Annotated in this window: 113 protein-coding genes, 1 tRNA gene and 1 pseudogene (1 of these 115 cut by a window edge); 58 read left to right on the top strand and 57 right to left on the bottom strand. The window is 63.7% G+C overall.

Annotation, left to right across the window (positions count from 1 at the left end; translation table 11 throughout):
* The 5 genes from NKI10_RS23530 to ureC all read right to left on the bottom strand — a co-directional run.
* On the bottom strand, positions 1-538 hold the 5' portion of the coding sequence (locus NKI10_RS23530) for an urease accessory protein UreF (protein WP_023683598.1). The gene continues 134 nt to the left of window position 1, outside the view; the window shows 538 of its 672 coding nt (coding positions 1-538); its start codon is at positions 536-538; the stop codon falls past the left edge of the window.
* Positions 531-1,133 (bottom strand): urease accessory protein UreE, encoded by a 603-nt coding sequence (ureE, locus tag NKI10_RS23525; RefSeq protein WP_023683599.1) that lies wholly within the window; start codon positions 1,131-1,133, stop codon positions 531-533. The genes NKI10_RS23530 and ureE overlap by 8 nt, the downstream gene beginning before the upstream one ends.
* On the bottom strand, positions 1,130-1,735 hold the full coding sequence (locus tag NKI10_RS23520) for a glutathione S-transferase family protein (protein WP_023683600.1): 606 nt from the start codon (positions 1,733-1,735) through the stop codon (positions 1,130-1,132). The genes ureE and NKI10_RS23520 overlap by 4 nt, the downstream gene beginning before the upstream one ends.
* Before the next feature lie 42 nt (positions 1,736-1,777).
* Positions 1,778-2,371, bottom strand: a complete 594-nt coding sequence (locus NKI10_RS23515) for a hypothetical protein (protein WP_023683601.1) — start codon at positions 2,369-2,371, stop codon at positions 1,778-1,780.
* 91 nt (positions 2,372-2,462) lie between these two features.
* Positions 2,463-4,175 (bottom strand): urease subunit alpha, encoded by a 1,713-nt coding sequence (gene ureC / locus NKI10_RS23510; RefSeq protein ID WP_502897570.1) that lies wholly within the window; start codon positions 4,173-4,175, stop codon positions 2,463-2,465.
* A 180-nt stretch (positions 4,176-4,355) separates the two neighbouring features.
* On the opposite strand from ureC, the gene NKI10_RS23505 reads away from it, so the two are divergent.
* Entirely contained in the window at positions 4,356-4,718 is a 363-nt protein-coding gene (locus NKI10_RS23505) for a hypothetical protein (RefSeq protein ID WP_023671233.1), read from the top strand.
* A gap of 123 nt (positions 4,719-4,841) precedes the next feature.
* Positions 4,842-5,339: a hypothetical protein gene (locus tag NKI10_RS23500; RefSeq protein ID WP_352838961.1), complete on the top strand. Its 498-nt coding sequence runs from the start codon at positions 4,842-4,844 to the stop codon at positions 5,337-5,339.
* Positions 5,340-5,365: 26 nt separating this feature from the next.
* Here the strand turns inward: NKI10_RS23500 and NKI10_RS23495 are convergent, their stop codons facing one another.
* The 5 genes from NKI10_RS23495 to NKI10_RS23475 are packed head-to-tail and all read right to left on the bottom strand — an operon-like array spanning position 5,366 to position 7,722.
* On the bottom strand, positions 5,366-5,671 hold the full coding sequence (locus NKI10_RS23495) for an urease subunit beta (RefSeq protein WP_023671231.1): 306 nt from the start codon (positions 5,669-5,671) through the stop codon (positions 5,366-5,368).
* An 8-nt stretch (positions 5,672-5,679) separates the two neighbouring features.
* On the bottom strand, positions 5,680-6,273 hold the full coding sequence (locus NKI10_RS23490; RefSeq protein WP_352510626.1) for a HupE/UreJ family protein: 594 nt from the start codon (positions 6,271-6,273) through the stop codon (positions 5,680-5,682).
* 29 nt (positions 6,274-6,302) lie between these two features.
* Positions 6,303-6,557 carry a DUF1272 domain-containing protein gene (locus tag NKI10_RS23485; protein ID WP_023671229.1) on the bottom strand — a complete coding sequence of 85 codons (255 nt, stop codon included), beginning with the start codon at positions 6,555-6,557 and terminating at the stop codon, positions 6,303-6,305.
* 10 nt (positions 6,558-6,567) lie between these two features.
* Positions 6,568-6,870: an urease subunit gamma gene (locus NKI10_RS23480; protein WP_023671228.1), complete on the bottom strand. Its 303-nt coding sequence runs from the start codon at positions 6,868-6,870 to the stop codon at positions 6,568-6,570.
* Between the two features lie 30 nt (positions 6,871-6,900).
* On the bottom strand, positions 6,901-7,722 hold the full coding sequence (locus tag NKI10_RS23475) for an urease accessory protein UreD (RefSeq protein ID WP_084014374.1): 822 nt from the start codon (positions 7,720-7,722) through the stop codon (positions 6,901-6,903).
* A gap of 235 nt (positions 7,723-7,957) precedes the next feature.
* On the opposite strand from NKI10_RS23475, the gene NKI10_RS23470 reads away from it, so the two are divergent.
* The 3 genes from NKI10_RS23470 to NKI10_RS23460 all read left to right on the top strand — a co-directional run bounded on the left by NKI10_RS23470 (position 7,958) and on the right by NKI10_RS23460 (position 10,283).
* Positions 7,958-8,212, top strand: coding sequence for an acyl carrier protein (locus NKI10_RS23470; protein WP_023671226.1), 255 nt, complete (start codon positions 7,958-7,960; stop codon positions 8,210-8,212).
* A 5-nt stretch (positions 8,213-8,217) separates the two neighbouring features.
* Positions 8,218-9,426, top strand: coding sequence for a beta-ketoacyl-[acyl-carrier-protein] synthase family protein (locus NKI10_RS23465; RefSeq protein WP_023671225.1), 1,209 nt, complete (start codon positions 8,218-8,220; stop codon positions 9,424-9,426).
* 152 nt (positions 9,427-9,578) lie between these two features.
* Positions 9,579-10,283, top strand: a complete 705-nt coding sequence (locus NKI10_RS23460; RefSeq protein ID WP_023671224.1) for a glutathione S-transferase family protein — start codon at positions 9,579-9,581, stop codon at positions 10,281-10,283.
* A 25-nt stretch (positions 10,284-10,308) separates the two neighbouring features.
* Here the strand turns inward: NKI10_RS23460 and NKI10_RS23455 are convergent, their stop codons facing one another.
* From NKI10_RS23455 to NKI10_RS23440, 4 genes are all read right to left on the bottom strand, one after another.
* Positions 10,309-10,680 (bottom strand): hypothetical protein, encoded by a 372-nt coding sequence (locus NKI10_RS23455; RefSeq protein WP_023683605.1) that lies wholly within the window; start codon positions 10,678-10,680, stop codon positions 10,309-10,311.
* 85 nt (positions 10,681-10,765) lie between these two features.
* On the bottom strand, positions 10,766-11,386 hold the full coding sequence (locus NKI10_RS23450; protein ID WP_023671222.1) for a nucleoside triphosphate hydrolase: 621 nt from the start codon (positions 11,384-11,386) through the stop codon (positions 10,766-10,768).
* 269 nt (positions 11,387-11,655) lie between these two features.
* Positions 11,656-12,747 carry a hypothetical protein gene (locus tag NKI10_RS23445; protein WP_023755467.1) on the bottom strand — a complete coding sequence of 364 codons (1,092 nt, stop codon included), beginning with the start codon at positions 12,745-12,747 and terminating at the stop codon, positions 11,656-11,658.
* A gap of 236 nt (positions 12,748-12,983) precedes the next feature.
* Positions 12,984-14,795 (bottom strand): methyl-accepting chemotaxis protein, encoded by a 1,812-nt coding sequence (locus tag NKI10_RS23440; RefSeq protein WP_023714517.1) that lies wholly within the window; start codon positions 14,793-14,795, stop codon positions 12,984-12,986.
* A 249-nt stretch (positions 14,796-15,044) separates the two neighbouring features.
* Between NKI10_RS23440 and NKI10_RS23435 the strand changes: the two genes are divergently transcribed.
* The 13 genes from NKI10_RS23435 to NKI10_RS23375 all read left to right on the top strand — a co-directional run bounded on the left by NKI10_RS23435 (position 15,045) and on the right by NKI10_RS23375 (position 27,607).
* Positions 15,045-16,013: a D-alanyl-D-alanine carboxypeptidase family protein gene (locus NKI10_RS23435; protein WP_023689149.1), complete on the top strand. Its 969-nt coding sequence runs from the start codon at positions 15,045-15,047 to the stop codon at positions 16,011-16,013.
* A 429-nt stretch (positions 16,014-16,442) separates the two neighbouring features.
* Positions 16,443-17,345 (top strand): DUF1003 domain-containing protein, encoded by a 903-nt coding sequence (locus tag NKI10_RS23430; RefSeq protein WP_023703727.1) that lies wholly within the window; start codon positions 16,443-16,445, stop codon positions 17,343-17,345.
* A gap of 162 nt (positions 17,346-17,507) precedes the next feature.
* A tRNA-Arg gene (locus tag NKI10_RS23425) sits at positions 17,508-17,584 on the top strand.
* Between the two features lie 135 nt (positions 17,585-17,719).
* The gene (locus NKI10_RS23420; protein WP_502897569.1) at positions 17,720-18,115 is read left to right on the top strand and encodes an acylphosphatase; all 396 of its coding nucleotides are present in this window, start codon (positions 17,720-17,722) and stop codon (positions 18,113-18,115) included.
* A 157-nt stretch (positions 18,116-18,272) separates the two neighbouring features.
* Complete coding sequence (locus tag NKI10_RS23415; protein WP_352862117.1) at positions 18,273-18,926, top strand: Rieske 2Fe-2S domain-containing protein; 654 nt, start codon at positions 18,273-18,275, stop codon at positions 18,924-18,926.
* Positions 18,923-19,768 (top strand): aromatic ring-hydroxylating dioxygenase subunit alpha, encoded by an 846-nt coding sequence (locus NKI10_RS23410; RefSeq protein WP_352862116.1) that lies wholly within the window; start codon positions 18,923-18,925, stop codon positions 19,766-19,768. Before NKI10_RS23415 ends, NKI10_RS23410 begins: the two co-directional genes overlap by 4 nt.
* Positions 19,765-20,424, top strand: coding sequence for a glutathione S-transferase family protein (locus NKI10_RS23405; RefSeq protein WP_352862115.1), 660 nt, complete (start codon positions 19,765-19,767; stop codon positions 20,422-20,424). Before NKI10_RS23410 ends, NKI10_RS23405 begins: the two co-directional genes overlap by 4 nt.
* Position 20,425: 1 nt before the next feature.
* Entirely contained in the window at positions 20,426-21,805 is a 1,380-nt protein-coding gene (locus NKI10_RS23400) for an amidohydrolase (RefSeq protein WP_352862114.1), read from the top strand.
* A gap of 26 nt (positions 21,806-21,831) precedes the next feature.
* On the top strand, positions 21,832-22,929 hold the full coding sequence (locus NKI10_RS23395; protein ID WP_196814159.1) for a BMP family ABC transporter substrate-binding protein: 1,098 nt from the start codon (positions 21,832-21,834) through the stop codon (positions 22,927-22,929).
* Positions 22,930-22,932: 3 nt separating this feature from the next.
* Complete coding sequence (locus NKI10_RS23390) at positions 22,933-24,456, top strand: ABC transporter ATP-binding protein (RefSeq protein ID WP_352862113.1); 1,524 nt, start codon at positions 22,933-22,935, stop codon at positions 24,454-24,456.
* Positions 24,453-25,553, top strand: a complete 1,101-nt coding sequence (locus NKI10_RS23385) for an ABC transporter permease (RefSeq protein ID WP_023734808.1) — start codon at positions 24,453-24,455, stop codon at positions 25,551-25,553. The genes NKI10_RS23390 and NKI10_RS23385 overlap by 4 nt, the downstream gene beginning before the upstream one ends.
* Complete coding sequence (locus NKI10_RS23380) at positions 25,550-26,461, top strand: ABC transporter permease (RefSeq protein ID WP_352862112.1); 912 nt, start codon at positions 25,550-25,552, stop codon at positions 26,459-26,461. Before NKI10_RS23385 ends, NKI10_RS23380 begins: the two co-directional genes overlap by 4 nt.
* Positions 26,462-27,064: 603 nt before the next feature.
* Complete coding sequence (locus NKI10_RS23375) at positions 27,065-27,607, top strand: hypothetical protein (protein ID WP_352862111.1); 543 nt, start codon at positions 27,065-27,067, stop codon at positions 27,605-27,607.
* A gap of 359 nt (positions 27,608-27,966) precedes the next feature.
* On the opposite strand, the gene NKI10_RS23370 is transcribed toward NKI10_RS23375, so the two are convergent.
* Together NKI10_RS23370 and NKI10_RS23365 are read right to left on the bottom strand one after the other, a co-directional pair.
* Entirely contained in the window at positions 27,967-28,149 is a 183-nt protein-coding gene (locus tag NKI10_RS23370) for a hypothetical protein (RefSeq protein ID WP_196815106.1), read from the bottom strand.
* Positions 28,150-28,366: 217 nt separating this feature from the next.
* Positions 28,367-29,470 (bottom strand): LacI family DNA-binding transcriptional regulator, encoded by a 1,104-nt coding sequence (locus tag NKI10_RS23365; protein WP_352862110.1) that lies wholly within the window; start codon positions 29,468-29,470, stop codon positions 28,367-28,369.
* Between the two features lie 582 nt (positions 29,471-30,052).
* On the opposite strand from NKI10_RS23365, the gene NKI10_RS23360 reads away from it, so the two are divergent.
* From NKI10_RS23360 to NKI10_RS23350, 3 genes are all read left to right on the top strand, one after another.
* Positions 30,053-31,015 (top strand): sugar-binding protein, encoded by a 963-nt coding sequence (locus NKI10_RS23360; RefSeq protein ID WP_023684049.1) that lies wholly within the window; start codon positions 30,053-30,055, stop codon positions 31,013-31,015.
* Positions 31,016-31,137: 122 nt separating this feature from the next.
* Positions 31,138-32,676, top strand: coding sequence for a sugar ABC transporter ATP-binding protein (locus NKI10_RS23355; RefSeq protein ID WP_352862109.1), 1,539 nt, complete (start codon positions 31,138-31,140; stop codon positions 32,674-32,676).
* Between the two features lie 26 nt (positions 32,677-32,702).
* The gene (locus NKI10_RS23350; protein ID WP_352862108.1) at positions 32,703-33,689 is read left to right on the top strand and encodes an ABC transporter permease; all 987 of its coding nucleotides are present in this window, start codon (positions 32,703-32,705) and stop codon (positions 33,687-33,689) included.
* A gap of 2 nt (positions 33,690-33,691) precedes the next feature.
* On the opposite strand, the gene phnN is transcribed toward NKI10_RS23350, so the two are convergent.
* The 9 genes from phnN to NKI10_RS23305 form a co-directional block, all read right to left on the bottom strand.
* The gene (gene phnN / locus NKI10_RS23345) at positions 33,692-34,321 is read right to left on the bottom strand and encodes a phosphonate metabolism protein/1,5-bisphosphokinase (PRPP-forming) PhnN (protein ID WP_023744939.1); all 630 of its coding nucleotides are present in this window, start codon (positions 34,319-34,321) and stop codon (positions 33,692-33,694) included.
* Entirely contained in the window at positions 34,318-35,472 is a 1,155-nt protein-coding gene (locus NKI10_RS23340) for an alpha-D-ribose 1-methylphosphonate 5-triphosphate diphosphatase (RefSeq protein WP_352510634.1), read from the bottom strand. The genes phnN and NKI10_RS23340 overlap by 4 nt, the downstream gene beginning before the upstream one ends.
* A gap of 34 nt (positions 35,473-35,506) precedes the next feature.
* A complete protein-coding gene (locus tag NKI10_RS23335; RefSeq protein ID WP_023741265.1) occupies positions 35,507-36,214 on the bottom strand; it encodes a DUF1045 domain-containing protein in 708 nt (235 codons plus the stop codon).
* Between the two features lie 254 nt (positions 36,215-36,468).
* On the bottom strand, positions 36,469-37,281 hold the full coding sequence (gene iolB, locus NKI10_RS23330) for a 5-deoxy-glucuronate isomerase (protein WP_352862107.1): 813 nt from the start codon (positions 37,279-37,281) through the stop codon (positions 36,469-36,471).
* Positions 37,282-37,473: 192 nt separating this feature from the next.
* On the bottom strand, positions 37,474-37,722 hold the full coding sequence (locus NKI10_RS23325) for a hypothetical protein (protein ID WP_023672345.1): 249 nt from the start codon (positions 37,720-37,722) through the stop codon (positions 37,474-37,476).
* Positions 37,723-37,731: 9 nt separating this feature from the next.
* Entirely contained in the window at positions 37,732-38,649 is a 918-nt protein-coding gene (iolE, locus tag NKI10_RS23320) for a myo-inosose-2 dehydratase (protein WP_352862106.1), read from the bottom strand.
* A gap of 146 nt (positions 38,650-38,795) precedes the next feature.
* A complete protein-coding gene (gene iolD / locus NKI10_RS23315; RefSeq protein WP_352862105.1) occupies positions 38,796-40,646 on the bottom strand; it encodes a 3D-(3,5/4)-trihydroxycyclohexane-1,2-dione acylhydrolase (decyclizing) in 1,851 nt (616 codons plus the stop codon).
* A gap of 33 nt (positions 40,647-40,679) precedes the next feature.
* Positions 40,680-42,614, bottom strand: coding sequence for a bifunctional 5-dehydro-2-deoxygluconokinase/5-dehydro-2-deoxyphosphogluconate aldolase (locus NKI10_RS23310; RefSeq protein WP_023703745.1), 1,935 nt, complete (start codon positions 42,612-42,614; stop codon positions 40,680-40,682).
* Positions 42,615-42,766: 152 nt separating this feature from the next.
* On the bottom strand, positions 42,767-43,612 hold the full coding sequence (locus NKI10_RS23305) for a MurR/RpiR family transcriptional regulator (protein ID WP_023703746.1): 846 nt from the start codon (positions 43,610-43,612) through the stop codon (positions 42,767-42,769).
* A gap of 213 nt (positions 43,613-43,825) precedes the next feature.
* Here NKI10_RS23305 and NKI10_RS23300 point away from each other — a divergent pair, with 213 nt between their 5' ends.
* Positions 43,826-44,935 (top strand): Gfo/Idh/MocA family protein, encoded by a 1,110-nt coding sequence (locus tag NKI10_RS23300; protein WP_352653231.1) that lies wholly within the window; start codon positions 43,826-43,828, stop codon positions 44,933-44,935.
* 11 nt (positions 44,936-44,946) lie between these two features.
* Here NKI10_RS23300 and NKI10_RS23295 read toward each other — a convergent pair whose 3' ends face one another.
* Positions 44,947-45,645 (bottom strand): helix-turn-helix transcriptional regulator, encoded by a 699-nt coding sequence (locus NKI10_RS23295; protein WP_023687404.1) that lies wholly within the window; start codon positions 45,643-45,645, stop codon positions 44,947-44,949.
* A gap of 126 nt (positions 45,646-45,771) precedes the next feature.
* Between NKI10_RS23295 and NKI10_RS23290 the strand changes: the two genes are divergently transcribed.
* Positions 45,772-46,407, top strand: a complete 636-nt coding sequence (locus NKI10_RS23290) for a LysE family translocator (protein WP_023672340.1) — start codon at positions 45,772-45,774, stop codon at positions 46,405-46,407.
* A gap of 115 nt (positions 46,408-46,522) precedes the next feature.
* Here the strand turns inward: NKI10_RS23290 and NKI10_RS23285 are convergent, their stop codons facing one another.
* The 11 genes and pseudogenes from NKI10_RS23285 to NKI10_RS23235 all read right to left on the bottom strand — a co-directional run bounded on the left by NKI10_RS23285 (position 46,523) and on the right by NKI10_RS23235 (position 56,234).
* Positions 46,523-47,038, bottom strand: a complete 516-nt coding sequence (locus tag NKI10_RS23285) for an SRPBCC domain-containing protein (protein WP_352862104.1) — start codon at positions 47,036-47,038, stop codon at positions 46,523-46,525.
* On the bottom strand, positions 47,016-47,375 hold the full coding sequence (locus NKI10_RS23280; protein WP_352862103.1) for an ArsR/SmtB family transcription factor: 360 nt from the start codon (positions 47,373-47,375) through the stop codon (positions 47,016-47,018). Before NKI10_RS23280 ends, NKI10_RS23285 begins: the two co-directional genes overlap by 23 nt.
* Positions 47,376-47,621: 246 nt before the next feature.
* Positions 47,622-48,713, bottom strand: coding sequence for a 3-deoxy-7-phosphoheptulonate synthase (locus tag NKI10_RS23275; RefSeq protein ID WP_352862102.1), 1,092 nt, complete (start codon positions 48,711-48,713; stop codon positions 47,622-47,624).
* Between the two features lie 467 nt (positions 48,714-49,180).
* Positions 49,181-49,602 (bottom strand): annotated as a pseudogene (locus tag NKI10_RS23270) (type II toxin-antitoxin system VapC family toxin).
* Positions 49,599-49,862: a type II toxin-antitoxin system Phd/YefM family antitoxin gene (locus tag NKI10_RS23265; RefSeq protein WP_023687410.1), complete on the bottom strand. Its 264-nt coding sequence runs from the start codon at positions 49,860-49,862 to the stop codon at positions 49,599-49,601. Before NKI10_RS23265 ends, NKI10_RS23270 begins: the two are co-directional and overlap by 4 nt.
* Positions 49,863-49,934: 72 nt before the next feature.
* Positions 49,935-50,729, bottom strand: coding sequence for an SDR family oxidoreductase (locus NKI10_RS23260; RefSeq protein WP_023744930.1), 795 nt, complete (start codon positions 50,727-50,729; stop codon positions 49,935-49,937).
* A gap of 30 nt (positions 50,730-50,759) precedes the next feature.
* Positions 50,760-51,755, bottom strand: a complete 996-nt coding sequence (iolG, locus tag NKI10_RS23255; RefSeq protein WP_352862101.1) for an inositol 2-dehydrogenase — start codon at positions 51,753-51,755, stop codon at positions 50,760-50,762.
* Positions 51,756-51,868: 113 nt separating this feature from the next.
* Positions 51,869-52,651, bottom strand: a complete 783-nt coding sequence (locus NKI10_RS23250; RefSeq protein WP_027049093.1) for an ATP-binding cassette domain-containing protein — start codon at positions 52,649-52,651, stop codon at positions 51,869-51,871.
* Positions 52,652-52,653: 2 nt separating this feature from the next.
* A complete protein-coding gene (locus tag NKI10_RS23245) occupies positions 52,654-53,730 on the bottom strand; it encodes an ABC transporter permease (protein ID WP_023687413.1) in 1,077 nt (358 codons plus the stop codon).
* A gap of 161 nt (positions 53,731-53,891) precedes the next feature.
* Positions 53,892-54,833 carry a sugar ABC transporter substrate-binding protein gene (locus NKI10_RS23240; protein WP_023684065.1) on the bottom strand — a complete coding sequence of 314 codons (942 nt, stop codon included), beginning with the start codon at positions 54,831-54,833 and terminating at the stop codon, positions 53,892-53,894.
* A gap of 369 nt (positions 54,834-55,202) precedes the next feature.
* Complete coding sequence (locus NKI10_RS23235) at positions 55,203-56,234, bottom strand: LacI family DNA-binding transcriptional regulator (protein WP_352862100.1); 1,032 nt, start codon at positions 56,232-56,234, stop codon at positions 55,203-55,205.
* 174 nt (positions 56,235-56,408) lie between these two features.
* Between NKI10_RS23235 and NKI10_RS23230 the strand changes: the two genes are divergently transcribed.
* The 3 genes from NKI10_RS23230 to NKI10_RS23220 all read left to right on the top strand — a co-directional run bounded on the left by NKI10_RS23230 (position 56,409) and on the right by NKI10_RS23220 (position 59,146).
* Positions 56,409-57,512 (top strand): fatty acid desaturase family protein, encoded by a 1,104-nt coding sequence (locus tag NKI10_RS23230; RefSeq protein WP_352862099.1) that lies wholly within the window; start codon positions 56,409-56,411, stop codon positions 57,510-57,512.
* Between the two features lie 85 nt (positions 57,513-57,597).
* Positions 57,598-57,912 (top strand): MocE family 2Fe-2S type ferredoxin, encoded by a 315-nt coding sequence (locus tag NKI10_RS23225; protein ID WP_023672328.1) that lies wholly within the window; start codon positions 57,598-57,600, stop codon positions 57,910-57,912.
* A gap of 16 nt (positions 57,913-57,928) precedes the next feature.
* The gene (locus tag NKI10_RS23220; protein ID WP_352862098.1) at positions 57,929-59,146 is read left to right on the top strand and encodes an NAD(P)/FAD-dependent oxidoreductase; all 1,218 of its coding nucleotides are present in this window, start codon (positions 57,929-57,931) and stop codon (positions 59,144-59,146) included.
* Positions 59,147-59,308: 162 nt separating this feature from the next.
* Here the strand turns inward: NKI10_RS23220 and NKI10_RS23215 are convergent, their stop codons facing one another.
* The 5 genes from NKI10_RS23215 to hslV all read right to left on the bottom strand — a co-directional run bounded on the left by NKI10_RS23215 (position 59,309) and on the right by hslV (position 63,532).
* On the bottom strand, positions 59,309-60,265 hold the full coding sequence (locus NKI10_RS23215; protein ID WP_352862097.1) for a DUF1402 family protein: 957 nt from the start codon (positions 60,263-60,265) through the stop codon (positions 59,309-59,311).
* Between the two features lie 276 nt (positions 60,266-60,541).
* The gene (hslU, locus tag NKI10_RS23210; protein ID WP_352862096.1) at positions 60,542-61,855 is read right to left on the bottom strand and encodes an ATP-dependent protease ATPase subunit HslU; all 1,314 of its coding nucleotides are present in this window, start codon (positions 61,853-61,855) and stop codon (positions 60,542-60,544) included.
* 4 nt (positions 61,856-61,859) lie between these two features.
* Positions 61,860-62,459: a DUF2585 domain-containing protein gene (locus NKI10_RS23205; protein ID WP_023695986.1), complete on the bottom strand. Its 600-nt coding sequence runs from the start codon at positions 62,457-62,459 to the stop codon at positions 61,860-61,862.
* Positions 62,460-62,463: 4 nt separating this feature from the next.
* Entirely contained in the window at positions 62,464-62,991 is a 528-nt protein-coding gene (locus NKI10_RS23200) for a GNAT family N-acetyltransferase (protein ID WP_352862095.1), read from the bottom strand.
* Positions 62,981-63,532, bottom strand: coding sequence for an ATP-dependent protease subunit HslV (gene hslV, locus NKI10_RS23195; protein WP_023672322.1), 552 nt, complete (start codon positions 63,530-63,532; stop codon positions 62,981-62,983). The genes NKI10_RS23200 and hslV overlap by 11 nt, the downstream gene beginning before the upstream one ends.
* 257 nt (positions 63,533-63,789) lie before the next feature.
* Here hslV and hisB point away from each other — a divergent pair, with 257 nt between their 5' ends.
* From hisB to coaA, 9 genes are all read left to right on the top strand, one after another.
* Complete coding sequence (hisB, locus tag NKI10_RS23190) at positions 63,790-64,389, top strand: imidazoleglycerol-phosphate dehydratase HisB (RefSeq protein ID WP_023741281.1); 600 nt, start codon at positions 63,790-63,792, stop codon at positions 64,387-64,389.
* Between the two features lie 4 nt (positions 64,390-64,393).
* Positions 64,394-64,870 carry a DUF2628 domain-containing protein gene (locus NKI10_RS23185; protein WP_352500115.1) on the top strand — a complete coding sequence of 159 codons (477 nt, stop codon included), beginning with the start codon at positions 64,394-64,396 and terminating at the stop codon, positions 64,868-64,870.
* A 1-nt stretch (position 64,871) separates the two neighbouring features.
* Positions 64,872-65,522 carry an imidazole glycerol phosphate synthase subunit HisH gene (hisH, locus tag NKI10_RS23180; RefSeq protein WP_023672319.1) on the top strand — a complete coding sequence of 217 codons (651 nt, stop codon included), beginning with the start codon at positions 64,872-64,874 and terminating at the stop codon, positions 65,520-65,522.
* Between the two features lies 1 nt (position 65,523).
* Positions 65,524-65,814 (top strand): DUF1330 domain-containing protein, encoded by a 291-nt coding sequence (locus NKI10_RS23175; RefSeq protein ID WP_023672318.1) that lies wholly within the window; start codon positions 65,524-65,526, stop codon positions 65,812-65,814.
* Between the two features lie 3 nt (positions 65,815-65,817).
* The gene (hisA, locus tag NKI10_RS23170) at positions 65,818-66,564 is read left to right on the top strand and encodes a 1-(5-phosphoribosyl)-5-[(5-phosphoribosylamino)methylideneamino]imidazole-4-carboxamide isomerase (RefSeq protein ID WP_023694622.1); all 747 of its coding nucleotides are present in this window, start codon (positions 65,818-65,820) and stop codon (positions 66,562-66,564) included.
* Positions 66,561-67,397, top strand: a complete 837-nt coding sequence (locus tag NKI10_RS23165; RefSeq protein WP_352862094.1) for an arginase family protein — start codon at positions 66,561-66,563, stop codon at positions 67,395-67,397. Before hisA ends, NKI10_RS23165 begins: the two co-directional genes overlap by 4 nt.
* Entirely contained in the window at positions 67,394-68,200 is an 807-nt protein-coding gene (gene hisF / locus NKI10_RS23160) for an imidazole glycerol phosphate synthase subunit HisF (RefSeq protein ID WP_023687423.1), read from the top strand. Before NKI10_RS23165 ends, hisF begins: the two co-directional genes overlap by 4 nt.
* An 8-nt stretch (positions 68,201-68,208) precedes the next feature.
* A complete protein-coding gene (locus NKI10_RS23155; RefSeq protein ID WP_023681408.1) occupies positions 68,209-68,532 on the top strand; it encodes a phosphoribosyl-ATP diphosphatase in 324 nt (107 codons plus the stop codon).
* Positions 68,533-68,664: 132 nt separating this feature from the next.
* Entirely contained in the window at positions 68,665-69,624 is a 960-nt protein-coding gene (gene coaA, locus NKI10_RS23150) for a type I pantothenate kinase (protein WP_023672313.1), read from the top strand.
* On the opposite strand, the gene NKI10_RS23145 is transcribed toward coaA, so the two are convergent.
* From NKI10_RS23145 to NKI10_RS23130, 4 genes are all read right to left on the bottom strand, one after another.
* Complete coding sequence (locus NKI10_RS23145; RefSeq protein WP_023681407.1) at positions 69,611-70,747, bottom strand: phosphatase PAP2 family protein; 1,137 nt, start codon at positions 70,745-70,747, stop codon at positions 69,611-69,613. The genes coaA and NKI10_RS23145 overlap by 14 nt on opposite strands.
* Before the next feature lie 124 nt (positions 70,748-70,871).
* Complete coding sequence (locus tag NKI10_RS23140; protein ID WP_352862093.1) at positions 70,872-71,501, bottom strand: alpha-ketoglutarate-dependent dioxygenase AlkB family protein; 630 nt, start codon at positions 71,499-71,501, stop codon at positions 70,872-70,874.
* Between the two features lie 151 nt (positions 71,502-71,652).
* Positions 71,653-72,087: an alternative ribosome rescue aminoacyl-tRNA hydrolase ArfB gene (gene arfB, locus NKI10_RS23135; protein ID WP_352758525.1), complete on the bottom strand. Its 435-nt coding sequence runs from the start codon at positions 72,085-72,087 to the stop codon at positions 71,653-71,655.
* 86 nt (positions 72,088-72,173) lie between these two features.
* Positions 72,174-73,784 (bottom strand): phosphoenolpyruvate carboxykinase, encoded by a 1,611-nt coding sequence (locus NKI10_RS23130; protein WP_023752326.1) that lies wholly within the window; start codon positions 73,782-73,784, stop codon positions 72,174-72,176.
* Positions 73,785-74,130: 346 nt separating this feature from the next.
* Between NKI10_RS23130 and NKI10_RS23125 the strand changes: the two genes are divergently transcribed.
* From NKI10_RS23125 to NKI10_RS23065, 13 genes are all read left to right on the top strand, one after another.
* Complete coding sequence (locus tag NKI10_RS23125) at positions 74,131-74,832, top strand: response regulator transcription factor (RefSeq protein ID WP_010912942.1); 702 nt, start codon at positions 74,131-74,133, stop codon at positions 74,830-74,832.
* 85 nt (positions 74,833-74,917) lie between these two features.
* The gene (locus tag NKI10_RS23120) at positions 74,918-76,699 is read left to right on the top strand and encodes a sensor histidine kinase (protein ID WP_023672307.1); all 1,782 of its coding nucleotides are present in this window, start codon (positions 74,918-74,920) and stop codon (positions 76,697-76,699) included.
* A 12-nt stretch (positions 76,700-76,711) separates the two neighbouring features.
* Positions 76,712-77,173 (top strand): HPr kinase/phosphorylase, encoded by a 462-nt coding sequence (locus NKI10_RS23115; RefSeq protein WP_352862092.1) that lies wholly within the window; start codon positions 76,712-76,714, stop codon positions 77,171-77,173.
* A gap of 164 nt (positions 77,174-77,337) precedes the next feature.
* Positions 77,338-77,739 (top strand): PTS sugar transporter subunit IIA, encoded by a 402-nt coding sequence (locus tag NKI10_RS23110; RefSeq protein ID WP_023672304.1) that lies wholly within the window; start codon positions 77,338-77,340, stop codon positions 77,737-77,739.
* Positions 77,736-78,026: an HPr family phosphocarrier protein gene (locus NKI10_RS23105; RefSeq protein WP_023672303.1), complete on the top strand. Its 291-nt coding sequence runs from the start codon at positions 77,736-77,738 to the stop codon at positions 78,024-78,026. The genes NKI10_RS23110 and NKI10_RS23105 overlap by 4 nt, the downstream gene beginning before the upstream one ends.
* A gap of 207 nt (positions 78,027-78,233) precedes the next feature.
* Positions 78,234-79,634 carry an adenosylhomocysteinase gene (gene ahcY, locus NKI10_RS23100; RefSeq protein WP_023681401.1) on the top strand — a complete coding sequence of 467 codons (1,401 nt, stop codon included), beginning with the start codon at positions 78,234-78,236 and terminating at the stop codon, positions 79,632-79,634.
* Positions 79,635-79,942: 308 nt separating this feature from the next.
* Positions 79,943-82,507: a sensor histidine kinase gene (locus NKI10_RS23095; RefSeq protein ID WP_352862091.1), complete on the top strand. Its 2,565-nt coding sequence runs from the start codon at positions 79,943-79,945 to the stop codon at positions 82,505-82,507.
* An 8-nt stretch (positions 82,508-82,515) separates the two neighbouring features.
* Positions 82,516-84,027, top strand: coding sequence for a tRNA (adenosine(37)-N6)-threonylcarbamoyltransferase complex ATPase subunit type 1 TsaE (tsaE, locus tag NKI10_RS23090; protein WP_352862090.1), 1,512 nt, complete (start codon positions 82,516-82,518; stop codon positions 84,025-84,027).
* Between the two features lie 14 nt (positions 84,028-84,041).
* Complete coding sequence (locus tag NKI10_RS23085; RefSeq protein ID WP_352656515.1) at positions 84,042-84,746, top strand: nucleotidyltransferase family protein; 705 nt, start codon at positions 84,042-84,044, stop codon at positions 84,744-84,746.
* Positions 84,743-87,880: a double-strand break repair protein AddB gene (gene addB, locus NKI10_RS23080; RefSeq protein ID WP_352862089.1), complete on the top strand. Its 3,138-nt coding sequence runs from the start codon at positions 84,743-84,745 to the stop codon at positions 87,878-87,880. Before NKI10_RS23085 ends, addB begins: the two co-directional genes overlap by 4 nt.
* Complete coding sequence (gene addA, locus NKI10_RS23075; protein WP_352862088.1) at positions 87,877-91,395, top strand: double-strand break repair helicase AddA; 3,519 nt, start codon at positions 87,877-87,879, stop codon at positions 91,393-91,395. Before addB ends, addA begins: the two co-directional genes overlap by 4 nt.
* Before the next feature lie 72 nt (positions 91,396-91,467).
* Complete coding sequence (gene trxA / locus NKI10_RS23070) at positions 91,468-91,791, top strand: thioredoxin (protein ID WP_023672297.1); 324 nt, start codon at positions 91,468-91,470, stop codon at positions 91,789-91,791.
* A 190-nt stretch (positions 91,792-91,981) separates the two neighbouring features.
* Positions 91,982-92,263, top strand: a complete 282-nt coding sequence (locus tag NKI10_RS23065) for a cupin domain-containing protein (protein WP_023681396.1) — start codon at positions 91,982-91,984, stop codon at positions 92,261-92,263.
* Positions 92,264-92,701: 438 nt separating this feature from the next.
* Here NKI10_RS23065 and NKI10_RS23060 read toward each other — a convergent pair whose 3' ends face one another.
* The 6 genes from NKI10_RS23060 to NKI10_RS23035 all read right to left on the bottom strand — a co-directional run bounded on the left by NKI10_RS23060 (position 92,702) and on the right by NKI10_RS23035 (position 98,598).
* Entirely contained in the window at positions 92,702-93,121 is a 420-nt protein-coding gene (locus NKI10_RS23060; protein ID WP_023681395.1) for a VOC family protein, read from the bottom strand.
* A gap of 26 nt (positions 93,122-93,147) precedes the next feature.
* A complete protein-coding gene (locus NKI10_RS23055) occupies positions 93,148-94,473 on the bottom strand; it encodes a bifunctional folylpolyglutamate synthase/dihydrofolate synthase (protein WP_352862087.1) in 1,326 nt (441 codons plus the stop codon).
* A 369-nt stretch (positions 94,474-94,842) separates the two neighbouring features.
* Positions 94,843-95,769 carry an acetyl-CoA carboxylase, carboxyltransferase subunit beta gene (gene accD, locus NKI10_RS23050; RefSeq protein ID WP_023748272.1) on the bottom strand — a complete coding sequence of 309 codons (927 nt, stop codon included), beginning with the start codon at positions 95,767-95,769 and terminating at the stop codon, positions 94,843-94,845.
* Positions 95,770-95,817: 48 nt separating this feature from the next.
* Entirely contained in the window at positions 95,818-96,657 is an 840-nt protein-coding gene (gene trpA, locus NKI10_RS23045; RefSeq protein WP_352862086.1) for a tryptophan synthase subunit alpha, read from the bottom strand.
* Between the two features lie 2 nt (positions 96,658-96,659).
* Positions 96,660-97,910, bottom strand: coding sequence for a tryptophan synthase subunit beta (trpB, locus tag NKI10_RS23040; protein WP_352862085.1), 1,251 nt, complete (start codon positions 97,908-97,910; stop codon positions 96,660-96,662).
* Between the two features lie 28 nt (positions 97,911-97,938).
* Positions 97,939-98,598 (bottom strand): phosphoribosylanthranilate isomerase, encoded by a 660-nt coding sequence (locus tag NKI10_RS23035; protein WP_352862084.1) that lies wholly within the window; start codon positions 98,596-98,598, stop codon positions 97,939-97,941.
* Positions 98,599-98,707: 109 nt separating this feature from the next.
* On the opposite strand from NKI10_RS23035, the gene NKI10_RS23030 reads away from it, so the two are divergent.
* Positions 98,708-98,926, top strand: a complete 219-nt coding sequence (locus NKI10_RS23030) for a hypothetical protein (protein ID WP_023672288.1) — start codon at positions 98,708-98,710, stop codon at positions 98,924-98,926.
* A gap of 18 nt (positions 98,927-98,944) precedes the next feature.
* Here NKI10_RS23030 and NKI10_RS23025 read toward each other — a convergent pair whose 3' ends face one another.
* From NKI10_RS23025 to NKI10_RS23010, 4 genes are all read right to left on the bottom strand, one after another.
* Complete coding sequence (locus NKI10_RS23025) at positions 98,945-99,703, bottom strand: M48 family metallopeptidase (protein WP_023702070.1); 759 nt, start codon at positions 99,701-99,703, stop codon at positions 98,945-98,947.
* Positions 99,704-99,901: 198 nt separating this feature from the next.
* On the bottom strand, positions 99,902-100,387 hold the full coding sequence (locus NKI10_RS23020) for a DUF2852 domain-containing protein (RefSeq protein ID WP_023672286.1): 486 nt from the start codon (positions 100,385-100,387) through the stop codon (positions 99,902-99,904).
* Between the two features lie 117 nt (positions 100,388-100,504).
* Entirely contained in the window at positions 100,505-101,647 is a 1,143-nt protein-coding gene (locus NKI10_RS23015; RefSeq protein WP_352862083.1) for a benzoate/H(+) symporter BenE family transporter, read from the bottom strand.
* Positions 101,648-101,653: 6 nt separating this feature from the next.
* Positions 101,654-102,424 (bottom strand): alpha/beta hydrolase, encoded by a 771-nt coding sequence (locus tag NKI10_RS23010; protein WP_352862082.1) that lies wholly within the window; start codon positions 102,422-102,424, stop codon positions 101,654-101,656.
* Positions 102,425-102,671: 247 nt separating this feature from the next.
* On the opposite strand from NKI10_RS23010, the gene infC reads away from it, so the two are divergent.
* The 8 genes from infC (at position 102,672) to NKI10_RS22970 (ending at position 109,774) form a co-directional block, all read left to right on the top strand.
* Positions 102,672-103,208: a translation initiation factor IF-3 gene (infC, locus tag NKI10_RS23005; protein WP_023744911.1), complete on the top strand. Its 537-nt coding sequence runs from the start codon at positions 102,672-102,674 to the stop codon at positions 103,206-103,208.
* A gap of 132 nt (positions 103,209-103,340) precedes the next feature.
* Entirely contained in the window at positions 103,341-103,979 is a 639-nt protein-coding gene (locus NKI10_RS23000; protein WP_023681388.1) for a methyltransferase family protein, read from the top strand.
* Positions 103,980-104,163: 184 nt separating this feature from the next.
* Positions 104,164-104,367 carry a 50S ribosomal protein L35 gene (gene rpmI, locus NKI10_RS22995; protein ID WP_006201248.1) on the top strand — a complete coding sequence of 68 codons (204 nt, stop codon included), beginning with the start codon at positions 104,164-104,166 and terminating at the stop codon, positions 104,365-104,367.
* A gap of 39 nt (positions 104,368-104,406) precedes the next feature.
* Positions 104,407-104,808, top strand: a complete 402-nt coding sequence (rplT, locus tag NKI10_RS22990) for a 50S ribosomal protein L20 (protein ID WP_023672281.1) — start codon at positions 104,407-104,409, stop codon at positions 104,806-104,808.
* A 296-nt stretch (positions 104,809-105,104) separates the two neighbouring features.
* Entirely contained in the window at positions 105,105-106,157 is a 1,053-nt protein-coding gene (gene pheS, locus NKI10_RS22985) for a phenylalanine--tRNA ligase subunit alpha (protein ID WP_032891898.1), read from the top strand.
* Positions 106,154-106,600 (top strand): GFA family protein, encoded by a 447-nt coding sequence (locus NKI10_RS22980; RefSeq protein WP_023681387.1) that lies wholly within the window; start codon positions 106,154-106,156, stop codon positions 106,598-106,600. Before pheS ends, NKI10_RS22980 begins: the two co-directional genes overlap by 4 nt.
* A 2-nt stretch (positions 106,601-106,602) precedes the next feature.
* Positions 106,603-109,011, top strand: coding sequence for a phenylalanine--tRNA ligase subunit beta (gene pheT / locus NKI10_RS22975; protein WP_352862081.1), 2,409 nt, complete (start codon positions 106,603-106,605; stop codon positions 109,009-109,011).
* Between the two features lie 160 nt (positions 109,012-109,171).
* Positions 109,172-109,774 carry a nucleotidyltransferase family protein gene (locus NKI10_RS22970; protein ID WP_023725578.1) on the top strand — a complete coding sequence of 201 codons (603 nt, stop codon included), beginning with the start codon at positions 109,172-109,174 and terminating at the stop codon, positions 109,772-109,774.
* Positions 109,775-109,993: 219 nt separating this feature from the next.
* Here NKI10_RS22970 and NKI10_RS22965 read toward each other — a convergent pair whose 3' ends face one another.
* Entirely contained in the window at positions 109,994-110,989 is a 996-nt protein-coding gene (locus NKI10_RS22965) for an aldo/keto reductase (protein WP_352862080.1), read from the bottom strand.
* Between the two features lie 96 nt (positions 110,990-111,085).
* Here NKI10_RS22965 and NKI10_RS22960 point away from each other — a divergent pair, with 96 nt between their 5' ends.
* Positions 111,086-111,997: a LysR family transcriptional regulator gene (locus NKI10_RS22960; RefSeq protein ID WP_352862079.1), complete on the top strand. Its 912-nt coding sequence runs from the start codon at positions 111,086-111,088 to the stop codon at positions 111,995-111,997.
* Positions 111,998-112,060: the final 63 nt, after the last annotated feature.

Raw genomic sequence — 112,060 nt, 5'->3', positions numbered from 1 at the left:
AGCCGGCGAGCAAGGCCATAGCGTCCGTCTGGCCGACGATTCCGAGTCGGATCGCCGCCTGGACGAGGTTGGAGAAGAAGGCCTGCAGGAAGGCCGACATCGCGTCCTGAAGCGCGATGCCGTTGCCGCCGGCAACGGCGCCGACGGCGACACAGTAGGCGCATTCGGCCGGCAGGCGGCCCAACACCGGATTCGCCCAAGCCGCTGCCGCTTTCAGGAAGGCGGCGCCTTGCAGCATGGTTTCGGTGTGACGCTCACGCGAGCCGGCCAGCGCTTCGGCGAGATCGGCAATTTCATGGAGATCGCCGCCGTCGCGGGCGCGGCGCCAGGCTTCCGTGAAGAGCACGGCGTCGTTCCAGCCCGAGCCCATCTCGACCAGCGTCTCCAGCCAGAAGGCGAGGCTGGCGGTATCGGCAACCAGCCCGTCTTGCCCGGCGCGTTCGAGGCCATGGCTGTAGGCAAAGCCGCCGACCGGAAAGGCCGGCGACAGCCACGCCATGAGCCGCAGCAAAGCGATGCCGGATGGCTGGTCAGTCATGATCGTGATGGTGCCCGTCATGGGAATGGCTGTGCGAATGCGACTCGCTGTGTGCGTGGGAACGTCCATCATGGGAATGCGCTTCGGCGTGCGCATGCGCATGGCCATGATCGTGACCATGCGCACCTTGGGCGGAATAGGCGCCGCGCACCGGCTTGAACGGTTCGGAGACTTCGCGGACCGTGGCGCCCAGCCCTTCCAGCATAGCCTTGATGACATGGTCGCGCAGGATCAGGATGCGGCCGGGCTCGATCGCTGCCGCCAGATGGCGGTTGCCGATATGCCAGGCAAGCTCCGTCAGATGCACCGCATCGCGGGCGCGGATATCATAGACCTCTTCGGGTGCCGCGGTGATCTCGACCTGGCCGCCATCCTCCAGCACCAGCCGGTCGCCATCGTTCAAGGTCACGGGCTCGGGCAGATCGACCAGCACCTTGCTGCCGTCGGCAAGCTCAATGGCGCGGCGGCGCAAATGACGCTCGTCATGGGGCAGGACGGCACGGCCGGATGGCGGCGTAGTTCCGGCAGTGCCGGCAGGCACCACCGAGACGGCCCGGGGGAACTTGGTGAAGTCGGTGTTCAGGTTGAGTTTCATCGCATGGCTCCACCGTTAGCCTGGGCTCTCGCACGGGCAGGCCGCGCCAGGACGCGGTCGAAATACGCGTTGACGCGCTCGGATTCGATCGGAAATTTTCCGGCGCGGGCCCAGCCGCCCATGTCGCCCAACAGCACGTCGACGGCGGAAAACCGGTCGCCCAGCGCAAACTCCCGATCCCCCAGCCGGCCGTCGAGCGCCTTGGCCTCCGAGGCGAAATCGTAGGCGGCGGCGGGGCCGACATCGACCCGCACGTCCTTCGGCAACAGGAAGCGGTGGCGCAGCTTGTTCCACAGCGGCGCTTCGAACTCGGACTGGGCAAAATGCATCCAGGAATCCATTTCGGCGCGTCCGGCCACACCTGGATTGGCGCCCATGCCTTTGTCGGCGTGCTTGTCGGCGAGATAGACGCAGATTGCCGCCGAATCAGTCACCGTCAGTTCGCCATCGATCAGGATCGGCACCTTGCCCGACGGGTTGAGCGCATAGGCTTCGGGCGAACGCAATTTGACCTCGACGAATTCATAGGGCTGCCCGAGTTCCTCGAGCATCCACAGAACGCGGCTGACGCGGGATCCACGCGATCCGATGGCCTTGTACATGGTTGAACCCTCTTTCCTGCGACCCTAAACCATAGCCACTGTTCAGACGATGGTGTCGAAGAGCCGCAGGATGAACGATATCTGATAGATCAGCGTGCCGGCGACGAATGCGATGTGGAAGCGGCGGTCACGCACCAGTATGGCGGCGATGCACAACACCACGAAAACCGGCGTTCGGAACAGATATTCATTGCCGTAGCGGGCGAAATGCTCGGGACCCTTCAGCAGCGTGTCGACGACGTCGAGCAGATAGGTCGTCGCCAGCAGGCCGAAGAACCAGCCACGGCGTGAATAGAAGAAATCCTCGTAGCTGGTGTAGTCGAGCATCGAATCCGGAAACAGCAGCGCGCACAGCAGGAACAGCGTGATGGCGTAGAAGATCAGGAACAGGTACTTGCCGAAAGTCCAGACCTCTATGGTGTAGAGGCCGAACTCCCACCACCAGAAATGCACCAGCAGCAACAGCATGGAGGCGACCCAGCCGAGGTGCACGGGATAGAGCCTGTACTGGCCGGGATGCTGGACGATTCGCGCCACCCCCGACAGCAGGCGAGCGACGCCAAGTCCGATCACCATGCCCATGACGATGCGGATATGCGGGAAGATGTCGTGGGCGGAGGCTATTTCGGTGACCATGACCTGCTACGCGGTTCTTTGAGCCGCATATTGCGGTGGGACCGACCGGGTCGCAACGGAATTTGCCGGGTCGATCAAATCGCCCCTCGCCTCAAAACAGGAAATACCGCTGCGCCATCGGTAGCACGCTTGCCGGCTCGCAGGTCAGTAGCTCGCCATCGGCGCGCACCTCGTAAGTCTCCGGGTCGACTTCGACATGCGGCGTAGCGTCGTTGAGCACCATCGAATGCTTGCCGATGCCGCCACGGGTGTTTTCCACGGCCACGAACTGCTTGTCGACGCCGAGCCGGCCATGCAGGCCTGAGTCCAGAGCCGCCTTGGAAACGAACGTCACCGACGAGTTGGTCCTGGCCTTGCCATAGGCGCCGAACATCGGGCGGTAGTGCATCGGCTGCGGTGTCGGGATAGAGGCGTTTGGGTCGCCCATCGGGGCTGCGGCTATCATGCCGCCGATCAGCACCATGTCCGGTTTGACGCCGAAGAAGGCTGGGTTCCACAGCACCAGATCGGCGCGCTTGCCGACCGCGATCGAACCGATGTCCCTGGACAGGCCATGCGCGATGGCCGGGTTGATGGTGTATTTGGCGATGTAGCGGCGGACGCGGAAATTGTCGTTGTTGCCGGTCTCCTGCGGCAATGACCCGCGCTGGCGCTTCATCTTGTCGGCGGTCTGCCAGGTGCGGATCGCCACCTCGCCGACACGGCCCATGGCCTGCGAGTCCGACGAGATGATCGAGAAGGCGCCGATATCGTGCAGAATGTCTTCCGCCGCGATGGTCTCCTTGCGGATGCGGCTTTCGGCAAAGGCGATGTCTTCAGGGATCGACGGCGACAGATGGTGGCAGACCATCAGCATGTCGAGATGCTCGGCCAGCGTGTTGACGGTGTAGGGCCGGGTCGGGTTGGTCGAAGACGGAATGACGTTGGGCAAGCCGCAGACCTTGATGATATCGGGCGCATGGCCGCCGCCGGCACCCTCGGTGTGGAAGGCGTGGATGGTGCGGCCCTTGATGGCGGCGACGGTGTTCTCGACAAAGCCGGATTCGTTCAGCGTATCGGTGTGGATCATCACCTGCACGTCGTAATCGTCGGCAACCGACAGGCAGCAGTCGATGGCCGCCGGCGTCGTGCCCCAGTCCTCGTGCAGCTTCAGCGAGCAGGCGCCGCCCAGCACCATTTCCTCCAGCGCTGCCGGCAGCGAGGCGTTGCCCTTGCCGGACAGGCCGATGTTCATCGGGAAAGCGTCGAAGGACTGGATCATGCGCGCCATGTGCCAGGGTCCAGGCGTGCAGGTGGTGGCCAGCGTGCCATGCGCCGGGCCGGTGCCGCCGCCGAGCATGGTGGTGATGCCCGACATCAGCGCTTCGTCGATCTGCTGCGGGCAGATGAAGTGGATGTGCGCGTCGAAGCCGCCGGCGGTCAGGATCTTGCCCTCGCCCGCGATGATCTCTGTACCGGGGCCGATGACGATGGTGACGCCGTCCTGCGTGTCGGGATTGCCGGCCTTGCCGATGGCCGCGATGCGGCCGTCCCTGAGACCTATATCGGCCTTGAAGATGCCGGCCGTGGCATCGACCACCAGCGCGTTGGTGATGACCGTGTCGACCGCGCCGCCGGCGCGCGACACCTGGCTCTGGCCCATGCCGTCGCGGATGACCTTGCCGCCGCCGAATTTCACCTCCTCGCCATGGACGGTGAGGTCCTTTTCGACCTCGATAAACAGTTCGGTGTCGGCCAGGCGCACTCTGTCGCCGACCGTCGGGCCATACATCTGCGCGTAGGCGGCGCGGGTAATTCTAGCCATCAGTCAATGCTCCCCAAACGAGAGTCCGGCCGCAGCCGAACTCCACATCGTCGCCATCCAATGGTCATGCAATGACCCGCTTGGCGACACCTTCTGATCCCATTTGGCCGTTGAGGTGGACGTGCCACCCCAAACCGCCCGTTTGCCAAACCCTTGGCCAAATCGATGAAAGGAAAATACATGCGCAAAATCATCGTTCTTGCAGCCGCCGCCACGCTGGCCTCCGCAACCGTAGCCGGCGCCCAGCAACAGCCCACGCCGCAACCGAAGCCGGCGGCGCCCAGCGCTCAGCCGGCGGCGCCGGCGATCCAGAAGGTCAACATCGTCGATATCAGCGAATTGCCCAAGGCCACCCAGACGCAGGTCAATCAGGTGATCGCCCAGCGTGGCGATGCCGGGCTGCAGAAACTGCGCTCTTCGATCGACGCGACGCCGCAGATCAAGTCGGCGCTCGAAGCCAAGGGGCTCACCTCGGCACAGGTGGTCGCCGCCAGCATGACCACCGATGGCGCGCTGACCCTTGTCACCAAGAAGGCAAGCTGAAAGAAGCGCTTGGCGGGCCGGCACCCGGCCCGCCAGCCCACAGGGAACCTTCGCCCGACAGGAGGCGTTTCGTTCCTTTGGCGCCGAACGGCGTTGCACAGAAAAGTCCACCAGGAGTGAGCAATGCCTGTCTTTGCCGACACCAGATGGCTCCAGAGCCTTGCTGCCTGCACATTTCTCGCAGCTTTCGGCCCGCAAGCCGCGCAAGGTCTTGAAAGCGCTGACGCCGTCAACCGGGCCGACACCGTCGACAGGATCGTCGGCTCCGATGTCCGGCAGGAGGAGGCGCGGACGGAACCACAGACCAACAAGATCATCACCGCGATCGAGCGGACGCGTGAGAACATCGGCGCCGTGCGCAAGACGTCCAAGCTCGATACTGTGGATATCGTCTTCCTCACCGACGCGGCGCGCAGCGAAGGCGGCCCGCCGCCGGCCGTCGAGAGCAAGGTCGAACAGCATCAGGACGACATTGCGGAACTGCGCAAGGAGATCGACGCCAACGCCTTGCTGTTCAACGCCATCGATTCGCGGCGCGTGCTTACGGAAGACGTCCTTGCGGTGGAATTCGACGGCTCGGCAAGAATCGTCATCTACGCGGCGGCCAGGCCGTCGAACTGACCTCAGGGCGCTCGACCCCGTCGATCTCACAGCCTGCCCATGATCTTCTGCTGAAAACCGTAGACCTCGCGTTTTCCTCCGAACGGCACCAGCGTGACGTCCCGCTCTTGTCCCGGTTCGAAGCGCATCGCGGTGCCGGCGGCAATGTCCAGACGCATGCCGCGCGCTTTGTCGCGGTCGAATTTCAACCCCTCATTGGTCTCGAAGAAATGGTAGTGGCTGCCGACCTGGATCGGCCGGTCGCCGCTGTTGGCGACCTTCAGCGTCACCGTCGGCAGCCCCTTGTTGAGCTCGATGTCGCCGCTTGCGGTGATGATTTCGCCGGGAATCATCGTTAGCCTCACAAAACGCCGAAGACCAGGCCGCCGCCGACTGCAGCACAAGCGGCGCCAGCGGCGCGGGCAAGCCCGAGAAAGCGCATGCCGAGGCCAAGGCCGGCAGCGATGCCCATGGCATGGAGAAGTGCGGTGGCAACGGCAAAGCCGGCCATATAGTCAAGCCCACCTGCATTTTCCGGCACTTCGGTGCCGTGGGCATGGCCATGGAACAGCGCGAACAGGCCGATGATGGCGACTCCGGCCGAGACCGGCAGATCGACCGCCAACGCCACCAGCAAGCCAAGCGCGACGACGGAGGCAAGGATGCCCGGTTCGACGAAAGGCACCGGCACGTGGAGCATGCCGAGCGCGCCGCCGACCAGCATGACGCCGACAAAGGCCAGCGGCCAGGCCCAGATTGCCTTGCCGCCCTTGAGCGCCGCCCACAGGCCGACGGCTACCATGACGGTCATATGGTCGAGGCCGGACAGCGGATGCGCGAAGCCCGCCGCGAAGGACGAGGTCGTGCCGATGCCGACATGGGCATAGGCGGGCATCGCCGCCGCCAGCAGCAGGATCGCTGCAAGCGTGGTGCGTTTGGTTGAAGCAGAGATCATCGGTCTTCCCTTCGAAGTCACGAAAACAATCACGCAGCCTTGCGCGGGCCGCAGCCCTCGGCCTTGAGCACGCGTTGGGTCGAGGCCGGATATTTCACCAGTTTCTCCACTGGGCGGATCGGGCGTGCGGAAAAATTGCCGCCGCAGTTCGGGCAGACGCCGCCCAGCACATGTTCAGCGCAGTCAGCGCAGAAGGTGCATTCAAAGGTGCAGATCAGCGCGTCCGCCGCTTCCGGCGGCAGGTCCTTGTCGCAGCATTCGCAATTCGGTCGCAGCTCCAGCATCGTTTTCTCCTCACCTGATCGGTTCGTGAACGGTCACCAGCTTGGTGCCGTCGGGAAAGGTCGCCTCGACCTGCACGTCGTGGATCATCTCGGCGATGCCTTCCATCACCTGCGCGCGGGTGATGACATGGGCGCCGGCCTCCATCAGTTCGGCGACCGGGCGGCCGTCGCGGGCGCCCTCGACGACGAAATCGGTGATCAGCGCGATCGCTTCGGGGTGATTGAGCTTGACGCCGCGTTCCAGCCGCTTGCGCGCCACGATCGCCGCCATGGCGATGAGCAGCTTGTCCTTTTCACGCGGCGTCAGGTTCATGCGCTTTCCTGGATTTGGCCTGTATTTGGCTCAGAGTGACCATAATTTGGGCAGACCCGCCCGCCCGTTGAGCAGTTCGACCAGCGGAACCAGCCGCTTGCGCAGCTGATAGCCGTCCTCGGCAAACAGCCTCGCAAGAAGCTTGCCAGATTTTTTGACGCTCCAGGCGCTGGCATCGCCGTCGGCGCCGACGATGTCGCGGGCCGGATCGAGCAAGCCTTCGGCCTGCGGCGAGACCATCAGCAGCGTCGCAGCGGCAATGGCGCCGCCGGCGACCGCCGGGCGGCCAAGTGCCGCCGCGATAGCCGGCCCGATGCGGAAATCCTCGGCATGAACGAGCGCACCATCCTGGCGGACACGCCAACGGTCGTGGAAATGGCCGTGCGCGGCCTCTTCGCCCATGGCGAGGCGGCCGAATATGGTGGCTTCAAGCAGCAATGCCTCGGCGCCTGCGGCAAGCTCGACCTCGAGCGTGCGGGCAAAGGCCGAGCGGTCGAAGACGATGGTTTCCTGGGGCAGCCAGGCGATACGCCCGCCCGCGCCGACGCTGAGCTTCACCCGAACTTCGGCGCGGTCGCTAGCGGCACGATAGATCTTTTCGCAGGCCTGGGTGGTTATCGAGGCGGAGGCACCTGGCCCGACATCGATTTCCCAGCCGAGCCGATCGCCGCCGGTCAGACCGCCGGCGGTGTTGATGAGCACGGCTTCGAGCGGATCGGCCGCAACGGCCGGCATGCGGATTTTGGCCGAGCCGTCCTGATAGAGGCGCAAAAGCCGGGTGCGTCCATCCCTGACGCCGCACGCAAGCCGGGCCGCCCCGGCCGCGCGCTGGGCCGGAAGAGCTGGGATCAAGACATGCTGCAACGTATCCACGGCGCTAACGTTAAGCACTCCCGGCGCTTTGTCGATATGGTGCTTGTTGATATAGCTTGTTGCTTGACAGCGTTTCCGTTTCTATAGAGGGAGCCTCTTTGGAACGGTCATGCTGCGCCTGGCGGGTTTTTGAAGGCGACGGCGATTTCAGTCCGGGCAACAGGGGCGCCAACCAATCGGCACCGCGACGTTATAAAATTGGGGAAGGAATCGAATGGCTGACGAGCTGGCAACGGAAATCATCGCCAAGATCAGGGCACATGCGGAGCCCGGTGGCGAAGAGATCACCACCAATACGGAATTGACCGCGCTTGGCATCCATTCCCTGGAACTGACCGAGATCATCTTCGATCTCGAGGAGCAGTACGGCATCGAGATCGAGATGAACACGGTCGATGCCTGGAGCAATCTCAAGAATGTCGGCGATATGGTTGAGGCTGTTCGCGCGCTGATTGCGAAAAAAGCCTGAGCTGAATGCAAAAGCGCGTCGTCATTACCGGCATCGGCGGCATATGCGGGCTCGGCGCCAATGCGCCTGCAATCTGGAACGAAATGCGGGCCGGCCGATCGGCCATCGGTCAAATCAGCAATCCCGGTTTGCATGATTTGAAGGTCAAGGTCGGCTGCGAAATCAAGACGCTGCCCGACCATGGCATCAGCCACAAGCAGACCGTGTCGATGGACCGCTTCAGCCTTTTGGCGACGATTGCCGCGCGCGAAGCCATGCAGCATGCCGGCCTGACATCGACTGAAGCAACCACCTACCGGATGGGCGCGGTTGTCGGCGTCGGCGTCTGCGGCTGGGAGGCGATCGAGGAGAACTATCGCGCCATCCTGGTCGACGGCAAGAACCGGGCCGGCATCTTCACCGTGCCGAAAGTGATGCCGAGTGCGGCATCCGGCCATGTCAGCATGAATCTCGGCCTGCGCGGGCCGGTGTTCGGCGTCACTTCGGCCTGCTCCTCGTCCAATCACGCCTTTGCCTCGGCGGTCGACCAGATCCGGCTCGGCCGCGCCGATGTCATGGTCGCCGGCGGCACCGACGCGCCGCTGCTTTGGGGCATCCTGAAGGGCTGGGAGGCCCTGCGGGTGCTGGCGCCCGATACCTGCCGGCCGTTCTCGGCCGATCGCCAAGGCCTGTCGCTCGGCGAAGGTGCTGGAATGGCGGTGCTGGAAACGTATGAACACGCCATGGCGCGCGGCGCGACCATTCTGGCCGAATTTGCCGGAGCCGGCCTTTCCGCCGACGCTTCCGATATCGTCGCGCCGACTGTCGAGGGACCGACGGCGGCGATGCGCGCCTGCCTGGCGGACGCCGGGCTCAATCCCGAGGACGTCGACTATCTCAACGCCCACGGCACCGGCACCAAGGCCAACGACCAGATCGAGACGGCGGCAATCAAGCGCGTCTTCGGCGACCATGCCTATAAGCTGTCGGTGTCGTCGACCAAGTCGATGCATGCCCATTGCCTCGGCGCCTCGGGCGGCCTGGAAATGATCGCCTGCGTGATGGCGATCCGCGAAGGCATCGTGCCGCCGACGGCCAATTTCCGGCAGGCCGACCCCGACTGCGATCTCGACATCACGCCGAATGTGGCGCGCGAGCGCAAGGTGCGCGCGGCGATCAGCAACGGTTTTGCCTTCGGCGGCACCAATGCCGTGGTGGCGTTCAAGGCGGTCTGACGGCAAGCGACTGGCCTGAGCGACTGGCCCTGAATGACTGCGAAGACGGTGTGTGCACCTTCGACCGGTTGATCGGCAAAGAAGCCGAGGATAATCCTTCGCAACTCGCCAGACGGCGCGATACCGCGCCAAATTCCCGACCGGAGCTTTCGATGACCGACCTGTCCGCCTTTCCGATCACCAAGCGCTGGCCGGCCAGCCACCCCGACCGCCTGCAGCTCTATTCCGCGACGACGCCGAATGGGGTGAAAGTCTCGATCGCGCTGGAAGAACTCGGCCTCCCCTACGAGGCGCATCTGGTGGATATCGGCAAGGACCAGAGCTGGACGCCGGAATTCCTGTCGCTGAACCCGAACGGCAAGATACCTGCGATCATCGACCCCGACGGGCCGGGCGGCAGGCCATTCGGCCTGTTCGAATCCGGCGCCATCCTGCTCTACCTCACCGACAAGACCGGCAAGCTGATCCCTGCCGATCCGGCGCGGCGCTACGAGACCATCCAATGGGTGTTCTTCCAGATGGCGGCGATCGGGCCGATTTTCGGACAGGTCGGGTTTTTCAACAAATTCGCCGGACGCGAGATCGCCGACAAGCGGCCGCTGGATCGCTACCGCAATGAATCGCGGCGGCTGATCGGGGTGCTGGAGACGCGGCTGAAGGGTCGAACCTGGATCATGGACGACGACTATACCATCGCCGACATTTCGATGCTGGGCTGGGTGCGCAATCTGATCGGCTTCTACGAGGCGCGCGAACTCGTCGGCTTCGACGACTTCCCCACCGTCGCGGCATGGCTGGAGCGCGGGCTGGCGCGGCCCGCGGTGCAGCGCGGCCTGACCATTCCCGCCAGGAATTGACCTCGGCCGGCCGAAGCAGCCGGGTCTATTTCGCCTTGGCCTTGCTTTTCGAGCCGCCCTTGCCGATGACGGACGCAGCGAGCGACGCAGCGCCCCTGGCTGTCGCCGCCACCGCACCAGCGGCGACATTGGCGGTGGCCTTGACGGTGCGCATCGCGCCGCCGGCCACCGAGCCGCTGCTTGCCGGCTTCTTGGGTTTGGCGGTTTTCGCCGTCACCTTTGCCGTCGCCACCGGTTCTACCTTCTTTGGCGCCGCTTTGCCGAAAGCCGGCTTTGCGTCCTTGGACCGCTCGGCGATCGCCGGGCCGGCGCCTGCCTTCGCCTGCGTGGCCTTTGCCTGCCTGGCTTTGGGTTGAGCGGTCTTGCTCTTGGCGGGTGTTTTTGCCTTGGTTGCCATCTGACGGTTCCCTCACGGCGGCACGATTGCCGATGAGAGATAACGACCTGAAAGTCTTAAGGTTCCCGTTCCGAAGTCCAGCGAACTATGCGGGATCGCCAACAACCAGGTCGGCGGACCTGCGACGGCCGAGCACGCGATCGATGTTGGGCATGTCGTTGGAAGCGATCCAAGCGCGGGCGTCTTCGTCGGAGCGGCCATGCTCGTGCCAGCGCACCAGAAGGCGGCGCTCGAGTTCGGCACGCGGCACATCGACAAAGATGGTGAAGTCGAACAGCGGCGCCAGCCGCGACCACGGCTCCTCGTCCAGCAGGAGGTAATTGCCTTCGACCAGGATGAACTTGGTCTCGGCGGCAACGATGGAGGCGGCGGCGCGCGACAATTCCATGCTGCGGTCGAACACCGGAATGGCGATGTCTGGCTCGCCCGAACGGATGCGCTTCAACAGCGTCTCGAAGCCGGCGAAGTCGAAAGTCTCCGGCGCGCCCTTTCTTGACCGCAGGCCGCGCTGGTCGAGCACGATGTCGTCATAGTGGAAGCCGTCCATCGGCACGACTTCAGCCGCGCCCTCCGGCAACAGATCATGCAGGCCGGCCGAGAGCGTCGACTTGCCGGCGCCGGGCGGGCCGGCAATGGCGACGATGAAGCGTTTCGCCTTGCCGGCGCGCTTGAAGATGGTGGCGGCGAGATGGGCGATTTCGGACATTGGGCGCTTCCAGTTATGCTTTGCATCTTGTCGGCAGTTTGAGGAAATTTCAAACCGCGATTTGGGCAATCTCACGACATCCGCCACGTCAGCGCTGCCCCTCGTCGCCCTGCCGGTGTGCAGCCGATAGATGGGTAACACTTCTCCCCCTATGCGTCCGCCGCAGCGCCAAGCAGATTGGTTGGCGCGGCGGTGCGGCGGACAAGCTCCATGTGCCGTGTGTCGAGGATGCCGGCAGGCAGGTGAGGGGCAGGGCCAGCGTTCGAAAATCAGCCGGGCTGGCCGATCCGCAGGAAATCGCTGTCGAATGCGACATCGCGGGTCGAACCATCGGCTCCGGTGAGATGCATGTGACCTGAGGCTGTCCCGATAGCGCGCGGCGGCTCGCCGCTCGCCAGCGGCAGCGTGCCGATGACATGGCGGAAGGAGACTTCGCCGCCGAGGGTAAAAGCGGTCGCGACCCCTTCGCGCTTCAGCCAATTGTCGTCGATCGATGCGGCATGGCCGATGGCGGCGCGGCCGTCCTCGATGCCGAGCACGCCGCGATGGCGGCTGCTCCACGGCGCGTAGTCGCGGCCGCCATTGCTGAACCACAGCATGGTGACCGGAAGCTCCGCCGGGTTCTTCAGCACCAGCACCAGATCCTGTTCGGCCCGGCGCGCCAGCGCCGTCCAGCCCGGACCGTCATGATCGGCTTCGACCAGGGTGATGAAATCCTCGCGCTCATCCTCCATGCGGTAGTCGGTGAGATCGAGCGTGCCGCCGCCGGTGGCTGGAAAGCGCGTCAGATCGGTCGAGCGGGCGGGATAGGAAAGCTTGAAGCGGCCGCGGGCCGGATCGGGCTCCAGCGGTGCGTCCAGTGTCCCGGCAAAGCGCTTCGGCGAAAAGGCCAGCCGGCCGCCATCGCGCATCGCCGCCATCGGATGGTGGGCGGCGGAGACCGCTCCGGAACCGCCGGAAAAGACATGCTCCTGATAGAGAAAGGGATGACTGTTGCGGAGCGTGAAGATCTTGTCGACCGTCGCGCCCATCACCGTGCGGCGCAACCGGAAGACGGCCCGCCAGCCGTCGGATGTCGCTTCGCTGACGGTGACATCCCAGGGGCTGTTGGCCGGCCAGCCATGCAGCGGTGCGGCCTCGATGTCGCTGGCCGAAAACGGTGCGCATAGGAAATCGCCCGACAGCCGCACCGTGCCTTCAGGCAGGTCCGGCGGCAGCGTCTCGCCGGCATCGATCCAGGGCGCGCGGTGCAGCGGCTTCAGCTGGCGGCCATCGCTGTCGACCGTTATGTCGGCGATATGGCCGACAGTGAGATCGAGCGTGACCGAAATGCCCTTTGCCTTGATCGTGACCGTATCCATCCGCGCACCTGCTGATTCTGATGGCAGCGAACAAACCCGCTCCGCGAGGGATGCGCAAGCACAGCGACCGGCATTTTGCATCAGGGCGATTTTTACCCTCCCCCTTGTGGGGAGGGTCGGCGAGCGATCGGAGCGAAGCGGAGATCGATCGACGGGGTGGGGGTAGCGCCCTACGAGGACCCCCACCCCGATCCGCTACGCGGATCGACCCTCCCCACATGGGGGAGGGTGGGCGCCTACTGCCGCTTATACTCGCGCACCGGCGACTTGGTGCCGTCGGTGTAGGTGACCTGCACCGCCATCGACGTCACGTTGTCGGCGACCTTGAAGTAAGGCTGGTAGTCATAAGGAATGGCGTACGGGTCCTTCTTGTCGCAAGGCGGCAGCTTGATCTCCCTGTCGAGCGCCGTGCCGTTCAGGCTGTAGCGCACCTCCTTGATGCCGCAGCGGAACGACAGCATCTGGGAGAAATAGACCAGGCCGTGATTGCCGCTGGCGTCGAAGGCGATCCACGACGTCCAGAACTGGTCGAGGATCTGTTTGTTGCCCTGTTGCAGCGCTGCGTCCGGATCGAAACTTATGTTGAACGGCCCGGTCTCGCGGCCCCTGAGATCGAGATACTTGACCCCGATGGTGGTGGCCGTGGTGCTGTCGGGCAATTCGAAGCTCGGATTGGGCATCGGCTTGCCGGTGCGCTGGTCGTTCATCGCCATCAGCCCGGTGTCGGTGAACGGACCTGACACACCCATGCGCCAGGAAATGCCGGTCGCGGCCTCGGGCAGCGAGATGGAGATCGTCCAGCCGGCATTGGAGCGCATCGGCGTCAGCGTCGGGGCAAAGCGTGCTGGGTCGAGCACGTCGCCAAGCGCCGTCAGGCGGGTACGGCTGCGGTCGAGCCAGTCGGCGAGCTGCGTCTGGTCGACGAAATATTTGAGCAGCCCGCCTTCCTTTTCATAGGAGACGAACCTGGTCAGCGCCTCGGCCTCGCTGCGCTTGTCGGACAGCGACTGGACGCCGAGGCGATCCTCGGAAAACTCCTGCGCGAGCAGGTAATAGGCCGGTGCGAAATCCGGATTGGCGGCGATGAAGGCGTTGAGCTTGTCGAGACGCTGGGCATCGTCGAACTGCAGGATATGGACCAGCTTGATCGACAGCGCCTTGGCCTTGTCGGCCAGGGCGCCGAACACTTCGCGGGCGCCGGCCTTGCCGTCCTGCACGCGCAGCAGGGTGGCGAAGCGTGTGTAGGGATCGACGGCGTCGACGTCGAAACCGGCGAAAGCGAGATAGGAGCGCCGCGCATTCAGCATGTCGCCGGAAAGCTCGTAGACGCGGGCATTGTGATAGAATTCGTCCGGCCGCTTCGGCTCGGCGATCGTCCCGCCCTGCGCGGCCAATGCGGCAAAGCCCTTGGCGATGGTGTCGATCGAGGCGGCGATCTGCTCGGTGGTCGCCTGAAGCTTATCCGCCTGCTCGGCCTGTTTCTGCTGGCCGGCAGCGAGCGTTTCGGTCGTCTGCTTGACCGCCTCTACCGACTTTTGCGTCTGCGCGCCCTGCTCAGCCTGCTGCTGCTGGGTCGACGCAATTTCCTCGGTCTTCTTCGCCACCGCGTCGGTCGATTGCTTGACCTGGTCGACCGCCAGCTTCGTCTCGGTTACCGTTTGCTCGATCCTGGCCACCCTGGCCGAGACGATGCCCATCTGCTGCTGCAACTGGGCGATGGCCGGCACCAGGCCGGCGATCACACCGTTCTGCGAATTGGACTGCTGCTGCAGGCCATAGACGCCGCCGGCGACGGCGGCAGCGCTGGTGGCAAAGATCAGCGCCGGCAGCGCCTTGGCGGCCAGCACCAGCCGCAGAACGATGGCAATGGCGATGACGGCGGCGGCAACCGAAGCGACCAGCGCGATATAGGCGGCGAACGGCGCCAGCGGATTGAGGATGTCGGATGCGGCGCCGCCGATGAAAGCGACGCTGCCGGCCCATTTGCCGGTGCGGCTGAGCGAAGCCCTGATAAGAGATGGCGCAGCCGCGCCGATGTCACCGGTCATTGTCAAATCCCCCAAGCAATTGCCGCCTCTATAGCAGCACCGCGACCCCGCAGGCAAAACAGGACAGGAAGCAGGCGATTTCGGGAGGTTGCCGTTTCAGCGCCGATGGTTGGCGAAGCCGAAGCGACATCTGATCTCCCCCCTTGCGGGGGAGATTGGCAGCGTCATCGGCAGCTCCGCCGTTAACCAAATGGACGAACAAAATGGGTTAGGCTAGGTTCCGGCCCTCTCAGCAACGCCGGACTTGACTTGCCAAATTTCCATTTCCCCTCCCCCGCCCAGAAATTTCTCGCAGCCCTCCTGCTGCTTGTCTTCGTGGCCGGCTGCAGCACCACCGCACCGCCCGACAGCGTGCTGGCGGTGCCGGCGCCGCAGGAGAAATATGCGGCCATCGTCGTCGATGCCGGCAGTGGCAAGACGCTGTTCGAAGTCAGTTCGAGGGCGCAACGCTATCCGGCGTCGCTGACCAAGATGATGACGCTGTACCTGCTGTTCGAGGCGCTGGAGTCCGGCCGCGTCTCGAAGGAAACGCAGATTCCGGTCTCCGACAATGCCGCCCGGCAGCCGCCGACCAAATTGCGCTTCAAGCGCGGCGAGAGCATCGATGTCGATTCGGCGATCCGGGCGATCGTGGTCAAGTCGGCCAATGACGTGGCGGTGGCGGTGGGCGAATATCTCGGCGGCTCGGAGGACCAGTTCGCCGCCATGATGACGTCCAAGGCGCGCCAGATCGGCATGAGCAGCACCGTCTTCCGCAATGCCTCCGGCCTGCCCGACGATGGCCAGCACACATCGGCGCGCGACATGGCGACGCTGGGGATGGCGCTGCGCGCCCGCTTCCCGCAGCAGTTCCACTATTTCTCCGAAAGCGACTTCATGTTCCGCGGCCGGCTGGTGCGCGGCCACAACGACATGCTCGGCCGGGTGCGCGGCGTCGACGGCATCAAGACCGGCTATATCAGGGCATCCGGTTACAATATCGTCACGTCCTACAATGCCGACGGCCGGCATCTGATCGTGGTGGTGATGGGCGCCGACAGCGCTAGGCAGCGCAACGACCATGTCGAAGCGCTGATCCAGCGCAGTCTGTCGCCCGCCATGGCCGATACGAAGACGCGGCTGATGTTTGCGGGAGATCAGCCGGCCGCGTCGCCCGGCCTGCCGCCGCCTGGTTTGCCGGCGCAGGGGTCGCAGTTGCCTGGTTTACCGCCGCAATAGAACCCGTCGTTGGGTGGAGGAACTCTGAAACGCCGGCGGGACAGCACCCCCCTCTGGCCTGCCGGCCATCTCCCCCTCAAGTGGGGAGATTAGCAGCTTCGGCGTCTCGCCTCTTTTTCGTGTTTGGCGAAGCCATGGCGACATCTGATCTCCCCCCTTGAGGGGGAGATGTCCGGCAGGACAGAGGGGGGTCGTGAAGGATCGCTGCCTCATCTTAACTCTGCAGCAGGCGCGACCTCCGTCGGCAACAGCACTTCGGCGGTCTGGTTGCCGAGCAGCAGGCGAGCGAGGCCCCGGGGGGCTGCGCTGCCACAGGCAATTGCAGCAGGCATTCATCACAAGCATGCACAAGCCCCCAATCTTCACCGCCACAGTGGCTATGCCGCCTCGCCTTGGCGTATCGTGGGCGCGACAGCAGGAGCCGGCATCATGAGCCCAAAACCATCCGAACAGGCCGACAATGAAAACGACAGCGGCGGCGAGTATTTCGAGGCGCCGCCCGCCCACGACGCCGAACTGGTTGCCGACGAGGCGCTGGAAGCGCCCGATGTGCCGGACTCCGAACCCCATGGCCGCCTGAAGCCGAAGCGAAAACCGTCGGCGATATCAGGTAGAAAGTTTCGCAAGCGTGACCTGGTGCGCATCGACGACCTCAGGCCGAGCCTGGCCGACCGCATCCGCTCCGATCATCCCGACCTGCCGCGCGGCGCCCGCATCAGCCGGGAGGAGCTCGGCCGTTACCGCATGCGCTACATGGAGGAGCTGCTGCAGCAGGAGCATGGCGAATTCTCCGAGCTCGACCGCCAGGTGGTCGAATCGATCGCCAGGCAGGACACGATTTCGGAAAACTCGGAAGAGGAGTTCGAGGAGCACCGCTCGTTCGCCGACCGCGTCTCCGACAACATGGCGGCCTTCGGTGGCAGCTGGTGGTTCCTGATCTCGTTCGGCAGCGTGCTTGCGGTGTGGATCGGCATCAATTTGATCGCGGGCGTGAGCAGCGCCTTCGACCCCTACCCCTTCATCCTGCTCAACCTGCTGCTCTCCTGCATCGCCGCCATCCAGGCGCCGATCATCATGATGAGCCAGAGACGGACGGAGGCCAAGGACCGCCTGCGCTCGTTCAACGACTACCGGGTGAACCTGAAAGCCGAGCTGGAAGTGCGCCATCTGCACGAAAAGCTCGACTATCTGATCTCGCGCCAATGGACGCGGCTGGCCGAAATGCAGCAGATGCAGCTGGACGCGATGCATGAACTGACCGGCGCGAAGAAGGCGAAGCGGGCGCCGCGCAGGGTGCGCAGGCGGGTGGCGAAGGTGGAGGTGGCGGGGTGACTCCCGGGCTGAGGCTGCAGGGCGGACGCGAACTTGCCAGGCCGCGCAAGGCGGCTTCGAAAATATCGCCACGCCAATTGCCCGTTGAAGCCCGCGCCGGCTTCCGCTAAGAAGCCGTGGCTGGCCGGCCTATCGGCTGGTTCGTTTTCAGGTTCCCTGAAGGCACCCGTAGCTCAGCTGGATAGAGCGCTGCCCTCCGAAGGCAGAGGTCACAGGTTCGAATCCTGTCGGGTGCGCCAATCTACCCATGTATTACAATAGCTCAGATAACCCTAAAGCACGTCACGCTGAACGGATCCATGCGACCCGCTTGAAGTCTTTGTTTTAATGCATGTCGTTGTCCCACAACCGTGGCTCACTTCTGGGCGACATGCATGAGTGCCCGGTTTAGGCATGGGCGATCAGTCCATATTCGGCGTTATGGCGCGTCGATTGCCACTTCCGCCCGTTCAGTCAGACGCTATGCTGCCGACCATGACACCAGGGCGCGCGTTCCGTTCGTGATGAAGCAAAGTCAACACCGCTTGCATGAGCGGATGACCATTCGCGGCCACCTCGAACCCGCGTCCTTCGTGCCCTGGATCATGCGCCATGCGGCCAAGCTCGGTCTCGCGCACCACATCGCTCATGCAAGCACCGATCGCATCGAACTCGATATTGCCGGTGCGGCGGAACTGATCGACATGATGGAGATGGGATGTTCGCTTGGGCCCATTGAGGTCTGGGTCGAGACGATCGACCGCGCGCCTGTCGAGCAAAAAAACATGTAGCATTGCGTGTGGTTACCGTCCGTTTGCACTTAATTTAACCAATATTGCAATTGCGAAATAATTATGCATACGTCAGCCGCATCGAGCGGTTCGCCAACTCCTTGCGCCGGCATCTCTCTGGTCGGGAAACAGTGGTATCAGTACGGAAAGTAAGGTCATGCTGTCCGACAAGACGGACACCTGGGTGCCGGTCGCCCTTTCCCAGGATCTGCCAACAGGACAGGTAATGCCGGCGCGGACGCCCGCCGGTCCCATTGCCCTCTGGCGAAGCCAATCGGGGCGCTTGGCGGCATCGGCCGATCGCTGTCCGCATCGCGGTATGCGCCTCTCCCATGGCTTCGTGCGCGGCGAGGCGCTCTCCTGCATCTATCACGGCTGGACCTATTCGCAGGCCGGTCGGTGCCTGCGCATTCCTGCCCATCCCAGCCTCACGCCGCCGGAGACGATTCGCGTTGCGACCCGGTTGGTCGAAGAGGCCGGCGGGATCATCTGGGTCGCTGATGGAGAGCCTGACGGCAACCCACCCCTTTTTGAGGGTTACGTGCCGCTCCGTTCATTGACGGCCCGTGCCGGACATTCGGCGCTCTCGGTCGCTGCCGGTACGAAGGCCACCGTTGAAGGATACGTCTGGCAGGCACCCGGCGCGCCGGCAATTCGCCTGCTGCCTATCCCGCAGGAAGCCGGCGAGACGCTGATCCACGTCCTTGTTCCAGCCGATTGCGATGCGTCCGAGCGCATCGCCGCCTCGCGAGCCGCCGAGAGCCTTCGGCGCATGGCCGAAGGGATCGAGGCGAAAGGGGCTGTGCCATGATCGACGATGCGATGCGCGACGAATGGTATCCGGTCGGGCTTTTCAGCCGGCTCGACCGCTATGGGCGCGAGACCACCCTGATGGACGAGCCGATCAAGGTTGCGCTCGACGCCAATGGCGCGGCGAAAGTGACAGGCGAAAACGGGCGCGTGCTGCCGGTTTCGGTGCGCTATGGCCATATCTGGTCGTCGCTCGGCGAACCGAAGAAACCGGTCTTTCCGATTCCCGAGGCAGACCAACCCGGGCGCCGCTTCGTCGATGTCGGCGTCGTGCGGGTGCGCTGCTCGCCGCTCCGCGCCGTCGAGAACTTCCTCGACATCGCGCACTTCCCCTTCGTCCATACCGACATCCTCGGCTCGGAGCCACATACCGAGGTCGAAAACTACAAGGTCGAGATCCGCGAGGAAGAGGACGAGGTCTGGGCGACCCAGGTGAAGTTCTACCAGCCGCAGGCGGCGAAATCCGCGAGTGGAGGTATCACGACGGAATACATGTACCGCGTGCCGGCCCCGACCTGCTCAGTCCTCTACAAGACCTGCCCGCCGCGCCCGGGCGAATGGGATGTCATTGCGCTATTCGTCCAACCGCTTGCCGAGGATCTCTGCGACGTCTGGCCGTGGATGGCGCTTTTCGATGACGAGACGCCACAGACCGACCTCATCCATTTCCAGCAGACGATTTTCCTGCAGGACCGCTCGATCCTCGAAAACCAGATCCCGCGTCTTCTGCCGCTCGATCCCGGTATGGAAATCCCGACGCGCGCCGACTTGACCTCGATCGCCTATCGCCGCTGGCTGAAGCGCCACAATTATACCTACGGCGCGCAATTGGTGGCACAATGAAGCTTTACGACTACATCCTCTCCCCAAGTTGCTACAAGGTGCGCCTGATGGCGACGCTGTCAGGTGTGAAGCTCGAAATCCGCCCGGTCGACTTCCATCCCGGCGCCGAGCATCGTGGCCCCGAGCTTATGGCGCTTAATCCGGGAGGCTCCATCCCGATCCTTGAAGACGGCGACCTGATCCTGACCGAGTCTTCCGCCATGCTTGGCTATCTCGCCGCGAAGGCAGCACCGGCCTGGCTCGGCAGCGGCGCCCCCGAGGAGACGGCGCGCATCCAGCAATGGCTTTCCTTCTCGCACAGGCTGACCGCCAACCTCGGCGGCGCGCGCCTGCATGAGATGCTGCTGCGTCCCGGTGACATCGGTGCGCTTCAGGCCAATGGCATAGCGGCACTGCGTGAGCTGGAAGCCGGCCTTTTCGAACAAAAAATGCGTGGCGATCGGTTTCTCGCATCCGACCGGCCGACGATTGCCGACATTGCCTGCTTTCCCTACGTCGCGCTCGCGCCCGACGGCGGCGTTTCCCTCGATCCGTATCCCACGATCCGGCTCTGGTCGCGAGCGCTCCGCAGCCTCGACAATTTCATCGAGATGCCCGGTATCCACCGGATGCACGAGTTGAAGCCCGAACCGCGACCCATACCGGACGAGGCGTGAGGTGACCGGCTATCTCCTGAAGAATTGCGCAGCGGTCATCACCGACGAGGGCAGGGGTCCGAGCGTCCGGCGCAATGTCGATGTGCTGACGAATGGCCCGCAGATCGAGGCAATCGGGGAAGGCCTGCACAGAAGCGAGTTGCCGGCCGGTACTATCGTGCAGGACGCCGACGGCTGGTTCGTCTATCCCGGCCTCGTCAACACGCACCATCACTTCTTTCAGTGCTTTGTGCGCAACCGTGCCGACCTCGACTGGACGAAGCTGTCGGTCATCGAATGGCTCGACCGGATCTATCCGATCTTCTCCCGGCTCCACGAGGATTGTTTCTACCACGCCTCGATCACGGCGATGGCAGAGTTGATAAAGCACGGTTGCACGACGGCCTTCGACCACCAGTACAATTTTCCGCTCCATGCCGGAAAACGGCTCATCGACCGGCAGTTCGAAGCGGCCGACCTTCTCGGCATGCGTTTCCACGCCGGCCGCGGCGGCAACACGCTGCCAAAATCGGAAGGGTCGACCATTCCAGACGAGATGCTGGAGACCACGGACGAATTCATTGCCGACTGCGCACGCCTCATCGACACTTATCACGACACCAGTCCCTTCAGCATGCGTCAGGTCGTGGTCGCTCCCTGCCAGCCGGTCAACTGCTACCGCGAGACCTTCGTGGAATCGGTTTCGCTGGCGCGTGATCGCGGGGTGCGGATGCACACCCATGTCGGCGAGGGCGAAAGCCCGATCATCGAGGCCCGCCATGGCATGCGTACGGTGGACTATCTCGAGGACCTCGGATTTGCCGGCCGAGACACTTTCTATGCCCATTGCTGGGAGCTGACGCATGACGAACTGCGGCTGATGGCGGCGAGCGGCACCGGTGTCTCGCATTGCCCGGAGCCGGTCTATCTGGTGGGCGCGGAGGTGACTGATATTCCCGCCATGTCCGCCTTTGGCCTGCGCGTCGGTCTCGGCTGCGACGGTGCTGCCTCGAACGACAATTCCAACCTCATGCACTGCATCCATTCCGCCTACATGCTGCAATGCCTGGCGGCCTCGACGCGCGCTCATCCCGTGCCTGCGCCGGTCGATTTCCTCGGCTATGCGACAACGGGCGGGGCCGCGCTTCTGGGCCGCAATGACATCGGCCGACTGTCGCCCGGCATGGCCGCCGACCTCTTCGCGATCGACACGCGCCGCATGGATTATGTCGGCACGCGCCACGATCCATTGAGCCTGATCGCCAAGGTCGGCATCGGCATGCCCACCGACATGACCATGATCAACGGCCGCATCGTCTGGGAGAAGGGTGCGTTTACCGGGCTGAACGAGGCCCGGCTTGCTGCGGACGCGGAAACCGCTTTTGCCGCGGTGGAATTCTAACAACTTAAGACAGGGGAACTGACATGCTGAACTATCTGACCCGCAGAACTCTGATGAAGGGCCTTGCCGCGACAGGGCTTGCCGGCGCGCTTGGCAGCCGTCCCGCCTTTGCGGCCGACGAGCCGCTCGGTATCACGCTCGTGCTCCCGTCGCCGGTCGGCGATGTCGGCTGGGGCCATGCGCTCGCCGCCGGCCTCGAGCCGGTCAAGGCCGCATACGGCGACAAGGTGAAGATCACCGTCATCGAGAACATCGCCGAAGGGCCGGACGCCGACCGGATCATGAACAAGACCGTCGCCGACGGCAACAAGTTCCTGATCGCCGGCTCATTCGGCTACCAGAATGGTGCACTACAGATCGCCCGCCGCGATCCTGCGGTCACCGTGCTGCATGCCTCCGGCTTCCAGACTGCGCCGAATTTCTCGCCCTTCGCGGCGAAGTATTTCCAGGGCACTTACCTGCTCGGCATAGCCGCCGCAGCTCTTTCCAAGACCGGCAAGGTCGGCTCCGTCTCGGCCTTCGCCATTCCGGAGCTGATCACCTCGATCAACGCATTCACGCTCGGCGCACAGACCGTAAATCCCGATATCGAGGTATCGGTCGTCTGGGTGAACTCCTGGTTCGACCCGGCCAAGGAACAGGAAGCCGCCAAGGCGCTGATGGCACAGAACTGCGACGTGATCTTCTCGAACGCGCAGGACACACCCTCCGTGATCTCGGCCTGCGAGGAGGCTGGCGTCTACGCGTTCAACCTCAATTCGTCGATGAAGAAATATGCACCGAAGAAATATCTCGGCTGCATCGCGACAGACTGGTCGCCCTTCTTCAAGGCTTCCGTGGATGCCCATCTCGCCGGAACTTTCAAGGGCGCCAACACCTTCCTCGGCGTCGCCGAAAAGGTGGTGGAGGTCGTGGACTGGAACTCAGATATCCCAGCCGACACGATGACGAAGATCAAGGAAGTGGCGGCGAAGATCGCCGACGGCAGCTTCTCGCCCTTCACAGGTCCAATCACCAAGGCCGACGGCAGCGAAGCCGCCGCCGCCGGTGCGACGATAGCGGATCCCGAGATCGTCGCGATGGACTGGCACGTCAAGGGTGTCACCACACCACTGCCGAAGTAAGTCATGACCCCGCCCCTTCTGTCGCTCCGCGGCATCTCGAAGAGCTACGGCCAGATCCGGGCCAACCAAGCCATCGATCTGGACGTGGCGCACCAATCGATCCATGCGATTCTCGGGGAGAATGGGGCGGGCAAATCGACGCTGATGAAGCTCATCTATGGCGTTGAACAGCCGGACGAAGGCACCGTCGTCTGGAACGGAGAGCCTCTGCGCCTTGCCTCGCCGGCTGAGGCACGGCGCAGGGGCATCGGCATGGTCTTTCAGCATTTCTCGCTGTTCGAGACGCTGACTGTCGTCGAGAACATCCAGCTCGTCGTCCCCGGCGGCAAAGCGGAGCTGGCGGGGCGCATCCGCAGCCTCGGCCAGGATTTTGGCCTTGAAGTGGATCCTCTCGCCGATGTGCACGCGCTCTCGGTCGGCGAACGGCAGCGGGTGGAGATCATCCGCTGCCTGATGACGGACCCGAAGCTGCTCATTCTCGACGAGCCGACCTCGGTCTTGCCGCCGCAGGCGGTGAAGAAGCTGTTCGACACGCTCAGGCGCCTTCGCGACCGCGGCGTGTCCATCCTGTTCATCTCGCACAAACTGGAGGAAATTCGCACGATCTGTGACCAGGCGACCGTCCTGCGTGGAGGGCGCGTTATCGGCACCGTCGACCCACGCGACTATGATGCGCACGACCTCGCCCGGATGATGATCGGCCGCGACATGCCCGAGGTGATGCCCGCGTTGGCCATGCCCGAGGGGGAGAAGCGGCTGGAAATAATCGGCATGGACTACACGCCGGACGACCCCTTTGCCACGCCGCTCTCCGGCATCAGCCTCACGGTACGATCAGGCGAGATCCTTGGCATAGCCGGAATATCGGGCAATGGCCAAGGCGAGCTTGCCGCGCTCATCTCGGGCGAAGCGATGCTGCTGAAGGAACAACGCGACCGGATCTACATGATGGGCCGCGACGTAGGCACACTCGATGCGGCCGCGCGCAGGAGATTTGGCTTCGCCTTCGTGCCCGAAGACCGGCTGGGACGCGGCGCGGTCCCTGAAATGTCGCTCGTGCTCAACACCGTTCTTACCGCCCATCCTTTCGATCTCGTGAGGCGCGGCCTCATCAACAGCGCCGGAGCGACGGCTTTCACCAGCGAATGCATCCGTCGGTACGACGTCCGCGCCTCCGGCCCGGATGCCGAAGCAGGCTCGCTGTCCGGCGGCAACTTGCAGAAATTCATCGTCGGTCGCGAGATGATGCTGTCGCCAAAACTGCTTTTCGTGGCGCAGCCGACCTGGGGTGTAGACATTGGCGCTGCATCCGCCATCAGAAGGCGGCTCATCGCGTTGCGCAACATGGGCGTGGCGATCCTCGTAATTACCGAGGAACTCGAGGAACTTTTCGAACTCTGCGATTTCATCCAGGTGCTGCATCATGGGATGCTGAGTCCGCCTCTGGTCACGCGGGACACGCGCCCCGAAGACATCGGCAGATACATGATCGGAGCACATGCCTCGCCAGAGAAGGTTCCTGCATGAGCGTTTGGGCCGCGCCGTTCCTCCCCGCGCTCGTCCGCCGGGAGCATGCCTCGCTCGTCGCGGCCATGCTGGCCCCGGCTGTCGCGCTTGGCATGGCGATCATCCTCAATCTGGGCCTTTATGTGCTGATAGGCCGAGATCCGGCGGCCGTCCTGTACGCGATGCTTCTCGAGCCGTTCCTCTCCTGGGCATCGTTTGCGGAGGTGCTGCTGAAGGCGGGGCCCCTTCTCCTCATTGCTCAGGGGCTGGCGATCGGTTTCCGCGCAAAAGTGTTCAACATCGGCGCGGAGGGCCAGTTTATCCTGGGCGCTATTTTCGCCTCGGCGATCCCCGTCTGGTTTCCGCAGGCGACCGGGCAGTGGATCTGGCCGCTGATGCTGCTTCTCGGTGCCCTCGGCGGTGCGCTTTGGGCATCTATCACCGCCTTCTGGCGCGTCAGGCTCAATGCGAACGAGATCCTGGTCTCCTTGATGCTGAGCCTCGTTGCGGCGCAAGTCCTCAACTACCTGCTGCTCGGCCCATGGAAGGACCCGGCCGGCTTCAATTTCCCACAATCCGTCATGTTTCAGAACGACGCGATGGTGCCGACCCTGATCACCGGTACCCGCGTCAACGTCTCGCTGCTCATCACACTTGCGCTCTCGCTGGTGGCCTGGGTTTTCATGCAGCGAAGCTTCATGGGGTATAAGCTTAAGGTCGGCGGCCTTGCCCCGCGCGCGGCCGGTTACGCCGGCTTCAGCGAAGGGCGTGCGATTTGGCTATCGCTTCTGATCGGTGGCATGGCGGCGGGACTGGCAGGCGCGGCGGAAGTCGCGGGTCCGCTCGGCCAGCTGCAGCGCTCGATCTCGACCGGCTACGGTTATGCGGCCATCATTGTCGCCTATCTCGGCGGCTTGCATCCAGTCGGCATCATCTTTTCCGCGCTCTTTATGGCTGTCCTCTATATCGGCGGCGACAATGCGATGGTGTCGGCAAACCTGCCGATCGCCGCCGTCCGCGTCTTCCAAGGCAGCTTGCTGCTCGCCTATCTCGGCGCTGTGGCCTTCGTGCGCTACCGCATCGAGTGGCGCCGCCCCCATCACCTGAGCCAGCCATGAACGCCGTCGAGTTCATTATTTCGGGCATGCTCGCAGCGGCAACCCCCTTTCTCCTTGCCGCACTCGGCGAGTTGGTGGTCGAGCGCGCCGGTGTTCTTAACCTCGGCGTAGAGGGCCTGATGGCCCTCGGCGCGGTGCTCGCGTTCATCGTCGTCTACCACGGCGGTGGACACCTGCTGGGGTTCGTTGCCGCCGGCCTCGGTAGCGCCGTCCTGTCCCTCGTCTTTGCAGTGCTGGCACTCGGATTCCGGGCAAACCAGGTCGCGACAGGCCTTGCGATCGGCATTCTCGGCCAGGGCCTTTCGGCGCTGTTCGGCAAAAGCTACGAGAGCTTGACGGTCAAGGGGCTCCCGAAACTTTCCTTTCCCGGCCTCTCGGAAATCCCGGTAGTCGGCAGGCTGTTTGTCCAGGACGTCGTCGTATGGCTTTCCCTTGCCGTGACGTTTGCGATCTGGGCGATGTTTGCCTATACGAGAGTCGGCCTTGTCGTGAGGGCAATCGGCGAGAATCCCAAGGCAGCCCATGCGATCGGCTATCCGGTCATCGCTATCCGTATCGCGGCCATAGCTTTTGGTGGCATGATGGCGGGTTTTGCCGGCGCCTATGCGGCGGCGGTGTACACGCCCCTTTGGGCGGACGGTATGATTGCCGGACGTGGCTGGATCGCGATCGCACTCGTTGTCTTTGGTACGTGGCTCGCTGGCCGCATCTTCCTGGGTGCCTGCCTCTTCGGTGCGGTTTCGCTGATGAGCCTCGCCGCCCAGGCGACCGGTCTGGACTTGCCATCGCAACTGCTTTCCAGCCTTCCCTATCTCGTTACGATCGTCGTGCTCGGTGTCATCTCGGCGGACCGCCGCTTGCTCAGGCTTAACGGTGTCGCCTCGCTTGGCGAACCCTTCGAACGTTAGCCGGGATGCAAAGTGGATTTGCAAAACTCGGCGTAAGTTGAAGAGATTCGAAACGCCAGCGGACGATCGGCATCCGATCCAAAGGGCAGAAACGCCAAACGGGGCGAAGGTATGCCCGCAAGGGTAGCGCCGACGCCGTCGAGTGCGAGCAGGGGAACGATGTGGCGCTCAGCGCGCCCGACACCGGTGGAGATCGTCGCGGGTTTCTTGGGTCGTCCCCTTTTCTGCAGTACGAGCCCCATTCTTGAGGGTCCATTCTGTCCACCTCAGCCTCGGGAAGCGGCTTCGCAAGATGACCTGAGGCATGCGCCCGGTAAAATTCCCGCATGCGAGCACTCGTCCTGGCCTCTCTAAGGTTCCGAGTCTAACCGCAAATCCTCGATTTTTTCCGCCAATTCCAAAATATGTATTCCGATCGTCGCAAGCAGCGATAACAACGATTTCCAATACTACCTATTCTCGCAGAAACTAAAAACGCTACACTCGCGTAATCATATTGGTAACGGATGCTGTTCAACCTGCGTCCAGGCAACCAACGCGGGGAGCGGCGTTATGGATTTCTTTAAAAGTTTAACAAAGGCCTTGGCCGGTGGCGCTGTTGCCGTGGCTTTGTGCTTTCCGGCTGGCGCGGGCGGGCTCAGTGTGGGCATCGGCGGCAGCGGTGGGGTGGGCGTCTCGGTCGGCGGCAGTGGCGGCGGGCTTGGCGTCGGCGTCTCGGTCGGCGGCAGCAAGGGCGCCAATGTCGGCGCAACGGTCGGCGGCACCAGCGGCACCACCGCCAGCGCCGGCGCTACGGTTGGCGGCACCAGCGGCGTTGCGGCCGGCGTCGGCGCATCGGTGGGCACGGGCGTCGGGGTCGGGGTCGGCGCAACCGTCGGCAGCGGTGTCGGGGTCGGCGCCGGTGTCGGGGTGGGCAATGGGGTGACGGCCGGGGTCGGGGTCGGCATTGGCGCACCGACCGCGCCCACCAGCCCTCGGGATCCCAACACGCCGGCGGTGCCGACGCGACCGGCGGTGGTTGCCATCAGCGCCATGTCGGCCGGCCAGATCGCCAAGATGAAGAAACGCTGCGCCAGCGTGCTCAGCGGCAAGGGCACCTACGACCTGGACCTGAAGGAGCTCTGCCGGATATTGGCGCGGCGCTGAGTACCGCAACATCGCATGTGCCGTGGGGCGTCAGTCTCTCAGCCAGCCCCAATGCCGCAAGGTGGCGGGCATTCTTAGGGAGAGAGCTTTGCCGAGCGGTTCAGCGTTTTCGCGGAAAGGTGGAACCGGTCAGGCTGTGCGCTTTCATCGGCGGCATTCTGCATGGCTTGGTCACCGAGCCGAAGGAAGCGCGCCGCCCGGTTGCGGCCTTAATCTGACCTCTGCCGTCCGTCCGGTCACCCGTTTGGGCCGGCTCGAAGATTCGCCTCTGGCCTTTTGTATCACCCGCTCTAGCTGCTTTGTGTTAGGCTCGTCATGTTAGCCTTGTCTTGCTGATGGAGGTTTTGATGGATCGGCGATCATTCTTGACAGCATTGTTTGGCGTTGCGGGGGCCGCGGCGCTTGCTACCGCGGTTCGGCCTCTCGAGGCCGTGGCCGGGGTTCCCAATGTCCGTAACGGCATTCTCGATGAACTCGACAAGCAGGATGCCAATTCGTTTGATGACGACGAAGGCGCTGGCGATGTCGAGCAGATCTCGCATCGGCGATGGCACCATCGTCGCCACCACAGGCGGCATGTCTGGAGACGGCACTGCCGCACGTTCTGGCGGCATGGCCGGTTGCGCCGGCGCTGCTATCGCAGGCGCTCCTTTGTCGTCTTGCGGTTCTAACCGCGGCACGTTCCCGGATAGACCCTGCCCTGAGGCGCAACACCAAACAGACCCATCCCGATTTGCATCGGGATGGGCTGGTTCAGCTTTATCCAGCCACCGCTGCCACCGAATCCCGCTGCACCAGCGGGCATTCCAGCTTGGTGATGGGATAGCGGCCGCGGCCGGCAGGCGGCGGCACTTCGAGCTGTTCGATCGCCCATTGGCCCATCGCCATGTGCGGCAGGATCGATGTCGTCAGCGGCGGGAACAGGTGGCGGGCGATCTCCTCGTCGTCATAGCCGACGACGGAGATGTCCTGCGGGATGTGCAGGCCCGCCTCCTTCAGCGCTTCGTAACAGCCGATGGCCGTGCGGTCGTTCTGGCAGAAGATGGCGGTCGGACGCTCTTTCAGCGCCAAAAGCTTCACGGTCGCCGCGTAGCCGGCGCTCGCCGACCAGTCGCCCTCGACCACCAGTTCGGGATCGAACGGGATGTCGGCGGTGGCGAGCGCTCTGCGGTAGCCTTTCAGCCGGTCCTGCGCGGCCTGCATCCACGGCTCGCCGGTGATGGTGGCGATGCGGCGGTGGCCGTGGCCGATCAGATGCCGGGTCGAGTTCTGGCCGCCGGCGATCTCGGACGGCACCACGGCCGGGAAGGCATAATCGGCCGTGTAGCAGTTGAGCAGGATGACCGGGATGTCGAGGCCGTAGAGGAAGTCCGGCGCCGTGATCTCGCGGGTGAAGATGGTCATGTAGATCAGCGCCGAGATGTCGCGCCTGGTGAGCGCCGCAATGGCGCGCGGCTCCATGACGGCGTCGCCCATGGTCTGCGCCACGAGCAACACATTGCCGGCGTTCCACGACGCCTGGCGCGCGCCCTCGATGGCGACAACGGCTTCTGGGCTTGTCGCCATCTGGTCGACGGCGAAACCGATGACACCGTCAAGTCCATCGAAGGCGGGAACAGGTTTGCGCAGCGCCGAGAAGGCGGGTGCTGCGTAGCCGAGCGCACGCGCGGCGTCGATCACCCGCTCGCGCGTCTGCTGCGACAGCCGGATGCCGGGCGAATCGTTGAGCACGAAGGAGACGGTCGCCTGCGAGCACCCGGCTGCCCTGGCAATGTCGGTCATGGTGACGCGGCCGCCCTTGGCGGCTCTCGCCGGCGCCTTGCGCCGCTTCGCCGTGTCGTCCGGATCCCTCGTCTCGCTCATGGCATTGCGTCCCAATCCCCAGCCTGTCTAGTCGCAAGCCTGCCACACCGACAAGATGGTGTCGCGCCGTCGACCAATGGAAATAGTCGAAGGCGTTTATCTTTATTAGCAGCTTTGACGTTCCCCACCATGCCGCTGCGGGCCGCGTGAAATTCGAGGACTGCAAGGCATCTGCTTGCGCGGAACCGATGGCTGCACCCATTCGGGCAAACTAGCCCTAAGGCTACCGCCGAGTGTCCGCGCGAGACCTTTGCTAATAGTGTTTACTAATACAAAACGACGCTGTAACGTCAATCCGCCGTGTCCGGTCAGGTGGGACCCGTGCGGCGAGAAGTGCACGTGAATGGCCCGATGGTGAGCGGGGTTTGCCTCCGCAAGCCTGGTCTCGGACATTTGATATGTCAGACAAATCAGACTATTTACGAGCACGGGATGAGTCTCTAAAGTCCGTGATCGCGACCGACGACGCCATTCTTCAGCGCCGGGAACCCCTGAGGAGGAGGGCGTCCAAATCGCGAGCGGCAAGTCAGTGAATGCAAGATCGGTTCAGTCCGACGACTGAGCCAAAACGGGAGGTTGAACATGAAATCCTTGATACGACATGCATCCGTGGCCACCGCAGCCCTGCTGCTTGGCCTGACCGCGACAGCCATTGCGCGCGCCGACGACAAACCGACGCTGGCCTTCGTCGTCAACGGCGCTTCCGATTTCTGGAAGGCCGCCGAAGCCGGCGTCAAGAAGGCGCAGGCCGAATTGCCCGACTACAATCTCGAACTCAAATATCCCGAGCAGTCCTCGGTCGCCATCCAGCAGCGGCTGATGGACGATCTGGTGACCGCCGGCGTCAAGGGCATCATGGTCTCGGCCGTCGACCCCAAGACCTCGACCGACGGTCTGAACAAGATCGCGTCGGAAACGGCGCTGTTCACCACCGACTCCGATGCCCCGCAGACCAAGCGCGTTGCCTATATCGGCTCGTCCAATGTCGACGCCGGCAAGCAGGCGGCCGAGATCGCCAAGAAAGCGATGCCGGACGGCGGCAAGTGCCTCGGCTTCGTCGGACTGCTCGGCGCCGACAATGCCAAGGAACGCATCCAGGGCATGAAGGACGGCCTCGCCGGCAGCAAGATCGAACTGGTGGACGTGCGCGGCGACGACATCGACCAGGCGCGCGCCAAGAAGAATGTCGAGGACGCGCTGGTCGCCAGCCCCGACATTACCTGCATGGTCGGCTTCTATTCCTACAACACCCCGCGCATCTATGAAGCGCTGCGCGACGCCGGCAAGCTCGGCTCGATCACCGTCGTCGGCTTCGATGACGATCCGATCACGCTGGGCGGCGTCAAGGAAGGCACCGTGGCGGCGACCGTCGTGCAGCAGCCCTTCGAATGGGCCTATCAGGGCATGAAGCTGATGGCCGCCTATCTCAAGGGCGACAAATCAGGCATTCCGGAAGGCGGCCTGATCATCATCCCGACCAAGATCATCGGTAAGGACGATGTCGACGCCTATGCCGCCAATCTGAAGGCGATGTCCGGAAACTGAGACCACGAGCAATTGCGCCGGCTCAGGGTTCGCCTTGAGCCGGCGATCGTGTTGACGGGCTGGCCAAGGCCCGTCAGTCTGTAGCCCACCGGCTGCTGGCAAGCCTGATCAAATATGGCGTGATGAATTATTCCGACCCATCCATCGTCGCAACCACCCCGTTCCTCGGCCTTGAGAACGTGCGCAAGACCTATCCGGGCGTGGTGGCGCTGGACGGCTTTTCCATGGAAGTCAGGCCGGGCGAGGTGATCGGCCTGGTCGGCGAAAACGGCGCCGGCAAATCGACCTTGATGAAGATCCTCGGCGGCGTCACCAGGCCGGACAGCGGCGCCATCACCGTCGACGGCGTTGCGCATGACGGGCTCACCGTCGAAGGCAGCCTGGGGTCGGGCATCGCCTTCGTGCACCAGGAACTCAACCTGTTCGAAAACCTCGATGTTGCCGCCAATATCTTCTTCGGCCGCGAGCCGTTGCGCGGCGGGCCGCTGAGATTGGTCGACCGCGCCAAGCTGCGCGAAATGGTGGCGCCACTGCTGAAGCGCGTCGGCGCCAATTTCTCCGCCGATACGCCGGTTGCCTCGCTGTCGCTGGCGCAGCAGCAGATGGTCGAGATCGCCAAGGCGCTGTCGATCAAGGCGCGGCTGGTGATCCTCGACGAGCCGACATCGAGCCTGCCACTCGCCGAAACCGACAAGCTGCTCGACGTCATCAAGGCGCTGAAGGCCGATGGCATAAGCGTCATCTTCATTTCGCACCGGCTGCATGAGGTCGAGCGCGTCGCCGACCGCGTCGTGGTGCTGCGCGACGGCATGCTGGCCGGCACCTTGCCGAAGAGCGCCATCAACCACGACCAGATGGTCAAGCTGATGATCGGCCGCATGCTGAAGGAGCGCGAGAAGGCGTCCGAGGCGGCTCGGGCGCCGGGCGCCACTGCGCTCTCGGCCAAAGCCATCCGCACCCCCGCCTACCCTGCCCGGCCGGTCGACCTCGACATCAGGCGCGGCGAAATCCTCGGCCTTGCCGGTCTTGTCGGTTCCGGCCGCACCGAACTGGCGCGGGTGTTCTTCGGCATCGACGGCACGCTTGGCGGCACGCTCGAACTCGACGGCAAGCCGCTTGCGCTGGGTTCGGCGGCGGATGCGGTCGGGCATGGCATTTTTCTGGTTCCGGAAGACCGCAAGCTGACCGGCATCCTGCTTGACCTGTCGATCGCGCAGAACATCTCGCTGCCCAACTTGCCGGCGCATGCGAAGCGCCAGCTGGTATCGGCAAGTGCGGAGACCGTTACCGCCGAGAAGCAGAAGAGCAATCTCGGCATCAAGGCGCCGTCGGTGCAGACGCGCACCGGCACGCTGTCGGGCGGCAACCAGCAAAAGGTGGTGCTGGGCAAATGGCTGGCGATGAACCCGAAGGTGATGATCCTCGATGAGCCTACGCGCGGCATCGACATCGGCGCCAAGGCCGAGATTTACGGGCTGATGCGGGCGCTGGCCGATGCCGGCGTCGCCGTGCTGATGATCTCCAGCGACATGGAGGAGGTGATCGGCGTGTCCGACCGCATCGCCGTCATGCATGAGGGCCAGATCTCGGGCATTCTCGACAAGGAACACTTCAGCCAGGAAAACGTGCTGTTGCTGGCGGTCGGCAAGCCGGCAAACTAGCCGGTCGGCGCATTGGGGAGAAGACGATGAGCAAAAAAGATCTCGGCCTGCTGATCCTGATCCTGGTGGTCGGCGCCGTGGTGACCGCCATCAACCCGCGCTTCCTGCTGCCGATCAACCTCGCCAACACCTCGAACCTGATCGGCCTGTTCGGGATTCTCGCCATCGGCCAGGCCTTCGTCATCATCACCGGCGGCATCGAATTGTCGGTGGGGTCGCTGGTGGCGCTGCTCGGCACGATGTTCATCGATTTCATCGCTGTGCGCGACATGCCATGGCCGGTGGCGCTGCCGCTGATCCTGGTGCTGGGCGGCATCATCGGGCTGGCGCATGGCTGGCTGATCACAAGGCTGAAATTGCAGCCCTTCGTGGTGACGCTGTGCGGCCTTTTGATCTATCGCGGGGTCGCCCGTTTCTATACCGCCGACGGCACCGCCGGCTTCGCCTTCGGCCAGAATTTTCCCGAGCTCGAATTCCTCACCGCGGGCCGCAGCTATGGCGTGCCCAACAGCTTCATCGCACTGATCGTCATTTCGACCGTCATGTGGGTGGTGCTGCACCGCTCGGTGTTCGGACGCTACCTCTATGCCATCGGCAAGAACGAAGAGGCGGCTAAATATTCGGGCATCCGCACCGGCCGCGTCGTGATGGCCGCCTATGTCATCTGCGGCGTTCTGACGGCGCTGTCGGCGATCTATTTCGCCATGTACACGCGCTCGATCTCGCCGGCCAGCCATGGCCAGTTCTACGAACTCTACGCCATTGCCGCGGCCGTGCTCGGCGGCTTCTCGCTGCGCGGTGGCGAAGGCTCGCTGGTTGGCGTCATCCTGGGCACCGTGCTGCTGCAGGAGTTGCAGAACCTGGTCAATCTGCTCGGCATCCCGTCCTCGCTCAACTTCGCGGTGATGGGCGGCGTGATCCTGATCGGCGTGCTGGTCGACCAGCAATGGGGCGTGTTCCGCGCAAGGCGGCTGATGCTCGATGCCAGCCGCAAGACTGTCGCGGCCGAGTAGCGCTACATCACGCCGGAGATATCCGAGAAGGCCATCGCCTTGCGCAGCACCTCGGCGAAGCGTTCTCCGGCGGCTTCGCGCTGGCCGCCGTTGTCGATGGAGGTAACACCGGGTCCGGACAAAGCGACATTGGCGCTGCGGGCGAGCCGAGCCAGCACTTCGCCGCGCGATTCGCGGCCGCGCTGGGCGAGACGCTCGGCGAGGATTTCCGGCGAAGCGGTGATCTCGACGACAGCCAGATTGGCATAGCGCTCCCGCAGCACCGGGATGACTGCGCGCGAGACATTGGCCACGGCGACATGGCCATTGGCTATCGACCAGTCGACATCGGCCGGGATGCCATAGCGCAGGCCGTGCGCCTCCCAGGAAATGGCGAAAGCGCCGTCGGCCTGGGCCTCGGCAAAGGCGGCGTCGGCCAGCGTGTCGTGATCCTCGCTTGCGGCGTCGCTCGGCCTGGTGATGACCCGGCGGACGAACTCCAGCCTCGTCTCGTCGGCAAACAAGGTGCGGGCATAGCCGATTACCGTATCCTTGCCGGCGCCGCTCGGGCCGACGACGGCGACAAACACGCCGTTGCGGAGCGGAAAGGCCTCGCTGCTGAGTTCGCGCTCGATCGACGCCGAGACCATCAGGCGACCCGGCGCCCTTGGCGCCAGACGGTGCGCACGACCGGCACATGGTCGTCGACGCGCACACGCACCAGATCGGCGCGGCGGCCCTGTTCGATGACGCCGCGGTCGTCGAGGCCGATCGCCTCGGCCGGATTCTTCGACACCATCGCAACCGCCTGCGGCAGGGAAATGCCCTCGACGACGTCGCCGAGGAAGAAGGCCGACTGGATCAGGCTGAAGGGAATGTAGTCGGACGACAATATGTCGAGCAGGCCGTCGCCGGCCAGCGTGCGGGCCGAGACATTGCCCGAATGCGAGGAGCCGCGCATGACGTTGGGCGCGCCCATCAGTACGCCGAGCCCGGCATCCTTCGAGGCCTTGGCGGCTTCCAGCGTGGTCGGGAATTCCGCGACGCGCACGCCCTGCTCGATCGCCTCGTCGACATGGCCTGATGTGGCGTCGTCATGGCTCGCCAGCACAATGCCCCGCTCGTTGCAGGCGGCTGATATCGCCACCCGGTTCGGTCCCGAATTCTTCGCCGATTCCGACATCCGCTTTTCGCAGAACAATTGGAAGTCGCGATCGGTCAATTTCAGCTTGCGCTGATAGTAATGGGCGTAGGTCTCGAGATTGACGAACTGACGCTGTCCCGGCGCATGGTCCATCAGCGAGGCCAGCTTGACCCGCTCGTCGCCATCGAAATTGGCGAAAGCCCGCAAGCAATCCGGCGCCGAGACCTCGCAGCGCAGGTGCAGGAAATGGTCGGCCCGCAACCGGTCTTTCGCGACGCTGTCCTCGATCGCGCCGGCGAGCTTGCGGATGTCGTCGGAGGTAATATCCGCGTCCTCGTCCATGCCGACACGCAACGCGTCGAGGACGGTGGTGATGCCGGCGGTGGCCACCTGCGCGTCATGGGCAAGGACGGCGGCGATCGGGTTCCAGCGCACTTTCGGGCGCGGCGCATAGTGGCCTTCGAGATGGTCAGTGTGCAGCTCGACCAGGCCGGGAATGATGTAGTCGCCGCCCATGTCCTCGCCGCCCATGCTCCCGCCGGTGTGGCCGGTGCCGGCGTCGACGCCGGAGATAAAACCGTCGCGCAGCACGAGCGACCCTTCGACGATCTCGTCGGCAAGCACGATGCGGGCGTTGTGGAGAACAGTTTCGGCGGTCATTCAGGCGGTCCCTCGTTACTCGGACGAATTGCGGTCAGGCGGTTTTTCGGGCAGCGCGGCGGCCGAGCGCATGATGCGAAAGCACCATGAACGGAGCGCCCGGTTCGGTTTCGACGAACAGCGTCAGCGCATCCACCAGCACCGGCTGCTGCAGCACATCGGCGAACAGGCTGTCAATTGCCGCGCGCAGACGTTGGCTTTCCTGCGGCCCGGCCCGGCCGGACAGCGTCATGTGGAAGCGAAAGGTCTCGAACACGTAGGGATAACCCCACTGACAGAGATTGCGGAACTCGGCCGGCTTCAGCGAATCCGGGCTGCGCCGTTCGATTTCCGCTTCGGTGAGCGGCGCGCGAAAACGGTCGAAGCTAAGCACGACATCATCGGCGAAACGGTTGAGCGGCGGCAGCGGGCCTTCCGGCACCAAAGCGAAGAAACCATCGATCTGGCTGACGACCAGGCGCGGGATGGTGACGGTCGGTGTTGCTTCGGCAAAGGCGTCCAGCGCCGCGCGCAGCGAGCTTTCGGTTTCGTTGGCGGCCAACCGGAAGGGCGCTTTCAGCGTCGCATGAAAACCGTAGCGCCGCGCCGATGCGGTGTGAAAGGCGACTTCGGCCGCCGACAGCTCGCCCACCGCCTCGACCGGCCTGGTGGCGGCGCCAAAGGGATCGCGGCCCAGCCAGTTGGCGGCGATCCGCGCCAACGGCTCGTCCTGCCTCGGGGTGAAATAGATGGCGTAGCGCATCGAAAATCCTCCTTAAAGCGCGCCGAAACCGAACCGATGGCGCGACGCGCTTTAAGTCTTTAATTTGCTGCATGTCGTCATCCCAAAAAAGCTGCGCACTTTTGGGCGACATGCACTAGCCCGCTGCCATAAGTGATTTCCATGACGGATTGACGAAGCTTATGCGGGTTTTCGAAGGCAAATCGACCCCATGGATCGTTAGCCGACGATTTTTTCCTGCTGGACCAACAGCATCCGCCGCAAGCGAAGGCCGATCAGGCCTTCATCAGCCACTCGTGCTCGGGCGCATTGTGGAACTTCCACGTCCGCTTCGGCCCGGCCATGACGTTGAGGTAATAGAGGTCGTAGCCGTGGCAGGCGGCGCAGGGGTGATAGCCCTTGGGCACCAGCACGACATCGCCGTCCTCGATCGCCATGGCTTCGTCCAGCTCGCGGGCGCCGGTCTTGTCGGCGTCGGTGTAGACGCGCTGGAAGGCGAAGCCCTGCGGCGGATTGAGGCGGTGGTAGTAGGTTTCCTCAAGATAGGATTCGGCAGGCAGATTGTCCTGGTCGTGCTTGTGCGGCGGGTAGCTCGATGTGTGGCCGCCGGGCGTGATGACCTCGACCACCAGCAGCGAGTCGGCCGGCTTACCCTCAGGCAATATGTTGGTGACGTAGCGGGTGTTGGTGCCTTTGCCACGCACTTCCTGACCGAGGTCGTCCGGGACGATGACGCGAACGGGCAAGCCGCCGCCCAGGCCCGGCGCCGAGCAGACCGCGAGCTCGAGATCGGTGTCGGCGGTGACCGACCAATCCGACCCCTCAGGAATATAGACCGACCACGGCTTGCCCTCGAAGGGCGACATGCGCTCGCCGAGCAGGCCAAGTTCCCGGCCGCCGGCCTTGGCCGTGCCCTTGCCGGTGACGAACACCAGGCAGACTTCGCGACCGCCCGTCTTACCCGAGGCGTTTTCGCCGGGCTTCAAACGGTGCAGGTCGAAGCCGACATAGGTCCAGCCGGCGCTGTTGGGCGTGACATGCGCGACGCGGCCATGGCCCTTGTCGGCTTTGACGAGCAGTTTCGACATGTTTTGTCTCTCCTATCGCATGTCTTCGAGGTCGGCCTCTCAACTTCGTCATCCTAGGGCGAAGCAGGAGCGAAGCTCCGTCGCGAAGACCCTAGGATGACGAAGCGAGGGACGTTCCGGCCAATCACCGACGTAGGCGATACGCCAGGTGTCCAGTGTCCGACCCGCAAGCCCTTCCGAGCCACGGCCGCTTCATTCCTTCGGTTCGGCGTCCGCCTTCGCTTCGCCGGTCTTCGGTCGATCAGGCGCAGCCTTGCTCTCCTCCACCGGCTTGTAAAGATAGAAGAACTGCCAGACGGCGTAGGCGGCAAAGCCGAGCGCAATGATGCCCCAGAATGGGGTGCCGGAGGCGAATTCTATTCCGGCCCAGATCACGCAGACGGCGACGACGGCAACGCGCCGCCACAGCGGCCGGAAGAACGGGTGCTCGTAATCCTTCATCGGATCGCCTCAGGCATTGGGAAAACCCTGCGTTTCCACCGTGTAGCCGGCCGCCGTCATCACCCGCATCAATTCCTTGTGGCCGACCTGCGCCATCTTGAGCGGCGGGTTCTTCTTCGGGTCCTGCTCGGCCTCGACGACGAACCAGCCTTCATAGCCATGGTCGGCGAAGCGCTGCACGATGGCGCCGAAATCGAGCGAACCGTCGCCAGGCACCGTGAAGGCACCGAGCGCCACGGCGTCGAGAAAGGACTGCTTTGTGCGGTCGAGCCCGTCGATCACGCCCATGCGCACATCCTTCACATGGACATGGCTGATCCGCTTGTGGTGGTTGTCGATGGCGCGCAGCACGTCGCCACCGGCAAAGGCGAGATGCCCTGCATCGAGCAGCAACGGAATGCCTTCGCCGGAATGGCGCATGAAGGCATCGAGCTCCGGCTCGGTCTCGACCACTGCCGCCATGTGATGGTGATAGGACAGCGGCATGCGTTGCTCGGCGCACCATTCGCCGAATTCGGTGAGGCGCCTGGCATAGGCCCTCATCTCGTCGTTGGACAATTTCGGCTTGGTGGCGAGAGGCCTGGAGCGATCACCCTGGATCGAGCGGCCGACCTCGCCATAGACGATGCAAGGCGCATTCACCGCCTTGAACAGGTCGATCATCGGCTGGATGCGATCCTTGTTCTTGCCCATGTCCTCATCGACCAGCGTGCCTGAGAACCAGCCGCCGCACAGCGTCACGTCGGCCTTTTTCAGGATCGGCAGCATGATTTCGGGGTCGTTTGGGAAACGCCGGCCCATTTCCATGCCGGTGAAGCCGGCAGAGCGCGACTGGCGCAGGCACTCTTCCAGCGAGACGTCGTCGCTGAGTTCGGCAAGATCATCGTTCCACCACGCAATGGGGGACATGCCCAGTTTGGCTTTCAAGTTTTAGCTCCGGTTTCTTGTTCACCCTCCCGTTGTGGGGAGGGTCGCTGCGAAGCAGCGAGGTGGGGTGCGGCGCCAGCCCCCCACCCGGACCTTCGGTCCGACCTCCCCACAAGGGGGAGGTAGGGGGCAGCGCTGACTTAGCATCAATCGCCAATAGTCTGCATCTGCCGCTTTTCGTCATAGGCCTTGCGGGCTGCGTTGACCTGCGGCCGTGCGGAGACTTCCGGCACCGCGACATCCCACCAATGGCCGCCGGCATCGGTGGAAATCAGCGGGTCGGTGTCGATGACCAGCACGGTGGTGCGGTCGTTCGTTTTCGACTTTTGCAGCGCGGTCTCCAGGCCGGTGATCGACGGCACCTTCTCGGCAATAGCGCCCATGCTGGCCGCATGCGCCGCGAAGTCGATGTCGGGCAAGATCTCGTGGCGCGCGTCCTTCAGGAGGTTGTTGAAGTTGGCGCCGCCGGTGGCCATCTGCAGCCGGTTGATGCAGCCATAACCCCTGTTGTCGAGCACCACGATGGTCAGCTTCAGGCCAAGCATCACCGACGTGGCGATTTCGGAATTCATCATGAGGTAGGAGCCGTCCCCGACCATTACGACGACCTCCTGGTCGGGCTTGGCCATCTTGGCGCCGAGCCCGCCGGCAATCTCGTAGCCCATGGTCGAGAAGCCATATTCGCCATGGTACGAGCCGGGCGCGCCCGCCTGCCAGAGTTTATGCAGTTCGCCCGGCAGGCCCCCCGACGCATTCAGCAAGGTCACGCCGGACCCCAGCGCGCGCTGCACGGCGCCGATCACCTGCGCATCCGAGGGGAAGGCGGCGTTGGTCGACGCCGTCACCTTGGAGGCTTCGGCCTGCCAGGCCTTCTTGCCCCGGGTCGCATTGTCGGTCCATGTCGCCGGTGCTTTCCAGCCCCCCAGCGCCGCACCGAGTTCGACAAGCCCTTCGGCCGCGTCGGCGACCAGCGGCAGCGCACGATGCTTGCCGGCATCGAAAGGCTGCACGTTGAGTCCGATGATGGTCTTGCCGGAATTCTTGAACAGCGCCCATGAGCCGGTGGTGAAATCCTGCAGGCGGGTGCCGATCGCCAGCACGACATCGGCCTCTTCCGCCAGCCGGTTGGCCGCGGACGTGCCGGTGACGCCGACTGCCGCCATGTTGAGCGGATGTGTGTCGGGCAGCGAGGATTTGCCGCCTTGCGTCTCGCAGACCGGAATGCCGGCGCTCTCGGCCAATTTCGCCAGTTCATCCGAAGCCTGCGAATACAGCACGCCGCCGCCGGCGATGATCAGCGGTTTTTTCGCACCCTTCAGCGCGGTGACCGCCGCCGCCAATTCATGCCGGTCCGGACGCGGCCGGCGCTGGTGCCAGACGCGCTCGGCGAAAAAGCTCTCGGGATAGTCATAGGCCTCGGCCTGCACGTCCTGGCAGAGCGACAGCGTCACCGGGCCGCATTCCGCGGGATCGGTCAGCACCTGCATGGTCCGCCCCAATGCCGGGATGATCTGCTCGGGACGGGTGATGCGGTCGAAATAGCGCGACACCGGACGGAAGCAGTCATTGACCGTCGCGGTGCCGTCGGAAAAGTCCTCGGCCTGCTGCAGCACCGGATCGGGGATGCGGTTGGCGAAGACATCGCCCGGCAAAAACAGGACGGGCAACCTGTTTACGTGGGCGAGCGCCGCCGCCGTCACCATGTTGAGCGCACCGGGGCCGATCGAAGAGGTCGCGGCCATGAAGCGGCGGCGGAAATTGGCCTTGCCATAGGCGATCGCCGCATGCGCCATCGCCTGCTCATTGTGGGCGCGGAAGGTCGGCAATTCGTCGCGCAGCTGGTACAGCGCCTCGCCGATGCCGGCGACATTGCCGTGACCGAAGATCGCCCACACACCGCCGAAGATGGGCACTCTTCTGCCGTCGATCTCGGTCATCTGCTTGCTCAGAAAGCGGGTCAGCGCCTGCGCCATGGTCAGGCGGATTGTCTTGCTCATGGTGTTTTCCTCCGCAGTCCTCTTGCCGCGCCTTTATGCTGCTTTACGGCCACGCGCGGCAAGCCACGCTTCGGTCAACTGTTCGAAGCGCGCGGCCATGTCGGCGATAGCCTCGTCATCCGTCATCTTGCCGGCCAGCCATTGTTCCGCGGCGTGGACGAAGATGGTGCGGCCGACGGCAAAGCCCTTGACGATCGGCGCCTTGGCGGTGGCGGCAAAGGCCGCTTCCAGTTCGTCCTGCGGCGCTTCGAGACCCAGCAGCACGACGCCGCGGCACCACGGATCATGCTTCAGAATCACCGCTTCGATCTTGGCCCAGGCGCCGGCCGACGCCTGCGGCTCGAGCTTCCACCAGTCCGGCTTGATGCCAAGCGCATAGAGTTCTTCCAGGGCGCGCGGGATCGTCGTGTCATCGAGCTTGCCGTGCTTGCCGGCGATGATCTCGACCAGAAGCTCCCGGCCGACCTTCCGCGCGGCTTCGAACAGCGAGCGCAGCTTCTGCTGCTGCTCTTCCTTGAGCGCTGCCGGATCGTCGGGGTGATAGAAGCACAGGCATTTGATGCAGTGGTCGACCGGCCATTCCACCAGTTGCGAGCCGATGTCCTGCGAGAACTCGAAGCGCAGCGGCCGGGAGCCCGGCAGTTCGACGGGACGGCCGAGCCAGGCAAAGGGGTGGCGGGCGAACTCGAACATCGCCTCGCGACCGTGCTTCTCGTCGATCAGCATGCCATAGCCGTCGCGGCCGGCGGCGACTTTCGCCGCGGCCTTGACCGCCAGCACCTTGAAATCGCGGATGCGCGCCGGATCGGCGCCGGTCTTTGCCGCGACGTCCTCGAGCTGCACACGGTGGTCGCAGGCGAGCGCCATCATCGAGGGGATATCGCGGCGGCGGGTCGTCGCCCAATGGATGTGGTTGATCGCCTCGTCCTTGCGCAGAGCGAGATGCTTGCTGCCGTTCTTGAGGAAGAACTGCAATTCCTCGAAGGTCGGATATTCCGGCGCGCAGAGCAGCCGCGACACGGCGAAGGCGCCGCAGGCATTGGCCCAGGTCGCCGCTGTCGCATGATCTTCGCCACCCAGCCAGCCGCGCAGGAAACCGGACATGAAGGCATCGCCCGCGCCCAGCACATTATAGATCTCGATCGGAAAGCCCTTGCCGACGATACCGTCTTCCAGATCGTCGCTGATCGGCCCGTCATAGACGATGCAGCCCATGGCGCCGCGCTTCAGTACGATGGTTGCCTTGGACAGCGCGCGGATCGTCTTCAGCGCGCTCAGGCAATCGTCGGCGCCCGAGGCGATCATGATCTCTTCCTCGGTGCCGACGATGAGGTCGCAATCGGGCAGCACCGTCTTCAGCTGGGCCGAGACGCGGTCGGATTTGACATAGCGCTCAAAACCCTCGGCATGGCCTGCGAGTCCCCAGAGGTTGGGGCGGTAGTCGATGTCGAACACCACCTTGCCGCCCCTGGCCTTGATGATGCGGATCGCCTTGCGCTGGGCGGCGTCGCTGTTGGGTCGGGAAAAATGCGTGCCGGTGACGACGATGGAACGGGCCGAGGCGATGAAGGCTTCATCGATGTCTTCTTCGGCGAGCGCCATGTCGGCGCAGTCGCTGCGATAAAAGATCATCGGCGAGACGCCTTCGCTCTCGACCGAAAGCAGCACCAGAGCCGTCAGCCGTTCCTTGTCGGTCTTCAGCCCGTCGACATTGACGCCTTCGCGCCGCAGCTGCTCGCGGATGAAGCGGCCCATCTGCTCGTCGCCGACGCGGGTGAGCAGCGCCGATCGCAGGCCTAGTCTCGCCGTGCCAACCGAGATGTTGGCCGGGCAGCCGCCGACCGATTTGGCAAAGGAGGTGATGTCCTCCAGCCGCGAGCCGATCTGCTGGCCGTAAAGGTCGACGGAAGCGCGACCGATGGTGATGACATCGAGCGTCGCCTGTTTGGCGTCCACGGCTTCGCTCATTGGAACCTCCCGTCGGTCTTGTTGTCTTGAGCAACGTAGTTGGGGGACACGCGCGAGCGGCAGCGTGGCGCCGGGAATATGAAATAATAATTCCAATCCATAGTCAATATGGAATGAGCATTCCTCCGCGAATTCGAGCGCCGGGCGCCGGCCTAGGCCTTACGCTTCTTGCCCGTGCTGCGCCGCTTCTCGCCGACGCCGACGGTGAGCGCCATGGCCAGCGCCATGGTGGCCGACAGCGAGCGGAAGCCGGCAAAATCGGCCTCGGCAACCTCGAACCAGACCTTGGCGAACTGCGCTAGTGGCGAAAACGAACTGTCGGTGATGGCGATGATCGGCACGCCCTGTTCGGAAATGGTGCGGGCCTCCTCGATGGTGGCCGGCGCATAGGGCGAGAAACTGATGGCAATGACGGCGTCCGCCGGGGTGGCGAAGGCGACCATCTCGGCATTGAGGCCGGCGGCGGATTCGATCAGCTGGTTGCGGATCTTCAGTTTGCCCAAGGCATAGGCAATGTAGCTCGCCACCGGGTAGGAGCGGCGCTTGGCCAGGACATAGATGGTCTCGGCCTTGGCCAGCAGCGAGATCGCGTCTTCCAGATGCGCCTCGTCCAGCGAGCGCGAAATGTCGTTGAGCGAAGTGCTGGCGGCGGCGACGAAGCCGTCGAAGATGGCTCGGTGTCCAGCACCCGCATCGGCCTTGGCGCGCAGCGCCTGCAGGCGTTCGTCATAAGAGGAATTGCGCTCGCGCAGCCGCTCGCGAAACACCTGCTGCAGGCTGGTGAAGCCGTCAAAGCCTAGTTGCTGGGCAAAGCGGATCAAGGTGGACGGCTGCACGCCCGCCGAAGCGGCGATGCTGGCGGCGGTGCCGAAGGCGATGTCATCGGGATTGTCGAGCGCATAGGCGGCGATCTGGGCGATGCGCTTGGGCAAGGTTTCACGGCGATCGAGGATCGTGGCGCGCAGCGTCTCGAAGTCGCGAGGTACCCGTTCGTCCATCGTCGCCCCGTCCAAGCTCATCTAGAGCATGATGCCGAAAAGTGTGCAGCGGTTTTCGGACGACATCATGCTCTCTTTAACTCAAGTGACGTCCTCTCTGCCCCATCATAGCGAGCCTGCGCAAGAAGGCCATAAAAAATGAGGCAGACATTCCATTCGGAGAAGAAATGGACTAATTCATCCATCGATCGCTTTAGGTATTGGGAGAAAGAAATGGTCGGCGTTGGTCTTATCGGCACGGGTTTCATGGGCAAATGCCACGCCATTGCGTGGAGCGCCGTCGGCGCCGTCTTTCCCGATGTCGCCAAGCCGAAGCTGGTCCATCTTGGCGAGGTCAACGAGGAGCTGGCCAAGCGTAAGGCCGGCGAGTTCGGCTTCGCCAAGGCGTCGGGCGACTGGCGTGCCGTCGTCAACGACCCCGAGGTCGATATCGTCTCGCTGACCACGCCCAATCAGTTCCATCCGGAGATGGCCATCGCCGTCCTCGAAGCCGGCAAGCATCTGTGGTGCGAGAAGCCGATGGCGCCGAGCTTTGCCGAAGCAGCGGCGATGGCGGCCGCTGCCAGGAAATCCGGCAAGGTCGCAGCCCTTGGCTACAACTACATACAGAGCCCGGCCATCCGCCACATCGGCGCGCTGCTCGAGGAAAAGATCATCGGCGAGGTCAACCATCTGCGCATCGAGATGGACGAGGACTTCATGGCCGACCCGGAAGCGCTGTTCTTCTGGAAGCACGAGGCTGCTTCCGGCTATGGCGCGCTCGACGATTTCGCCGTGCATCCGCTGTCGCTGGTCTCGACACTGTTCGGCCGCGTCGCAAAAGTCATCTGCGACATGGCCAAGCCCTATGCCGACCGCAAGCTGGCCGGCGGCGGCCGCCGTGCGGTGGAGACCTACGACATCGCCAGCGTTTTGATGCATCTGGAAAACGGCATTGCCGGCACGCTGCTGGTCAACCGCTCGGCCTGGGGCCGCAAGGGCCGCATCGCCATACAGATTTTCGGCTCCAAAGGATCGATCCTGTTCGACCAGGAGCGGATGAACGAAATCCAGCTCTACGTCACCGCCGATCGCCCGACCGAACAGGGCTACCGCACCATATTGGTGGCGCCGCACCACAAGCCTTACGACGCCTTCCTCCCGGCGCCGGGCCATGGGCTCGGTTTCAACGACCTCAAGATCATCGAGTGCCACGAATTGCTGACGCGGCTTGCCGGCAAGCCGGCACGGGTCATCGAATTTGCCGAAGGGCTGGAGATCGAGCGCACCGTGCACGCGATGGCGAGGTCGTTCGAGGAAAAGCGCTGGGTGGATGTGCGGTAAACCCGCTCGCTTCAGCCGCCAGCGACAGCGTTCGCCTCCCAGCCACTGACCCAGACCTGGCGCAGGCGATCGCCTTCGCCTTTGAAGCGCAGCCCGGTCGCTCGGCAATCGGCGATGCGGTCGCTGCGGAAATTGCGGATCGCCTGGCGCAGTTCACACCAGGCGACGATGTTGGCGGTTTCTGAATAGTAGATCAGCGCGATCGGACGGATCAGCCGCTCGGAGGCGCGGCCGATTTCGTCGCGATAGGACAGGTCGAGCTTTTCCTCGTCGCGGATGGCGCGGCGCACAAGCGCCAGATCGATGGTGCCGATTGCCGGTGCTGCGAACCCCCAGACATGCAGTGCGTTGGCGTCGAACGCCTGGCGCAACGGCGGCGGCACGGCGCCGGCGATCTTGGCGCTGACGCGCTTGGCCGCCTGCTTGAGTTCGCTGTCTCCCGTGCGCTCCAGCAGGGCGAGCGACAGGACGATCGCTTCCATCTCCTCGATCGAAAACATCAGCGGCGGCAGGTCGAAGCCGGGACGCAATATGTAGCCGATACCGCGCCCGCCTTCGATCGGCACGCGCATTGCCTGCAGTGCGGCGATGTCGCGATAGATCGAACGCATCGTGACTTCCAGCTGCCCGGCGATCATGGCTGCCGTCACCGGCTGCCGCGCCAGCCGCAGGATCTGGATGATCTCGAACAGCCGCGACGCCTTGCGCATTTCCTCTCCCTGATGAACGCTACTGACACATCCCCGTCAGTTGGGATGATTTATTGGACTGCCTATCGGGTTGAAAATCAACAAATTCCTCCACGGCACCCCAGCAGGAAGCGACAAGCAACTGACATGAGCTACGCGGAAAATCTCTGGCTGTTCTTTATCCTGCTGTCCGGCATCATCATCGTGCCCGGCATGGACATGCTGTTCGTGCTGGCCAATGCGCTCACCGGCGGCCGCGACCGGGGCCTCGCCGCCACCGGTGGCATCATGGTCGGCGGCATCGTGCACACGCTGAACGGCGCCATCGGCGTCGGCCTGCTGATGCATTTCGTACCGATCCTGTACAAGCCGCTGCTGATAGCCGGCGCCGCCTACATGGCCTTCATCGGCATCTCGCTGATGCGCAGTTCCATCACCGTCGGCCACGACGGGCCCGCCGGCAGCCGTACGGCCTGGAAGGCCTTTCGCCAGGGACTGGTGACCTGCCTGATCAACCCGAAGGCCTATCTCTTCATATTTGCCGTCTATCCGCAGTTCCTGAAGCCGGATTACGGCCCGATCTGGATGCAGGCGACGGTCATGGGCTTGCTGACGATGCTGACGCAGGCCGCCATCTATGGCGGGCTCGCCATCACCGCCGGCCGCAGCCGCAATCTGCTGGTGGCCAATCCGCGGGCGACCGCTTTTGCGGGCCGGGCGGCCGGACTGCTGCTGTTTGCGGTCTCGGTGTTTACGGCATGGGAAGGGTTGAGGGCAGCGTGATCCCGATCAAGCGATGACGCCCCGTATCTTCGTCTCGGCGCTGCGCTTGCGGATCACTGTCCCGGTCTTTTCGTCGTCGAGGGCGGCAGCAACCCCGTCCCGGAGATCGATGACGTCATGACCGCCTCACGCTCTCGCCCAAGACGACGAGAAGCTCGTCCAATTGCTCGAACGTCTCGCCCATCGCATCCGCCGCCCCGGTACCGGCCGCGTCGAGAGCCTCCTTCGAGAGATAGAGTTCGTGCATGACCAGCAGCGTCTTGCCACCCTTTTCCTCGAAGGTCAGCGTGGTGACGGCCCCACCGTCACCACCTTCGTCATTGGTCCAGACGAGGCGTGAGTGCGGTGTCACTTCGATATACCTGCCGAAGAATTCGTGAAGGTCCGAGGCGTCGTGGCCGAACACCAGGCGGTACGTGCCTCCGGTACGAGCATCCATCTCACATGAACGCAGGAACATGCCCATCGACTTCGGCACCCACCACTGCTTGAACAGCTCGGGCTTGGTCCACGCCTCGAACACGATGCGCGCCGGACCGTTGACTGTTCGCTTGACGACCAGCTCGCGCTCGGACTTCCGTTCGACCGTCGTGCGGTTGTTCGTGGGCTCACTCTCGGTTCTTTGGTGCATCGGCTTTCTCCTTCCGTTTCAATTCCTCGACAACCTTGTCCAACTCGTTGAAGCGTGCGTCCCAGAGCAGGCGGTGCCGCTCGATCCAGGCCGCCTCTTCCTCCAGTCCGCGCAGGCCGAGCTTGCAGGTCCGCACGCGGCCAGCCTTCTGCGTGGTGACGAGCCCCGCCTGCTCCAGGACGCCGACGTGCTTCTTCATGCCCGTGAGGGTCATGTGGAACTTTCCGGCAAGCTCGGTGATCGAAGCGTCTGCGCGTCCGAGCTGCTCCAGAACGCCACGCCGGGTGGCGTCCGAGAGCGCGGCGAACGAGGAATCCAAGTCGGTATACTGAACCATACGGTTCAGTATTTAGCAGACCGGTTGCCGGGGTGCAAGGGGAGCCGCAGCGCGGCTGCGTTGCCGAACGCCGCAAATCGACTTCGTTTCGATGCAGATCGACTCGGCGATCCTCAGACCCTAAAGCCTTTGTTTTGATGCATGTCGTTGTCCCAGAACCGCGGCACACTTCTAGGCGACATGCATTTTGGGGCGGCGCAATCCTGGCTGGATTTCGAACCGCCGCCCTCCCCGCATCGCCTCGTATCAGGCGGCGCCCGGCCGGCTCTCCATCATGGCGCGGCGGGCTGAGCGGCGCCATTCTACGGCGCCGGCGAGGCCGTGCAGCACCGTCTCTGTGGTCGCCCAGTCGATGCAGCCATCTGTGATGCTCTGGCCATAGACGAGCGGCTTGCCTGATACCACGTCCTGCCGGCCGGCGACGAGATTGCTCTCGATCATGACGCCGATGATACGTTCGTCCCCTGCTGCCACCTGGCCGGCGACATCGGCCGCCACCTTCGGCTGGTTCTCCGGCTTCTTGCTCGAGTTGGCGTGGCTGACATCGATCATCAGACGGGGGGCGACGCCGATGCGGGCAAGTTCGACCGAGGCCGCCTCGACGCTCGCCGCATCGTAATTCGGCTGAACGCCGCCGCGCAGGATGACGTGGCAGTCCTCATTGCCGGTAGTAGTCGCAATGCCGCTGCGTCCACCCTTGGTCACCGCCATGAAATGATGCGGCTGGGCGGCGGATTTCACCGCCTCGGCGGCGATCCTGAGATTGCCGTCGGTGCCGTTCTTGAAGCCGACCGGGCAGGACAGGCCGGAAGCCAGTTCGCGGTGGATCTGGCTCTCGGTGGTGCGCGCGCCGATGGCGCCCCAGGCGACGAGGTCGGCAATGTATTGCGGCGTCGTCATGTCGAGAAATTCGGTGGCCGAGGGCAGGCCGAGATTGTTGACCGCCGACAGCACGTTGCGCGCCATCCGCAGTCCCTTGTCGATGTTGAAGCTGCCGTCGAGATCGGGGTCGTTGATAAGGCCCTTCCAGCCGACAGTCGTGCGCGGCTTTTCGAAATAGACCCGCATGACGATCTCCAACCGGTCGGACAGGGTCTCGCGCAGCGCCACTAGCCGGCTGGCATAGTCAACGGCTGCGACCGGGTCGTGGATCGAACACGGGCCGACGATGACAAGCAGCCGGTCGTCGGTGCCGTTCAAGATGGCATGGGTGGCGTTGCGTGATGCGCTCACGGTGCGCGTTGCCGTCAGCGTGCGCGGGATCTCCCGCATCACCTCGTCCGGCGTACTCAATTCTCGGATTTCCTTGACCCGAAGATCGTCTGTGGTGGTCAACACGGCTTTCTGCTCCTGTTTTTAGGAGACCTGCCGGCTGATACAAAAAAGCCGCCAGGTCTGGCGGCTGTTCGGACTTGTTGCTGCAATCTTCAGATCCAGCGCAATCCTCCCGCCGCCAGCGAGCTGCTAAAGTACCAATACGAGGCGGTCAGGTTGATCATGAGGCTCATATAGTCGATGCGGGGGTGTTTGTCACGTGGCTGCTGGCCTCAATTCGGGAGAGCCTACCCTCGTGATTTCGTCGTCCCTGGGCGAAGCAGGAGCGAAGCTCGGTCGCGAAGACCTGGGATCCATTCCGTGACACTACCCGAGGCGGTAGCGGAGCAGAATTCCGCACCGCTGCAACGCTTCCGAGTCCCGGCATGGATCCTCGGGTCTGCGCTGCGTCGCTACGCTCCTTGTTCCGCCCGTGGATGACGAAGTGCCGGCGGTTTCGCCAATCGCCAACACGTATAACGCGGAGCGGCTCATGCGGTCCAGGGATCGAAGAGTTCAATTCCCAAGCCTTCGAAATGTTTCGTATTGCGCGTTGCCAAGGTGAGCTCGTGCGCAATCGCAGTGGCTGCGATCAGGCCGTCCATCGACGACAGACCACGACCGCGGCGCTTGCCAAGACCCATCAGGTCGCTCCAGGCCAAGGCAACCGCATCGTCCACCGGCAAACCCGCTGTTCGAAGCGCTGGGGCAGATCCCGGGCGAGCCATTCGGCCAGCGCCTCGCGTTTGCGGCCCTCATCCATCAGAGAGACGCCGCGCCGGATCTCGGCGATCGACACTACGCTGATGAAGGAGCGGTCCTCATCAAGCTCGTCCAGCCAGCCCAGGACACGTGCGACAGGCGCTGGCCTCGTCACCTCGGACAGGATGTTCGTGTCGAGCAGCAGTCTCACAGCGGCAGGTCACGCGGTTCGTCGCGCTGACGTTCAAGCTCGAGATCGGCGCCGCGCAGCGGCGAGTCCAGCAGGAACTCGGCAAGCGTACCCTTGCGTGCGATCTTGCGCTGCCATTCCTCGGCCGAGACGACAACCACGCTTGGTTTGCCGTTCTTGGTGATCGTCTGCGGCGAGGACTGCGCGCGCTCGATGACCTCGGAGAGCCGGGCTTTTGCCCCGGCAACCGTCCAGTTGGTGCCTTTGGATGACGTTAGCATCGCATCCCTCGTGACTATCATGACTATCATGACTATCTGGGAATGGCGATGTTGCTGCAACAGGGTTTGAAGCTACTCCGGCGAGGTCCCCGCGACGTTCTGGTCATAGTCGACCAGCGAGCCGGTCATGACACCGGATTGCGGGCTGGCCATGTAGCTGATCAGCCGCGCCAGTTGGTCGGGCTTCACCAGTTGGCCCATGGGCTGGCCGGCCTCTGCCTTTGCCAGCCAGTCGTCGGAGGCACCGTGCCATTTCTTCTGCACGATGTCCTCGCCCTCGGTGTCCATCCAGCCCGGCAGAACGGCGTTGCAGCGGATGCGGTTGGAGCGATAGGCGTTGGCGACGTTCTTGGTCAGCGTCGCCAGCGCGCCCTTGCTCGAGGAATAGGGCGCGAGGAACGACTGGCCGCAATGCGCCGACATCGACAGCACGTTGACGATCGAACCCGGCGCTTTCTTGTCCAGCAGATGCGCCACCACGCCCTGCATCAAGAAGAAGGGGCCGCGCACATTGGTCTGGAAAATCTGGTCGAACACCTCTTCCGAAGTTTCGACAAGTGAACCACGCGCGGACGTGGCGGCGGCGTTGACCAGCGCGTTGATGGTGTCGAAATGCGAGACGGCGGTGGCCACGGCGCGCTTGCAGTCCGCCACTTTCGAGACGTCGGCGCTGATGAAGATCGCATCGACGCCTGCCTTCTTGAAGTGGGCGACAGCCTTGTCGCCCTTCTCCTCCGAACGGCCGATCAGCGCCAGCGCCTTGCAGCCTTCGTCGGCCAAGGCCTCGGCAACGGCAAAGCCGATGCCTTGCGCGCCGCCGGTGACGATGGCGCGCGTGTTCGAATTGCGATCGGCTGATGTGCTCATCGCTCTGCTCCTGTGCCCTGGTTTCGGTTCTTACTTGTCGAGGCGGACGGTCTTGCCCGATGTCGCCGATTTCAGCGCCGCATCGGCCAGCTTCAGCGCCACGAGGCCGTCGGCGCCGCTCGGCGATGCCTTCTTGCCCGAGGTTGCAGCAGTGATGAAAGCGGCAATCTCGATGGCGTAGGCGTCGAGATAGCGGGTCATGAAGAAGTCGTGCAGCGGCGGTCGCGTATAGCCCTTCTCGTTGGCGACCTCGATCGACACCGGCCGCTGGTTTTCGGCGGCGACCATGCCCTTGGAACCATGCACCTCTATGCGTTGGTCGTAGCCATAGGTGGCGCGGCGCGAATTGGAGATGACGGCCTGCTTGCCGGACGCGGTTTCGAGGATGACGCTGACAGAGTCGAAATCGCCCGCTTCGCCGATCTTCTCGTCGACCAGAACCGAGGCATGGGCGCTGACCGCGACCACCTCTTCGCCGAGCAGGAAGCGCGCCATGTCGAAATCGTGGATTGTCATGTCGCGAAAGATGCCGCCCGAGCGCTTGATGTAGTCGACGGGCGGCGCACCTGGATCGCGCGAGGTGATGGTGACCATCTCGACGGTGCCGATGGCACCGTCGTCGATCGCCTTGCGCACGGCGGCGAAGTGCGGATCGAAGCGGCGGTTGAAACCGACCATCAGCGTCGCCTTGGCCTTGTCGACCACGGCCAGGCATTTCTCGACACGCTTGACGTCGAGGTCAATCGGCTTCTCGCAGAAGATCGCCTTGCCGGCCTTGGCGAAACGCTCGATCAGATCGGCATGGGTGTCGGTCGGCGTGCAGATGACCACGGCGTCGATGTCCTTGGCCTTCTCGATCGCGTCGATGGTGCGCACTTCGGCGCCATAGGCGGTTGCCAACTCGGTCGCGGCCTTTTCAAAAGCGTCGGCAACGGCCACCAGTCTGGCCTGCGGGTTGGAGCCGACGGCGCGGGCATGGACCTTGCCGATGCGGCCGGCACCGAGGAGGGCGAAACGAACAGTCATGGGGTATTTCCTCTAGGGGGATGGGTTCGAGAGAGTTGTGTCTCCACCTTCCTTTTGAGAAAGGTGGCAAGATAATTTTTCGAGCACGCCAGAAAACAGGATGACCATCCTGTTCAGGCCGCGAGTTCCGCCTCCCCGGTCTTGGCGCCGGTGATGTAGGAGACGATGTCGTTGCCGTCGGTGTTTTCCTTGCGCAGGTTGGCGACGATGCGGCCGCGCCGGAAGACGACGATGCGATCGCACAGGTCGAACACCTGGCGCATGTTGTGGCTGATCAGGATCAGCGGCTCGCCATTGTCCTTCAGCGTGCGGATGATGTTTTCGACCTGCGCCGTCTCCTGCACGCCAAGGGCTGCCGTCGGCTCGTCCATGATGATCAGCTTGGAGGCGAAGGTCGCGGTCCGGGCGATCGCAACGCACTGGCGCTGGCCGCCCGACATGTGGCGAATGGTGTTCGACAAATTGGGGATTTTCACTGCCGTGCGGATCAGCGCCGCCTCGGTCGCCTTGCGCATGTATTTGCGGTCGAGGATCGAGAACGGCCCGAGATTGAAAAGCACCTTTTCGCGGCCGAGGAACAGGTTCGACGGCACGTCGAGATCGTCGGCCAGCGCCAGGTTCTGGAACACGGTCTCGATGCCCGCCGTGCGCGCTTCGATCGGCCCGGCAAAATTCACTTCCCTGCCGTCGAACCAGATCTGGCCGCTGGTGCGTTGCTCGACGGCGGTGATCTGGCGCACGAAGGTCGATTTGCCGGCGCCATTGTCGCCCATGATGGCGACATGCTCGCCCTTGCGCAGCTCGAAATTCGCGCCTTCCAGCGCGTGCACGCCGCCATAACGCTTGGTCAGGTTTTCGGTCTTCAGGACGATGTCTGTCGTGGAGATATCTGGCATGGTCAAGCCCTCAATGCCCGCATGCGCTGGCGCCATTGGTCGAGAACGACCGCGCCGACGATGATCACGCCCTTGACCATCTCCTGATAGTAGGCGTCGAGGCGCAGGAAGGTGAAGCCGGAAATGATGACGCCGAAGATCAGCGAGCCGATCACGGTGCCGACGATCGAGCCGCGGCCGCCCGACAAAGAGACGCCGCCGATGACCGCCATTGCGATGGCGTCGAGCTCGTACATGACTCCCATGCCGGACTGTGCCGTCAGGTTCTTGGAGGAGAGCACGACGGCGGCCAGCGCGGCGAGGATGCCGGCAATGACGTAGACGAGGATCTTGTGGTTGGCGATCTTGATGCCGGACATGCGCGCGGCATCCTCGTTGGAGCCGATGGCATAGCAATGCTTGCCGTAGCGTGTGTAGGTCATGATCAGCTGGAACAGCACCGCCAGCGACAGGAAGATGATGACCGGCATCAGCCCCTTGCCGATACCAGCGAAACTTTCGGTCGGAAACGAGATCGGCTGACCCTTGGACCACCATTTGGCAATGCCGCGCGCGGTCACCATCATGCCGAGCGTGGCAATGAACGGCGGAATGCGCGTGTATGCAATCAAGGAGCCGTTGACGAGACCGGCGAGCAGACCGCAGCCGATGGCGACTAGTACCGGCACGATGACCGGCAGGTCGGTCCAGCCTTGCGCCAGGAACATCGCCTTGGGGTTGGGGTTACCGTTGACCGTCGCCACCTGGGCAAAACTCATGGCGATCATGGCGGTGGCGCCGACGATCGAGCCCGAGGACAAGTCGATGCCGCCGCAAATGATCACCTGCGTGACGCCGATGGCGATGATGCCGACGATCGACACCTGCAGGATGATGATCTGCAGGCGGGCCTCATTGAAGATCCCGGCGACGTTGTCGCGCGTGTTGAACAGGAAGCTGTCGCCAAGAAAGATGCGGCCGATCATTTCGAAGATGACGACCAGAATGACCAGCGCCAGGAAGACGTTGAATTCGGCCGGCCATGTCCGCCTCTTCGCGTCATAGCTGACCCCGCCGACGCCATGAGATGTCTGTGACATGCCTTGTCCTCCGTGAGGCCGCATTTGCCCTTCCGCCCCTCAGGGCGGTGGGGGAAACGGGAGCGGCGCGGTTGCGCCGCTCTCTTGTTTGTTTGTCGCAATTCCGGACGGAAAACCGCTTCACACTTTTTCCTGGAATTGCTTACGCGTGAGTTGCCGGCTCAGTTCTTCTTCAGGAACTTGTCGATGTTGGCCGGCGTAACCAGCTGGAAGGGCACGTAGACCTTGTGCTCGACCTTCTCGCCCTTGGCGAGCTTCAGTGCCGCGTCGAGCGCGCCGGCGCCCTGGCCGGCCGCGTCCTGGAACACGGTCGCATCGAGGTCGCCTGCTTGCATGGCGGCAAGCGCGTCCTGCGTGGCGTCGACCCCACCGACGACAACCGTCTTCATGTCGATGTTGGCGGCCTTCATCGCCTGGATGGCGCCGATGGCGCTTTCGTCATTGTTGGCGATGACGCCGTCGAACGGCTTGCCGGTCGACAGCCAGTTGGTCATCAGGTTCTGCGCTTCGTCGCGGTTCCAGTTCGAAGTCTGCTTGTCGATGATCTTGATGAAGCTGCACTCCGGCGTGGCGATCACCTCTTCGATGTCCTTGGTGCGCTGCACGGCGGCCTGGTTGGAAAGCTCGCCCATGATGACATAGACATTGGCTTCCTTCTTGCCGGCCTCGGTGAACAGGCGGCAGACTTCCTTGGTCTCGAGCGTGCCGGAATCGGCCTCGTTCGACGCGACGAAGGCCTGGTTGTCCGGCAGCGTGTCGACATTGACCGGCTGGCGGTTGACATAGACCAACGGGATCTTGGCGGCTGCGGCGGCGTCCGACATCGCCTGCGTGGCCGAGGTGTCGACCGGGTTGACGATGATGGCGTCGACGCCCGAGGCGGCGAAGTTCTTGATCTGGTCGAGCTGCTTGGCGACGTCGTTCTGTGCGTCCTCGACCTGCAGTTCCACGCCGCTCATGCCCTTGGCCTGCTCGATCATGCCGTTGCGCAGCACGGTGAGGAAGTTGTCGTCGAACTTGGCCATCGACACGCCGACCTTGGCGGCAAAAGCGGACGAACTCATCAGCGCCGCAAAGGCGACGCCCAAAATCAGTTTCTTCATTGTGTTTCTCCTCCACATTGGTGTCCGGCTGCACCGATCTCCCCGGAATCCTCGATCGCCCGAGGAATCTCTCCCGAATGGCTTCTATTCCGGATGGCGGTTCCCAAGGGATGGAACGCCAGGCTCCCAGTTTGAAACAGATGTTCCGGAACGAAAGAACCAAAATACCAATCTGATGAAATATTTATTCCATTTTTTCGCGAGACGTCAAGAGCGATTCCTATGTCGGAAAGCGGATTTTCGGTCGCCGCGCCGCAATTTCACATCGAATCAAGGCCGACAGCGGCACAGGCCGAGTCTGAAGGCAGAATCTGATAGATTCTATCATCGCCGGAGAGCCCGCGCCGAACGGGTCGGCGCGGCAACGCGTTAGATATTTTCCGGCAGATAGATGTCGAAGGGCAGAAAGGTCTGGCCCGGCGCGTTGGCGGCGCCGGCCTCGATGGAATGCGCCATCAGGTCGACAAGCTCGCGGCACAAGGCGGCGAGCGGCGTCGAGATCACCATGGTCAGGATGTTGTCGGCGAGTGCCGCGCGCGATTCGGCGTTGATCTCGTTGCAGACGACCACCGGCATGTTTGCGGGCTTCGCTGCGCGGAGCGCCGAGACCGCGCCTTCCATGCCGCCGCCGGCGACATAGCAGCCGGCAAGATCCGGATACCGCACCAGGAGATCGATCATCGCATCGTGGGTGACCTGGTTGGCTTCCAGATTGACCAGCGTTTCCATCACCATGAAGTCCGGCGCATGTTCGCGGAAGAAGGAGCGAAATCCGATCTCGCGCAGTTCATGACCGTGGAAGCGATGACTGCCGACGAAAAGGGCGACCTTGCCGGGGTTCTTTGCCGCCCTGGCGATCATCCAGGCCGCGGTGCGACCGACCTTGCGATTGTCGAGGCCGACATATCCCTCACGGATGCCAGCGGCAAAGTCGGACAGCAGCGAGAAGACAGGTTGCCCCCTCGCTTTCAGCGACTCCACGACCGCCGTCAGCGTCGGATGGTCCGGACCGACAACGGCGATTGCTCTGGATTTCGCTGCCAGCTTGCGCATCTGGGCGGCGATCTCGTCGGCGGCTAGCGAGCTGGCGAAATCGATGGTGGCGACGCCGCGGAAGCGCTGCGATTGCGAGACCGCCATTTCTAGCTCCCTCGCGAAATCGCCGTAAAAAACATCATTGCCCCGCAGCAGCAGAAAGCCGAGGCGGTATTCCGGCAATTCCTGGCGCATGCGCCGCTTGATCAGCCCGGCGGCGTGGTAGCCGATGCCGGTCGCCGCCTCATAGACGCGGCGCGCGGTTTCCTCGCGCACCGGCAGCCGGTTGTTCAGCACCCTGTCGACAGTGGCGACGCTGACGCCGGAGATGCGCGCCAGATCGGTGATGGTTGGGCGTTTTGCCATGACTGTCCCGCATGAGTGCCTGCAACTGCTTACATCGTTCTGATGGAAAATGATAGAAACTATCTTTGTGATATTGAGACTATCACCGCATGGCGCTATTTTGCGCTCGGACACAGGCGCCTGTAATGGACATATCCGTCCTGACGGATGCTGTGGCAGACGGAGGCAGCCCCAATGGAAGCGACACTATCCACACCACCGTCCCGGCGCGACTACAGCCTGATCGGCCGCGACGCCAAGCTCGCCGTCGAGACCGGGCTGGCGGCGGCCGAGTGGTATCACACCGATATTCCGCGCAAGCAGATGAAGGAGCTGATGCAGCGCTCCGACGGGCCGGCGATCCGCGACACCGCGATCTGGCTGGCCGCGCTGATCCTGAGTGCCGCCGGCGGCGCCTGGTTCTGGGGCAGCTGGTGGTGCGTGCCGTTCTTCTTCGTCTATGGCGTGCTCTACGGCTCCTCCACCGACTCACGCTGGCACGAATGCGGCCACGGCACCGCCTTCCGCACGCAGTGGATGAACGACGCGGTTTACCAGATCGCCTGCTTCATGATCATGCGCAATCCGGTGACCTGGCGCTGGAGCCACACCCGCCACCACACCGACACCATCATCGTCGGCCGCGACCCGGAAATCTCGGTGATGCGCCCGCCGGACCTGTTGCGCGTCGCGCTTGCTTTCGTCGGCGTGATCGACGCCTGGAAGGCGATGTCGGACATGCTGCGCAACGCCGCCGGCAATATCAGCGCGGCGGAAAAGACTTTTATCCCCGAACAGGAGCAGCCTAAAGCCATTCGCATCGCCCGAATCTGGACGGCCATCTATGCCGTCACCATCGCGATCGCACTGTATTTCGGCTCGTGGCTGCCGCTGATGCTGGTCGGGCTGCCCCGGCTCTACGGCGCCTGGCATCATGTCATGGTCGGCCTGCTGCAGCATGGCGGGCTCGCCGAAAATGTCGTCGACCACCGGCTGAACAGCCGCACCGTCTACATGAACCCGGTCAGCCGCTTCATCTACTGGAACATGAACTATCACGTCGAACACCACATGTTCCCGATGGTGCCCTATCATGCGCTGCCCAAACTGCATGCGCTGATCAAGCACGATCTGCCGGCGCCGACGCCGTCGATCCTGGCCGGCTACCGCGAGATGATCCCGGCCTTTTTGCGCCAGCTGCGCAACGAGGACTATTTCCTCAAGCGCGAATTGCCGCCGACGGCGCGGCCGTACCGCGAGGAATTCCACAACGACGTCGTCGCCGCCGCGGCGGAATGATCGCGCGATTAAGCTTTTGTTTTGACGCAACTCCGAACGGAAAACCGCAACGCACTTTTCCTGGAATTGCTTTTGGGAGGAACACATGAGCGACTGGATCGAAGCCTGCGCCGCCGGCGACATCGACGAAGAAGATGTGATGCGCTTCGATCATGGCGGCCGCACCTTCGCCATCTATCGCAGCCCCGATGACGACTACTTCGCCACCGATGGCCTGTGCACGCACGAAAAGGTGCATCTGGCCGACGGGCTGGTGATGGATGACATCATCGAGTGCCCCAAGCACAATGGCCGCTTCAATTACAAGACGGGGGCGGCACGCGGCGCGCCGGTTTGCGTCAATCTCGCCACGTATCCGGTAAAGGTCGAGGCCGGCAAAGTGCTGATCCAGATCGGGTAGGACCATGCAGGCGGGAATGGTCATCATTGGCGCCGGCGAGTGCGGCGGGCGGGCAGCCCTTGCTCTGCGCGAACTGGGCTATGTCGGGCCGGTGACGCTGGTGGGTGACGAACCCCATCTGCCCTATGAGCGGCCGCCTTTGTCCAAGGACGCAATGACGAGCGACGCGGCCGAGATCAAGACGATCGCCAGCGACGAAATTCTGGCCGAGAAATCGATCCGGCATATCCATTCCGTTCAAGCGGTGGCGATCGACCGCCCGGAGCATATGGTGCGGCTGTCGGACGGTTCGGCCCTGCCCTACGACAAGCTGCTGCTGGCGACCGGCTCGACACCGCGCAAGCTGCCGATGCCGGGATTGGGGTCGCGCTGCGTCTACCTCCGCACCTTTGCCGACGCGCTGGCCATTCGCGCCCACCTCAGCCCGGCAAACCGCATCGCCATCATTGGTGGTGGCTTTATCGGCCTGGAGCTCGCCGCTTCGGCGCGCAAGCTCGGGGCCAGCGTCACGGTCATTGAGGCGCAGCCGCGCATCCTCATGCGCGGGGTGCCGGCGGAGATCGCTGAAATCATCCATCAGGCGCATGAGGCCGAAGGCGTGACCGTGCTCACCGGTCAGGGCATCGCTGATATCGCCGACGACGGCGCTGAGGTGCACATCATGCTCGCCGATGGGCAGGACATCGTCGCCGATCTCGCCGTCATCGGCATCGGCGCCGTGCCGGTGACCGGGCTTGCCGCGGAAGCGGGCCTAACCGTCGATAACGGCATCGCCGTCAATGGCGAACTCCAAACAATCGATCCCGACATCTTCGCCGCCGGCGATTGCTGCTCGTTTCCGCTCGCTGTCTATGCTGGCCGGCGGGTGCGGCTGGAAGCCTGGCGCAATGCGCAGGAACAGGGTGCGCTGGCCGCGAAGAACATGCTGGGCGCCCGCGAGGCGCATGCCGCGGTGCCATGGTTCTGGTCGGATCAGCATGGTTTGTCGCTGCAGATCGCCGGCCTTCCCGACGAGGGCAAAAGCACGGTCCGCCGCGATCTCGGCGACGGTGCTTTTATTCTGTTTCATCTGGCCGAGGATGGCACGCTGGTGGCGGCGAGCGGCATCGGTACGGGCAATGCCGTGGCGCGCGACATCAGGCTGGCCGAGATGCTGATCGCGAAACGGGCACAGCCGGCGCCGGAGGCGCTGGGATCGCAGGCGGTCAAATTGAAGTCGCTGCTGGCGGCGTGAACCCACCCTCCCCTTGTGGGGGTCCGAAGGACGGGCGAGACCCGTGGCTAGCCTCGGCAAGTCGCTGCGAAGCAGCGAGGTGGGGGCGGCGCAGACCCCCACCCGGACCTTCGGTCCGACCTCCCCACAAGGGGGAGGTAGGGGCCTTGAGCTTCAAACCACCTAAAACAGCGCCTTCAGCTCGTCCAGCTTGTCGTTGACCAGCCAGCCGTAATAATTCTCCTCGGGCAGTTTGACCGCCTCACCCGCCGCGCGGCGCTTGTCGTTCTCGGCCTTCAGCGCATAGGCGCGCTGCTCGGGATTGCCGACATTGTAGAGCGTGGCGGTCAGCCCCGGATTGCCTGAGATGTCGAAGCCGGCAATGTTTTTGTAGGCGTCGATCGACTTCCTGATCGTCGCTGCGACGTAGGGCAATGTCAGATCCGGATCCATGATGGTCTTGTAGACCCCATTGGGATCGGCGACATCGAGCTCGGGCAGCCCCGACACCTTGTGCACGAGATCGCTCATCTGCAGCGCGGTCAGCGGGTTGAGCTGGCCGAGGCCAAAGGTCTGGCCGGCATAATAGGGCTGGAAGAAGGTGGCGCCGAAACGGTCGTTGGGAAAGCTGGTGCCGCCGACGGTCTTGCCGCGGAAGGAGCGGTTCCACACCTGCTCGCGGCATTCCCACAGGTCGTAGCTGTCCGACATCGTGCACTTCTTGAATTCCGGCCGCTGCACGAAATCGGTGATGTCTTCGCCGTCATAGGCGAAGGACAGCTTGCTGGAGAGGTAGGAGATCGCCTTGACGTAGTAGGTCTGCAGCCGGTCGTAGGCATCGACATTGTAGGTGTGCTCGCCGACGATGGCGCCGACGATGTGCAAGGGGTTGATGCCGTAAGCGGCAGCCGCCTTCCTGATCTTGGCGCGCAATTCGGCGTCGTTCTGCAACAGAGCGTAGACCTTGCGGTATTTGGCCTGGAAGGTGGTGTTGGTGGCCTGGGTGCGGCGGCTGGAGGCGCCCGGTATGTCAGGCTGCACGACATTGCGGTTGCCCGCCGGCACCAATGTCGCCGCGTCAGCCGCGAACAGCGTCGCCGCCAGCGTCAAGCCGAGAATGAGCAGGATCAGTTTTTTCATGCGCCGCCGCCTAGAGAATTGCCGCGCAAATTAGGTAAAGCTCCCGGTCGAGTCGAGAGCGCCCTTGCAGCCAGCAAGACGAAAGGTGGCCGCATGATACCATCCGGCCACACACGATGATGTTTGCCGGAAACTGTTGCCTAAGCATCGGCCCAAAAATCGAAACCGATTTTTGGAAAGTCCGATGCGTCGATTCAATACTGTTAGAGCGACCTTTGCGCGTCCAAAGGACGCGGGGCGCTCTAATACCGGCGCCGGATGAACCGGCGCCCTCGTTTAAAGGATGAATCGCGACAAATCTGTGTTTCGCGAGAGGTCGCCGACATGCTTTTCCACATAGGCGGCATCGATGGCGACGCTGGTGCCGTTGCGGTCGGGCGCGTCGTAGGAGATCTCGTCCAGCACGCGCTCTATCACCGTCTGCAGGCGTCTCGCTCCGATGTTTTCGACGCTAGCGTTGAGGTCGACAGCGATGCCGGCCAGCGAATCGATGGCATCGTCGGTGAAGGTGAGGTCGACGCCTTCGGTCTTCATCAGCGCGATATACTGCTTGATGAGGCTGGCCTCGGTCTCGGTGAGGATGCGAATGAAATCGTCCTTCTCCAGCGCCCGCAACTCGACACGGATCGGCAGGCGGCCCTGCAATTCCGGCAACAGGTCGGACGGCTTGGAGACATGGAAGGCGCCCGAGGCGATGAACAGTATGTGGTCGGTCTTCAACGGTCCGTATTTGGTCGCCACCGTCGTGCCTTCGATCAGCGGCAGCAGGTCGCGCTGCACGCCTTCGCGCGAGACGCCGGCGCCCATGCCGCCTTCGCGCGAGGCGATCTTGTCGATCTCGTCGAGGAAGACGATGCCGTCATTTTCGGTCGCGTCGAGTGCCCGGCGCACCACCTCGTCCTGGTCGAGCAGCTTGTCGGACTCGTCGTTGACCAGCAGCGCGTAGGACTCCTTGACCGTCGTCTTGCGCGCCTTGGTCTTCTTGCCACCCATCGCCTTCGACAGCATGTCGTTGATGTTGAGCACGCCGATATTGGCGCCCGGCATGCCGGGGATCTCGAAGCCGGGCATGCCGCCGGTGCCGGTGTCGGCAACCTCGATCTCGATCTCCTTGTCATCGAGCTCGCCGTCGCGCAGCTTCTTGCGGAAGCTATCGCGGGTCGCCGGGCTCGCCGTCTTGCCGACCAGGGCTTCCAGCACGCGCTCCTCGGCATTGAGGTGCGCGCGCGCCTTCACGTCCTCGCGCATCTTCTCGCGCACCAGGCCGATGGCGATCTCGACCAGATCGCGGATGATCTGCTCGACATCGCGGCCGACATAGCCGACTTCGGTGAACTTGGTGGCCTCGACCTTGACGAAAGGCGCACCGGCGAGTCGCGCCAGGCGGCGCGAGATCTCGGTCTTGCCGACACCGGTCGGGCCGATCATCAGGATGTTCTTCGGCATCACCTCTTCGCGCATCTGGCCTTCCAACTGCTGGCGGCGCCAGCGGTTGCGCAAGGCAATGGCCACGGCGCGCTTGGCGTCCTTCTGGCCGATGATGAAGCGGTCGAGTTCCGAAACGATTTCACGGGGAGAGAAGGTGGTCATATCACTAGATTCCACTTTGCCACTGCTTGATGGACTCGAACGGATGCAGCAGCATGATCACGTTGAGCGTCAGATTGTCCCGGATGAGGTAGCCGACACCCAGTTCGAAGATGAGGGCGAGGCCGACGATGCTCCATATAGGTAGCTTTCGCGCCATCACAAATCCCAGCACCATGGCCAGTGTGTCGGACACCGAATTGATGATCGAGTCGCCATAGTAATCCAGCGAAATGGTACCGGCGCGGTAGCGCTCGATGATGAACGGGCTGTTTTCCAGGAGTTCCCAGCCGCCCTCGATGACGACGGCGAAAGCCAGGCGCAGACCGATTGGCGAGCGCGGGAACAGGAACCAGGCCAAGGCGTAGAACAGGAAGCCGTGGATGATGTGCGAGAACGTGTACCAGTCGGAAATATGCTGGGAATTCTCCGAACTGTTCACCACACCGTGCCAGAGTTTGACGTAACCGCAGGTGCAGATCGGCGTGCGGCCCATGCCGTAAAGCGCGCCGGCCTGGAAGATGAGCAGAGCGAGCACGAGCAGAAGCCCCATCCGCCAGCTGTCTTCGTAGGCCGAGTAATTTTTGGCAGTTCCCGGTGTCGCCATCAACTCATTCCCCTTCTTCCGCGTCGCCGTCTTCGGCATCGGCAGCCATCAGCACGACGTCCCCATATCTAGAGTGCCTGCGATCGATAGCCCTGAAGCCCGCTTTTTCATAGGCGCGGATGGCGCGGCCATTGTCGGGATGCGGATCGATGATGATGCGCGGCGCGCCTTCATCGAACAGTTGCTCGACGAATTGCCTGACGATCGCCGAGCCATGACCTTTGCCAACCAGGTCCGGCACGCCGATCGACAGGTCGATGCCGAGCGTGCCCAACGGCTGGTCGGCATAGGGATGGCCATCTTCCAGATGCGGATCGTAGCTCTGCAGATAGGCGATCGGCCTGCCGTCGAACTCGACGATCAGCGGCTCTACAGAAATTGAGTCAATGTGCTCCCGGATTTCGGCGATTTCCGTCTCAGGATCGTCCCACCATTCGGCGACATGCGGCTCGGCCAGCCAGCCGGCGATCATCGGCAGGTCTTTTTCGGTAACCGGTCGAAAATCATAGAGCACCGGCGGGTTAGCCGGCATCGAGCGTTTCGACAACAAAGTTGTTGTTGGTATAGACGCAAATGTCGGAGGCGATCTGCATCGCCTTGCGGGCGATCTCCTCGGCATCCTTGTCGCTGTCCATCAGCGCGCGGGCAGCGGCCAGCGCATAGTTGCCGCCGGAACCGATGGCCATGACGCCGAATTCGGGCTCTAGCACGTCGCCGGTGCCGGTGAGCGCCAGCGAAACCGACTTGTCGGCCACCAGCATCATCGCTTCCAGCCGGCGCAGATAACGGTCGGTGCGCCAGTCCTTGGCGAGCTCGACGCAGGCGCGCGTCAACTGGTCCGGATATTGTTCGAGCTTGGCTTCCAGCCGCTCCAGAAGGGTGAAAGCGTCCGCTGTGGCGCCGGCGAAACCGGCAATGACATTGCCGCCCTTGCCGATGCGGCGCACCTTTTTGGCGTTGCCTTTCATGATGGTCTGGCCAAGGCTGACCTGGCCGTCGCCGGCGATCACCACCTTGTTACCCTTACGCACCGTCACGATGGTCGTGGCGTGCATGCTCAGTTCATTGGACATCTGCTGCTCCGATTCGCGCGATCCCGATAAGGCGATTGGCGCGGGATTTCGATCGGCCATATGTATGCATGGGGCTAACGATTGCAAACCGCCTCCGCCATGGGCCGATAGCGGTCCGCATCGCAACTGGCCATCGCAGGATCATGCTGCTAGAAGGCTTTCGTTTTCAAGCAAATGAGCGCCTGGAGGCATTGTCTTTTCGTTTCGCCCCGGTCAGTTGCCAAAAGTGTCGTATGCCCAAAGACAAGGACAAGGTCATGGCGTCCCGTACCGCCGAAGTCAGCCGCAAGACCAAGGAAACCGAGATCAGCGTCTCGGTCCACGTCGACGGCACCGGAAAATCCGAGATGTCGAGCGGCGTCGGCTTCTTCGACCATATGCTGGACCAGCTCTCGCGCCACTCGCTGATCGACATCACGGTGAAGGCCAAGGGCGACCTGCACATTGACGACCACCACACGGTCGAGGACACCGGCATTGCGATCGGCCAGGCGCTGGCCAAGGCGCTGGGCGAGCGGCGCGGCATCATGCGCTATGCCTCTGTCGACCTTGCCATGGACGAGACGCTGACGCGGGCCGCGATCGACGTGTCGGGCCGTCCGTTCCTGGTCTGGAATGTCGCCTTCTCTTCGCCGAAGATCGGCACGTTCGACACCGAACTGGTGCGTGAATTCTTCCAGGCGCTGGCGCAGAATGCCGGTATCACGCTGCATGTCACCAACCATTATGGCGCCAACAATCACCATATTGCTGAGACCTGCTTCAAGGCGGTGGCGCGCGCGCTGCGTTTCGCACTGGAGCGCGACCCGCGCCAGCCCGATGCAGTTCCCTCCACCAAGGGATCTCTGAAAGGGTAGGCTGATGGCCATCTATGTCGTGATGGAACCGCCAGGCCGCACCGAGGCGGCCGACGCACCCATTTTTGTCCGCGACGGTTTTTCCTGGCTGGCTTTCCTGGTGGCGCCGCTGTGGCTCGCCTGGCACAGGCTGTGGATCGAGGCGGCGCTCGCCTTCGTCGCCATGGGGCTCATCTCGGTGCTCGGCCAATGGCTGGGACTGGACTGGGCCGGCTCCGCACTGTCTTTACTGGTCTCGCTCTATATAGGGCTGGAAGGCCAAGGGCTGCGGATCGCAGCGCTGCGCCGCCGCGGCTGGCATGAATGGGGCGTCGTCGAAGCCGACAATCCTGACGATGCCGACATCCGCCAGACACTGGACGCCGAGGCGCTTGCCGACGAGCCGGCGCCGCTGCCGCGCATCGTGCCGGACGCCAGCCTGGCCCGGCCGACGCAGACCGGGCTGACGCTGGGCCTGAGCCATACGCCGGGAAAAGCCTGAGATGCGGGTTGCCATCATCGATTACGGGTCGGGCAATCTGCGCTCGGCCACCAAGGCCTTCGAGCGCGCCGCGCATGAAGCCGGCATTGCCGCTGCCATTGAGCTGACCGCCGACGCCGAGCGGGTGCGCAGCGCCGACCGAATCGTTTTGCCCGGCGTCGGCGCCTATGCCGATTGCGCGGCGGGCCTGCGCGGCGTCGCCGGCATGTGGGAAGCGGTGGAAGAGGTAGCGATCGCCAAGGCGCGGCCGTTCCTCGGCATCTGCGTCGGCATGCAGCTGATGTCGCAGCGCGGCCTGGAAAAGACCGTGACCAAGGGCTTCGGCTGGATTGCCGGCGACGTCAAGGAGATCACGCCCGCCGATCCGGCGCTGAAGATCCCGCAAATCGGCTGGAACACCATCGATCTGGAGCGCAAGCACCCGCTGTTTTCGGGTATTGCGACCGGGCCTAAGGGTCTGCACGCCTATTTCGTTCATTCCTACCATCTCGACGCGACAAGGCCGGACGAAGTGCTGGCCGTCGCCGATTATGGCGGCCCGGTAACGGCGGCGGTCGCGCGCGGTAACCTTGCCGGCACGCAATTCCATCCGGAAAAGAGCCAGGCGCTCGGCCTGGCACTGATCACCAACTTCCTGCGCTGGAGGCCTTGAGATGAGCAAGAAGGGCTACTGGATGGCGATGGTCGATGTGACCGATCCGGAAAACTATCCGAAATACATCGCCGCCAACAAAGCGGCGTTCGACAAATACGGCGCGAAATTCCTGACGCGAGGCGGTCAGTCGTCAAGCCCGGAAGGGCCGTCCGGCAATCGCCATGTGATCGTCGAGTTCGAAAGCTACGAGGTCGCGCTGGCTTGCTTCCATTCCCCCGAATACCAGGCAGCGCTGAAATTCCGGCGCGCTTATTCGACCTCGCATTTCGCCATTGTGGAAGGGGTCTGAACGGTGATCCTGTTTCCGGCCATCGACCTCAAGGACGGCAAGTGCGTGCGGCTGAAGCACGGCGATATGGCGACCGCGACCATCTACAATGACGACCCTGCGGCCCAGGCCAAGGCCTTCGAAGAGCAAGGGTTTGAATGGCTGCATGTCGTCGACCTCAACGGCGCCTTCAAGGGCCAGAGCGTCAACAGCGCGGCGGTCGGCGCCATCCTCAAGGCGACGAAAAACCCGGTGCAGCTCGGCGGCGGCATCCGCACGCTGGCGCAGATCGAGGACTGGCTCGACCGCGGGCTGGCCCGCGTCATCCTCGGCACGGTGGCGGTGCGCGATCCCGACCTGGTCCGGGAAGCCTGCAAGGAATTTCCTGGAAAGATCGCCGTGGGCATCGACGCCAAGGGCGGCAAGGTGGCGGTCGAAGGCTGGGCCGAGGCCTCCAGCCTCGGCGTCATCGAACTGGCGCGGAAATTCGAAGGCGCCGGCGTTGCCGCCATCATCTACACCGATATCGACCGCGACGGCGTTCTGACCGGCATCAACTGGGATGCCACGATAGATCTCGCCGACGCGGTCTCGATCCCGGTCATCGCCTCGGGCGGGCTGGCTTCGATCGCCGACATCGTGCGCATGACCATGCCCGACGCGAAGAAACTGGAAGGCGCCATCTCCGGTCGCGCGCTCTATGACGGGCGCATCGATCCGGCCGAGGCGCTGGCGGTGCTGCAGGGCAAGGCGATGGAGACCCGGCCGTGAAAATCTCCATCATCCTGTCCTCCTATGACAGCGGCCACTATCACGGCGGCATGGGCCGAGGCCCGGATGCACTCATCGCCGGCGGGCTTGTCGACGCGCTGACGCTCTCCGGGCATGACGTCGTCGTCACCGATATCTGCAGGGTTGGCGACGAACAGCAGCGCGAGATCGCCACCGGCTTTGCCGTGTGCGGTGCCGTCTCCGGCGAGGTCCGCATCGCCATAGACCGCGGCAGGTTTCCCATCGTGCTGGCCGGCAATTGCCTGACATCGGCCGGTGCGGTTGCCGGCGAGGATGCCGATGCGATCATCTGGGCCGACCAGCATGGCGATCTCAACACGCCGGAGACGTCCATCTTCGGCTTTCTCGACGGCATGGCGCTGGCCACGGTTCTCGGCCTGTGCTGGAAGCCGATGGCCTCGGCCATCCCCGGCTTCAAGCCGATCGATCCGGCGCGCTGCGTGCTGGTCAACGCGCGCGATCTCGATCCGGCCGAAACAGAGCTGTTGAAGACGTTGCCGGTCATCCGCACCGAATGCCCGGACTGGGCGACGGCGAGCACCAGGCTGAAGGCGCCGGATGCGAAGCGGGTGCACCTGCATCTCGATCTCGACGTGCACGACCCCGGGGCGCTGCAGGCCAACCGCTACACCACGCCCGGCGGCCCGGAGCCGAAACAGCTGCGCCAGGCTGTCTGCGGCATGGCCGGCCTGCTGCCGATTTCCGGCATCACCATTTCCGCCTACGATCCGGCGTTCGATGCGCAGGCCGAGGTTCCGCCGCTGGTCGGCGAACTGCTCAGCGAGTTGCTGGCGACGATGGAGAAGGGCTGATGCTGAAGGCCCGAGTCATCCCTTGCCTCGACGTCAAGAACGGCCGCGTCGTCAAGGGCGTCAATTTCGTCGACCTCATCGATGCCGGTGATCCGGTCGAGGCGGCCAAAGCCTATGACGCGGCCGGCGCTGACGAGCTTTGCTTTCTCGATATCACCGCGTCGTCCGACAACCGTGAAACCATCTTCGACGTCGTCGCCCGCACCGCCGAACAATGCTTCATGCCGCTGACCGTCGGCGGCGGCGTGCGCCAGGTGGCCGATATTCGCAAACTGTTGCTGGCCGGCGCCGACAAGGTGTCGATCAACACTGCGGCGGTGAAGAACCCCGATTTCGTCGCGGAAGCCGCCGACAAGTTCGGCAACCAGTGCATTGTCGTCGCCATCGACGCCAAGAAGGTGTCGGCACCCAATGAAGCCGACCGCTGGGAGATCTTCACCCATGGCGGCCGTGAAAAGACCGGCATCGATGCGGTCGAGTTTGCGCGAAAAATGGTCGATCGCGGCGCCGGCGAGATTCTTTTGACCTCGATGGACCGTGACGGCACCAAGGCCGGTTACGACATTGCGCTGACCCGCGCGATAGCGGATGCGGTGCGCGCGCCGGTGATCGCGTCGGGCGGCGTCGGCACGCTCGATCATCTGGTCGAGGGCATTCGCGACGGCCATGCCGGCGCCGTGCTTGCCGCCTCGATCTTCCATTTCGGCACTTACACGATTACGGAAGCCAAGGCGCATATGGCCGAGGCCGGGCTGCCGATGCGGCTGGACTATCCGGTTCAATCCACTCCACAAAGGCTGTAGACTGCGCCATGGCTGAATTTTCGCTGTCCGATCTGGAAACGATCATTGGCGAACGCGCCCGTTCCGGCGACCCGGACTCGTGGACGGCAAAACTGTTCGCCAAAGGCATCGACAAGGCGGCGCAGAAGCTTGGTGAAGAGGCAGTCGAGACCGTCATTGCCGCCGTCAAGGGCGACGAGAAAGCCCTCGTTTCCGAAAGTGCCGATCTCATATATCATTGGCTCGTCGTGCTTGGCATGGCCGGCGTTTCGCTGGGCGAGGTGCTGAAGGAGCTTGAGGGCCGCACCGGCCGTTCGGGCGTCACTGAAAAGGCATCCCGGCCGAAAGGCTGACCGCGAGAGCCGGATGATTTCGGGCCGAGGCCTTAAATCTGAATCCGTCTCTAAATTGATAGAGGGAGCATGATGTCGCCCGAAAACCGCTTCACACTTTTCGGCCTCATGCTCTAGAGGGCAGGAAACTCGATGGACCAGCTCGCTCCGACCGAGAAATATTCCCCCTATCGTTTCTTCTCGGCCGAGCAATGGTCGAACTTCCGCGCCGACACGCCGATGACGCTGGGCGAAGACGAGATCAACCGTCTGCGCTCACTGAACGATCCGGTCGACCTGGAAGAAGTCAAGCGCATCTATCTGTCGCTCTCGCGGCTGCTTTCGGCGCATGTCGAGGCCAGCCAGTTGCTGTTTCGCCAGCGCCAGGCCTTCTTCAACGCGCTGGATGTGGTCAAGACACCGTTCATCATCGGCATTGCCGGTTCGGTTGCGGTCGGCAAATCGACCACGGCGCGCGTGCTGAAGGAGCTTCTGGCGCGTTGGCCGTCGAGCCCCAAGGTCGATCTCATCACTACCGACGGGTTCCTGTTGCCCAACAAGGTGTTGCGACGCGACAATCTGATGGAGCGCAAGGGCTTTCCCGACAGCTACGATGTCGGTGCGCTGCTGCGTTTCCTCTCGGGCATCAAGTCGGCGCAGCGCAATGTCCGCGCGCCCGTCTATTCGCATTTGACCTATGACGTCATTCCCGGCGAGTTCGTCACCATCGACCGGCCCGACATTCTGATCTTCGAAGGCATCAACGTTCTGCAGCCCGGCAAATTGCCGAAGGACGGCAAGATCGTGCCGTTCCTGTCGGATTTCTTCGATTTCGCCATTTATATCGACGCCGACGAAAAGCTGATCCACCAATGGTACATCGCCCGCTTCATGCGGCTGCGCGAGACGGCCTTCCGCAATCCGGACTCCTTCTTCCACCGCTATTCGCAGCTTTCGGAAGACGCCGCGCGCGCCATTGCGGAAGGCTTGTGGGCCAACATCAACCTGAAAAACCTGCGCGAGAACATCGTGCCGACACGGGCGCGCGCCGACCTCATCCTGCGCAAGGGCGCCAATCATTTGGTCGAGGAAGTGGCGCTCAGGAAACTGTGACGGCCGCCTCCGGGCGGCTGCCGCCAGCCGCCGATTGCCGGGCCGGGCCTGGCATCAGGATTTCGCCGTCGGGTACCAGCTTGCGGACGGCCGCACATAGGGCGATCGTGAGCGCGACCGCCGCATAACCATCGATCGCATAGTGCCAACCAAGATAGACCGAACTCGCGACTATGAAGGCGACATACAGAAATGCGATGGCGCCCAACCGCTGGTCGTACTCCCAGGTATACACCGCATTCAGGGTGATCAAGGCGACATGAACGCTTGGAAATGCCGATATTCCCGACGCGAGTCCAGTCACACCCTCGGTCTGGAGCGTCCACAGATACTGCTGGTACACGGCGGCGGAACTCGCCGACGGGCTTTGCGCAAGAAACGAAAGCTGTTCACCGAAGCGTGGCACATCGCCGGTGACATAGCCGTAGAACGCCGGTCCGGCCGACATGAACAGCCCGGCCAGGATGTTTCCGACGACCACCCACACCACCATGAAGGACAGCACATAGCGTCTCTTCAGATGCGTGGTGCGTGGTGACGTGACCATGAAAAACAGCATGCTGTAGCAAATGATGAACCACAGCATGTCGTAGTTCCATCCGACGGATTCCCGTACCCAGTCATGCTTGCCGATAACGTAGAGCCATCGCCACGGATCAGTGCCGAAATGCAGATAGGCATCGATATCTGCCAAGGCGCGATCATAGGGGAAACCTTTCCACAGGACGGACATGCCGTTCTTGACCGAGGTGAAGGTGCTTTGGAAAATCATGATGCCCATCAACAGACATATGCCGGAAAAGAGAACCGCCATCCGCTCGGCTGAGAACATCTTGCCCGCAGCAAATTTCCGCCGACGCTCAAATCGATGCAAAAGCCAGCCGGTTTCCAGGAGAAGCGATACCGCCGGCAGCACGAAACCGAAAACCATAAGCCATATCGGCACGTAGGTCTGGTATGCGGTGCGATGGAGCGCGCCGACCCAAGCCAGAAACCCCAGCCCCGTTGCAGTGTAGATGCCAATGAACAGGTAGAGCGATGCATCCGAGCGGGCGATCGAAACCGTGCGCCATGCGGCATTTCGAATGTAGCGCCAAATCACTTCGGATTCGATTTCGAGCATGGTATCCACACCGGGAATGATGACGTTTTGGCGCAGACTAGCGGCCGAAACCTTAAATTCCGTTAGGGATTTTTCATTCGCAAGGTCAGTGGTTCAGTAAGTGCAAGAATGCACTCTCACCTCTTCAAGGCAAGGTCACCCGCCGCAGCGTCAGATTGATCCTGCCGCCATTTTTCAGCAGCGCCGAGGTCGACGGATAGATGCGGTCGACGCCGTGGAAGCAGAGCCGGCCTTCGCCGCCGAGCACGACGACGTCGCCGCTTTTCAGGCGGAACGATTTGGTACCGCCGTCGCGTGTGGCCCCCCTGCCCGTCACTTGGCCGACCCGGAACAGGCAATCGTCGCCAAGTGACACCGAGACCACTGGGGCCGAGAAATCGGCTTCGTCGCGATCCTGGTGCAGACCCATTTTGGCGTCCTGCGTATAGAAATTGACCAGGCAGGCCTCCGGCGGATTCGGATAGGCGGCGACCTCCCGCCACAATTGCAGCAGCGCGTCCGGGATCGGCGGCCATGGCTCTCTGGTGAGTGGGTGCGTTGGCTGGTAGCGATAGCCCAGCTCCTTGTCAGTGACCCAGCCGAGCGTGCCGCAATTGGTCATGCGCACGCTCATCTCCTTGCCGGTCCGCGGCATCGCCGGCACGTACAGCGGCGCCCGCTGTACAATGGTCCTCACCTCTTCGACCAGCGCTTCCTGCGCCGCGCGGGACAGATAACCAGGCATGTGGCGGACGCCTTTGGGCAGAACGAGCATGACTTCGCCTCCGGTTGATACTGAAACCATGCCACCGCCAATCAGAAACGGCGACCCGAAAGCCACCGTTGTCGGCCTCCCTTTCTGTGGCAATGGTGAAACCTTGCGGCTGCGGCAGGGGAGGCCGCTTTATGCACGCAGTCGACGCGCCTTAGTCGTTCTCTACCCGGCCGCGCAGCTTTTTGATCGTGCCGCGCCCTGCCTTGCTTTGCAGCCGCCGCTCCACCGAGCCTTTCGACGGCCTGGTCTTCTTGCGCAGCGGCGGCGGCGGTTCCGCGGCCTTGGCGACCAGCGCCGTCAGCCTTGCCCGGGCATCGGCCCGGTTCTGCTCCTGGGTGCGGAAGCGGCCGGCCTCGATGACGATGACGCCGTCCTTAGTGGCGCGCTGGCCGGCGAGCTTGATCGTGCGCGCGCGCACGCGTTCGGACAGGCCAGCCGCATTGGCGGCGTCGAAGCGCAATTGGACGGCGGTCGCCACCTTGTTGACGTTCTGGCCGCCGGGACCCGACGAGCGGATGAAATCCTCGTGCAGGTCGCCCGGATGGATTACGGCTTCGTCTGATATGATGATGTCGTCGATAGGCATGCCGCAGTCATGGCGCGGCGGACCAAAAAAGAAAAGGCCCGATCGAGATCGCGCCTTTCAAGGATGCTTCGGTGAAGACGCCTCGACTATTCCGCAGCTTCCTGCAGGCGGGGTGCTGCGCCGAGCACGACGGCATCGACATGGCTCTCGAATTTCTCGAAGTTGACGGCGAACATGCCGACCAATCGCGCTGCCTGCCGGTCATAGGCTGCCTTGTCAGCCCAGGTCGAACGCGGGTCGAGAATGGCGCTGTCGACGCCAGGCACAGCAACCGGCACCTCGAAGCCGAAATTGGCGTCGGTGCGGAAACCGGACGCCTTCAACGAACCGTCAAGCGCTGCGGCCAGCAAGGCGCGCGTCGCCTTGATCGGCATGCGCTTGCCGGTGCCGTAGGCGCCGCCGGTCCAGCCGGTGTTGACCAGCCAGCAATCGGCGCCGTGGCGGGCGATCAGCTCGCGCAGCAGATTGCCGTATTCCTTGGGGTGGCGCGGCATGAACGGGGCGCCGAAGCAGGTCGAGAAAGTCGCTTCCGGCTCGGTAACGCCCTTCTCGGTGCCGGCCACCTTGGCGGTGTAGCCGGAGAGGAAGTGGTACATCGCCTGCGCCGGGGTCAGCCGGGCGATCGGCGGCATGATGCCGAAGGCATCGGCGGTCAGCATGATGATGTTTTTCGGATGGCTGGCGCGTCCGCTCTTCGAGGCATTGGGAATGAAGTCGAGCGGATAGGCGCAGCGCGTGTTTTCGGTGAGCCGGCCGTCGTTGAAGTCCGGCACGCGGTCGGCGTCGAGCACGACATTTTCCAGCACCGTGCCGAAACGCTGCGTGGTGGCGAAAATCTCCGGCTCGGCCTCGGCCGACAGCCGGATCGTCTTGGCGTAGCAGCCGCCTTCGAAGTTGAAGATGCCGTGCGGTCCCCAGCCGTGCTCGTCGTCGCCGATGAGCGTACGTGACGGATCGGCCGACAGCGTCGTCTTGCCGGTGCCCGACAGGCCGAAGAAGATCGCTGCGTCGCCGCCCGGGCCCTCATTGGCCGAGCAGTGCATCGGCATGACGCCCTTTTCCGGCAGCAGATAGTTCAGCATGGTGAACACCGACTTCTTCATCTCGCCGGCATAGGAAGTGCCGCCGATCAGCACGATCTTGCGGGCGAGATCGACCGCAATCACCGTATCGGTGCGGCTGCCGTGACGGGCCGGATCGGCGCGGAAGGACGGCAGGTCGATGATCGTCATCTCCGGCACGAAATCCTCGAGCTCGGCGGCCTGCGGGCGGATCAAAAGATTGCGGATGAACAGCGAGTGCCAGGCGAATTCGGTGATGACCCGCGTCGGCAGCTTCAGCTCGGCATCGGCGCCGCCGACGAGGTCCTGCACATAGAGATCGCTATTCGCGGCGTGGACAAGGAAATCGGCGAGCAGCATTTCGAACTGGCCCGCCGAAATCGCCTTGTTGTTGTCCCACCAGACATGGGGCTCGGTGGCGCCATCGCGGACGACAAACTTGTCCTTGGGCGAGCGGCCAGTGTGCTGGCCGGTCTCGGCAAGCAGCGCGCCGCCGGCGGTCAACCGGGCCTCGCCACGACGGATCGCTGCCTCATAAAGGGCGGCCGCACCAAAATTATAATGCACCGTGCCGGTGGTTTTCAGGCCGATACGATCGATCGCGCAAGCAGAATTGCGTTTGCCGACTTCCGACATCAAGGGTCCCTTCTTCTGGATTCGCCGCACTTTGCCGGCGCGTTTCCGGCGAGCCCGCGTTAGGGGCTGAGACGGTGAGAACCAGAAAACTCGAATGATATCAAATCATTAATCGATTTAAAAATTTTGAAAGTTGTTTAAATCGTTTATATGTGCAAAAAATCACGGTGGTTGCCCAAAGGATTGGCACACAGTGTTCGTCCAACCCGTGTAGAGGTTCCGATGGGGCCGCCGGCAAGCCGTCCGCGACAGCGGGTGGAGCCTGTGCCACATTTTGTACCTAATTTGTCCTGCAAAAGCCCCTTCTCTAAGACAGAAGGGACAGCTCATGAGGGAGCCGCTTGAAATGGCAACAATCGCGCTTGTCGATGACGACCGCAACATTCTGACATCGGTGTCGATCGCCCTCGAGTCCGAGGGGTATCGCGTCGAGACCTACACGGATGGTGCGTCGGCGCTGGAAGGCCTGGCGGCGCGGCCGCCGAATCTCGCCATCCTCGACATCAAGATGCCGCGCATGGACGGCATGGAGCTGTTGCGCCGGATGCGGCAGAAGTCCGACCTGCCGGTGATCTTCCTGACCTCGAAGGACGATGAGATCGATGAGCTTTTCGGCCTCAAGATGGGCGCCGACGATTTCATCCGCAAACCGTTCTCGCAGCGCCTGCTGGTCGAGCGGGTGCGCGCCGTGCTGCGCCGCGCCAGCGCCCGCGAAGCTGCGGCAAAGGCGCCCAGCCAGCAGGCCCGTTCGCTGGAACGCGGCCAGCTCGTCATGGACCAGGAACGCCATACCTGCACCTGGAAGGGCGAGCCGGTGACGCTGACGGTCACCGAATTTCTCATCCTGCACTCGTTGGCGCAGCGCCCAGGCGTGGTAAAAAGCCGTGATGCGCTGATGGATTCCGCCTATGATGAGCAGGTCTATGTCGACGACCGCACCATCGATAGCCACATCAAGCGGCTGCGCAAGAAGTTCAAGGCCGTCGATGACGACTTCGAAATGATCGAAACCCTTTACGGAGTCGGATACCGGTTCCGCGAAGCTTGAGTTGATGCATGTCGCCCAAAAGTGGTCGCGGTTTTTGGGACGACGACATGCATAAAACCAAAGACTAGGCGGGAGCTGCTATTCGATGGCAGTGGATGTACAGCGGAGCAGACGAACGAGCGCTGTCAGGCGGTCGCGGATTCTGCCCGCATTCCTGTCGAGGTTGACGGTGCCGATGCGCCGCTTCCTCGGCCACCACATCTTTTCCAGCCTGACCCGGCGCATCCTGTTCCTCAACCTGGCCGGCCTCGCCGTGCTGGTCACCGGCATCCTCTATCTCAACACCTTCCGCGACGGGCTGATCGACGCCCGCGTCGAAAGCCTGATGACGCAGGGCGAGATCATCGCCGGCGCCATTGCCGCGTCGGCGACGGTCGAGACCGATTCGATCAGCATCGATCCGGAAAAACTGCTCGAACTGCAGGCCGGTGAAAGCCTGGGGCCGGGCTCCGACCAGCTCGACAATCTGGATTTCCCGATCAATCCCGAGCGCGTCGCGCCGGTGCTGCGGCGGCTGATTTCGCCGACGCGCACCCGGGCCCGCATCTATGACCGCGACGCCAATCTGCTGCTCGATTCGCGCCATCTCTATTCGCGCGGCCAAATCCTGCGCTACGACCTGCCGCCGGTCGAGGACGAGCAGCCGGATATGCTGGAGCGCGTGCAGAAATTCGTCTTCGACTTCTTCCGCAACAAGGACCTGCCCGTCTACCATGAGCAGCCGGGCGGCAACGGTGCGGCCTTCCCGGAAGTGGTCAAGGCGCTGACCGGCAGTCCATCGACGATCGTGCGGGTGAGCGAACAGGGCGAGCAGATCGTTTCGGTGGCGGTGCCGATCCAGCGCTTCCGTGCCGTTCTCGGCGTGCTGATGCTGTCGACGGAAGGCGGCGACATCGACAAGATCGTCGCCGCCGAACGCAAGGCTATTTTGCGCGTGTTCGGCATCGCCGCCCTGGTCACCGCCATCCTGTCGATGCTGCTCGCATCCACCATCGCCAATCCGCTGCGCCGGCTATCGGCGGCGGCAGTGCGGGTGCGGCGCGGCGTCAAGAGCCGCGAGGAGATCCCCGACTTTTCCGACCGCCAGGACGAGATCGGCAATTTGTCGGTCGCGGTGCGCGATATGACCAATGCGCTCTATGCCCGCATCGAGGCGATCGAAAGCTTCGCCGCCGATGTCTCGCACGAACTGAAGAACCCGCTGACGTCGCTGCGCAGCGCGGTGGAGACCTTGCCGCTGGCCAAGAACGACAATTCACGCGGCAGGCTGATGGAGATCATCCAGCACGATGTCCGGCGTCTCGACCGGCTGATCACCGACATTTCCGATGCCTCGCGCCTAGACGCCGAACTGGCGCGTGAGGATGCCGCCACGGTCGATTTGAAGAAATTCATCACCGATCTCGTCGCCGTGTCGCGCGAAGCGACGCGCAACAAAAAGGCTGTCGAGATCGAATTCAAGGCCGCCAAGCTGCCGCAAGGCGTCAAAGGCTATTTCGTCACCGGCCATGATCTCAGGATCGGCCAGGTCATCACCAATCTGATCGAGAATGCCCGCTCCTTCGTGCCGGAGGACCACGGCCATATCGCCATTTCCCTGGCACGCTCGGGCAAGGTCAACATCGTCACCGTCGACGACAACGGCCCCGGAATCCGCGCCGACGCCATCGACCGCATCTTCGAGCGCTTCTACACCGACCGCCCGGCCGGCGAGGCGTTCGGCCAGAATTCGGGGCTTGGCCTGTCGATATCCAGGCAGATCGTCGAAGCCCATGGCGGCACGCTGACCGCCGAGAACATCCCCGGCACCAAGCCCGGCGACATCAAGGGCGCGCGCTTCGTCGTTACGCTGCCGGCAGAAGGCTGATCGCGGCTGCGCATGCCCGATCCCACCGCGGAACCCGAGAACATCCATGCCACCGCAGTCCTGATTGGCGAGCGGGGCGTCCTGATCACCGGGCCGTCCGGCTCGGGCAAGACAACGCTGGCGCTGGCGCTCATCGACCATTTCAGCCGGCTCGGGCTGTTTACGCGGCTGATCGGCGACGACCAGCTGTTTGTCGCGGCGCGTTTCGGGCGGCTGGTCTGCCATGCGCCCGCCAGCATTGCCGGCCTCACAGAGGTGCCCGGGCTTGGTCCGAAGCCGCTTTTGTTCCAACCTGTGGGGGTCATCGACCTTACGATCCAGCTGGTTGCCGCAAACGCTGTGGAGCGTTTCCAGGAAGAGTCGAGCGCGACCATTGCCGGCTGTGTGGTGCCGCGCATCGACCTCGTTCAGCGCAACGTCACTGCGGCTTTGCCGGCGGTAATGGCGCGGCTGGCGATTGCGCCTTTCGTATGATCCGCCGCCGGTTTTTTGCTGCAATGCGTCAAATTGGCCATGGCCGACGCAATTTTGGGCTTGTCAACGCGCCGCGCGTCGACAAGATAGCGCTCCCGCCGCCTGGGATGGCCGGCGAGCATAAAAAGCGCCTGTGAAGCGGCGATGACGGGAGCCACCATAGAATGATCGGACTCGTGCTTGTAACGCACGGTCAACTGGCCGCCGAGTTCCGCCATGCCGTGGAACATGTCGTGGGGCCACAAGACAATTTCGAAACCGTGGCAATCGGCGCCGATGACGATATGGAGCAGCGTCGGCGCGATATCGTCGACGCCGTCGGCCGCGTCGACACCGGGACCGGCGTCATCGTTCTGACCGATATGTTCGGAGGCACGCCTTCCAACCTCGCCATTTCGGTGATGGAATCCGGTCGCACCGAGGTCATCGCCGGCATGAACCTGCCGATGCTGATCAAGCTGTCGTCGATCCGCAAGGGCGACAACATGGCGACCGCGCTCGACGAGGCGCAGGCCGCGGGGCGCAAATACATCAACGTCGCAAGTCAGCTGCTGAGCAGCAAATGAACGCGCTGTCGCCCGGTGAGATCGTGCGCGAGTTCCCGATCGTCAACCAGCGCGGCCTGCATGCGCGCGCCTCGGCGAAGTTCGTCCAGGTCGCCAGCGGCTTCGACGCCACCGTCCATGTCGAGAAGGATGGTCTCAAGGTCGGCGGCACCTCGATCATGGGGCTGATGATGCTGGCGGCGAGCCCCGGTTATTCGATCCGCGTCACCGCCAGCGGCGCTGAAGCCGCAGCGGCGATGGACGCGCTGGAGCAGCTGGTCGCCTCGCGCTTCGGCGAAGAGTGCTGAAGTTTTTGCTTTGAACGCCGTTGTCCCAAAACCGCGGGATACTTTTGGGCGGCATGCATCCCCGTAAAACACATACGCGCATAAAGATTTCTTTATATCCCATTGTCGTCTTGGCGGCGATCTGCTAGTCAGGCCGGCATTCCGCGCCCTTCGACGCGCCGTGTGGCGCAGGCGCATTCTGAAAACAAATCACACCGGAGCACTGCCATGACAGGTAGCAAGGACTATGTGGTCGCCGACATCTCGCTTGCCGGCTGGGGCCGCAAGGAACTCGATATCGCCGAAACCGAAATGCCGGGCCTGATGGCCTGCCGCGAGGAATTCGGCGACAAGAAGCCGTTGAAAGGTGCGCGCATCACCGGCTCGCTGCACATGACCATCCAGACTGCGGTGCTGATCGAGACGCTGAAGGCGCTTGGCGCCGATATCCGCTGGGCCTCGTGCAACATCTTCTCGACCCAGGACCATGCGGCCGCAGCCATCGCCGAGGCCGGCATCCCGGTGTTCGCCGTCAAGGGCGAGTCGCTCGAGGAGTATTGGGACTATACCGACAGGATCTTCCAGTGGGCCGATGGGGGCCTCTCCAACATGATCCTCGACGATGGCGGCGACGCCACCATGTACATACTGATCGGCGCCCGCGCCGAGGCCGGCGAGGACGTGCTGTCCAACCCGCAGAGCGAGGAAGAGGAATACTTCTACGCCCAGGTCAAGAAGCGCCTGAAGGCCTCACCCGGCTTCTTCACCAAGCAGAAGGAAGCCATTCGCGGAGTCACCGAAGAGACGACGACGGGCGTCAACCGGCTCTACCAGCTGCAGAAGAAGGGCCTGCTGCCCTTCCCGGCGATCAACGTCAACGACTCGGTCACCAAGTCGAAGTTCGACAACAAATATGGCTGCAAGGAATCGCTGGTCGACGGCATCCGCCGCGGCACCGACACCATGATGGCCGGCAAGGTTGCGGTCGTCTGCGGCTATGGCGACGTCGGCAAGGGCTCGTCGGCTTCGCTCAAGGGCGCCGGCGCCCGCGTCAAGGTCACGGAAGTCGATCCGATCTGCGCGCTGCAGGCGGCGATGGACGGCTTTGAAGTCGTCACGCTGGAAGATGCCGCACCAACCGCCGACATCGTCATCACCACCACCGGCAACAAGGATGTCGTCACCCTCGACCACATGCGCTCGATGAAGGACATGGTGATCGTCGGCAATATCGGCCACTTCGACAATGAGATCCAGGTCGCGTCGCTGCGCAACCTGCAATGGACCAACGTCAAGCCGCAGGTCGACATGATAACCTTCCCGGACGGCAAGCGGATGATCCTGCTGTCCGAGGGGCGCCTGCTCAACCTCGGCAACGCGACCGGTCATCCGAGCTTCGTGATGTCGGCTTCGTTCACCAATCAGGTGCTGGCGCAGATCGAGCTCTACACCAAGCCCGGCCAGTACCAGAACCAGGTCTATGTGCTGCCCAAGCACCTCGACGAGAAGGTGGCGCGTCTGCATCTCGACAAGCTTGGAGCCCGCTTGACCGAACTTTCCGGCGAACAGGCCGCCTATATCGGCGTGACCCCGCAGGGTCCGTTCAAGCCGGAACACTACCGCTATTAGCCAAAGCGGCGTTTACCACTAGATATTGAAGCCGGGCGATTGACTTTTCGCCCGGCTTCTTTTTTGCGCGGATGATTCTTCACGCCGATTCCAGCACGCGCTATTGTGCTGATTCGTGGGCCGGGGACGAGGCCGGCGTACGCATCGAGAGCATGATTCGAACCGAAGGACCGCGTCAGCGAAAAGTGGGAAGCGGTTTTCGGAAAAGATCATGCTCTTTAGAAAAGAGTTAGGTCAGAAGGGCGTTTCCATCAAACGTGATCCTGATCTAGGCGGTCTTGCATTCAGGCGGCGAAGAGGACCAAGGCATGCCGGGGGAAAACCCGCCTCGCGCGGGATCGGCCGTTTCCGGCGGCCATGACGATTCCGATAGCAATGGCTCCGTCACGACAGGCGGTGGCCTGAAGAGGCGCGTTGGCGCCCGCACCGCCGGCTTTCTTGCCACCTCAGCTCTTGCCGGCCCGCTCACCTCGTTTGCCGCCCATGCCGAGCCGGCCATTGCGCAGAAGGCCGGACTGTCGGTCAGCGCGGTCGAAGTCATCCAGCTCGCCATGTTCGTCGGCGTCATGGGCGCGGCACTGGTCTCGGCCATCTTCCTGATCCGCGAAAGAGCCCGCACCTCGGCGCAGAATGTCGAACTCAGAGCCCGCATTGCCGACATCAATGCGGCGCTGCAGCGCTCCGAGGCGCTGCTCAATCTGCGTGACCAGCGCGTCATCGTCTGGGCGTCGGAGAACAAGAAGCCGGAGCTGATCGGCACGCTGCCGCTGGAAAGCGGTGCGCCGGACGACCGTGCAGCCTTCCTCGCCTTCGGCCGCTGGCTGATGCCGCGCTCGGCGGCGGCGCTCGAAAATGCCGTCGCTGGTCTGCGCGATAAAGCGAAACCCTTTGATCTCGTGATCGAATCGCAGGCCGGGGCGCCGCTTGAAGTGCATGGCCGCAAGAGCGCCGCGCATGTGCTGGTGCGCTTCGTCTCGCTGTCGGAAACTCAGAGGAGCCAAGCCAGGCTGAAGATCGAGAACCAGCGTCTGGCCGCCGACTACGAGACCATGATCGGCCTGCTCGACGCCTTGCCGATGCCGGCCTGGCTGCGCGCCACCGACGGGCGGCTGAAATGGGTCAACCGTGCCTATGCCGGAGCGGTCGAGGCACCGAACGCCGAGACCGCCGTGCGCGAAGCCAAGGAATTCCTCGGCGCCCAAGCGCGCGAACAGATCGCCGCGCAGCACAAATCGCGCCCAATCTTCGAACAAACGCTGTCGACAGTGATCGAGGGCGACCGCCGCGTGTTCGCCGTCACCGACTTCGCCGGTGCCGACGGCTCGGCCGGCCTTGCCTGCGACACCAGCGCCACCGAAACCATTCGCGGCGAATATGAGCGCACGGTGCGCAGCCATGCCGACACGCTCGACCAGCTCAACACGGCGGTGGCGATCTTCGATGCCAACGAGAAGTTGCGCTTCTTCAACCAGGCGTTCCAGAAACTGTGGGGGCTGGACCCGGGCTTCCTGCACAGCGCGCCCGACAATGCGCTGCTGCTCGACCGGCTGCGCAGCGAAGGCAAGATCGCCGAGCAGCCGGAATGGCGGCGCTGGAAAGAAGGCCTGCTTGGTGCCTACCGCGCGGTGGAATCGCAAGAGCATTGGTGGCATCTGCCCGACGGCAAGACCATCCGCGTGGTGGCCAACCCGCAGCCGAAGGGCGGCGTGACCTGGGTGTTCGAGAACCTGACCGAGAAGATGGACCTGGAAAGCCGCTACCAGACGGCGGTGCGGGTCCAGGGCGAAACGCTCGACAATCTGGCCGAAGGCGTCGCCGTGTTCGGTCCCGATGGGCGGCTGCGCCTGTCGAACCCGGCCTTTGTCGCGCTGTGGGGACTGAGCCAGGATGTGATCAAGCCCAACGTCCATGTCTCGGCGATCCGCGATCTCAGCGACCAGCGCGCCGTCGACAGCCCGTGGGGCGGGTTCGTCGCCGCCATCACCGGTTTCGACGACGAGCGCCGCGACCGCCATGGCCAGACCGAACTGAAGAACGGCACAGTGCTCAGCTACGCCGTCATCCCGCTGCCCAACGGCCAGGTGATGATGACCTTTGTGGACGTCACCGACAGCGTCAATGTCGAGCGCGCGCTGAAGGACAAGAACGAAGCGCTGCAGAAATCCGACCAGCTGAAGAACGAGTTCGTGCAGCACGTCTCCTACGAGCTGCGCTCGCCGCTGACCAACATCATCGGCTTCACCGAGCTTCTGTCGCTGCCGGCGACCGGGCCGCTCAGCCCAAAGCAGCGCGAATATGTCGAGCATGTCGGCTCGTCATCCTCGGTGCTGCTCACCATCGTCAACGACATACTCGACCTCGCCACCGTCGACGCCGGCATCATGCAGCTCGACATTTCGGAAGTAAGCGTCGAGCGCACCATCGAGGCCGCGGCCGAACTGGTCGCCGACCGGCTGCAAGAGCATTCGATCAAGCTCCGGATCGACGCCGCTGCGGCGCCGAAGAGTTTTCACGGCGACGAGACCCGGGTTCGCCAGATCCTCTACAATCTGCTCAGCAACGCCGCCAATTACGCGCCGGAGGCGAGCACTATCACGCTTGCCTGCCGGCATTTGGAGCAAGGTGTGGAATTCTCCGTCCATGACAACGGCCCCGGCATGCCGCCGGACCTGCTCGATTCGGTGTTCCGCCGCTTCGAGCCGCGCACCAATGGCGGGCGCCGGCGCGGTGCGGGCTTAGGCCTGTCGATCGTCAAGAGCTTTGTCGAGCTGCACGGCGGCAGCGTGCGCATCGAGACCGGCAAGGACAAGGGCACCACCGTCATCTGCACCTTCCCCGATGCACCGTCGGGCATCCGCGCCGCGGCCGAGTAGCGCGCTCGATGACTGTTGTTGTGCTGGAGCGTTTTCTCGCCGACGAGGCTGCGACCGCAAGGCTCGGCGAAGACCTGGCCATGGCGCTGCGGCCGGGCGACGTGCTGGCGCTCAAGGGCGATCTCGGCGCCGGCAAGTCGACGCTGGCGCGGGCCCTGATCAGGGCGCTGGCCGATGATGCCGGCCTCGATGTGCCGAGCCCTACCTTCACCTTGGTGCAAAGCTACGACACGCGCATCCCCGTGCACCATTTCGATCTCTATCGCCTGTCCTCGGCCGGCGAGATGGACGAGCTGGGTTTCGACGAGGCGCTGCTGCAGGGCGCTGCCCTTGTCGAGTGGCCGGAACGGGCGGAGGCCGCTCTTCCGAGAACGTCGATCTGGATCGAACTCGTCCATCAGGACGAAGGACGATTGGCGAAACTATCGGGCCAAGGCGTTGCCTTCGAACGCGTGGCGCGATCGCTGGCGATGCGCGATTTCCTCAAAACGGCCGGTTGGGGCGACGCCGCGCGGCGCCATTTCGTCGGCGACGCCTCGGCGCGCTCCTATGAGATTGTTTCGCTCGCCGGCCTTGCGCCGCGCGTGCTGATGAATTCGCCAAGGCTGGTGCTGGGGCCGCCGGTGCGCGACGGCAAGCCCTATGCCGTGATCGCCCACACGGCGCAGTCGGTCACCGCTTTCGTCGCCATCGACAAGGCGCTGCTGGCGCAAGGTGTCAGTGTCCCAAAAATCCATGCCGAGGATCTCGAACGGGGCTTTCTGCTGCTGGAGCATCTGGGCTCGGAAGGTTTTCTCGACGGCAATGATGAGCCGGTGGCCGAGCGCTACGCGGCAGCGGCCGAATTGCTGGCGATGATGCATGGGAAGACCTGGCCGCAGCGCATGGAGGCCGTGCCGGGCGTCTTCCACGAGGTGCCGCCCTTCGATCGCGACGCCATGCTGATCGAAGCCGATCTCTTGGTCGATTGGTATGTGCCGATGGTGACCGGCAGCCCGGCAAGCGAGGCTTTACGCGCCGGCTATCACAGGGAATGGAACGCGGTTCTCGATCGGCTGGACACACAGGAATACACGCTGATGCTGCGCGACTTCCATTCGCCCAACATCATCTGGCGCGGTGACCGCAAAGGCCACGACCGCCTCGGCATCGTCGACGTCCAGGACGCGCTGATGGGTCCGGCGCCCTATGACGTTGCGTCGCTGGCCATGGATGCCCGCGTCACCGTTGCGCCCGATATCGAGCAGCGGACCGTGGACGCCTATGTCGCTGCGCGCCACGCCGCCGGCGGCTTCGATGAGGACGCCTTCCGCGCGGCCTATGCGATCATGGCGGCGCAGCGCAATTCGAAGATCCTCGGCATTTTCGTGCGGCTCGAAAAGCGCGACGGCAAGCCCTATTATCTCCGACACCTGCCGCGCATCCGCGATTATCTCAGGCGGGCGCTGGCGCACCCGACGCTGGCTCAGTTGAAGGAGTTTTACATGGCACATGGCCTGCTGGAGGAACGGCTCCCGTGACCTTGACCACAGCGATGGTGCTGGCGGCTGGTCTTGGCAAGCGCATGCGGCCGATCACCGACACCATGCCGAAGCCGCTGGTGCGGATCGCCGGCAGGACCTTGCTCGACTGGGGGCTGGACAGTCTCGAAGCGGCCGGCGTCGAGAAAGCCATCGTCAACGTGCACTATCTGCCGGACCAGATCGTCGCCCATATCGCCCACAGGCGGGCGCCAAAGATCGTCATTTCCGACGAGCGCGACGCGCTGCTGAATTCGGCGGGTGGCATCGTCAAGGCATTGCCGCTGCTGGGTGCCGAACCCTTCTACATCATCAACGCCGATACGTTCTGGATCGACAGCGGCCAGCCCAGCCTCGAGCGCCTTGCCCTTGCATGGGACGGCGCGAAAATGGATATTCTGCTGATGCTTACCGATCTCGACTCGGCCACCGGACACGGTGTCGGCACGGATTTCCTGATGGCGCCGGATGGCGGCATGCGGCGCTCGAAAGGCGATCCGGCCGGGTTGATCTATGCCGGAGCGGCAATCGTCAATCCCGCCATCTTCAGGGATGCGCCGGCCGGGGCGCATTCGCTCAACACCTATTTCGACAAGGCAATCGCCTCTGGCCGTCTGTTCGGCATGCAGATGCGCGGAAGCTGGATCACCGTCGGCACTCCCGACGCCATTCCGCAGGCGGAAGCGGCGGTCGCCGACGCTCTCGCGAAGGTGGTATGAGCGGCGCGCGCCGCGTTCTTTCGATCCCGCCCGGAGCGCCATTCCTGCCGACTCTGGCCGAGGCCTTGCTGGCCGGACGGCTGGTGCCCGGCTTCCGGTTCGACGGCGATCCGCTGGCGCTGGCTGATGTCACCATCTATGTGCCGACACGGCGCGCGGCTCGCGCGCTGCGCGGCGCCTTTGTCGACGCGCTTTCAGGACCGGGAGGGAGCCGTCGTTCGGCGATCCTGCCGGTCATCCGCCCGCTCGGAGAGTTCGACGAGGACGAAGCCGCCTTCGACGCCGGCACGCCGACCGAGCTTGAAATGGCGCCGCCGATCGCAGCCATCGAACGCCTGCTGCTGCTGGCGCCGCTGGTGCAGGCCTGGAAGCGCACCCTGCCGGCGCATGTCCTTGATATGTTCAACGAAGAGATTGTCGTGCCGGCCTCCGCCGCCGATGCGATCTGGCTGGCGCGCGACCTCGCCCGGCTGATGGACGAAATCGAAACCGAAGGCACGGACTGGACCAGGCTTGCCGATCTGGTCACCGGCAATCTTGCCGGTTGGTGGCTGGTGACGCTCGATTTCCTCCGTATCGTCACCGAGGCCTGGCCGAAATTGCTGGAGGAGCGCGACCGCTCCAACCCGGCCGCGCACCGCAATGCGCTGATCCGGCGCGAGGCGAAGCGGCTGGAACGCAACCCGCCCAAAGGCCCGGTGATCGCCGCCGGCTCGACGGGCTCTATTCCGGCCACGGCCGAACTGCTTGCCACGGTCGCCAGCCTGCCTAACGGCGCCGTGGTGCTGCCCGGGCTCGATGGGATGCTGGACGAACCGTCTTTTGCCGCGATTGCGGCGCCCGGTGCGCGGCCGGCACTGCTCGGCCACCCGCAATACGGCATGGCCAAGCTGATCGGCAAGGTTGGCGTGCTGCGTGGCGATGTCGAGGAAGTGGTCGCCGCCGAGCCCGCACTGGTGCTCCGCGCGGCCCTTGTCGGCGAGGCGCTGCGTCCGGCCGAGACCACGGAACTATGGGCCGAGACCCGCATACGCTTGAACGCCCTGGATATCGCCGAGGCCTTCGCCCACGTGACGCTGGTCGAAGCCGCCAGCGAACGCGACGAGGCGGCGGCGATCGCCATCGCGCTGAAAACCGCCGTGGAACAGCCGGGGCACAGGGCAGCGCTCGTTACCGGCGACCGCGGGCTGGCGCGGCGCGTCTCGGCCGAGCTGTTGCGCTTCGGTGTGATCGCTGACGATTCCGGCGGCACGCCGCTCGCCAACACGCCTGCAGCCAGCCTGCTGCGGCTCACACTTCAAGCGGTATTCCGGCCCGGCGATCCCGTCGGCCTTTTGTCGCTGCTCAAGCATCCGCTGCTCGGGCTCGGACTTGAGCGCACCGGCGTGCGCCATGCCGCCGAGCTCATCGAACTCGTGGCGCTGCGCGGCGGCACCGGACGCCCCGACATCGCTTCTTTGCCAGCACTGTTCGAGGAGCGTCTCGCCGGGCTGAGCGGGGACAAGCGCCAGCCCTTCTGGTTTTCGCGCCTGAGCGTGCGCGGCATCGACGATGCCCGCGACATGCTGAGCCGGCTTGTGACGGCACTGGCGCCGCTGACCGCCTTTCGCGGTGAAGAGAATGCCGATCTTGTCGCGTTGACCAGAGCGAGCGTCGCCGCGCTGGAAAATCTCGGCCGCACGGCGGAGGGCAGCCTGGCTGAATTTTATGCCGGCGACGCCGGCGAGAAACTCGCCGAGCTGCTGCGCGGTGTGGTCGCGGCCTCGGCGTCGTTCGACTTCCCGGCCGACGAATGGCCTGATGTGATGGACGCGCTGGTAGCACCGGAAACGGTCAAGCCCGGGCAAGGCACCGACCGCAACATCGCCATTTGGGGGGCGCTGGAAGCGCGGCTGCAGAATGTCGACACGATGGTCATTGGCGGGCTGAACGAGGGCGTGTGGCCACGCAAGCCGGAAAGCGATCGCTTCATGTCGCGGTTGATGAAGACCGGCATCGATCTCGAGCCGCCGGAGCGCCGTATCGGCCTTGCCGCCCACGACTTCCAGATGGCGATGGGGGCGAAAAAGGTGGTGCTGACGCGCTCCGCCCGAGCCGGCGACGCACCGGCGGTGCCGTCGCGCTGGCTGCAGCGCATCCTCACCTTCATCGGCAAGGATCCGGCGGCCGCATTGCGCGGGCGCGGCGACGAATTGCTTGCCTGGGCGCGCGCGCTCGATGCCGGCGAGCGGCAGCATTTCGCGCCGCGACCGCAGCCGAAACCGCCGCTGAGCATGCGGCCCACCCACTTCTCGGTGACTGAGATCGAGACGCTGCGCCGCGACCCCTATGCAGTCTATGCCAAGCGTATTCTGAGCCTTCTGCCGCTCGAGCCGGTGATCCGCGACCCCGGCGCGGCCGAGCGCGGCACGCTGTTTCATGACATCCTGCATCTGTTCTCGACAGAGATAGCGGATCCCCGTGCGCCCGAAGCTCTGGAACGCCTCATCGCTGCCGGCCGGACCTGCTTTGCCGAGATCGCCCTGCCCGCCGATGTCGAGGCTGTGTGGTGGCCGCGCTTCGAAAAGCTTGCCGCCAACATCATCGAATGGGAGCGCGGCCGCGCTCCCGCCGTCGCTCGGCGGCATGCCGAGGAGCGCGCCGAAAAAACCGCTGTCGGCCGCACCGGCGTGACGCTGTCCGGCTATGCCGACCGCGTCGACCTTTTGGCCGGTGGCATGGCCGACATTCTCGACTACAAGACCGGCTCGTCCCCGTCCAAGGCGCAGGCCCACACGCTGCTGGCGCCACAGCTGGCGCTCGAAGGGGCGCTGCTCCGGCGCGGCGCCTTCAAGGGGCTTGGCGCGCGGGAACCCTCCCAGCTTGCATTTGTGCGGCTGAAGCCGAATGGCGAAGTGTTCGAGGAATCCATCCTCGACTACAACCGCCAGCCCCGGACCGCCGAAGACCTCGCCGAAGAGGCCTGGGCGCGGCTGGAAAAACTGCTCATTCACTATGCCGATCCGGCGACCGGCTACCTGTCGCGGGCGCTGCCGTTTCGCGAGGGCGAGAGCGATGGCGATTACGACCATCTGGCGCGCGTGCTCGAATGGTCGGCCGGCGGCGACAGCGATGACGAGGCGGGGGAGACATGAAAAAAGCCTATCCCATCCCCAGCGAAACCGCCGCCAGCCAGGCGCGCGCTTCCGACCCGAAGAACTCGGCCTGGGTGTCGGCCAATGCCGGCTCGGGCAAGACGCATGTGCTGGCCCAGCGCGTCATCCGGCTGCTGCTCAACGGCACCGATCCGTCGAAGATCCTGTGCCTGACCTATACGCGGGCGGCCGCCGCCAACATGTCGAACCGCGTGTTCTCGACCCTGTCGGAATGGACGGCGCTCGGCGATGCCGAGCTTGCCACAAGGATTGAGGCGGTGGACGGCCGCCGGCCCGACCGCGACACGATGCGGCGGGCGCGCCGGCTGTTTGCCGAAGCGCTGGAAACGCCGGGCGGGCTGAAAATCCAGACCATCCACGCCTTCTGCGAATCGGTGCTGCACCAGTTCCCGCTGGAGGCCAACATCCCGGCGCATTTCGAAATGCTCGATCCGCAGATGGAGGCCTCGCTGTTTGCCGGCGCCCGCCGCGACATGATTTCGGGCACGTCAGCCGGAGACGCCGGACTGGCCGAGGCCTTTGCCACCGTGCTGGAGCGCGGCGGCGAACACGGACTCGATGCGCTGCTCGCCGAAATCGTGCGCAAGCGCGACGGCTTACGCGGCTTCATCGATGCGGTCCGGCGCGACGGCGGCGGCTTTCAGGCCCTGTTCGACGAATTCCATTTTCGCCCCGGGCAGAGCGCCGAAGACATAGCGGCATCGGTATGGCCGCTGCCGGGTTTCCTGCCGGACTTCTTTGCAGTGTTCGCCAGTGCCGCCGAGGCCACCGACGCCCGCACCGTGCTCAACAATCTCTTGCCCTATGCCCGCTTGGCCTTTGCCGAGACGGACCCGACCCGCCGGCTGCAGATGCTCGGCAAAGCCTTTCTCAAGGCCGATGGCGACCCCTATGATCCCTCAAAGTTGTTCAAGAAGGCGCTGCTCGGCCGGCTGCCCGACCTTCCCGAGCGCTATCTGGCGGCCGTCAAGGCGATAACAGAGGTCTCCGACCGGCTGGCGCTGTTCCGGATGCTGGAAGGCACGGTCGCGGCGTTGACCATAGCCGACTGGCTGATCGTGCGGTACGAGCGCCTGAAGCGCAGCCGCGGCTTTCTCGACTTCAACGACCTCATCACCCGCACGGTCAACCTTCTGGCGCGGCCGGATGCCGGACCCTGGGTGCAGTACAAGCTCGACCAGGGTATCGACCACATCCTGCTGGACGAGGCGCAGGACACCAGCCCCGACCAATGGGAGGTGGTGAAGCGGCTGGCGGAGGAGTTCTTTGCCGGCCACGGCCAGCGCGGCACGACCAATCGCACGGTGTTCGCCGTCGGCGACGAAAAGCAGTCGATCTATTCCTTTCAGGGTGCCGCGCCGGATTCCTTCGCCGACAGCCGGCTCTTGTTTTCCGGACGCGTGAACGCCGCCAATGCTTCGTTTGCCGACCTGAAACTGACCTGGTCGTTCCGGTCGGCCGACGACGTGCTTGCCGCCGTCGACCGCGTCTTTGCCGATCCGGGCGTGCGGCGCGGCATCAGCCATGACCCCGATCCGCTCGACCACAAGGCGATCCGCAACGACGCGCCTGGCTATGTCGAGGTCTGGCCGTCGCTCGGCGCTGACGCCGTCGAGGAGCCCGACGACTGGACGTTGCCGGTCAATCATGCCAGCGCGCCGGCTGTGCGGGTGGCCGAGCACGTGGCTGCGACCATCCAGACCTGGCTCAAGGACCGCGAGATCATCGAGGGCAAGGGACACAGGTTAAGGGCCGGCGACATACTGGTGCTGGTGCGCAAGCGCGACCGCTTCGTCCATGCGCTGTCGCGCGCGCTGAAGGACCGCGATATTCCCGTCGCCGGCGCCGACCGGCTGAGCCTGCCCGGCCACATCGCGGTCAAGGACCTGATCGCACTCGGCCATTTCCTCATCCAGCCGCAGGATGACCTGTCGCTCGCCGCCGTGCTGCGCAGCCCGGTTTTCGACGTGTCGGAGGAGACGCTTTTTACGCTTGGCGCCGGACGGCCAGCCGGAACATCGCTGATCGCCTCATTACGCCAGCATGCTGGCGACAATACCGCGCTGACCGATGTCGTTGCCCGGCTCGACGGCTGGGCCAACGAGGCGGCGTTCCGGCCGGTGTTCGAATTCTACGCCGGGGTGCTGGCGCGCGACGGCCTGCGCAAGAAGATGATCGCCCGGCTTGGACCGGAAGCCGGCGATATTCTCGACGAGTTCCTGAGTTTCTGTCTGGCCGAAGAACGCACCGGCTTGCCGGGGCTGGAGGCTTTCCTGGCGACGCTGGAAAACACCGGCCCGGAGATCAAGCGCGAGATGGACCAGACGCGCGACGAGGTCCGCGTGATGACCGTGCACGCCGCCAAGGGCCTGGAAGCGCCTGTTGTCTTCCTGGTCGATGGCGGGTCGGCGCCGTTCAGCGACCAGCATCTGCCGCGGCTCATGCCGTTCGACGCTTCGGGCCGCAATTTCGACGGCAAGGGCTATCTCTGGCGCTCGGCCGCCGATGTCGCGAACGGCTTCTCCAAGGCGGCCTCGGCCAGGGCGCGGGAGCTTGCCGACGACGAATACCGCCGGCTGCTCTATGTCGGCATGACGCGCGCCGAGGACCGGCTGATCGTCTGCGGCTATCACGGCAAGCGTCAGCCCAGCACCGGCACCTGGCATTCGATCGTCAGTCGCGCGCTGACAGGTGCACCCGAAAGCACCGAGCGCCGCCACCCCGCCAGCAGCGAGCCGGTGCACCGTTTCGTCATGACCAAGCTTCCGCCGGTGGCGCAAGCGGCAGCCGACGAGTCGCGGCTGCCGCAACAGGTGCCGCCGCTGCCGGTGGGCTTGTTCCGGCCCTTACCGCCTTATGAGGAGCTGCCGCGCCCGCTGTCGCCTTCCGGCGCGTCGGCGCTGATCGACGAGGGCAAGGAGGCGGTCGTCGATACGCGTTCGCCGGTGCTGGACAGCGAAGCGGAGCCCGGTTTTGCCGTGATGCGCGGGCTGGCGCTGCACAAGCTGCTGCAGATGCTGCCCGGTTTTGCCGAAGACGAACAGCAAGGCGCGGCGGCGCAGTATCTCATTCGAGCCGGCGCCGACTGGCCGGAGGCCGAGCGCAACAAGGCGCTGGCTTCGGTGATGGCGATCCTCAGAGATTCGCGTTTTGCCGGGCTGTTTTCGCCCTCGTCCCGCGCCGAAGTGGCCGTCATGGGCAGTATCGAGGTCAAGGGCAGGCTGCGCTCGATCTCCGGCAAGATCGACCGGCTGGCGGTGACGCCCGGGCGCGTTTCGATCGTCGACTACAAGACCAACCGGCCGGCGCCCGCAGGCCTGGCCCAGGTGCCGCCGGCCTATATACTGCAGCTGGCGCTCTACCGCGCGCTGCTCAAGCCGCTTTACCCCGGCCGCGCAGTGACGGCAGCACTGCTGTTTACCGAGGCGCCGAGGCTGATCGAACTGCCGGCGCAGGCGATGGATGACGCCCTTGCCCGACTCACGGGAGCGTGACACAAGTTCTGCTTGAAGAAGGGCTGCTGAACCACCACATTTGGTGCGAGATAAATTTCGAAAGGATTTCGCATGGCCACCGTCAAGGTCGACAAGAGCAATTTCCAGGCCGATGTGCTCAACGCCTCGCAGCCCGTCGTCGTGGATTTCTGGGCCGAATGGTGCGGCCCCTGCAAGATGATCGGTCCGTCGCTGGAAGAGATCGCCAACGAACTCGGCGACAAGATCAAGATCGCCAAGCTGAACATCGACGAGAACCCCGAGCTTGCCGCCCAGTTCGGCGTGCGCTCGATCCCGACGCTGATGATCTTCAAGGGCGGCGAAGTCGCCGACATGAAGGTCGGCGCCGCGCCGAAGACCGCGCTGTCGCACTGGATCAATGGCAGCCTCGCCTGATCTGGCTTTGTTTTGATGCATGTCGTCCTCCCAAAACCGGGACCACTTTTGGGCGACCTGCATTAGTTCCCGAGATCGAAGCCCGGCCCTCGCGCCGGGCTTTTTCTTTGGCGTCATCGCCTGGCCGCCTCTGGCCCTCGCATCGGCGCACTCCATGTCATCTGCTTGAGGCAGGACAGGGAGAAACAGAATGACCGGATCCGCCAAGGCCACCGTCTTCATCGACAATGAGCGCGTCATCGTCACCGAATACCGCTTCCAGCCCGGCGACAACACCGGCTGGCACCGGCATGGCCATGACTACGTCGTGGTGCCGCTGATGGACGGCAAGGTGAAGCTGGTGACCAAGGACGGCGAGAGTTTTGCTGAAATGAAGAAGGGCGCGCCCTACTTCCGCAAGGAAGGCGTCGAGCACGACGTCATCAGCGCCAATGACGGCGAATACGCCTTCATCGAGATCGAGCTGAAATAGGCCTCAGACTGGTGCCGCGGCCGCCGATGTCTATTTAGTTTGAGCCACGGTTTTTTTGGCCTGCCTAGGCTTGCCGGGCTTCCGTCCGGTCGCGGGCTTCAGGACCTGCCCATATCCCTCTATAGCGCCCGTATACACACGATAGAGAAACGTCTCTCGGCTTACGAAATACGCGACACTGGGCTGGCCGGATGCATCATTGGGGCGCGTCGGTCTGTGGGCCACTCGAACAATTGGGTGCGGTGGCTCGATGGCTCCCGGTAACATCACATGATCGCCGACCCGCGGAGCATATTCAAATATCAGCTCCTCCGGCGGGTCGTTGTCGACGGTAACAAGACACTTCACAACCATTCGAGCTTGCCTCCATGCTTCGCCAAGCATATCGGGGCTTCTGCCCGAGGGGCAACCGCCCGATAGATTCCCCGGGCCAAAATACTACCAGTCGGCGATGCGATCCCCGCCGGTGAATTGCGCGCTTTTTGCGGTGTATTCGAACAGCTCGATCTTCACGCCGTTGGGGTCGCGGATCCAGGCCTGAAACGTGTCGTCGCAGGCATGCTTCTTGGCGGTGACGTCGATGCCCTTCGATTTGATATGGGCGATCGCCGCGTCGAGATCTTCGACTTCCAGGCAGAAATGGTTGATCTGGTTCTGCTCGCTATATGCAGTGCCGTCCTTCTGGAACACCTCGACATGGCTGCGGCCGCCGCAATTGAGGTAGAAGCCGAAGACCTTGTCGTCGCGCAGGAAATTGAACTGCGTGTCGAGGCCAAGCACGTCGCGGTAGAAGCTTCGCGTCGCCTCCAGATCATGCGCGAAGATGCAGACATGGGCGAGTTGCTTGACCTTGATCATGATGGGCTCCTCGCAGTGAAATGGCTTCAGGTTGGCGGCGTGCCGTTTTCGGCCAGCACCGCGCCGGCGAGATATAACGACCCCCCGATCAGGATGCGTGGCGCCGGCCCGTCCCAGGTGTCGCGCAACAGCATCAGCGCGCTGGCGACGGAACTAACCGGTTCAGCGGTGAGGCCGGCTTCGGTCGCCCGCACCGCCAGCTCGTCATTCGGCACGCCGGCATCGCTCTTGCTCACCGGCACGGTGTAGACGTGCCGTGCCAGGCCCTTGAAGGCGTGGAAGTAGCCGCTCTGGTCCTTGGTGTTGATCATGCCGGAGATCAGAAACAGCGGCCGCGGGTTCTTTTCCTCCTGCTCGGCCAGCGCCTCGGCAATGACCATGCCGGCGCCCGGATTGTGGCCGCCGTCGAGCCAGATGTCGGCGCCCTTGGGCGCCAGCTCCATCAGCCGGCCCTGTACCAGTTTCTGCATGCGGCCCGGCCATGCGACGCTCGCCATCGCCTTCTCAGTGGCGCGATGACTGATTTCGAAACCGGCGGCCTTGACGGCGGCAATCGCTGCCGCCGCATTGGCGAACTGGTGGCGCCCGGGCAGGCGCGGCGGCGGCAGGTCCATCAGCCCGTCCTCATCCTGATAGACCATGCGGCCGTTTTCCTCGAAGGCGAGAAAATCCTGGCCGTAGACGAAGGTCGGGCAATCCAGCCGCTCGGCGGTTTCGATCAGCACTTGCAGCGCCGTCTCGCTCTCCTGCGCGCCGATGACCACCGGGCAGCCGCGCTTCATGATGCCGGCCTTTTCGGCGGCGATCAGTTCGACCCGGTCGCCGAGATAGGCTTCGTGATCCATCGACACCGGCATGATCACCGACACCGCCGGCCGGGCAACGACATTGGTGGCGTCGAAGCGGCCGCCAAGGCCGACCTCGATGATGGCGGCGGCAGCCGGATGTTCGGAAAACAGGATGAAGGTGACGGCGGTTAGGATTTCGAAGACGGTGATCTTCTGGCCTTGATTGGCCCGGGCGACGCGGGCGATGGCCTCGGCGAAGGTCTCGTCGTCGACCAGCCGGCCGCCGCCCTCGGCCGCCAGTCGGTAGCGCTCGGCCCAGTTCACCAGATGCGGCGAAGTGTGGACATGGACAAGGTGGCCGCCGGCTTCGAGCAGCGCGCGCGAAAAGGCCGCGCACGAGCCCTTGCCGTTGGTGCCGGCGATATGGATGACCGGCGGCAGCCGCTCCTGCGGATTGCCGAGGCGTTCGAGCAGCCTTGTGATGCGGTCGAGCGAAAGGTCGAAGCCTTTCGGATGCAGCGCCATCAGGGCTTCGATTTCACGATCTGCGGCAAGCGTTGTCATGGCGACAGGCCCTCAAAAGACTTATGTTGGCGCATCAGGTTTTGTCTGCCATGAAGACGGATAGCCGCGCCTTTCGTCATCCTAGGGCGAAGCAAGGAGCGCAGCGACGCAGCGCAGACCCTAGGATCCATTCCGTGACCTCACCGAAAGTCGCAGCGGCCCAGAAGGCCCTGCCTCTCCGTCCCAGCGTCCCGCCAATACGTCCACTCAAGCGCCTCTACATTTTCACAGTTACTGCAGCCGTGGCGCAGTTCGCAGATCACGGCATGGATCCTAGGGTCTCCGCGACGGAGCTACGCTTCTGCTTCGCCCTAGGATGACGAAGGCGCGCGCCGTGCGCAATTTTGCATGGCGGCGTATTGTGTCGCGTCAGGCCTGCGGGCGGGCTTCCGTCGGGATGACAGACGGCGGCAGGATTTCCGGCTCCAGCGGCTTTTGCTCCTGCGGCAGTTTGAGCAGGATTTTCAACAGCCGTGAAATCGTCTCGCGCAGTTCCAGCCGCGACACCACCATATCGACCATGCCGTGCTCCATCAGATATTCGGAGCGCTGGAAACCGTCCGGCAGTTTCTCCCGGATGGTCTGCTCGATGACGCGCGGGCCGGCAAAGCCGATCAGCGCGCCGGGCTCGGCAATGTGGACGTCTCCCAGCATGGCGTAGGAGGCGGTAACGCCGCCGGTGGTCGGGTTGGTCAAGACGACGATGTATGGCAGGCCGGCTTCCTTCAGCCGGTCGACGCCGATCGTGGTGCGCGGTAACTGCATCAGCGACAAGATGCCTTCCTGCATGCGCGCGCCACCGGAGGCGGCAAACAGGATCAGCGGCCGCTTGCGCTGCAAGGCGACCTCGAAACCGTGTACAATGGCGTCACCCGCGGCCATGCCGAGCGAGCCGCCCATGAAGGCGAAATCCTGCACCGTCACCACAACCGGCAGGCCTTCGACCGTGCCCAGCGCGTTGATGATGGCGTCTTCCAGGCCGGTCTTGGCCTTGGCGTCCTTCAGCCGGTCCGTGTAGCGCTTCTCGTCGCGGAACTTGAGCGGGTCCTGCACGACCTTGGGGTTCTCCAGCTGCTCGTATTTGCCGTCGTCGAGGAAGAATTTCAGCCGTTCCTTGGCCGAAATCTTCATGTGATGGCCCGACGACGGGATGACGAACTGGTTGGATTCCAGGTCCTTGTGGAACACCATCTCGCCGGTCTCGGGATCCTTGATCCAGAGATTCTCGGGCATGTCCGTGCGCCGGCCGAGCATCGAATTGATCCTCGGGCGAACGTAATTCGTGATCCAGTTCATCGCTTCAGTTCCTGTCCTGACGAAGAGTCAGGTAAAAGGGTAGGGAAACTATTCGGCAGCAGCAAGGCGGGCCGAACGCACACCTTGCGCCAGGCCGCTGACCAGCGTGGCGACGGCTTCGGCCGGGTCGGCGGTCTTTTCACCCTTCGGCCCCAGCACATTGGCCACCGCATTGACGATCGCGGTGCCGACGACTACACCATCGGCCGAAGCGCCGATGATGCGCGCCTGCTCGGCGGTCTTGACGCCGAAGCCGACACAGACCGGCAGGTCGGTATGGCCCTTGATGCGCCTGACCGCGGCGGCAACCTTGCCGGTGTCGGCCAAAGCCGAGCCGGTGATGCCGGTCATCGACACGTAGTAGACGAAGCCCGACGTGTTCTGCAGCACCTTGGGCAGGCGCTTGTCGTCGGTGGTTGGCGTGGCCAGGCGGATGAAGTTGATGCCGGCCTTCAGCGCCGGAATGCAGAGTTCTTCGTCCATCTCCGGTGGCAGGTCGACGACGATCAACCCGTCAATGCCGCTGGCGATCGCGTCCTTGAGGAAGCGGTCGACACCGTGGATGTAGATCGGGTTGTAGTAGCCCATCAGCACGATCGGCGTTTCATTGTCGGTGGCACGGAAATCAGCCGCCGTCTTCAGCGTCTTGACCAGGGTCTGGCCACCTTTCAGCGCCCGCAGGCCGGCGGCCTGGATCGCCGGTCCATCGGCCATCGGATCGGAAAACGGCATGCCCATTTCGATGATGTCGGCGCCGGCCTTGGGCAGCGCCTTCATGATCGACAAAGCGGTGTCATAGTCGGGGTCGCCGCTCATGAAATAGGTGACGAGCGCCGGGCGGCCCTCGGCTTTCAGTTTCGCCATGCGGCGGTCGATGCGGGTCACCATGATCAGATCTCCATGCCCAGCATCGACGCCACTGTGTGCACATCCTTGTCGCCACGTCCCGACAGGTTGACGATGACGATCTGGTCCTTGTCCATATCAGGCACGATCTTGACCGCATGGGCGATGGCGTGCGCGGATTCCAGCGCCGGGATGATGCCTTCGACGCGCGTCGTCAGCTTGAAGGCTTCCAGCGCCTCGTCGTCGAGGATCGGCACGTACTCGACGCGGCCGGAATCGCGCAGCCAGGAATGTTCGGGGCCAACGCCGGGGTAGTCGAGGCCGGCCGAGATCGAATGACCGTCCAGGATCTGCCCGTCGGCATTCTGCAGGAGATAGGTGCGGTTGCCGTGCAGCACGCCGGGTGCGCCGGCATTCATCGAGGCGCAATGCTCGATGCCGTCGAGGCCGCGGCCGCCGGCTTCGATGCCGATGATGCGGACTTGCCTGTCATCCAGGAAGGGATGGAACAGGCCGATGGCGTTGGAGCCGCCGCCGACGGCAGCGATGATGGTGTCGGGCAACCGGCCTTCCTGTTCGAGGATCTGGGCCCGCGCCTCGATGCCGATCACCGACTGGAAGTCGCGCACCAGCTCCGGATAGGGATGCGGGCCGGCGGCGGTGCCGATCAGATAATAGGTGTCCTCGACATTGGTGACCCAGTCGCGCAACGCCTCGTTCATGGCGTCCTTCAGCGTGCCGTGGCCGGCGGTCACCGGCCGCACTTCGGCGCCGAGCAGCTTCATGCGGAAGACGTTGGGGCTTTGGCGGGCGACGTCGGTGGCGCCCATGTAGACGACGCAGGGAAAGCCGAAGCGCGCCGCGACCGTGGCCGCCGCCACGCCGTGCTGGCCGGCGCCCGTCTCGGCGATGATGCGCTTCTTGCCCATGCGCTTGGCCAGCAGGATCTGGCCGAGGCAATTGTTGATCTTGTGCGAACCGGTGTGGTTCAGGTCCTCGCGCTTGAAATAGACCTTGGCGCCGCCCCCGAGGCCCTTCGCCGAGGAAACCTCACGAAGATGTCTGGTCAGGCCTTCAGCGAAATACAGCTTCGACGGCCGCCCGGCATAGTGGGTCGAGAGGTCGGTCAATTCGGCCTTGAAATCCGGATCGTTCTTGACCTCGTTCCAGTGCCGCTCGAGGTCGAGGATCAGCGGCATCAGCGTCTCGGCGACGAAGCGGCCGCCGAAGATGCCGAACATGCCCTGTTCGTCGGGTCCGGTGCGGAAGGAATTGGGTGTCGCCGGCTGGTCCATCGCCGATCTCCTGGTTCGAAAAAAGTATTCAGGCGGCGCGGTCGTCGCGCACGGCCCTGACTGCCCGGAAAAACTGCTCGATCAGCGCCGGATCCTTGACGCCTGGACCGCTTTCCACCCCCGACGAAATGTCTATCGCGGGCGGATTGGCTGATCTCAGGGCGTCGCCGATATTGGCGGCGTTGAGCCCACCGGAAAGCATGTAATCGAGCCCGACGTCAAGGCCGGCCAGGATCCGCCAGTCAAAGGCGACGCCATTGCCGCCCGGAAGTTGCGAGCCCTTTGGTGGCTTGGCATCGAACATGAAGCGATCGGCAACGCCGATGAACGGCTGTAGCCGCTCGAGATCGGCAGCCTCACTGACGGAGAACACCTTCATGACAGGCAAGCCGTAGCGGGCTTTCACCTCGGCCACCCGCTCGGGCGTCTCCGTGCCGTGCAGTTGCAGCATGTCGGGTCGCATCTTTTCGACGATCTCGTCCAGGAAGGCGTCATCGGCATCGACCGTCACGGCTGCCGCCAGGGCCTTGCCGATTGCCGCCTGGCGCAGGCGGCCGGCTGCCGCAGGCTCGACATAGCGCGGGCTCCTGGCAAAGAAGATGAAGCCGACATGGCTGGCGCCGCCGGCCAATGCCGCGGCCATTGCATCATCGGTCTTCAATCCGCAGATCTTGATATCGAGCGCCATGGCGCGGGGATTGGCACGAAACCGGCCAAGAGTCGAGAAAAAGCATGCTGTTTGCCGGCAACGCCAAAGGCGCTACCTATTGATGGGAGAAGCAAGGCGGAGCAGACGAATGGCCGACCAGAGCATAGCCGAACTCAGGCAGAAGATCGCGCAAGCGCGCGACGTCATCGCGCATCTGATGCAAAAGGCCGCCTTCGACGGGGCAGAAGCGCACCGGGTCCTGGATTATTTCGGCAGCGATGCGTTCGAGCAGAATTTCCTGCCATGGCCGCGCCATGGCGACGAAGGGCTGCGGCCTGAAGAGCTTAATGCGGCCAATGATGATTGAGCGCGGCGCCGGCGCAGGCTAATCGAACACGATCGCCTGCAGCGCGCCGCCATTGCGCTTCAGCCAGTCCTTGCAGCGGTCGGTATCGGGACAGAGCTGCTCGCACAGTTTCCAGAATTTCGGGCCGTGGTTCATCTCCTTGAGATGCGCCACCTCATGCGCGACCAAGTAGTTTATCACCGGCGTCGGCGCCATCATGATGCGCCATGAGAAGGACAAATTGCCGTCGGAAGTGCAGGAACCCCAGCGGCTCGACGTGTCCTTGAAGCGGATCGCCTTGGCGCGCTTGCCGATGGCCTCGGTATGCTTGACCACCAGCTTCTCGATGTCCTTCTTGGCCTCGCGCTTGAGGAAATCGGCGATGCGGCGCGGCAAATGTATGCGCTCGCCATGGACGATCAGCAGCGGACCGCGCTCGTCGCGCGACACGGTGACGGTGCCGCGTTTCGACGGTTCGTGGACGATGCGATGCGCGACGCCGCGTATCGGGATCTTGATGCCGGGGCGCACCTGAGGCCGGGTCGGGACCTTGGCCAGCCGCTGCTCCAGCCAGTCCTGGTGGCGGTGAAGGAATTTCTCCACCTCGCCGCGGCGCAGGCCCGGCGGCACGGTGATGCGCAGCCCCTGGCCGCCCGAATCAATGCGCAGCGTCAGCCGCCGTGCGCGGGCGCTCTCGACGATCCTGAGCGGCAGTGTGCGGCCGGCAACGACGTGCTCTCGCTCTTCGACAGGCGAGGGTTTTGGTTTGGTCAGGTTGCGGAAAAAGCCGAAGGACATGGCTGAACGATACGCGATTCGAGGAAAACGACCAGAACAAAAAAGAAACGGCGCCGCTCGCGCGACGCCGTCCATCATGCCAAGGCCTGTCTTAGAGCGCCGCGCGTCTCTGACGCGCAAAGGACGCTGTAGCACTCTAATTCGGCGCATGAACCTTTCCGAAAATCGGTTTCGATTTTCGGGGTCATGCGCGCAGCCTCAGTCGTCAAGCAGGTTCGGGCCCTTGCGCTTGGGCGTCGCGGGCTTGGCCGTTTCGGCCGAGCCTGTCTTCGCAGGCGCTGTCGACTTGTTGCGGTTGGCCATGAAGCGGTCGAACTCGTCCTGGTCCTTGGCGCGGCGCAATTCGCGGGCATACTCATCGAACTCGCTCAGCATCTCATCGAGCTTGCGACGCTCTTCGGCGAGGCGTTCGAGTTCCTTCTCGCGCCAGTCGTCGAAAGCGACATTGCCGGTGCGGGCCGAACCGTGGCCCCAGCGCGCGGCCTTGTCGGAACCGCGACGGCAGCCGGCGAAGATGCCGTCGGTGGCCCGGTTGACGTCGCGCTTGAAGCCGTCAAGCCGGTCGCCCCAGATGATGTAGGCGAGCATGGCGAAGCCAAGCGGCCAGAACACCATGAAGCCGATCACCATCAGCGCGATGGTCGCCGGCGTCCAGGCCGGGCGGATCAATGCGGATGTGTTCATTTTCTCCCATTCCTTCGGTTGGAGACAGCCAAGAGCGGCTGCGTGGATTCGAAATGGGATGAGAAAAACGGCGATTCAAGACAACGTCGGCCAAAACCGGACAAGGTCCTGAAATGATTATCGCTTTTTGACCGCTTCGAGGAAAAGCACGACCAGGCCGGCGACCAAGCCCCAGAAGGCGGCGCCAACGCCGAACAAAGTCAGCCCCGACGCGGTGACAACGAAGGTGACAGTAGCCGCCATGCGCTGGTCCTCGTCCTTGAGCGCGATCGCCAGCGCGTTGGCCAGCGACCCCATCAACGCCAGGCCGGCCACCAGCACGATCAGGCTTTGCGGCAGCACTGCGAAGATCGCCACCAACGAGGCGCCGAAAACCGCGAAGATCAGATAGGCAAGTGCATAGAAGGGTCCGGTCTTCCAGCGCTCGGCCGGGTCGGGATGGACGTCCGACCCGGTGCAGATCGCCGCAGAGATCGCGGCCAGATTGGTGGTCGAGCCGCCAAACGGCGCCGACAGCAGCGAGAACAGGCCGGTGACGCCGATCAGCGGGCCGGGTTCGGGGTGATAGCCGGCGGCGCGCAAGACGGCGAGACCCGACAGGTTCTGCGACGCCATGGTGACGAGGTAGAGCGGCAGCGCCAGGCCGATGACAGCTGCGGCGCTGAAATGCGGAGCAATCAGCGTCAGCGTCGACAGTTCCGGCGCCGGCAGTCCGCCGACGCGGCCTGTCAGGAAGGCGGCGATGCCGCCGCCGATCAGCACCGCCAGCACCGACAGCGCCGGGTTGAACAGGCGAATGACGAAGAAGGCCGCGATCAGCGGCAGGATCAGCCAGGGGTCGACCGGAATGGTCTTGACGGCATTGAGCGCGAAGGTGACGACGATGCCGGCCAGCATGCCGGACGCGACCGACGTCGGTATCCTTGATATAAGCTGGGTCAGCGGCTTGAACAGGCCGGTGGCGATCAACATCAAGCCGGTGACGATGAAGGCGCCGACCGCATCGGCCATGGTAAAGCCGCTCGATGCCGCCATCAGCGCCAGGCCTGGTGTCGACCAGGCGGTGATGATGGGCATTTTCGTGCGCCAGGACAGCCACAAGCATTCGATCGCCATCGCCACGCACACTGCCGTCACCCAGCTCGCGGTTTCGGCTTGCGTGGCGCCAACCGCCTTGGCGGCGGCAATGACGACGGCCAGCGTGCCGCCGAAGCCGACGATTGCCGCGACAAAGGCGGATATCGGGATGGAAATGCGCATTCTCGCCTACCCCGTCCGCTGAACCATGTCGCCCACCGCCCTCAGCAGCATGTCGAGATCCTGCGGCCGCGACAGGCGGTGGTCGCCGTCGGGAATGAGCGACAAGGTGACGTCGTCGGCCGGCAGCAGCGAGACCAGCTTCAGCGCATGGCTTGCCGGCACGTCGGCGTCGGCCAGGCCCTGCAGGATGTGGACGGGGCAGTGGGTATCGATCGGCCCGGTCATCACCCGGTTCACCCTGCCGTCCTCGATCAGCGCGCTGGTGTAGATGTAAGGCTCGGCGGAATAGTCCGAAGGTTCTTCGAAAAAGCCTTTCTCCCGGAGGTCGCACTTCTGTGCCTCAGTCAGAGCCGGCTCGACCAGCTCGGCGGTGAAATCCGGCGCCGGCGCGAGCAGCACCAGGCCAACCACATTGCTGTCGCCCGCCTTGCGCAGCTCCTGCACCATGCGCAGCGCGATCCAGGCGCCCATCGACGAGCCGACCAGGATTTGCTTGCCCTTGGTGAAACGCCGGAAGACGGCGAGGCTCTCGCCAAGCCATTTCGAGATAGTACCGTCGGCAAAGGCGCCGCCGGATTCGCCATGGCCGGAATAGTCGTGGCGCAGATATGCGCGGCCTTCCCTGGCCGCCCAATCCGACAGCGTCTGCGCCTTCGTGCCCAGCATGTCGGATTTATAGCCGCCGAGCCAGACGATGCCGGGCGTTGCGCCCGAGGAATGGCGAACCGCGATATCAATGCCGTCGACATCCAGCAGGGTTGGGGTGGTCGCGGTCATGGCTGTGGATCAATCCTGGTTCTGGGGGCCTGATTGCGGGAGCCTGATTTTACTCGCCGGTCTTTTGACACAGGCACAGGCGAGGCGGAAAGTGCTCGCGACATCCTTTGTTTGGTGCAGGCCTGCGATCAGGGTGATTTTCTGTCAGCGCTGTGCTATTGACTCCGCCCGCGCGCTCACCACATTGGCGCGTCCCGAACATTTCTAGATTTGAACCCTGAACGAAACGGCCAAGGAGACCACGACCATTCGCAGACCTTTCAAAGCAGCGGCGCCCACCAAGGATGGCCCGCGCTCAAACCGTGATATCCGGGTTCCCCGGGTCCAACTGATCGACGCCGATGGCCAGAACCGCGGCGATATTTCCATCAACGACGCATTGCTGCTCGCCGAAGAGGCAGGGCTCGATCTGGTCGAGATCTCGCCCAATGCGGTGCCGCCTGTCGTCAAAATTCTCGATCTCGGCAAATTGAAATACGCCAACCAGAAGAAGGCGGCCGAGGCGCGCAAGAACCAGAAGGTCATCGAGATCAAGGAGATCAAGATGCGCCCGAACATCGACAGCCATGACTACGAAACCAAGATGAAGGCCGTGCGGCGCTTCTTCGAGGAAGGTGACAAGGTCAAGCTGACGCTGCGCTTCCGCGGCCGCGAGATGGCGCATATGGAACTCGGCATGCAGCTCCTGAACAAGGTGCGCGAGGAGACGGCTACCATCGCCAAGGTCGAAGCCGAGCCGAAGCTGGAAGGCCGCCAGATGATGATGGTGCTGGCCCCGCGCTAGATCAGTTCGGGCGTTGCGCTCTAAATCCGCCTGAATCCTGTCTCATGGCGTCCCGGCGATCGGCGGGACGCCGATTCTCCTGTCCAGACGCCGCGATCGCCGGCGCAGCTTCTCGACGATCGGATTCCCGACATGGCCAATGAAATCAACCCTGCGCCCATCAAGGAGCTGGGCGGCTACCAGCACATGCGCCGGATGGTGCTTGCGGTGCTGGTGGTGGTGCTGTTTGCGGCACTGCTGTTCGGCCAGTCGACCTTCCCGCCCGATACCCCGGTGCATGAAACGATCGAGATGGTCGGCGTGCTGCTGATCTTCCTTGGCGTCGTCGGCCGCTTGTGGTCGACACTCTATATCGGGGGGCGCAAATCCTCCGAAGTGGTCACCGGCGGACCCTATTCGATCACCCGCAATCCTCTCTACGTGTTCTCGACCGTTGCCGCCGCCGGCGTCGGGGCGCAGATCGGCTCGTTCTCCGGCATCGTCCTGTTTGCGCTTTTGTGCGCCGGCGCCTTCCACATCGTCATCCTGCGCGAGGAACGGTATCTCAAGGAGGTTCTCGGCGCGCCCTACACAGCCTATCTGGCGCGGGTGCCGCGTTTCTTCCCCCAGCTGTCGCTCTACCAGGAAGGCGACACCGGCAGCTTCAAGCCGCGCCTCTTGCTGACCACCTTGCTCGACGGGCTGGTGTTTCTGGTGGCGTTGCCGGTGTTCGAGACCATCGATGGTGCCCAGCAATCGGGCATTCTGCCGGTGCTGTTTAGGCTGCCCTGATCGCGGAGAGAGCGTCGCAGCCGCTCGGGTGTTGCGCGCCAGCCCGCTTTGACGTATAGGACCGCCGTTCCAAGAAAACCGCCCGGCAGGGCATGCCGTGGCGGTTTCATTTGCTTTTCGGGCTTTTGGTCCGCCCGAAGCGAACAAGAAGCGCGATTGTGCGCCACCAATACGGAGTAGCAAAATGCCCAAGATGAAGACCAAATCGGCCGCCAAGAAGCGGTTCAAGATCACAGGTACGGGTAAAGTCCTGTCGGCTGCGGCCGGCAAGCGTCACGGCATGATCAAGCGTTCCAACAAGTTCATTCGAAATGCCCGCGGCACGATGGTTCTGGCTGAACCGGATGGCAAGAAGGTCATCAAGAATTTTCTGCCGAACGGCCTCTGAGCATTCGGTTTCAGGAACAGCGTTTAAGGAGATCATGACATGGCACGCGTAAAAAGAGGCGTCACCTCGCACGCCAAGCACAAGAAGGTCCTGAAAGCCGCGAAAGGCTTCTACGGCCGCCGCAAGAACACCATTCGCATCGCCAAGCAGGCGGTCGAAAAGTCGATGCAGTATGCGTATCGCGACCGCAAGAACCGCAAGCGCTCGTTCCGCGCGCTGTGGATCCAGCGCATCAACGCCGCGACGCACGAGCATGGCCTGACCTATGGCCGCTTCATCGACGGCCTCAACAAGTCCGGTATCGAGATCGATCGCAAGATCCTGTCCGACATGGCCATCCATGAACCGCAGGCGTTCGCCGCACTCGTGGCCAAGGCCAAGGTCGCGCTCGAATATCTGAAGAACACCACCCCGAATGCTTTTGAAAGCGCTGTCGCCTAGAGCATGATGCCAAAAAGTTGCTGACTTTTTGGACAACATCATGCTCAGGGAAATTTAGCGAGGAGCGCGATCTTTCCGAAAAGTCTGCAACTTTTCGGGATCGGCCTCCGAGCCCAGCGCTTCCCAGCATTCGCAATTCTGATTGGGGAACCCGCGCTGGCACGGCTGGCGCGGGTTTTTCTTATGGCTGAACTTTCAACTTGAAAGTGACTTTCACCTCAAAGTTGACTCCCAACACAGCGAGTTTGACCGTGAACGACATAGCTACCGGCTTGGATACTCTCGAAAACTCCCTGATGGCCGACGTCGCGTCGGCCGCCGATGAGGCTGCTATCGAAGCCGTGCGCGTCGCGGCTCTCGGCAAAAAGGGGTCGATCTCGGAATTGCTGAAGACACTGGGCGCGATGAGCGCCGAGGAGCGCCAGGTCAAGGGCCCCGCGATCAACGGCCTGAAGAACCGCGTCACCGAAGCGCTGACGACACGCAAGGCCGAGCTGAAGGATGTGGCGGTCACGGCGCGCCTTGCCGCCGAGACGGTCGACGTGACGCTGCCGGTGCGGCAATCGCCGGCCGAGCGCGGCCGCATCCATCCGATCAGCCAGGTCATCGACGAGATCGCGGCGATCTTCGGCGATCTCGGCTTTGCCATCGCAGAAGGTCCCGATGTCGAGAGCGACTATTACAATTTCACCGCGCTGAATTTCCCCGAAGGGCATCCGGCGCGCGAGATGCACGATACCTTCTTTTTCCAGCCGGACGAAAAGGGCGAGCGCAAGCTGTTGCGCACGCACACCTCGCCGGTACAGATCCGCACCATGGAGAAGCAGAAGCCGCCGATCCGCATCGTCATTCCCGGCAAGACCTACCGGCAGGATTCCGACGCTACCCACTCGCCGATGTTCCATCAGGTCGAGGGGCTGGTGATCGACAAATCGGCCAATGTCGCCAACATGAAGTGGGTGCTGGAAGAATTCTGCAAGGCTTTCTTCGAGGTGCCGCAGGTCAAGATGCGCTTCCGGCCGTCGTTCTTCCCGTTCACCGAGCCAAGCCTCGAGGTCGACATCCAATGCGACCGCTCGCGGCCCGGCGAAGTGCGCTTCGGCGAAGGCTCCGACTGGATGGAGATCCTCGGCTGCGGCATGGTCCACCCCAATGTGCTGCGCGCCGGCGGGCTCGATCCCGACGAATATCAGGGCTTTGCCTGGGGCATGGGAATCGACCGCATCGCCATGCTGAAATACGGCATGCCGGACCTGCGCGCCTTCTTCGACGCCGATGTCCGCTGGCTGTCGCATTACGGTTTCCGGCCGCTCGACATGCCGACGCTGTTCGGAGGTCTTTCCGCATGACGGCGCCGCACGCCGGTGGCTGCCGCTGCGGCGCGGTACGGTTCGAGGCCTCGGTCGAACCGCACCATGTCAGCTATTGCCATTGCGGCGATTGCCGGCGCGCCAGCGGCGCGCCGGTGTCGGCCTTTGTCGGCTTCCTTACCGAGCAGGTGGCTTTCACCGGCAAGGCACTGAAGATGTACGAGAACGGCCCGGTTACACGCTCGTTCTGCGGCATTTGCGGCTCGCCTATCGCCTATGTCGACGAGCGGCTGGAAGACCACATCTATTTCATGCTGGGCGCCATGGACATGCCGGCTTATTTCCGGCCGACGCACCATGCCTATGTGCGCGAGCAGCTGCCCTTCGTGCATATGCCCGACGACTTGCCGCGCCATTTGAAGACAAGCGTGCCCAGACCCGATGGACAAGGTCCGGGCGGGTACAGACAAAACGGAACATAGTGATGAAACTCACCCTTTCCTGGCTCAAGGATCATCTCGACACCGACGCCACGCTCGACGAGATCGTCGAGAGGCTGACCTCGATCGGCCTCGAAGTCGAGCATGTCGACGACAAGGCCGGCCTGAAGCCGTTCGTCATCGCCAAGGTGCTGACGGCGGTGCAGCATCCCGACGCCGACCGGCTGCGGGTGCTGACCGTCGACACCGGCAATGGCGCAGCCCCTGTCCAGGTGGTGTGCGGTGCGCCGAATGCCCGCGCCGGCCTGATCGGCGCCTTCGCCGCGCCCGGCGCCTATGTGCCCGGTATCGACGTGACGCTGACCGTCGGCAAGATCCGCGGCGTCGAGAGCCATGGCATGATGTGTTCCGAGCGCGAGCTGGAGCTGTCGGATGAGCACAATGGCATTATCGACCTGCCGGCCGATGCGCCTGTCGGCACCAGCTTCGCGGCTTACGCGCATCTCGACGATCCGGTGATCGAGATCAATCTGACGCCGAACCGGCCGGATGCGACCAGCATTTACGGCGTCGCCCGGGACCTGGCGGCAAGCGGGCTTGGCCGGCTCAAGACCGCGCCGGTCGAAGCGGTCCCTGGCAAAGGTGAAACGCCGGTCAAGGTGACCATCGAGGCGCCGGAGCTCTGCCCCGGTTTCGCGCTGCGCCTGGTGAAAGGCGTGAAGAACGGGCCGTCGCCGAAATGGCTGCAGCAAAGGCTGATCGCCATCGGCTTGCGCCCGATCAGCGCGCTGGTCGACATCACCAACTACGTCACCTTCGACCGTGGCCGGCCGCTGCATGTGTTCGATGCCAAGAAGGTCGCCGGCAATCTCGTCGTGCGCCGCGCACGCGACGACGAGAAGGTGCTGGCGCTTGACGGGCGCGAATACACGCTGACGCCGCAGATGTGCGTGATCGCCGACGACAATGGCGTCGAATCGATCGCCGGTGTCATGGGCGGCGAGCATTCCGGCTGCGACGAGAACACCACGGACGTGCTGATCGAATCCGCTCTTTGGGATCCGATCACCACGGCCCGCACCGGCCGTACGCTCGGCATCATCACCGATGCCCGTTACCGTTTCGAGCGTGGCGTCGACCCGGAATTCATGGTGCCCGGCGTCGAACTGGCGACAAAGCTGGTGCTGGAGTTCTGCGGCGGAGAGCCGACCGAGACGGAGGTGGTCGGCTATGCCGGCTACAAGCCGAAGATCGTTTCCTTCCCGATCTCGGAAGTGAAGCGGCTGACCGGCATCGAGGTGCCGAAGGCGGAAAGCCTCGACATCCTTTCGCGCCTCGGCTTCGAGCCGCAGGGCTCGGACGACATCGTCGATGTGGCGGTGCCGTCCTGGCGGCCCGATGTCGATGGCAAAGCCGACCTGGTCGAGGAAGTCATGCGCATTCACGGCGTCGACAACATCGCGCCGCAGCCGCTCGGCGCTCATGACGCGGTCAATTCCAAGATCCTGACGACGCTGCAGGTGCGCACCCGCATTGCTAAGCGCTCGCTCGCCGTGCGGGGCATGCTGGAGGTTCTCACCTGGTCGTTCATCCCGGCCAAACACGCCGAACTGTTCGGCGGCGGCCAGACGGCGCTGAAGCTCGCTAATCCGATTGCAGCCGACATGTCCGATATGCGGCCCTCGTTGTTGCCCGGCCTGATCGTCGCCGCGCAGCGCAATGCCGACAAGGGGATCGGCGATGTCGCGCTGTTCGAGGTCTCCGGTACCTATGAGGGCGACGGCCCCGACCAGCAGCGGCGCGTTGCCGCCGGTGTGCGCCGCGGCACCGCCAAGCTCGACGGTTCCGGCCGCAGTTGGGCCGGCAATTCCGGTCCGGTCGGCGTGTTCGACGCCAAAGCCGACGCGATTGCAGCGCTGGAAGCCTGCGGCGCGCCGGTCGACAGGCTGCAGATCGAGCCAGGCGGTCCGGCCTGGTATCATCCCGGCCGCTCCGGCACGATCAAGCTCGGCCCGAAGACAGTGCTCGGCACCTTCGGCGAGTTCCACCCGAAGACGCTGGAGGGGTTGGACGTTTCCGGACCGATCTGCGGTTTCGAGGTCTATATCGACGGCGTGCCCGAGCCGAAGGCCAAGCCGACGAAAACCAAGCCAAAGCTGGAGCTGTCCGCCTTCCAGGCGGTGAAGCGCGACTTTGCTTTCGTCGTCGACAAGACGGTGGAGGCCGGCGCGCTGGTGCGCGCGGCGCTCGCCGCCGACAAGAAGCTGGTCACCGGCGTTTCGGTGTTCGATGTGTTCGAGGGGGCATCTCTCGGGACCGCCAAGAAGTCGGTTGCCATCGAAGTATCTATCCAGCCGGTTGAAAAGACGCTCACCGACGAGGATTTCGAGGCGCTGGCCAAGCGCATCGTCGACAATGTTGGCAAGCAAACGGGCGGCATGCTGAGAACGTAGAGCGGCTAACGCCGCCCTACGTATTTCGACTTCACGCAATTCTTAGGGAAAGCGCGTCTTAGGGAAAGCGCGGCGCGCTTTCCCAGTAAAACCGCTACACACTTTTCCTAGAATTGCTTCTGAGGATTGCCGGCAGCTGCGAATCGCTCTCCAAAGGGCGATGGACCATCTGCGCTATTCCGGTCTGCCGTTCGAAGCCCAGCGCGAAGCGTTTCTCGCCATGGTGTTGGCGGATGCGCTCGTCAGCGACGCGCTGGAGCGGGCCCGCACGCTGGCGTTGCCGGACTGGCTGGTGGTGTCCGGCGCGCTCTACAACAGCGTCTGGAACCACCTGACCGGCAAGCCGCCGGGCTACGGCATCAAGGATGTCGATCTCTTCTACTTCGATGACAGCGACCTGTCCTACGAGGCCGAGGACGCGGTCATCCGTCGAGCCGCGCAGCATTTCGAGGGGCTGGCTCTGCCGGCCGAGGTGCGCAACCAGGCACGGGTGCATCTGTGGTATCCGCAGAAATTCGGCCAGCCCTGCCCGCGCTATACGAGTTCCAGCGAGTCGGTGAGCTATTTCGCCTCGAAGACGCATGCGGTCGGGGTGCGATACGATGCCGATGGGCAGCTTGAGGTCGTGGCGCCGTTCGGGCTGGATGACCTCTTCGCGTTTCGCATCACGCCCAACCGGCTGATGGATAACAGGCGCACGCATGAGGCCAAGGGGGCGAGGGCGAAGGCGTGCTGGCCGGAGATTACGGTGGTGCCTTGGTAATACGAAATGGCGGCGCGAGGCACCCCCCTCTGGCCTGCCGGCCATCTCCCCCGCAAGGAGGGAGATTGGCAGCTTCATCGTTGGCGCACTTTCTGCAACGTTGGTGATTGGCGAAAACAGCGACGACAGCCGATCTCCCCCCTTGCGGGGGAGATGTCCGGCAGGACAGAGGGGGGTGCCGCGCGCTGACTTTTCAGGGCGCCAAGCTCCCCCGCTTGTTCACCCATTCACCAGCGCCAGCAATTCCTCGGTGTAGCGCTTGCCAACCACCTTGTCCGGCGACAGCGCATCTCCAATCGCCGCGACCTCAGCCGCGCTCAGCTCGATCCCGACCGCCGCTGTGTTCTGCTCGAGATGGCGGATCTTTCTTGCGCCGGGGATCGGCACGATGAAGTCGCCCTGGTGCAGCACCCAAGCCAGCGCCAGCTGCGCCGAGGTGACGCCTTTTTCCACCGCCAGCTTTTCCAGCGTCGCAACGACCTTGGCATTAGCGGCCATGGCGTCGGCCTGGAAACGCGGCAAGGTGCGGCGCCAGTCGTCGTCGCTGAGGGCCTCGGGCTTGGCGATGGTGCCGGTGAGCAGGCCGCGACCGAGCGGGCTGTAGGGGACGAAGCCGATGCCGAGTTCGCGGCAGACATCGAACACTTCGTCTTCAGGGTCGCGGCTCCAAAGCGAGTACTCACTCTGCACGGCAGCGATCGGATGCACGGCGTGCGCCCGGCGGATGGTGGCGGCACTGACCTCCGACAGGCCCAGCGACCGCACCTTGCCGTCGCGCACCAGTTCCGCCATGGCGCCGACCGTGTCCTCGATCGGCACGTTGGGATCGAAGCGGTGCTGGTAGTAGAGGTCGATGACATCGGCATCGAGCCGCTTCAGCGAGGCTTCCGCCACCGCCTTGACGTGCTCCGGGCGGCTGTCGACGCCGACCATGCGTTCGAGGCCTGAGCCTTCCTCGGAGATCTTGAAGCCGAATTTGGTCGCGATCGTCACCTTGTCGCGCACCGGCTTCAACGCCTTGCCGAGAAGGATCTCGTTCTCAAAGGGACCATAGACTTCGGCGGTGTCGAAAAACGTCACGCCGATCTCGACAGCGCGGCGCAGCGTGGCGATTGCGTCAACCTCTGCCTGACCGCCATAGGCGAAGCTCATGCCCATGCAGCCGAGGCCGACGGGGAAGACTTCGAGTTCAGTACCAAGTTTGCGGGTTTTCATGGCGCGTCTCCTTGTTGCGATGAAAGGGAGATAGCGCCTAGCTTTACGTTCGATAATCGGCTGTCATTCGCACGGGCTGTTCTATAAAATAGAGCAATGAACCGAGCGCATCTTTCTCAACTGGCTGTACTGGCAACAGTCGCCCAATGCGGCAGTTTTCGTGGCGCGGCGCGCGAACTGGCCATCGCGCCCTCGGCAGTGAGCCATGCCGTGTCCAGCCTGGAGGCGCGGCTCGGCGTGCGGCTTTTGGCGCGCAGCACCCGCAGCGTAGCGCCAACGGAAGAGGGCGCGCAGTTGCTCGAACGGCTGCGGCCGGCGCTGTCCGAGATCGATCTGGCGCTGGAAACGGCGATTGAGGCGCGCGACCGGCCGGCCGGCAACCTGCGGCTGACCGTGCCGCGCACCGCGGCCCACCTGGCATTGACGCCCAGGCTCGGCGGCTTTGCCGCGGCCTATCCCGACATCGTGCTAGAAATCGTCATCGAGGATCGCTTCACCGACGTCGTCGAAGGCGGCTTCGATGCCGGCGTGCGGCTCGGTGAGAGCCTGCAGCGCGACATGATCGCGGTGCGCATCGGACCGGACCTTCGCGGCGCCGTGGTCGGCGCGCCATCCTATTTCGCGACCATGCCAAGACCCCGTCATCCGCGCGATCTTGCCGACCACCGCTGCATCCGCTTCCGTTTTTCCAGCGGCATTCTTTACCGCTGGGAATTCGAGAAGGATGGCGAAGAGATCGAGATCGCGGCGCAAGGGCCGCTGATCCTCGACGAAGACCATCTGATCGCCCAGGCAGCGGTCGACGGCGCAGGGCTCGCCTTCGTCTTCGACGATTATGTGCGCGCACCGCTCGCTGACGGCCGCTTGATCCACGTGCTGGAAGACTGGTGTCCGCCCTTCGACGGCTTCTTCGTCTACTACCCCAGCCGCCGCCAGATGCGCCCGGCGCTGCGGGCGTTTGTGGATTTCTTCAAGGTGAGTGGTTATGTCCAGCCGATAGATGGGTAACACTTTGAACCGGATACATAGGTGACACTTCTCTCCCCCTATGCGTCCGCCGCAGCGCCAAGC

It is taken from the genome of Mesorhizobium sp. M0802 (assembly GCF_040320115.1).
Classification (GTDB): Bacteria; Pseudomonadota; Alphaproteobacteria; order Rhizobiales; family Rhizobiaceae; genus Mesorhizobium.
Note: the sequence above shows the minus strand (reverse complement) of the source record. Positions and strands in the feature narration are given on the sequence as shown.

Coding starts and splice junctions, on each gene's coding strand:
- ureE (WP_023683599.1), bottom strand. CDS start 1,133: ATGAAACTCAACCTGAACACCGACTTCACCAAGTTCCCCCGGGCCGTC.
- NKI10_RS23520 (WP_023683600.1), bottom strand. CDS start 1,735: ATGTACAAGGCCATCGGATCGCGTGGATCCCGCGTCAGCCGCGTTCTG.
- NKI10_RS23515 (WP_023683601.1), bottom strand. CDS start 2,371: ATGGTCACCGAAATAGCCTCCGCCCACGACATCTTCCCGCATATCCGC.
- ureC (WP_502897570.1), bottom strand. CDS start 4,175: ATGGCTAGAATTACCCGCGCCGCCTACGCGCAGATGTATGGCCCGACG.
- NKI10_RS23505 (WP_023671233.1), top strand. CDS start 4,356: ATGCGCAAAATCATCGTTCTTGCAGCCGCCGCCACGCTGGCCTCCGCA.
- NKI10_RS23500 (WP_352838961.1), top strand. CDS start 4,842: ATGCCTGTCTTTGCCGACACCAGATGGCTCCAGAGCCTTGCTGCCTGC.
- NKI10_RS23495 (WP_023671231.1), bottom strand. CDS start 5,671: ATGATTCCCGGCGAAATCATCACCGCAAGCGGCGACATCGAGCTCAAC.
- NKI10_RS23490 (WP_352510626.1), bottom strand. CDS start 6,273: ATGATCTCTGCTTCAACCAAACGCACCACGCTTGCAGCGATCCTGCTG.
- NKI10_RS23485 (WP_023671229.1), bottom strand. CDS start 6,557: ATGCTGGAGCTGCGACCGAATTGCGAATGCTGCGACAAGGACCTGCCG.
- NKI10_RS23480 (WP_023671228.1), bottom strand. CDS start 6,870: ATGAACCTGACGCCGCGTGAAAAGGACAAGCTGCTCATCGCCATGGCG.
- NKI10_RS23470 (WP_023671226.1), top strand. CDS start 7,958: ATGGCTGACGAGCTGGCAACGGAAATCATCGCCAAGATCAGGGCACAT.
- NKI10_RS23465 (WP_023671225.1), top strand. CDS start 8,218: ATGCAAAAGCGCGTCGTCATTACCGGCATCGGCGGCATATGCGGGCTC.
- NKI10_RS23460 (WP_023671224.1), top strand. CDS start 9,579: ATGACCGACCTGTCCGCCTTTCCGATCACCAAGCGCTGGCCGGCCAGC.
- NKI10_RS23455 (WP_023683605.1), bottom strand. CDS start 10,680: ATGGCAACCAAGGCAAAAACACCCGCCAAGAGCAAGACCGCTCAACCC.
- NKI10_RS23450 (WP_023671222.1), bottom strand. CDS start 11,386: ATGTCCGAAATCGCCCATCTCGCCGCCACCATCTTCAAGCGCGCCGGC.
- NKI10_RS23445 (WP_023755467.1), bottom strand. CDS start 12,747: ATGGATACGGTCACGATCAAGGCAAAGGGCATTTCGGTCACGCTCGAT.
- NKI10_RS23440 (WP_023714517.1), bottom strand. CDS start 14,795: ATGACCGGTGACATCGGCGCGGCTGCGCCATCTCTTATCAGGGCTTCG.
- NKI10_RS23430 (WP_023703727.1), top strand. CDS start 16,443: ATGAGCCCAAAACCATCCGAACAGGCCGACAATGAAAACGACAGCGGC.
- NKI10_RS23420 (WP_502897569.1), top strand. CDS start 17,720: ATGAGTGCCCGGTTTAGGCATGGGCGATCAGTCCATATTCGGCGTTAT.
- NKI10_RS23415 (WP_352862117.1), top strand. CDS start 18,273: ATGCTGTCCGACAAGACGGACACCTGGGTGCCGGTCGCCCTTTCCCAG.
- NKI10_RS23410 (WP_352862116.1), top strand. CDS start 18,923: ATGATCGACGATGCGATGCGCGACGAATGGTATCCGGTCGGGCTTTTC.
- NKI10_RS23405 (WP_352862115.1), top strand. CDS start 19,765: ATGAAGCTTTACGACTACATCCTCTCCCCAAGTTGCTACAAGGTGCGC.
- NKI10_RS23390 (WP_352862113.1), top strand. CDS start 22,933: ATGACCCCGCCCCTTCTGTCGCTCCGCGGCATCTCGAAGAGCTACGGC.
- NKI10_RS23385 (WP_023734808.1), top strand. CDS start 24,453: ATGAGCGTTTGGGCCGCGCCGTTCCTCCCCGCGCTCGTCCGCCGGGAG.
- NKI10_RS23380 (WP_352862112.1), top strand. CDS start 25,550: ATGAACGCCGTCGAGTTCATTATTTCGGGCATGCTCGCAGCGGCAACC.
- NKI10_RS23370 (WP_196815106.1), bottom strand. CDS start 28,149: ATGCGAGATCTGCTCGACATCGCCAGCGCCTTCGTCGTCATCAAACGA.
- NKI10_RS23365 (WP_352862110.1), bottom strand. CDS start 29,470: ATGAGCGAGACGAGGGATCCGGACGACACGGCGAAGCGGCGCAAGGCG.
- NKI10_RS23360 (WP_023684049.1), top strand. CDS start 30,053: ATGAAATCCTTGATACGACATGCATCCGTGGCCACCGCAGCCCTGCTG.
- NKI10_RS23355 (WP_352862109.1), top strand. CDS start 31,138: ATGAATTATTCCGACCCATCCATCGTCGCAACCACCCCGTTCCTCGGC.
- NKI10_RS23350 (WP_352862108.1), top strand. CDS start 32,703: ATGAGCAAAAAAGATCTCGGCCTGCTGATCCTGATCCTGGTGGTCGGC.
- NKI10_RS23340 (WP_352510634.1), bottom strand. CDS start 35,472: ATGACCGCCGAAACTGTTCTCCACAACGCCCGCATCGTGCTTGCCGAC.
- NKI10_RS23335 (WP_023741265.1), bottom strand. CDS start 36,214: ATGCGCTACGCCATCTATTTCACCCCGAGGCAGGACGAGCCGTTGGCG.
- iolB (WP_352862107.1), bottom strand. CDS start 37,281: ATGTCGAAACTGCTCGTCAAAGCCGACAAGGGCCATGGCCGCGTCGCG.
- NKI10_RS23325 (WP_023672345.1), bottom strand. CDS start 37,722: ATGAAGGATTACGAGCACCCGTTCTTCCGGCCGCTGTGGCGGCGCGTT.
- iolD (WP_352862105.1), bottom strand. CDS start 40,646: ATGAGCAAGACAATCCGCCTGACCATGGCGCAGGCGCTGACCCGCTTT.
- NKI10_RS23310 (WP_023703745.1), bottom strand. CDS start 42,614: ATGAGCGAAGCCGTGGACGCCAAACAGGCGACGCTCGATGTCATCACC.
- NKI10_RS23305 (WP_023703746.1), bottom strand. CDS start 43,612: ATGGACGAACGGGTACCTCGCGACTTCGAGACGCTGCGCGCCACGATC.
- NKI10_RS23300 (WP_352653231.1), top strand. CDS start 43,826: ATGGTCGGCGTTGGTCTTATCGGCACGGGTTTCATGGGCAAATGCCAC.
- NKI10_RS23295 (WP_023687404.1), bottom strand. CDS start 45,645: ATGCGCAAGGCGTCGCGGCTGTTCGAGATCATCCAGATCCTGCGGCTG.
- NKI10_RS23290 (WP_023672340.1), top strand. CDS start 45,772: ATGAGCTACGCGGAAAATCTCTGGCTGTTCTTTATCCTGCTGTCCGGC.
- NKI10_RS23285 (WP_352862104.1), bottom strand. CDS start 47,038: ATGCACCAAAGAACCGAGAGTGAGCCCACGAACAACCGCACGACGGTC.
- NKI10_RS23280 (WP_352862103.1), bottom strand. CDS start 47,375: ATGGTTCAGTATACCGACTTGGATTCCTCGTTCGCCGCGCTCTCGGAC.
- NKI10_RS23265 (WP_023687410.1), bottom strand. CDS start 49,862: ATGCTAACGTCATCCAAAGGCACCAACTGGACGGTTGCCGGGGCAAAA.
- NKI10_RS23260 (WP_023744930.1), bottom strand. CDS start 50,729: ATGAGCACATCAGCCGATCGCAATTCGAACACGCGCGCCATCGTCACC.
- iolG (WP_352862101.1), bottom strand. CDS start 51,755: ATGACTGTTCGTTTCGCCCTCCTCGGTGCCGGCCGCATCGGCAAGGTC.
- NKI10_RS23250 (WP_027049093.1), bottom strand. CDS start 52,651: ATGCCAGATATCTCCACGACAGACATCGTCCTGAAGACCGAAAACCTG.
- NKI10_RS23245 (WP_023687413.1), bottom strand. CDS start 53,730: ATGTCACAGACATCTCATGGCGTCGGCGGGGTCAGCTATGACGCGAAG.
- NKI10_RS23240 (WP_023684065.1), bottom strand. CDS start 54,833: ATGAAGAAACTGATTTTGGGCGTCGCCTTTGCGGCGCTGATGAGTTCG.
- NKI10_RS23235 (WP_352862100.1), bottom strand. CDS start 56,234: ATGGCAAAACGCCCAACCATCACCGATCTGGCGCGCATCTCCGGCGTC.
- NKI10_RS23230 (WP_352862099.1), top strand. CDS start 56,409: ATGGAAGCGACACTATCCACACCACCGTCCCGGCGCGACTACAGCCTG.
- NKI10_RS23225 (WP_023672328.1), top strand. CDS start 57,598: ATGAGCGACTGGATCGAAGCCTGCGCCGCCGGCGACATCGACGAAGAA.
- NKI10_RS23220 (WP_352862098.1), top strand. CDS start 57,929: ATGGTCATCATTGGCGCCGGCGAGTGCGGCGGGCGGGCAGCCCTTGCT.
- NKI10_RS23215 (WP_352862097.1), bottom strand. CDS start 60,265: ATGAAAAAACTGATCCTGCTCATTCTCGGCTTGACGCTGGCGGCGACG.
- hslU (WP_352862096.1), bottom strand. CDS start 61,855: ATGACCACCTTCTCTCCCCGTGAAATCGTTTCGGAACTCGACCGCTTC.
- NKI10_RS23205 (WP_023695986.1), bottom strand. CDS start 62,459: ATGGCGACACCGGGAACTGCCAAAAATTACTCGGCCTACGAAGACAGC.
- NKI10_RS23200 (WP_352862095.1), bottom strand. CDS start 62,991: ATGCCGGCTAACCCGCCGGTGCTCTATGATTTTCGACCGGTTACCGAA.
- hslV (WP_023672322.1), bottom strand. CDS start 63,532: ATGTCCAATGAACTGAGCATGCACGCCACGACCATCGTGACGGTGCGT.
- hisB (WP_023741281.1), top strand. CDS start 63,790: ATGGCGTCCCGTACCGCCGAAGTCAGCCGCAAGACCAAGGAAACCGAG.
- NKI10_RS23185 (WP_352500115.1), top strand. CDS start 64,394: ATGGCCATCTATGTCGTGATGGAACCGCCAGGCCGCACCGAGGCGGCC.
- hisH (WP_023672319.1), top strand. CDS start 64,872: ATGCGGGTTGCCATCATCGATTACGGGTCGGGCAATCTGCGCTCGGCC.
- NKI10_RS23175 (WP_023672318.1), top strand. CDS start 65,524: ATGAGCAAGAAGGGCTACTGGATGGCGATGGTCGATGTGACCGATCCG.
- NKI10_RS23155 (WP_023681408.1), top strand. CDS start 68,209: ATGGCTGAATTTTCGCTGTCCGATCTGGAAACGATCATTGGCGAACGC.
- coaA (WP_023672313.1), top strand. CDS start 68,665: ATGGACCAGCTCGCTCCGACCGAGAAATATTCCCCCTATCGTTTCTTC.
- NKI10_RS23145 (WP_023681407.1), bottom strand. CDS start 70,747: ATGCTCGAAATCGAATCCGAAGTGATTTGGCGCTACATTCGAAATGCC.
- NKI10_RS23140 (WP_352862093.1), bottom strand. CDS start 71,501: ATGCTCGTTCTGCCCAAAGGCGTCCGCCACATGCCTGGTTATCTGTCC.
- arfB (WP_352758525.1), bottom strand. CDS start 72,087: ATGCCTATCGACGACATCATCATATCAGACGAAGCCGTAATCCATCCG.
- NKI10_RS23130 (WP_023752326.1), bottom strand. CDS start 73,784: ATGTCGGAAGTCGGCAAACGCAATTCTGCTTGCGCGATCGATCGTATC.
- NKI10_RS23125 (WP_010912942.1), top strand. CDS start 74,131: ATGGCAACAATCGCGCTTGTCGATGACGACCGCAACATTCTGACATCG.
- NKI10_RS23120 (WP_023672307.1), top strand. CDS start 74,918: ATGGCAGTGGATGTACAGCGGAGCAGACGAACGAGCGCTGTCAGGCGG.
- NKI10_RS23115 (WP_352862092.1), top strand. CDS start 76,712: ATGCCCGATCCCACCGCGGAACCCGAGAACATCCATGCCACCGCAGTC.
- NKI10_RS23110 (WP_023672304.1), top strand. CDS start 77,338: ATGATCGGACTCGTGCTTGTAACGCACGGTCAACTGGCCGCCGAGTTC.
- NKI10_RS23105 (WP_023672303.1), top strand. CDS start 77,736: ATGAACGCGCTGTCGCCCGGTGAGATCGTGCGCGAGTTCCCGATCGTC.
- ahcY (WP_023681401.1), top strand. CDS start 78,234: ATGACAGGTAGCAAGGACTATGTGGTCGCCGACATCTCGCTTGCCGGC.
- NKI10_RS23095 (WP_352862091.1), top strand. CDS start 79,943: ATGCCGGGGGAAAACCCGCCTCGCGCGGGATCGGCCGTTTCCGGCGGC.
- tsaE (WP_352862090.1), top strand. CDS start 82,516: ATGACTGTTGTTGTGCTGGAGCGTTTTCTCGCCGACGAGGCTGCGACC.
- NKI10_RS23085 (WP_352656515.1), top strand. CDS start 84,042: ATGGTGCTGGCGGCTGGTCTTGGCAAGCGCATGCGGCCGATCACCGAC.
- addB (WP_352862089.1), top strand. CDS start 84,743: ATGAGCGGCGCGCGCCGCGTTCTTTCGATCCCGCCCGGAGCGCCATTC.
- addA (WP_352862088.1), top strand. CDS start 87,877: ATGAAAAAAGCCTATCCCATCCCCAGCGAAACCGCCGCCAGCCAGGCG.
- trxA (WP_023672297.1), top strand. CDS start 91,468: ATGGCCACCGTCAAGGTCGACAAGAGCAATTTCCAGGCCGATGTGCTC.
- NKI10_RS23065 (WP_023681396.1), top strand. CDS start 91,982: ATGACCGGATCCGCCAAGGCCACCGTCTTCATCGACAATGAGCGCGTC.
- NKI10_RS23060 (WP_023681395.1), bottom strand. CDS start 93,121: ATGATCAAGGTCAAGCAACTCGCCCATGTCTGCATCTTCGCGCATGAT.
- NKI10_RS23055 (WP_352862087.1), bottom strand. CDS start 94,473: ATGACAACGCTTGCCGCAGATCGTGAAATCGAAGCCCTGATGGCGCTG.
- accD (WP_023748272.1), bottom strand. CDS start 95,769: ATGAACTGGATCACGAATTACGTTCGCCCGAGGATCAATTCGATGCTC.
- trpA (WP_352862086.1), bottom strand. CDS start 96,657: ATGGTGACCCGCATCGACCGCCGCATGGCGAAACTGAAAGCCGAGGGC.
- trpB (WP_352862085.1), bottom strand. CDS start 97,910: ATGGACCAGCCGGCGACACCCAATTCCTTCCGCACCGGACCCGACGAA.
- NKI10_RS23035 (WP_352862084.1), bottom strand. CDS start 98,598: ATGGCGCTCGATATCAAGATCTGCGGATTGAAGACCGATGATGCAATG.
- NKI10_RS23030 (WP_023672288.1), top strand. CDS start 98,708: ATGGCCGACCAGAGCATAGCCGAACTCAGGCAGAAGATCGCGCAAGCG.
- NKI10_RS23025 (WP_023702070.1), bottom strand. CDS start 99,703: ATGTCCTTCGGCTTTTTCCGCAACCTGACCAAACCAAAACCCTCGCCT.
- NKI10_RS23020 (WP_023672286.1), bottom strand. CDS start 100,387: ATGAACACATCCGCATTGATCCGCCCGGCCTGGACGCCGGCGACCATC.
- NKI10_RS23015 (WP_352862083.1), bottom strand. CDS start 101,647: ATGCGCATTTCCATCCCGATATCCGCCTTTGTCGCGGCAATCGTCGGC.
- NKI10_RS23010 (WP_352862082.1), bottom strand. CDS start 102,424: ATGACCGCGACCACCCCAACCCTGCTGGATGTCGACGGCATTGATATC.
- NKI10_RS23000 (WP_023681388.1), top strand. CDS start 103,341: ATGGCCAATGAAATCAACCCTGCGCCCATCAAGGAGCTGGGCGGCTAC.
- rpmI (WP_006201248.1), top strand. CDS start 104,164: ATGCCCAAGATGAAGACCAAATCGGCCGCCAAGAAGCGGTTCAAGATC.
- rplT (WP_023672281.1), top strand. CDS start 104,407: ATGGCACGCGTAAAAAGAGGCGTCACCTCGCACGCCAAGCACAAGAAG.
- pheS (WP_032891898.1), top strand. CDS start 105,105: ATGGCCGACGTCGCGTCGGCCGCCGATGAGGCTGCTATCGAAGCCGTG.
- NKI10_RS22980 (WP_023681387.1), top strand. CDS start 106,154: ATGACGGCGCCGCACGCCGGTGGCTGCCGCTGCGGCGCGGTACGGTTC.
- pheT (WP_352862081.1), top strand. CDS start 106,603: ATGAAACTCACCCTTTCCTGGCTCAAGGATCATCTCGACACCGACGCC.
- NKI10_RS22970 (WP_023725578.1), top strand. CDS start 109,172: ATGGACCATCTGCGCTATTCCGGTCTGCCGTTCGAAGCCCAGCGCGAA.
- NKI10_RS22965 (WP_352862080.1), bottom strand. CDS start 110,989: ATGAAAACCCGCAAACTTGGTACTGAACTCGAAGTCTTCCCCGTCGGC.
- NKI10_RS22960 (WP_352862079.1), top strand. CDS start 111,086: ATGAACCGAGCGCATCTTTCTCAACTGGCTGTACTGGCAACAGTCGCC.